This is a genomic window from Candidatus Gracilibacteria bacterium, from assembly GCA_041658685.1.
Taxonomy (GTDB): Bacteria; Patescibacteriota; Gracilibacteria; order UBA1369; family UBA12473; genus JBAZZS01.
The window spans coordinates 403,700-519,042 of record JBAZZS010000001.1; the positions used below are offsets into that span (position 1 = coordinate 403,700).

General features: G+C 44.1%; 105 protein-coding genes, 4 tRNA genes and 1 pseudogene (1 of these 110 cut by a window edge). 70 read left to right on the plus strand and 40 right to left on the minus strand.

Features of this window, described 5'->3' with window-relative positions; all coding sequences use genetic code 25:
* From WC882_01560 to WC882_01605, 10 genes are all read left to right on the plus strand, one after another.
* On the plus strand, positions 1–365 hold the 3' portion of the coding sequence (locus WC882_01560; protein MFA5842346.1) for an AIR carboxylase family protein. It extends 91 nt beyond the left edge of the window; the window shows 365 of its 456 coding nt (coding positions 92–456); its start codon lies beyond the left edge, outside the window; it ends in the stop codon at positions 363–365.
* Positions 358–1,728: an adenylosuccinate lyase gene (gene purB / locus WC882_01565; protein ID MFA5842347.1), complete on the plus strand. Its 1,371-nt coding sequence runs from the start codon at positions 358–360 to the stop codon at positions 1,726–1,728. The genes WC882_01560 and purB overlap by 8 nt, the downstream gene beginning before the upstream one ends.
* A 102-nt stretch (positions 1,729–1,830) precedes the next feature.
* On the plus strand, positions 1,831–2,940 hold the full coding sequence (locus WC882_01570) for a hypothetical protein (protein MFA5842348.1): 1,110 nt from the start codon (positions 1,831–1,833) through the stop codon (positions 2,938–2,940).
* Positions 2,941–3,181: 241 nt separating this feature from the next.
* On the plus strand, positions 3,182–6,292 hold the full coding sequence (gene ileS / locus WC882_01575) for an isoleucine--tRNA ligase (protein ID MFA5842349.1): 3,111 nt from the start codon (positions 3,182–3,184) through the stop codon (positions 6,290–6,292).
* 354 nt (positions 6,293–6,646) lie between these two features.
* On the plus strand, positions 6,647–7,030 hold the full coding sequence (locus tag WC882_01580; protein ID MFA5842350.1) for a phage holin family protein: 384 nt from the start codon (positions 6,647–6,649) through the stop codon (positions 7,028–7,030).
* 24 nt (positions 7,031–7,054) lie between these two features.
* Complete coding sequence (gene secG, locus WC882_01585) at positions 7,055–7,270, plus strand: preprotein translocase subunit SecG (protein ID MFA5842351.1); 216 nt, start codon at positions 7,055–7,057, stop codon at positions 7,268–7,270.
* A gap of 10 nt (positions 7,271–7,280) precedes the next feature.
* Positions 7,281–8,990 (plus strand): ABC transporter substrate-binding protein, encoded by a 1,710-nt coding sequence (locus tag WC882_01590; protein ID MFA5842352.1) that lies wholly within the window; start codon positions 7,281–7,283, stop codon positions 8,988–8,990.
* 33 nt (positions 8,991–9,023) lie between these two features.
* Complete coding sequence (gene rplI, locus WC882_01595) at positions 9,024–9,473, plus strand: 50S ribosomal protein L9 (GenBank protein ID MFA5842353.1); 450 nt, start codon at positions 9,024–9,026, stop codon at positions 9,471–9,473.
* A 95-nt stretch (positions 9,474–9,568) separates the two neighbouring features.
* The gene (gene ruvX, locus WC882_01600) at positions 9,569–10,216 is read left to right on the plus strand and encodes a Holliday junction resolvase RuvX (protein ID MFA5842354.1); all 648 of its coding nucleotides are present in this window, start codon (positions 9,569–9,571) and stop codon (positions 10,214–10,216) included.
* A gap of 4 nt (positions 10,217–10,220) precedes the next feature.
* Positions 10,221–10,643 carry a hypothetical protein gene (locus WC882_01605; protein ID MFA5842355.1) on the plus strand — a complete coding sequence of 141 codons (423 nt, stop codon included), beginning with the start codon at positions 10,221–10,223 and terminating at the stop codon, positions 10,641–10,643.
* Between the two features lie 121 nt (positions 10,644–10,764).
* On the opposite strand, the gene WC882_01610 is transcribed toward WC882_01605, so the two are convergent.
* Complete coding sequence (locus WC882_01610; GenBank protein ID MFA5842356.1) at positions 10,765–13,434, minus strand: PEP/pyruvate-binding domain-containing protein; 2,670 nt, start codon at positions 13,432–13,434, stop codon at positions 10,765–10,767.
* Positions 13,435–13,533: 99 nt separating this feature from the next.
* Between WC882_01610 and WC882_01615 the strand changes: the two genes are divergently transcribed.
* Positions 13,534–16,152, plus strand: coding sequence for a DUF87 domain-containing protein (locus WC882_01615; protein MFA5842357.1), 2,619 nt, complete (start codon positions 13,534–13,536; stop codon positions 16,150–16,152).
* Positions 16,153–16,213: 61 nt separating this feature from the next.
* Here WC882_01615 and WC882_01620 read toward each other — a convergent pair whose 3' ends face one another.
* Both WC882_01620 and WC882_01625 read right to left on the minus strand, forming a co-directional pair.
* The gene (locus WC882_01620) at positions 16,214–16,510 is read right to left on the minus strand and encodes a hypothetical protein (GenBank protein MFA5842358.1); all 297 of its coding nucleotides are present in this window, start codon (positions 16,508–16,510) and stop codon (positions 16,214–16,216) included.
* A 2-nt stretch (positions 16,511–16,512) separates the two neighbouring features.
* Positions 16,513–17,706, minus strand: coding sequence for a phosphoglycerate kinase (locus WC882_01625; protein MFA5842359.1), 1,194 nt, complete (start codon positions 17,704–17,706; stop codon positions 16,513–16,515).
* Positions 17,707–17,848: 142 nt separating this feature from the next.
* On the opposite strand from WC882_01625, the gene WC882_01630 reads away from it, so the two are divergent.
* From WC882_01630 to WC882_01660, 7 genes are read left to right on the plus strand one after another with little or no spacing between them, the layout of a single operon-like run.
* Complete coding sequence (locus WC882_01630) at positions 17,849–18,976, plus strand: hypothetical protein (GenBank protein ID MFA5842360.1); 1,128 nt, start codon at positions 17,849–17,851, stop codon at positions 18,974–18,976.
* A gap of 50 nt (positions 18,977–19,026) precedes the next feature.
* Complete coding sequence (clpB, locus tag WC882_01635; GenBank protein ID MFA5842361.1) at positions 19,027–21,597, plus strand: ATP-dependent chaperone ClpB; 2,571 nt, start codon at positions 19,027–19,029, stop codon at positions 21,595–21,597.
* 21 nt (positions 21,598–21,618) lie between these two features.
* Complete coding sequence (locus WC882_01640; GenBank protein ID MFA5842362.1) at positions 21,619–21,816, plus strand: hypothetical protein; 198 nt, start codon at positions 21,619–21,621, stop codon at positions 21,814–21,816.
* A 12-nt stretch (positions 21,817–21,828) separates the two neighbouring features.
* Positions 21,829–22,899, plus strand: a complete 1,071-nt coding sequence (locus tag WC882_01645) for a hypothetical protein (GenBank protein MFA5842363.1) — start codon at positions 21,829–21,831, stop codon at positions 22,897–22,899.
* Positions 22,900–22,925: 26 nt separating this feature from the next.
* On the plus strand, positions 22,926–23,714 hold the full coding sequence (locus WC882_01650) for an SH3 domain-containing protein (protein MFA5842364.1): 789 nt from the start codon (positions 22,926–22,928) through the stop codon (positions 23,712–23,714).
* Between the two features lie 9 nt (positions 23,715–23,723).
* Entirely contained in the window at positions 23,724–25,025 is a 1,302-nt protein-coding gene (locus tag WC882_01655) for a ferric reductase-like transmembrane domain-containing protein (GenBank protein MFA5842365.1), read from the plus strand.
* A 5-nt stretch (positions 25,026–25,030) separates the two neighbouring features.
* A complete protein-coding gene (locus WC882_01660) occupies positions 25,031–25,390 on the plus strand; it encodes a cytochrome b5-like heme/steroid binding domain-containing protein (protein ID MFA5842366.1) in 360 nt (119 codons plus the stop codon).
* 3 nt (positions 25,391–25,393) lie between these two features.
* Here WC882_01660 and ribH read toward each other — a convergent pair whose 3' ends face one another.
* Entirely contained in the window at positions 25,394–25,795 is a 402-nt protein-coding gene (gene ribH / locus WC882_01665) for a 6,7-dimethyl-8-ribityllumazine synthase (GenBank protein MFA5842367.1), read from the minus strand.
* A 3-nt stretch (positions 25,796–25,798) separates the two neighbouring features.
* The gene (locus WC882_01670; GenBank protein MFA5842368.1) at positions 25,799–26,395 is read right to left on the minus strand and encodes a riboflavin synthase; all 597 of its coding nucleotides are present in this window, start codon (positions 26,393–26,395) and stop codon (positions 25,799–25,801) included.
* 116 nt (positions 26,396–26,511) lie between these two features.
* On the opposite strand from WC882_01670, the gene WC882_01675 reads away from it, so the two are divergent.
* From WC882_01675 to WC882_01690, 4 genes are all read left to right on the plus strand, one after another.
* Positions 26,512–26,901 carry a single-stranded DNA-binding protein gene (locus tag WC882_01675; protein MFA5842369.1) on the plus strand — a complete coding sequence of 130 codons (390 nt, stop codon included), beginning with the start codon at positions 26,512–26,514 and terminating at the stop codon, positions 26,899–26,901.
* A gap of 181 nt (positions 26,902–27,082) precedes the next feature.
* Complete coding sequence (locus WC882_01680; protein ID MFA5842370.1) at positions 27,083–28,105, plus strand: glycosyltransferase; 1,023 nt, start codon at positions 27,083–27,085, stop codon at positions 28,103–28,105.
* The gene (locus WC882_01685) at positions 28,050–29,504 is read left to right on the plus strand and encodes an extracellular solute-binding protein (GenBank protein ID MFA5842371.1); all 1,455 of its coding nucleotides are present in this window, start codon (positions 28,050–28,052) and stop codon (positions 29,502–29,504) included. The genes WC882_01680 and WC882_01685 overlap by 56 nt, the downstream gene beginning before the upstream one ends.
* Positions 29,505–29,674: 170 nt before the next feature.
* Entirely contained in the window at positions 29,675–30,835 is a 1,161-nt protein-coding gene (locus tag WC882_01690; GenBank protein MFA5842372.1) for an O-antigen ligase family protein, read from the plus strand.
* On the opposite strand, the gene WC882_01695 is transcribed toward WC882_01690, so the two are convergent.
* Together WC882_01695 and fmt are read right to left on the minus strand one after the other, a co-directional pair.
* Positions 30,828–31,445 carry a hypothetical protein gene (locus tag WC882_01695; GenBank protein ID MFA5842373.1) on the minus strand — a complete coding sequence of 206 codons (618 nt, stop codon included), beginning with the start codon at positions 31,443–31,445 and terminating at the stop codon, positions 30,828–30,830. The two genes, WC882_01690 and WC882_01695, sit on opposite strands and share 8 nt — an antisense overlap.
* Before the next feature lie 36 nt (positions 31,446–31,481).
* Entirely contained in the window at positions 31,482–32,462 is a 981-nt protein-coding gene (gene fmt / locus WC882_01700) for a methionyl-tRNA formyltransferase (GenBank protein ID MFA5842374.1), read from the minus strand.
* 47 nt (positions 32,463–32,509) lie between these two features.
* On the opposite strand from fmt, the gene WC882_01705 reads away from it, so the two are divergent.
* Entirely contained in the window at positions 32,510–32,926 is a 417-nt protein-coding gene (locus WC882_01705) for a hypothetical protein (GenBank protein MFA5842375.1), read from the plus strand.
* A gap of 1 nt (position 32,927) precedes the next feature.
* Here the strand turns inward: WC882_01705 and lepB are convergent, their stop codons facing one another.
* Entirely contained in the window at positions 32,928–33,593 is a 666-nt protein-coding gene (lepB, locus tag WC882_01710) for a signal peptidase I (protein MFA5842376.1), read from the minus strand.
* Between the two features lie 202 nt (positions 33,594–33,795).
* Here lepB and WC882_01715 point away from each other — a divergent pair, with 202 nt between their 5' ends.
* The 4 genes from WC882_01715 (at position 33,796) to WC882_01730 (ending at position 37,404) form a co-directional block, all read left to right on the plus strand.
* Positions 33,796–34,854 carry a hypothetical protein gene (locus tag WC882_01715; GenBank protein ID MFA5842377.1) on the plus strand — a complete coding sequence of 353 codons (1,059 nt, stop codon included), beginning with the start codon at positions 33,796–33,798 and terminating at the stop codon, positions 34,852–34,854.
* The gene (coaE, locus tag WC882_01720) at positions 34,827–35,399 is read left to right on the plus strand and encodes a dephospho-CoA kinase (protein ID MFA5842378.1); all 573 of its coding nucleotides are present in this window, start codon (positions 34,827–34,829) and stop codon (positions 35,397–35,399) included. The genes WC882_01715 and coaE overlap by 28 nt, the downstream gene beginning before the upstream one ends.
* 9 nt (positions 35,400–35,408) lie before the next feature.
* A complete protein-coding gene (gene gatB, locus WC882_01725) occupies positions 35,409–36,842 on the plus strand; it encodes an Asp-tRNA(Asn)/Glu-tRNA(Gln) amidotransferase subunit GatB (protein MFA5842379.1) in 1,434 nt (477 codons plus the stop codon).
* Between the two features lie 262 nt (positions 36,843–37,104).
* Complete coding sequence (locus tag WC882_01730; GenBank protein ID MFA5842380.1) at positions 37,105–37,404, plus strand: hypothetical protein; 300 nt, start codon at positions 37,105–37,107, stop codon at positions 37,402–37,404.
* A gap of 81 nt (positions 37,405–37,485) precedes the next feature.
* On the opposite strand, the gene WC882_01735 is transcribed toward WC882_01730, so the two are convergent.
* A complete protein-coding gene (locus WC882_01735; GenBank protein MFA5842381.1) occupies positions 37,486–39,003 on the minus strand; it encodes a WecB/TagA/CpsF family glycosyltransferase in 1,518 nt (505 codons plus the stop codon).
* A gap of 16 nt (positions 39,004–39,019) precedes the next feature.
* Between WC882_01735 and WC882_01740 the strand changes: the two genes are divergently transcribed.
* Positions 39,020–40,615, plus strand: a complete 1,596-nt coding sequence (locus WC882_01740; GenBank protein ID MFA5842382.1) for a tRNA uridine(34) 5-carboxymethylaminomethyl modification radical SAM/GNAT enzyme Elp3 — start codon at positions 39,020–39,022, stop codon at positions 40,613–40,615.
* A 2-nt stretch (positions 40,616–40,617) separates the two neighbouring features.
* On the opposite strand, the gene WC882_01745 is transcribed toward WC882_01740, so the two are convergent.
* From WC882_01745 to tyrS, 4 genes are all read right to left on the minus strand, one after another.
* On the minus strand, positions 40,618–40,878 hold the full coding sequence (locus tag WC882_01745) for a hypothetical protein (protein ID MFA5842383.1): 261 nt from the start codon (positions 40,876–40,878) through the stop codon (positions 40,618–40,620).
* Positions 40,879–40,886: 8 nt separating this feature from the next.
* A complete protein-coding gene (locus WC882_01750) occupies positions 40,887–44,681 on the minus strand; it encodes a hypothetical protein (GenBank protein MFA5842384.1) in 3,795 nt (1,264 codons plus the stop codon).
* 385 nt (positions 44,682–45,066) lie between these two features.
* The gene (gene recG, locus WC882_01755; GenBank protein ID MFA5842385.1) at positions 45,067–47,163 is read right to left on the minus strand and encodes an ATP-dependent DNA helicase RecG; all 2,097 of its coding nucleotides are present in this window, start codon (positions 47,161–47,163) and stop codon (positions 45,067–45,069) included.
* Between the two features lie 230 nt (positions 47,164–47,393).
* The gene (gene tyrS, locus WC882_01760) at positions 47,394–48,587 is read right to left on the minus strand and encodes a tyrosine--tRNA ligase (protein MFA5842386.1); all 1,194 of its coding nucleotides are present in this window, start codon (positions 48,585–48,587) and stop codon (positions 47,394–47,396) included.
* A gap of 81 nt (positions 48,588–48,668) precedes the next feature.
* On the opposite strand from tyrS, the gene WC882_01765 reads away from it, so the two are divergent.
* Complete coding sequence (locus WC882_01765; protein ID MFA5842387.1) at positions 48,669–49,625, plus strand: RluA family pseudouridine synthase; 957 nt, start codon at positions 48,669–48,671, stop codon at positions 49,623–49,625.
* On the opposite strand, the gene rplU is transcribed toward WC882_01765, so the two are convergent.
* The 5 genes from rplU to WC882_01790 all read right to left on the minus strand — a co-directional run bounded on the left by rplU (position 49,626) and on the right by WC882_01790 (position 53,043).
* Positions 49,626–50,090, minus strand: a complete 465-nt coding sequence (gene rplU / locus WC882_01770; GenBank protein ID MFA5842388.1) for a 50S ribosomal protein L21 — start codon at positions 50,088–50,090, stop codon at positions 49,626–49,628.
* An 82-nt stretch (positions 50,091–50,172) separates the two neighbouring features.
* Positions 50,173–50,751, minus strand: coding sequence for an aminoacyl-tRNA hydrolase (pth, locus tag WC882_01775; GenBank protein ID MFA5842389.1), 579 nt, complete (start codon positions 50,749–50,751; stop codon positions 50,173–50,175).
* 389 nt (positions 50,752–51,140) lie between these two features.
* Positions 51,141–52,493 carry a GTPase ObgE gene (gene obgE / locus WC882_01780; protein MFA5842390.1) on the minus strand — a complete coding sequence of 451 codons (1,353 nt, stop codon included), beginning with the start codon at positions 52,491–52,493 and terminating at the stop codon, positions 51,141–51,143.
* A gap of 15 nt (positions 52,494–52,508) precedes the next feature.
* Positions 52,509–52,594, minus strand: a tRNA-Leu gene (locus WC882_01785).
* Positions 52,594–53,043 carry a GatB/YqeY domain-containing protein gene (locus WC882_01790; protein ID MFA5842391.1) on the minus strand — a complete coding sequence of 150 codons (450 nt, stop codon included), beginning with the start codon at positions 53,041–53,043 and terminating at the stop codon, positions 52,594–52,596. Before WC882_01790 ends, WC882_01785 begins: the two co-directional genes overlap by 1 nt.
* 174 nt (positions 53,044–53,217) lie before the next feature.
* On the opposite strand from WC882_01790, the gene WC882_01795 reads away from it, so the two are divergent.
* Positions 53,218–55,734, plus strand: a complete 2,517-nt coding sequence (locus WC882_01795) for an FAD-dependent oxidoreductase (protein ID MFA5842392.1) — start codon at positions 53,218–53,220, stop codon at positions 55,732–55,734.
* Positions 55,735–55,986: 252 nt separating this feature from the next.
* Positions 55,987–56,271: a hypothetical protein gene (locus WC882_01800; protein ID MFA5842393.1), complete on the plus strand. Its 285-nt coding sequence runs from the start codon at positions 55,987–55,989 to the stop codon at positions 56,269–56,271.
* On the opposite strand, the gene uvrC is transcribed toward WC882_01800, so the two are convergent.
* Positions 56,268–58,403, minus strand: a complete 2,136-nt coding sequence (gene uvrC, locus WC882_01805; GenBank protein MFA5842394.1) for an excinuclease ABC subunit UvrC — start codon at positions 58,401–58,403, stop codon at positions 56,268–56,270. The two genes, WC882_01800 and uvrC, sit on opposite strands and share 4 nt — an antisense overlap.
* Before the next feature lie 203 nt (positions 58,404–58,606).
* Positions 58,607–59,365, minus strand: coding sequence for a helix-turn-helix domain-containing protein (locus WC882_01810; protein ID MFA5842395.1), 759 nt, complete (start codon positions 59,363–59,365; stop codon positions 58,607–58,609).
* 128 nt (positions 59,366–59,493) lie between these two features.
* On the opposite strand from WC882_01810, the gene WC882_01815 reads away from it, so the two are divergent.
* Positions 59,494–61,128, plus strand: coding sequence for a hypothetical protein (locus tag WC882_01815; GenBank protein MFA5842396.1), 1,635 nt, complete (start codon positions 59,494–59,496; stop codon positions 61,126–61,128).
* A 21-nt stretch (positions 61,129–61,149) separates the two neighbouring features.
* Complete coding sequence (locus WC882_01820; protein ID MFA5842397.1) at positions 61,150–62,103, plus strand: hypothetical protein; 954 nt, start codon at positions 61,150–61,152, stop codon at positions 62,101–62,103.
* Positions 62,104–62,173: 70 nt separating this feature from the next.
* Here the strand turns inward: WC882_01820 and der are convergent, their stop codons facing one another.
* Positions 62,174–63,508 (minus strand): ribosome biogenesis GTPase Der, encoded by a 1,335-nt coding sequence (der, locus tag WC882_01825; GenBank protein MFA5842398.1) that lies wholly within the window; start codon positions 63,506–63,508, stop codon positions 62,174–62,176.
* A gap of 58 nt (positions 63,509–63,566) precedes the next feature.
* On the opposite strand from der, the gene WC882_01830 reads away from it, so the two are divergent.
* The 3 genes and pseudogenes from WC882_01830 to WC882_01840 all read left to right on the plus strand — a co-directional run bounded on the left by WC882_01830 (position 63,567) and on the right by WC882_01840 (position 66,113).
* Complete coding sequence (locus tag WC882_01830; protein ID MFA5842399.1) at positions 63,567–64,229, plus strand: YggS family pyridoxal phosphate-dependent enzyme; 663 nt, start codon at positions 63,567–63,569, stop codon at positions 64,227–64,229.
* Between the two features lie 178 nt (positions 64,230–64,407).
* Positions 64,408–64,854 (plus strand): pilin, encoded by a 447-nt coding sequence (locus WC882_01835; GenBank protein MFA5842400.1) that lies wholly within the window; start codon positions 64,408–64,410, stop codon positions 64,852–64,854.
* 272 nt (positions 64,855–65,126) lie between these two features.
* Positions 65,127–66,113 (plus strand): annotated as a pseudogene (locus WC882_01840) (AI-2E family transporter).
* A 33-nt stretch (positions 66,114–66,146) separates the two neighbouring features.
* On the opposite strand, the gene WC882_01845 reads toward WC882_01840, so the two are convergent.
* The 6 genes from WC882_01845 to WC882_01870 all read right to left on the minus strand — a co-directional run bounded on the left by WC882_01845 (position 66,147) and on the right by WC882_01870 (position 70,792).
* Positions 66,147–67,292, minus strand: a complete 1,146-nt coding sequence (locus WC882_01845) for a glycosyltransferase family 1 protein (GenBank protein ID MFA5842401.1) — start codon at positions 67,290–67,292, stop codon at positions 66,147–66,149.
* A gap of 29 nt (positions 67,293–67,321) precedes the next feature.
* The gene (locus tag WC882_01850) at positions 67,322–68,332 is read right to left on the minus strand and encodes a hypothetical protein (GenBank protein ID MFA5842402.1); all 1,011 of its coding nucleotides are present in this window, start codon (positions 68,330–68,332) and stop codon (positions 67,322–67,324) included.
* A 28-nt stretch (positions 68,333–68,360) separates the two neighbouring features.
* Complete coding sequence (locus WC882_01855) at positions 68,361–69,470, minus strand: glycosyltransferase (GenBank protein ID MFA5842403.1); 1,110 nt, start codon at positions 69,468–69,470, stop codon at positions 68,361–68,363.
* 66 nt (positions 69,471–69,536) lie between these two features.
* Positions 69,537–69,908 (minus strand): STAS domain-containing protein, encoded by a 372-nt coding sequence (locus WC882_01860; protein ID MFA5842404.1) that lies wholly within the window; start codon positions 69,906–69,908, stop codon positions 69,537–69,539.
* 49 nt (positions 69,909–69,957) lie between these two features.
* Complete coding sequence (locus tag WC882_01865; GenBank protein ID MFA5842405.1) at positions 69,958–70,479, minus strand: ATP-binding protein; 522 nt, start codon at positions 70,477–70,479, stop codon at positions 69,958–69,960.
* Between the two features lie 22 nt (positions 70,480–70,501).
* Entirely contained in the window at positions 70,502–70,792 is a 291-nt protein-coding gene (locus WC882_01870; protein MFA5842406.1) for a chorismate mutase, read from the minus strand.
* An 83-nt stretch (positions 70,793–70,875) separates the two neighbouring features.
* Between WC882_01870 and rpsB the strand changes: the two genes are divergently transcribed.
* The 9 genes from rpsB to queA all read left to right on the plus strand — a co-directional run bounded on the left by rpsB (position 70,876) and on the right by queA (position 81,450).
* A complete protein-coding gene (gene rpsB / locus WC882_01875) occupies positions 70,876–71,571 on the plus strand; it encodes a 30S ribosomal protein S2 (GenBank protein ID MFA5842407.1) in 696 nt (231 codons plus the stop codon).
* 77 nt (positions 71,572–71,648) lie between these two features.
* Positions 71,649–72,098: a hypothetical protein gene (locus tag WC882_01880; GenBank protein ID MFA5842408.1), complete on the plus strand. Its 450-nt coding sequence runs from the start codon at positions 71,649–71,651 to the stop codon at positions 72,096–72,098.
* A 78-nt stretch (positions 72,099–72,176) separates the two neighbouring features.
* Positions 72,177–72,929 (plus strand): translation elongation factor Ts, encoded by a 753-nt coding sequence (gene tsf, locus WC882_01885; GenBank protein MFA5842409.1) that lies wholly within the window; start codon positions 72,177–72,179, stop codon positions 72,927–72,929.
* A 76-nt stretch (positions 72,930–73,005) separates the two neighbouring features.
* Positions 73,006–74,241, plus strand: coding sequence for a bifunctional 3,4-dihydroxy-2-butanone-4-phosphate synthase/GTP cyclohydrolase II (locus tag WC882_01890; protein MFA5842410.1), 1,236 nt, complete (start codon positions 73,006–73,008; stop codon positions 74,239–74,241).
* Positions 74,242–74,435: 194 nt separating this feature from the next.
* Positions 74,436–75,188, plus strand: a complete 753-nt coding sequence (locus WC882_01895) for a sulfite exporter TauE/SafE family protein (protein MFA5842411.1) — start codon at positions 74,436–74,438, stop codon at positions 75,186–75,188.
* On the plus strand, positions 75,189–76,262 hold the full coding sequence (ribD, locus tag WC882_01900) for a bifunctional diaminohydroxyphosphoribosylaminopyrimidine deaminase/5-amino-6-(5-phosphoribosylamino)uracil reductase RibD (protein ID MFA5842412.1): 1,074 nt from the start codon (positions 75,189–75,191) through the stop codon (positions 76,260–76,262).
* 317 nt (positions 76,263–76,579) lie between these two features.
* On the plus strand, positions 76,580–79,087 hold the full coding sequence (locus WC882_01905) for a HEAT repeat domain-containing protein (protein ID MFA5842413.1): 2,508 nt from the start codon (positions 76,580–76,582) through the stop codon (positions 79,085–79,087).
* The gene (locus WC882_01910) at positions 79,071–80,249 is read left to right on the plus strand and encodes a SpoIIE family protein phosphatase (protein ID MFA5842414.1); all 1,179 of its coding nucleotides are present in this window, start codon (positions 79,071–79,073) and stop codon (positions 80,247–80,249) included. The genes WC882_01905 and WC882_01910 overlap by 17 nt, the downstream gene beginning before the upstream one ends.
* A gap of 175 nt (positions 80,250–80,424) precedes the next feature.
* Positions 80,425–81,450 (plus strand): tRNA preQ1(34) S-adenosylmethionine ribosyltransferase-isomerase QueA, encoded by a 1,026-nt coding sequence (gene queA / locus WC882_01915; GenBank protein MFA5842415.1) that lies wholly within the window; start codon positions 80,425–80,427, stop codon positions 81,448–81,450.
* Here the strand turns inward: queA and WC882_01920 are convergent.
* A complete protein-coding gene (locus WC882_01920; GenBank protein MFA5842416.1) occupies positions 81,439–82,419 on the minus strand; it encodes a hypothetical protein in 981 nt (326 codons plus the stop codon). The genes queA and WC882_01920 overlap by 12 nt on opposite strands.
* A gap of 97 nt (positions 82,420–82,516) precedes the next feature.
* Here WC882_01920 and WC882_01925 point away from each other — a divergent pair, with 97 nt between their 5' ends.
* The 4 genes from WC882_01925 (at position 82,517) to WC882_01940 (ending at position 88,002) form a co-directional block, all read left to right on the plus strand.
* Positions 82,517–84,937: an Ig-like domain-containing protein gene (locus WC882_01925; protein MFA5842417.1), complete on the plus strand. Its 2,421-nt coding sequence runs from the start codon at positions 82,517–82,519 to the stop codon at positions 84,935–84,937.
* A gap of 249 nt (positions 84,938–85,186) precedes the next feature.
* Positions 85,187–85,456: a YggT family protein gene (locus tag WC882_01930; protein MFA5842418.1), complete on the plus strand. Its 270-nt coding sequence runs from the start codon at positions 85,187–85,189 to the stop codon at positions 85,454–85,456.
* Between the two features lie 9 nt (positions 85,457–85,465).
* On the plus strand, positions 85,466–86,863 hold the full coding sequence (gene cysS / locus WC882_01935) for a cysteine--tRNA ligase (protein ID MFA5842419.1): 1,398 nt from the start codon (positions 85,466–85,468) through the stop codon (positions 86,861–86,863).
* Entirely contained in the window at positions 86,845–88,002 is a 1,158-nt protein-coding gene (locus WC882_01940) for a YheC/YheD family protein (protein ID MFA5842420.1), read from the plus strand. Before cysS ends, WC882_01940 begins: the two co-directional genes overlap by 19 nt.
* Here WC882_01940 and WC882_01945 read toward each other — a convergent pair.
* Together WC882_01945 and WC882_01950 are read right to left on the minus strand one after the other, a co-directional pair.
* Positions 87,999–88,595 (minus strand): hypothetical protein, encoded by a 597-nt coding sequence (locus WC882_01945; protein ID MFA5842421.1) that lies wholly within the window; start codon positions 88,593–88,595, stop codon positions 87,999–88,001. The two genes, WC882_01940 and WC882_01945, sit on opposite strands and share 4 nt — an antisense overlap.
* Before the next feature lie 16 nt (positions 88,596–88,611).
* Positions 88,612–89,892 carry a Mur ligase family protein gene (locus WC882_01950; protein ID MFA5842422.1) on the minus strand — a complete coding sequence of 427 codons (1,281 nt, stop codon included), beginning with the start codon at positions 89,890–89,892 and terminating at the stop codon, positions 88,612–88,614.
* 199 nt (positions 89,893–90,091) lie between these two features.
* Between WC882_01950 and WC882_01955 the strand changes: the two genes are divergently transcribed.
* The 5 genes from WC882_01955 to rimO all read left to right on the plus strand — a co-directional run bounded on the left by WC882_01955 (position 90,092) and on the right by rimO (position 92,697).
* Positions 90,092–90,511 (plus strand): septum formation initiator family protein, encoded by a 420-nt coding sequence (locus WC882_01955; protein ID MFA5842423.1) that lies wholly within the window; start codon positions 90,092–90,094, stop codon positions 90,509–90,511.
* 42 nt (positions 90,512–90,553) lie between these two features.
* Positions 90,554–90,628: transfer RNA gene (locus tag WC882_01960), tRNA-Met, on the plus strand.
* A gap of 109 nt (positions 90,629–90,737) precedes the next feature.
* Positions 90,738–90,814, plus strand: a tRNA-Met gene (locus WC882_01965).
* Between the two features lie 8 nt (positions 90,815–90,822).
* A complete protein-coding gene (locus WC882_01970) occupies positions 90,823–91,377 on the plus strand; it encodes a manganese efflux pump MntP family protein (GenBank protein ID MFA5842424.1) in 555 nt (184 codons plus the stop codon).
* A 6-nt stretch (positions 91,378–91,383) separates the two neighbouring features.
* Positions 91,384–92,697, plus strand: coding sequence for a 30S ribosomal protein S12 methylthiotransferase RimO (rimO, locus tag WC882_01975; protein MFA5842425.1), 1,314 nt, complete (start codon positions 91,384–91,386; stop codon positions 92,695–92,697).
* On the opposite strand, the gene WC882_01980 is transcribed toward rimO, so the two are convergent.
* The 5 genes from WC882_01980 to dtd form a co-directional block, all read right to left on the minus strand.
* Positions 92,694–93,839 (minus strand): LCP family protein, encoded by a 1,146-nt coding sequence (locus WC882_01980; protein ID MFA5842426.1) that lies wholly within the window; start codon positions 93,837–93,839, stop codon positions 92,694–92,696. The two genes, rimO and WC882_01980, sit on opposite strands and share 4 nt — an antisense overlap.
* Before the next feature lie 19 nt (positions 93,840–93,858).
* Positions 93,859–96,639, minus strand: coding sequence for a type IV secretory system conjugative DNA transfer family protein (locus tag WC882_01985; protein ID MFA5842427.1), 2,781 nt, complete (start codon positions 96,637–96,639; stop codon positions 93,859–93,861).
* Between the two features lie 75 nt (positions 96,640–96,714).
* Positions 96,715–97,488: a matrixin family metalloprotease gene (locus WC882_01990; protein MFA5842428.1), complete on the minus strand. Its 774-nt coding sequence runs from the start codon at positions 97,486–97,488 to the stop codon at positions 96,715–96,717.
* Between the two features lie 52 nt (positions 97,489–97,540).
* Positions 97,541–99,271, minus strand: a complete 1,731-nt coding sequence (locus tag WC882_01995) for a glycine--tRNA ligase (GenBank protein MFA5842429.1) — start codon at positions 99,269–99,271, stop codon at positions 97,541–97,543.
* A gap of 24 nt (positions 99,272–99,295) precedes the next feature.
* A complete protein-coding gene (dtd, locus tag WC882_02000; GenBank protein ID MFA5842430.1) occupies positions 99,296–99,733 on the minus strand; it encodes a D-aminoacyl-tRNA deacylase in 438 nt (145 codons plus the stop codon).
* 211 nt (positions 99,734–99,944) lie between these two features.
* Here dtd and WC882_02005 point away from each other — a divergent pair, with 211 nt between their 5' ends.
* From WC882_02005 to WC882_02050, 10 genes are all read left to right on the plus strand, one after another.
* Positions 99,945–100,697: a DUF6602 domain-containing protein gene (locus WC882_02005; GenBank protein ID MFA5842431.1), complete on the plus strand. Its 753-nt coding sequence runs from the start codon at positions 99,945–99,947 to the stop codon at positions 100,695–100,697.
* An 11-nt stretch (positions 100,698–100,708) separates the two neighbouring features.
* Positions 100,709–101,227, plus strand: a complete 519-nt coding sequence (locus tag WC882_02010) for a hypothetical protein (protein MFA5842432.1) — start codon at positions 100,709–100,711, stop codon at positions 101,225–101,227.
* 26 nt (positions 101,228–101,253) lie between these two features.
* A complete protein-coding gene (locus tag WC882_02015; GenBank protein ID MFA5842433.1) occupies positions 101,254–101,715 on the plus strand; it encodes a hypothetical protein in 462 nt (153 codons plus the stop codon).
* Positions 101,716–101,752: 37 nt separating this feature from the next.
* Entirely contained in the window at positions 101,753–102,496 is a 744-nt protein-coding gene (locus WC882_02020; protein ID MFA5842434.1) for a class I SAM-dependent methyltransferase, read from the plus strand.
* An 11-nt stretch (positions 102,497–102,507) separates the two neighbouring features.
* Positions 102,508–102,966 (plus strand): hypothetical protein, encoded by a 459-nt coding sequence (locus tag WC882_02025; protein ID MFA5842435.1) that lies wholly within the window; start codon positions 102,508–102,510, stop codon positions 102,964–102,966.
* A 21-nt stretch (positions 102,967–102,987) separates the two neighbouring features.
* Positions 102,988–103,587, plus strand: a complete 600-nt coding sequence (locus WC882_02030) for a lactate utilization protein (GenBank protein ID MFA5842436.1) — start codon at positions 102,988–102,990, stop codon at positions 103,585–103,587.
* Positions 103,588–103,666: 79 nt separating this feature from the next.
* Entirely contained in the window at positions 103,667–104,065 is a 399-nt protein-coding gene (locus WC882_02035) for a cupin domain-containing protein (GenBank protein ID MFA5842437.1), read from the plus strand.
* A 36-nt stretch (positions 104,066–104,101) separates the two neighbouring features.
* The gene (gene mscL, locus WC882_02040) at positions 104,102–104,494 is read left to right on the plus strand and encodes a large-conductance mechanosensitive channel protein MscL (protein ID MFA5842438.1); all 393 of its coding nucleotides are present in this window, start codon (positions 104,102–104,104) and stop codon (positions 104,492–104,494) included.
* Positions 104,495–104,527: 33 nt separating this feature from the next.
* The gene (locus tag WC882_02045) at positions 104,528–105,376 is read left to right on the plus strand and encodes an urea transporter (GenBank protein ID MFA5842439.1); all 849 of its coding nucleotides are present in this window, start codon (positions 104,528–104,530) and stop codon (positions 105,374–105,376) included.
* Positions 105,357–106,355, plus strand: coding sequence for an asparaginase (locus WC882_02050; protein MFA5842440.1), 999 nt, complete (start codon positions 105,357–105,359; stop codon positions 106,353–106,355). Before WC882_02045 ends, WC882_02050 begins: the two co-directional genes overlap by 20 nt.
* Positions 106,356–106,357: 2 nt before the next feature.
* On the opposite strand, the gene WC882_02055 is transcribed toward WC882_02050, so the two are convergent.
* Positions 106,358–106,654 carry a DUF3467 domain-containing protein gene (locus WC882_02055; GenBank protein ID MFA5842441.1) on the minus strand — a complete coding sequence of 99 codons (297 nt, stop codon included), beginning with the start codon at positions 106,652–106,654 and terminating at the stop codon, positions 106,358–106,360.
* A 98-nt stretch (positions 106,655–106,752) separates the two neighbouring features.
* Positions 106,753–107,532, minus strand: a complete 780-nt coding sequence (locus WC882_02060) for a helix-turn-helix domain-containing protein (GenBank protein ID MFA5842442.1) — start codon at positions 107,530–107,532, stop codon at positions 106,753–106,755.
* Positions 107,533–107,795: 263 nt separating this feature from the next.
* Between WC882_02060 and WC882_02065 the strand changes: the two genes are divergently transcribed.
* The 4 genes from WC882_02065 to WC882_02080 all read left to right on the plus strand — a co-directional run bounded on the left by WC882_02065 (position 107,796) and on the right by WC882_02080 (position 111,010).
* A complete protein-coding gene (locus tag WC882_02065; protein MFA5842443.1) occupies positions 107,796–108,503 on the plus strand; it encodes a response regulator transcription factor in 708 nt (235 codons plus the stop codon).
* 65 nt (positions 108,504–108,568) lie between these two features.
* Positions 108,569–109,648, plus strand: a complete 1,080-nt coding sequence (locus tag WC882_02070) for a sigma factor-like helix-turn-helix DNA-binding protein (protein ID MFA5842444.1) — start codon at positions 108,569–108,571, stop codon at positions 109,646–109,648.
* A 91-nt stretch (positions 109,649–109,739) separates the two neighbouring features.
* Entirely contained in the window at positions 109,740–110,402 is a 663-nt protein-coding gene (locus WC882_02075; GenBank protein MFA5842445.1) for an RNA pseudouridine synthase, read from the plus strand.
* Positions 110,403–110,770: 368 nt separating this feature from the next.
* Positions 110,771–111,010: a hypothetical protein gene (locus WC882_02080; protein MFA5842446.1), complete on the plus strand. Its 240-nt coding sequence runs from the start codon at positions 110,771–110,773 to the stop codon at positions 111,008–111,010.
* A 107-nt stretch (positions 111,011–111,117) separates the two neighbouring features.
* On the opposite strand, the gene WC882_02085 is transcribed toward WC882_02080, so the two are convergent.
* The 3 genes from WC882_02085 to WC882_02095 all read right to left on the minus strand — a co-directional run bounded on the left by WC882_02085 (position 111,118) and on the right by WC882_02095 (position 113,159).
* A tRNA-Val gene (locus tag WC882_02085) sits at positions 111,118–111,194 on the minus strand.
* A 326-nt stretch (positions 111,195–111,520) separates the two neighbouring features.
* Positions 111,521–112,405, minus strand: a complete 885-nt coding sequence (locus WC882_02090; GenBank protein MFA5842447.1) for a hypothetical protein — start codon at positions 112,403–112,405, stop codon at positions 111,521–111,523.
* Between the two features lie 112 nt (positions 112,406–112,517).
* Positions 112,518–113,159, minus strand: coding sequence for a hypothetical protein (locus WC882_02095; GenBank protein MFA5842448.1), 642 nt, complete (start codon positions 113,157–113,159; stop codon positions 112,518–112,520).
* 110 nt (positions 113,160–113,269) lie between these two features.
* Here WC882_02095 and WC882_02100 point away from each other — a divergent pair, with 110 nt between their 5' ends.
* Both WC882_02100 and WC882_02105 read left to right on the plus strand, forming a co-directional pair.
* Positions 113,270–114,364, plus strand: a complete 1,095-nt coding sequence (locus WC882_02100) for a radical SAM protein (protein ID MFA5842449.1) — start codon at positions 113,270–113,272, stop codon at positions 114,362–114,364.
* Positions 114,289–115,218, plus strand: coding sequence for an L-histidine N(alpha)-methyltransferase (locus WC882_02105; protein MFA5842450.1), 930 nt, complete (start codon positions 114,289–114,291; stop codon positions 115,216–115,218). The genes WC882_02100 and WC882_02105 overlap by 76 nt, the downstream gene beginning before the upstream one ends.
* The last annotated feature ends 125 nt before the right edge of the window (positions 115,219–115,343 follow it).

A 115,343-nucleotide genomic window follows, 5' to 3' on the forward strand; every position in this document is an offset into this window, starting at 1 on the left:
AAATGATCATTGCCTCAGCGCACAAAGTCCCGGAAAAAGTCTTGGCCGCGATCAAGGAGCACGATGCCGAAGATTCCATTTGCTACATCACCGTGGCCGGCCGATCGAACGCCTTGTCCGGATTCGTGGCTGCCAATTCCATCCATCCCGTGATCGGCTGCCCGCCATTCGCCGATAAAATGGACATGTTTGTGAACATCCATTCCACCCTGCAAATGCCGAGCGATACCCCGGTTTTAACCGTGATCGATCCCCAAAACGCTGCCATGGCCGCGATCCGCATTTTAAGCGTCAAAGACTCCGGTCTTCGCCAAAAAATCAAAGATCATCTTTTAGCCCTTAAAAAATCTTTCGATCATGCCTAGCCCTCTCTTTGCTCTTTCTCCTCTGGACGGTCGCTACACCGACAAAACCGAGGAACTTTGCGCTTATTTTTCCGAAGGCGCGCTCATCCGCTACCGCGTGCACGTCGAGGTCGAATGGCTGATTCATTTGTGCAATCACGCCAAACTCGAGAGCACCCGCCGCCTCACTCCCGCAGAAGTGAAATTCCTTCGGAATTTGTACGAAAAATTCACAGAAAAAAGCGCCCAACAAGTGAAAGACATTGAAAAAATCACCAACCACGACGTCAAGGCGGTCGAATATTTTATTAAAGAGCAAATCAAAGACCACTGCCATTCGCTCAAGGACCTTTCGGAATTCATTCATTTTGCCTGCACCTCAGAGGACATCACGAATTTGAGCTATGGATTGATTTTGAAGGACGCGGTCACGCAAAGCGTCTTGCCATTGTTAGATAAAGTCTTAGATGCCGTGGAGGATTTGGTGAAAAAAGGCGCCAAAATCCCGATGCTCGCGCACACGCACGGCCAACCCGCGAGCCCAACCATAGTAGGAAAAGAAATGTTGAATGTAAAAATGCGCCTCGAACGCCAAAAACGCTTTTTAAAGAGCCAAGAATTTTTGGGAAAAATCAACGGCGCCGTGGGAAACTGGAACGCCCACACCTCGGCTTATCCCGAAATCGATTGGCCCACGGTTTCCGATGCGTTTATCAAGGGACTCGGCCTCACTCCAACCCGATACACCACGCAAATCGAGCCCCACGACTTCATCGCTGAATTGAGCCACACGCTCATGCGCCTCAACACGATTCTCATCGATTTTGACCGCGATTTATGGCTCTACATTGGAAAAAATTACTTCCTCCAAAAAGTGAAAGAAGGGGAGGTCGGATCCTCCACCATGCCACACAAGGTCAACCCCATTGATTTTGAAAACAGTGAAGGAAATCTGGGTTTATCAAACGCGATTTTCGATCACTTGGCCCTCAAATTGCCAATTTCACGCATGCAACGCGACCTCACGGACAGCACGGTATTGCGAAACCTCGGCGTAGGCTTCGGTTATCTGGTTTTGGGCTACAAGAGCACGCTCAAAGGATTGTCTAGAGTTTCAATCAACGAACCTAAATTGAGAGAAGAACTGCGTTCCCATTATGAAGTCTTGGCCGAACCCATTCAAACCGTAATGCGCCGCTACAAAATCGAAGGCGCGTACGAAAAACTCAAAGAACTCACGCGAGGCAAAGGGTTAACCAAGCCCGCATTTGAGTCTTTTGTGAAAAGCCTAAAAATCCCGGCTGCAGCCAAAACCCGTTTGCTCAAACTTACGCCTGAAACGTATGTGGGGCTGGCGGAAGAATTAACGATGAAGAGGAAATAACTTGTCACCCTGCACGTGCCAAAGGGGTGACTTCATGTGATGGGGTTGCGATCTTTTATTAAATATGTTAAAATATCAAGATAAAAATTAAAAACAAAAATCATGAGCAATCCATCAGAATCCTTTGAAAAAAGAGGCAATAACTCTGCAGCTCAAGAATTTATTCGAAGTCAGGGCGTTGAATTTACAATAGGATTGGATCAACCAGCACAAATATTATTTGCCGGGCCCAAAGAAAACGCAGAAGACGTGGCCTATCGTTTTTACAAGGGACAAAAAGGCTATCCACCTGAAACTGCAAGCCGAGCGGCAAAAACTCTTATGTTTAAATTCGGACAAGAAGCGAATTTTAAGCCCGAAGATTTAGAAAGAAGGGGCAGGGGATTAAATCTTCAATTTAAACCGGGAGCAATTGCCTTAGTTTTAAATCCTCGAGACCCAAGCACTTGGGTGATTGCTCAATTCCCGGAAGAACTAAACGCAAAACGAGTCCAAGCCACTCAACGTCGAGGATTGAAAGAAAAATTTGGAGCAAATCCTCGCGAAAAACTTTCTACGGAAATCGCTCGAATCTCTCATTTCGCACGATTATTGACCGTTGCCAATCGTGCCTCCCTGGAATCTCAATTGGGAATTCCAAGCAACGCGATTGTCACAACCCCCACGTCACTTTCCTTAGTACGAGAGGGTCCTTACAGTGGATGGCAATTCATCAATCTCAATGTTATGTTCAGAAAAAATGCCGCTCCCGGAAAAGTATACAGTTTAGGATTAAACCCAAAAACGGGTAGAGTAATCATTCTCGATGAAAACAACAAACAAATCCGTGAAGGACAACTGGCTGAAAATGGGGATCAAATCATCAATATGCCTAGACTCTTTGAAGTTGTAGCCCAACCCAAAGAGCCGCTCATTGTTCGCGCAAAACGAGAACTTTCCGAATTATTACGAAAAGCTCTCGGAGGAAAATCGTTTCAAGTTTATGACGCCAGCAATCCCTATTTCAATTTAGGCGCCTATCAAATTCGATTTGAAGGGGGAAAAACACTTTACGTCGCTGCACAACCCAACAATTCTTTTGATTCTAAAAAAACGGCTTTTCGTGTCACAGAGGGAACTATGACAGGGAAAGAAATTCTTCCTTGGACCACGGATCCAAATAGAGTAAATCAAACAATTCAGATGGAAATCGGTCCAACAAGATTAGTCTAAAATTAAAATTCCCTTTTCCCCCAGACTCCATTCCCGTATAATAAATACGTTGTTTTTCGAAATGCACCAGAGCTCTGCCATCACAGAGCGAGCAGGAGAAAAAATCCCCGAAAGGGGACGAGACTCTCCCGGCACGGCCCGTCATCGCCGCGAATGAAGCGCTCGGATCTCCGAGAATCAAGGTGGTACCACCCGCAAGGGTCCTTGGGAAAAGGGCCTTTTTATTTGTTAAAAAAATACCATGTTCAAACCTGTAGACCCCAAACAAAACTTTCCTCAGCTCGAAGCTGAAACGCTTCGCTATTGGAAATCAAAAAAAACCTTTGAAAAATCCGTGAGCCAACGTCCCGCCAGCAAAGAATACATTTTTTACGATGGCCCTCCGTTCGCCACCGGCCTCCCGCATTACGGTCACCTTCTCGCCGGCACCATGAAAGACGTGGTCCCGCGTTACTGGGCCATGCGCGGCAAACGCGTGGAACGCCGATTTGGATGGGATTGCCACGGCCTTCCGGTCGAATATGAGGTTGAAAAAGAACTCGGCCTTTCCGGCCGCAAAGACATTGAAGACAAATACGGCGTATCTGAATTTTGTGAAAAATGCCGCAGCATCGTACTTCGCTACACCAAAGAATGGGAAGAAACCGTGAACCGCACCGCACGCTGGGTCGACTTTAAAAACGATTACAAAACCATGGACCCAACTTTTATGGAGTCCATTTGGTGGGTTTTTGGTGAATTGTGGAAGAAAAAACTCGTGTATCAAGGCCACAAAGCCATGCACATCTGTCCGCGTTGCGTGACCCCGCTTTCCAATTTTGAAGTCACGCTTGGGTACAAAGACGTCACCGATCTTTCCGTGACCGCTAAATTTAAGGTTAAAGAACGAAAAAACACCTACATTTTGGCTTGGACCACCACCCCTTGGACCCTTCCGGGCAACATGGCGCTTGCCGTGGGCAACACCATCGATTACGGCGTTTTTGAGGAGAAAGAAACCCACAATCAATACATCATGTCCAAGGTTTATTTCAGCAATTTGAAACCCGAGGAAAAAGAAAAATACGCGCTCAAAGAAACCATAAAAGGCAAATCTTTGGTCGGACTTTCTTACGAACCGCTTTTCGATTTTTATAAAAAAGATGACCGAGAAGGTGCTGAAAAATGGTGGCACGTGCATCACGCGGATTTTGTGGCCACTGAAGAGGGGACCGGCGTGGTCCACACCGCCGGAGGATTTGGAGAAGATGATATGAAGTTTTGTGAAAAAGCGGGATTGCCCATCATCGTTCACGTGGGCATGGACGGAAATTTCACAAAAGAAGTGAAACCCTGGGCCGGCAAATTCGTTAAAACCCAAGAACAAAACATTGCCGCAGACCTCGAGAAACGAGGCCTCCTTTTCAAGCGCGAAAATTATCGCCACTCGTACCCTCATTGCTGGCGCTGTGAAAGCCCATTGCTCAACTACGCCACGAGCAGTTGGTTTGTAAAAGTTGAGCAAATCAAAAAACAAATGATCTCCGCCAATAAAAAAATCCATTGGGTCCCCGAATATGTGGGCACCAAACGCTTTGGCGATTGGCTCGAAAACGCTCGCGATTGGTGCGTGTCACGCAATCGTTTCTGGGGCACGCCACTCCCAATCTGGGCTTCTGAGGATGGCAAGGATTTCATCTGTATTTCAAGCATCAAAGACCTTGAAAAACGAACCGGAAAAAAGGTCGCGGATCTTCACAAGCACAAAATCGACAAACTCACGTTCAAGGAAAAAGGCAAACTCTATCGCCGCATCCCGGACGTGTTCGATTGCTGGTTTGAATCCGGCTCCATGCCCTACGCGCAAAGCCATTATCCGTTCGAGGGCAAATCCAAATTTGAGAAAAATTTCCCTGCCGAATTCATTGCCGAAGGCCTCGATCAAACCCGCGGGTGGTTTTACACGTTGGTGGTGCTCGGAGTTGCGTTGTTCGGAAAAGCGCCGTTCAAAAACGTCATCGTAAACGGCCTCATTCTCGCCGAAGACGGCAAAAAAATGAGCAAACGCCTCAAGAATTATCCGGAACCCGGCATCATTTTAGATAAATACGGCGCTGATGCCTTACGTTTTTACTTGATGAATTCGCCGGCCGTCAAAGCCGAACCCCTTTGCTTCTCTGAAAAAGGCGTTGAAAACGTGGTCAAAAACGTCATTTTGCCGATCTGGAATGCGTACAGCTTTTTGGTCACGTATTCCAATATTGATAAATGGAAACCCGCGAAAGGCGCAATCAAAAAGCCTAAAAACAAACTCGATCGCTGGATTCTTTCCGAACTTCACGCGCTCTTAAAAGAAGTCACCGAAGAAATGGATGGCTACAATCTCCAAGCCACTCGGCCGTTGTATCAGTTCTCAGACAACCTCACCAATTGGTACATCCGCCGTTCCCGCCGTCGTTTCTGGAAAAACGAGAACGACCAGGATAAAAAAGAAGGCTACCAAACCTTATACACCGTGCTCGCAACCTTGAGTCAAATCATGGCCCCGGTCATGCCGCTTCTCAGTGAAGCCATGTACCGCAATCTCGTGGGAGGGGAGTCGGTTCACCTTACCGACTGGCCCAAATTCCAAGCCGCCATGATCGACAAAAAGCTCAATCAAGAAATCGAGCTCGCGATTCAAATCGCCAAACTCGGAAATGCGGCCCGCGGTCGTGCCAAGATCAAAAATCGCCAACCCTTGAGTCGTGTTCAAGTTGGGCTCCCGGATCATTTACGCAAATTTTTAAAAGACGATCAACTTGAGGTTTTGCGCGAGGAATTGAATGTAAAAAAGATAGAAATCACCGACGATCCCAGCTCCATTGCCAAAGCCGTGGTTCACCCCAATCCAAAAATTTTGGGTCCCAAATTCGGAAAAGACGTCCAATTCATCCTCAAAGAAGCCAAAGCCGGCAATTTTGAACTTCTCGAAAACGGCAATGTCAAAATCGATTCCTTCGAACTCACGCCTGAAGAATTCAACATGGGCTATGAAAGCAAAGCAGGCATGGATGTGGAAAGCGACCACGGCATCATCGTGGCGCTCGACACCACCTTCACGCCAAGCCTCAAACGAGAAGGGATTGCTCGTGACCTGATCCGCACCATCCAAGATTTACGAAAAGAAGCGGATTACAAGGTGGACGACCGCATTGAAGTGTCGATCGAAGCCGTGGATGAGATCAAAGAAGCGGTGGAAGAATTCAAAAAATACATCTCCACCGAAACCTTGGCCAATAATCTTTCCTTAAAACCATTGCCCAAGCCCGATAAAACCAAACTTGTAGAATGGGAAAACGGGAAGACGACAGAGGTAAGAGTCAAACGATAAAAATAGGGAAGAGGACCGTGGCATTCTTTTGGCCACCGCGATCCGATCGCTCCTGCGGCGATCGTTCGCTATGCCTCGCGCCAATCGTTTCGCTTTGCGAAAACCAAGCCGATTGGCGCTCCGGAATTGTCCAAAAGAACACCACAGCCTCTTCTTTTTATGAATACAAGTTTACAAATAGGGAAGGTGGGGATGTTTTTGAGAATATTTCCCATCCAAATTGGGGATCATGATCCCCAATTTGTCGTGAAGCGCGTACATGTTAGCGCGAACGATTTGATGGGCATATTCGAGAAAATATTTCCACCTTCCCAAAAATCTTGTAAAAAAGCTTTTATTCTTTATACTATCCTCATGCAACGCACTCTCAAAAAACTCGGATTTTCCATCGCCTTCAATATGGGCGCCCTTTACGTGGCCGTCGAACTTTTGGAAGAAGTGAATTACACCGGCGGTTGGCTCTTTTTTGTGGTCGCAGGCGCTATCATCGGATTTCTCAATGTCTTCGTAAAACCCATCCTCAAATTCCTCTCTTTACCTCTTATTTTCGTAAGCGCCGGATTCTTCTTAATCGTGATCAACGCCCTCATTATATGGTTCACAGACAAAGCTTTAGAGGTCTTGGACTTTTCTAACATTGACTTTCAGATCCAAGGAGTCTTAAACTTCATCCTCGTAGCCGTCATTTTCGGCCTCGTGAACTGGTTTGAGCATTGGCTCTTCAAACGTTCCCGTTAAAACTATTTTCTAAAAAATCTTCCCATGATCGAAGTGATCAAAATTCTTCAAATCGCCAGCGCCCTTTTCCTCTCCTTTCTTATTTTGATTCAATCTCGGGGAAATGGCCTTTCCGCCACCTTTGGAGGAAGCGGAGGTTTTTACGCCACCAAACGCGGAGCTGAAAAAGTCATTGCCATGATGACAATCATTACCTTGATTGCCTTCTTGATTTTATCTTTTTTCGCCTCTGTCCTTTAATCATCACAACGTGCACCCTTTAAACAGGAAGTCCTCCCGAAAAAAAAGTCGAGAGTTTTCGATAATCAATCGAACTTTTAAATTTTATTCTCGAAAAGAACGCATTGTTTCAATTGTTTTGGCAATCGTGATGCTCTTTTCCGGCTGGCAATTGCTGGCAGGGGATTGGGGCCGTAGCATCACCAGCGTCATCACGGGCGGCCACAATTATAATGAAGGCATGGTGGGAGAAATCATTCGCCTCAACCCGGTATACACGGAATTGAATGAAGTGGATCAAGACATCACGAGTCTTATCTTTGAGGGGCTCACCAAATACGATCCTCAGCAGAAAAAATTTGTGGAAAACATGGCCACCCACACACTCGATGACACCCAATCCATTTATACGTTTACGTTAAAAGACGGACTGACTTGGCATGACGGTACTCCGGTCACGGCGGACGATGTCTATTTCACGTATCATGATGTCATCCAAAATCCGGATTTTGAAAACCCGATTTTAAAAGAAAGTTTCTCCGGAGTCACTGTGGAAAAAATCGATGAAAAAACAATCAAAATGACCTTAAAAGAAGTCAATTCTTTCTTTTTCACGCAACTCACGGTTGGGATCCTTCCCCAACATTTGTTGGCCGATGTCCCGGTGAGTGAATTGGATAGCAATGATTTCAATCAAAAACCCATTGGAAACGGCCCATATCGAGTCACTGATGCCTACGATCGATCCACGGATGGAATCACCGGTATTTCTCTCGAATATTATGAAAATTATTGGAAAAACGATTCTCCCGAGATTACGGAAATCAATTTCACCGCCTATCCCACGTATGAAGACCTTATTAAAAATCGCGGAAAATTACATGGAATTGCACGGGTTCCCAATTATCGAATCGAAGAAGTGAAACAAGACCGATTCATTCAAAATGCGTATGCGCTTCCTCAATATACGGCCTTATTTCTTCAGACCGATGACGAAGAATTGGTGAAAGAAAAAATCCGTATCGGCATTCAAAAATCCATTGATAAAAAAGCTATTGTGGATGCCATTGGATACGATTATATTGTGGATACCCCCCTCCTAGAGCTCTCCCAAGAAGATTGGATCAATCAACCCAACACCGAAGAAGCGGCCGGGGCTTTTTTTGAAGCCGGATGGCCATTGGATGAAACAAGAGGCGTTCGCATCAATGAAGACGGAGATCAAATTTTGGCGTTCACATTGGTAAGACGTTCTTACTCGGATCTTGAACAAGAAAAAGTCGCCAAAACCACCGCCGATATGATTGCCTCACAATTGGAAGCGATAGGCGTAACCGTCACGGTTGAGGCGTACGATATCGCCCCTTTTCAAGAAAAAGTAAAGAATCGCGATTACGATTTATTATTGTACGGACAAAATCTGGGTTACAACCTCGACACGTATTCATTCTGGCACTCCAGTCAAGTTGGAGATGGGTTAAATCTTTCCAATTACGGCAATGCCAAGGCTGATTTTTATATTCAAGCCATTCGCAGCACCTTTGACGATGAATCGGAACAAAAAACAGAGTACCTCCGAAAACTCGGAGAAATCATCAACAACGACGTGCCCGCGGTATTTCTTTATCGTCCCACCTATTATTTTTTAGCGGACGAACGTTTACAAAATATTTACACCGAAAATCTTCTCTTCCCTCAAGACCGTTTCTCAAATATACTGCAGTGGACCGTTCAACCGTAAGGTAAATTATTATTATTTAAAGCTCATTTTTCCATGGAAGTCGTTTTAGTCAAAGATGTTCCCAACTTGGGACGAAAAGGTGAAATCAAATCCGTTAAAAGCGGGTATTACATGAATTTTTTAGCGCCTCGAGGCAAGGCCCTTCGCATTACGCCCAAACTCCAAAAACAATTGGATGAAAAGAAAAAGCAAATGATAAAGCGAAAAGCCGAAATGCTCGAAAAGATCGAGGAATTCGTGAAAAAAATTGAAAAACTCATTATCACCTTTAAACGAAAAGCCACAGCCAAAGGCAAGCTTTACGCCGGGGTGACTGAACAACAAATTCAACACGAACTTGAAAAACACCTTAAGATCGAACTCGAAAAAGGGTGTATCAAGGTGGCTGAACCTATCAAAGCGGTAGGGGAATTCGACGTCACGGTAGCCCTTACGGAAAGCGCAACTGCTGCGTTTAAAGTGGCGGTGGAGACTGATAAGTAACATTTGTCACCCTGAGCTGAATGTTAGCGCTGTCATGGTGAGGCTCTCGAACCATACAGCGCGTCGCACAACGAATAAGTTAATTAAACCTTCTATTGGCTCAAGTATTATCCACCGGTGCCCGCATTTTAGGCCTCGATTATGGCGACAAGCGAATCGGGGTGGCGATTTCAGACCCCGGGAAAACCGTGGCTTTTCCACGTATAGTTTTATCCAACCGCGGGGATGAAGCGGTTTTGGCTGAACTAAAAAAACTAATCGAATCCGACCCCATCGAACGCATCATTCTCGGCTGGCCCCTCAGCCTCCAAAGTGAAGTCACGGATCAAACCCGTAAAACCGAACGGTTTTTGAATGTATTAAAAGGAGCGCTCACTATCCCAATTGAAGTTCTCGATGAGCGCCTCACCACGATCCAAGCTGAAAAAACCGGGGGGGACGACTCGGTGGCGGCCCAGATTATTCTGCAGACGTGGTTGGACAAGTCACGAAGCGCAGCGAAGTGACTTTTCATGTACTCAAAAATCAAAATGGCTTATTTAAGCCAAAAATCGAAGCAAAGAGTCTGCCCGGGCACACTTTTTATATCAATCTTTCTCTGCCATGCCCCTCAAACCCTGCCTCAACTGCGGCCAATCTTTTCACCTCACCGAAGAAGATGTGGCTTATTATCAAAAAACAGACGTCCCGGAGCCCACCTGGTGCCCTCTTTGCCGAGAAATGAGACGAATGGCATGGTGTAATGAAATGTATCTGTACCCCAATACATGCCAATTGTGCAAAAAAAACATCATCGCCCAATTTGGCCAAGACAACCCGCGCCCAACCTTATGCGTGGAGTGTTGGTGGAGCGACAAATGGAGTGCGCTCAACTACGGCCGAGAAATTGACTGGAATCGTTCTTTTTTTGAACAATTGCACGAATTGGAGCTCTCAGTTCCTCATTCTTGCGTTTCAACCGACATCAGCAACATCAACAGCGAATACACGCATCACGCAGGCCAAGAAAAAAATTGTTATCTTATTTTCCACGCCACATTTGCCGAGGATTGTTATTACGGCTATGGGGTGAAAAAAGCCAAAAACTGCGTCGACGTTCACTACTGCCATCAATCCGAATTTTGTTACGAATGCATTGATGTCAAAAACAGATTGCAAAGCTTGCCTTAATTCTATTTCAGCAGATTGACTATTAGCTAGACATTCTTGTACATACTCAGTCTTCATAGAGAGATAGATTAAAACCTTAATAAGGGGTCTTTTTATACCCCAAGCATCCAATAAAATCAAGCTATAACAAGACCGGGGCCAATGTTCCTTTTGGAGCCAAATACAAACCTGCGCTTCGTCCAGCCCCTTTTTTCGTTCGATTGTTCATGGCCATATTGAAGCCCCAAGATTGTCCTTTCTCTCCCAAATCATCCGCCTTAATCACACGAAGCCACCTCTTGATATGTTCAGGGATGATTGCTCCCTCAGACAATAGCCCTGCATCAGCCAATAACTCTTCAAGGCAAGAAGGGGCATCATTAAATCGATCCCTATTTACAGAATCAGGTTCACTCCCGAGATGTGCAGCTGCGGTCAAAATTCCTTTTTCTCGAATCAATTGAAAATCATGCGTCCCCGCAGAAGGAGGAACATTTTTCCAATGGCCCGTCCCTACCATTTCAATAATAGCACAAGCACTCCCATAATCTTGCGATAAGACAGGGATTCCAACCTTGCTCCCCTGATTATCACCCCATCGCCCCGGAGTGAGAACGATATATTTCGCCTTTTCGCCTTGCTCATGGATAGCCGTATTGATTTTTGCGATCCAAGAACGAAGTTCTTGCAATTGATCTGCATCCAATTTACCTGAAGCCGTTGACTCATCCTCTTCCCCATAAACATCAGGATCAATATAAAGCGCATAAGAAACATCCTCAATGTGTCCACTGCTTAAGCTGTTTTTAGTTTTAAATAAAACATCCTCGGCAGGCACCTCCTTTGGCATCTCGGCGGGCTTAAGATTTGGAGCAACATTTTGAGGACGAGCTTGGACAATACGAACACTATAAGACCCTTCCGCGCCTCCTCCTTGCCCCTTGCTCTTCTCCCCAATAAATTCAACATCCACATCTTCCCAACCCAAGCAATGTTTAAGTTTTTCGACAAAATATCGAATAATCAATGGGAAAGGGGCTTGTTTTTTAAATTTCATCATAGGATCAAACGTAGCCCAAACATCTTGCTCTGTAGTCAGTACGAAGGAAGCCACTTCACCCCCCCCCTCTCTTTTTGAAAAAATATCTTTAGGAGAACCCGTTTCCCGAGAACCCATAAACCTACTCTCTTGCAAGAATTGTTCCATGGAAATTTTCTCCACCCCCCTTGTTCGGTGAACAACATAAATCTCCTGTTGAGCATGAGTTCCATGCTTGTCATCCTTTTTGACCGGATTTTTACTCGGCTCATCAAATAAAACAATACGTCCTCCAAAGGTGACGACCATTTCCCCTAACCCGGTGGCAATGGTCATACTGCCCTTTTCTGGATCAGGTCCATGCGATTGAGGCGCATCGGAAAGTGCCACTCCGGAAAAATCCGGGATGAAATAATCTCCATACCATCTCCCGTACATAGGTTGAACCAAAAGCCCCATCTGTTCATCCGCACACAATAAACCATGCTCTTCTCGATATTTCATAACCTTTGGGCTGAAAACAGAGCCATATACTTTTTTAATCGAACGAACAAATCCCTCAAAATCATCAGGTAAACAAACATCACTGTCGTACATCCCTGCAAAAGAAGCGCCGTGCTGATCCTCAAGCTCAGAGCTGGACCGTACAATAAAAGGTCGATCTCCCCATGTCTTTCTAATATCCAACCAAAGATCCTTAAGTTGGCGTTCAATATGTTTGGGAAATTGAGCGGCATTCATTTTTTCCCTTAAAAATTTAAATTCCACAGCTTCAACCTCTGAAGATTGTTTGGGTCGATATTTTCGCCGAGATAAATCTCCAAGGGAAGGATTTGAATGAAGTAATTGCAAAAGAAGATCCGATCCGATCAGTCGACGTTCATTGGGCTTTAAAACATCTTGCAAGAGAGCATATAATTTTTGAACCGAAAAATTCTTAATTCCAAGTCTGTCAACAAACGCTTGGTCAAACTCAGGCGTTTTTGTTCTTAAAACCGGGTCCAAAACAATTTGATTCGCCGCCTTACGCCCTGCGTGCCCCTCGTCCAATCCCACGGAAAAAGCCCTAAGGACTTCTTCATAATCTTTATAAGTAAGAAACTTCATCGCATCTTCAATAAAACGAGGATTACTGCTAATAAGCCGATTAATCAACGCTTCATGAGCGATCCCACGTAATTCAATCATAGTCTCCGCATCAAACGAAAAATCATGCTCAAATGCTTCATGTTTCCCGTTGTCCGTAAAATCAATCACATCCAACAAAAGATCCAAAGGAGAATTTCTATCAATTCTTATCTTATTAGAAGGGTGCCCTTGCGCATCAAAACACAATTGCGCGATCCTCCCCGGGTTGGGGCCGGATCGAAACCGAGCATTGATATCACCTAAAACAAGATCCGTTTTGCTTTTTTCTAAAGAAACTAAAGCTTTTAACGCAAAATAAGTACGCCATTTTCGTACGCGGCTCTCCCATTCTTCCTGATTTTCTCGTTCCATAGGATGTTCCCAACCTTCAACAACATGTTGGTCCCATATGGCCTGTCCGACAGAATCGGATTGAATTTCATCATAGCCTTTGGCAAGCCCCTCTCTATAAACGATCCGACGCAAAGCACGTGCAATCTGCCCGGGATCTTTAGCCCCGATAGCTTCAAGTTGTCCCGCAAAAATAAATACAGAGGACTCATTCAGCCCTGCTTGAGTCAGTGCTTCCTGCGAAGGCAAGTGGTCTGTTACAAAACTACGATCTGTTGAGGCATTCATTGTCATATATTTTATTACAGGAAGGGAATTTTATAGGAAAAACACTTTTTGTCAAAAATAATTACAAGAATCGACTAATACCTTATTTTATGATAAAATATAACTATGAAAATCCCTCCATCCCGCACGATATTGTCGATCAAAGTCCCAAAAGAAATCGAACCAGGCCCCGGTCCGATCATGGCGGAGCAGATTTTTCTCGCACTTCATTCCATCCATGAGGAGCAGGCTTGGTACAAGCGTCTTTTTGGAGTTCGAGGGGGGAGCATCAGCCTTGAGATCATCCATCAAAAGCGCCACATCAAGTTCATCGTAACCTGTCCGACGCATTACAGAAACCTCGTGGAAGGGCAAATTTACGCGCATTATCCCAATGTCGAGATTTTTGAAGAAGATGATTACATCCAAGATAAAATCGAGCCACTCGAAATGGGGAAACCCCAACCCGTACAAGGGAAAAAAGCGCTCACCACCGCCTCAAAAGCCGAATCTCTTCGCAAAGGCAAAGATTTTAAAACCGTCAAACAAGATCGACCCATTTATGGCGCAGAAATCCGCCTCACCGGTCCGGCCATCATTCCGATCAAGCGCTACCCGCAATTCGAAGATCGACTCACCCGCATCTCTGCAGACCCCATCGCCGGAATCACATCCAGCTTATCGCGTCTCAGCAATCCCAAGGATGAAGCCTGGATTCAATTGGTCATGGTGCCCCTCGATGACAAATGGCGAGTCAAATTCGTGGAAGTACTACGTATTTTTTCCAAAGGCGTTTTTGGCAGCATTGAGTTTTTCGAAGACGCCTTTTTAAATTTTTCCTGCACCCGAAAAGTGTGGCCGAGGGTCGTATTTTTCCCTTTAACTTGCTACATTTGGCTCCGACGAAAAACCGTGGGATTTAAGCACCGGCCCAGCTTAATGAGCCCCACCGGAGAAGAGGAGGACGATGGCGACCTTTTGGATGAAACCATGTCCAAACAGCACGATCGAGAAAATAAGGTGGACGCCACTGCGGATAAAATCAACAAACTCATGTATGAAGTTGATTTGCGCGTGGCCTATCTCCCGGCCCATGACGATCGAGTGAGTGCGGAATTTAAAATCAAAAAAATTGCCGGTAGTTTCAAGCAATTCAACATCCCACTCCTCAACGAGCTCGAAATGGAAAAAATCGAAAAGGGGAGTGAGCTTATGAAAAAATTCAAAAATCGAACTTTAACTAAGGAATGCGGAATTCTCAACGTAGAAGAACTCGCCACGATTTATCATTTTCCAACCATTGTGGTGCAAACCCCCAACATTGACTGGGTTAAATCGCGCAAAATTGAAGCGCCAAGCGACTTGCCCTCTCCGGACACGATTCCCGAAAGCAATTTGACGCTTTTAGGGAAAACCAATTATCGCGGCATGCACGATGTTTTTGGCATCAAATGCGACCCGGACCGTCGCCGCCACATGTACATCATTGGAAAAACCGGTATGGGAAAAACAACGCTTTTGGAAAACATGATTTTTTCCGATATTCAAGCCGGCCGAGGCATTGCGGTCATTGACCCTCATGGCGATTTGGCGGAAAAAGTGATTGATTTTGTGCCTCCTCATCGCACCAACGATGTCGTTCTTTTTGACCCTGCAGATCGCGAATTTCCAGTGTCCTTCAATATGATGGAAAGCCCGGATCCGGCCTTCAACACCATTATTTGTTCAGGTTTGGTTGGAATTTTTAAGAAAATTTACGCCGAAAGTTGGGGTCCGCGTCTTGAACATATTTTACGCAACACAATCCTATCGCTCCTCAATTATCCGGACACCAGCATGCTCGGCATCATTCGTGTACTTCAAGATGAAGGGTATCGCCGTCGGGTAGTCAGCAAAATCGAGGATCCGGTGGTGCGCGGATTTTGGGATGGAGAATTCGACAAAATGAGTGAAAAAATGCGCGTGGAAGCGATTTCTCCGATCTTGAACAAAGTCGGGCAATTCTTATCGAGCCCCATCATTCGTAACATTGTGGGACAAACCAAGAGCACCATTGACCTGCGTTTTTGTATGGATAAGAAAAAAATCGTGATTGTGAATCTTTCAAAAGGAAAAATCGGAGAAGACAACTCGTCCTTGCTCGGCGCCATGCTCATCACCAAATTCCAGCTCGATGCCATGAGTCGCGCCAATGTAGCGGAAAACGAACGCCAAGATTTTTACCTTTATGTTGATGAATTTCAAAACTTTGCCACTGAATCGTTTGCCACCATCTTATCCGAGGCCCGCAAATATCGCCTCAACCTCACCATGGCCAATCAGTACATCGCGCAAATGCCGGAAGAGGTGAGAGATGCCGTATTCGGAAACGTGGGAACCACGATCTCATTTCAAGTTGGGTTTGACGACGCCGAATACATTTCTCAGCAATTCGGAGAAGTGGTCATGCCCAACGACCTCGTCAATTTGAATAAATACACGATTTACACGCGGTTATTGGTGGATGGGATGCCCAGTGTGCCCTTCTCAGCCGACACCTTGCCTCCGCCTGCGGAAAGCCTCGAGATCGAGCCCGGACGACGAGAAAAAGTAATCAAATTATCACGAGAACGCTACAGCAAACCCCGAGAACTCGTAGAAGACAAAATCAAACGCTGGAGTCAAAATACGGGAGACAAACTGGGAGAAGGAAAAGAGGTACGGCAAATTGGAAAGCCACCGCAAAAAGAACAAAGAAGAAAATAATAAAGGCTATCTTGAAAAAGATCCAAGCCACCTAAGATACGCCTGCGTATTCGGCGGCTCATTATCTTCGACACCGCACGATAAGCCTTTTGGAAAATTGAACCATTTTTAATAAAATCAAGGTCAACAATACGCTATAAACCGCAAGCAAAACCCAATTCGCGACATCAACCCATAGATTGGGAGTGAAAATAAGAGCCTCTTTAAAATTCATCAAACCCCATTCGTAACCGCCTCTGGAAAAATCATCGCCCCATTCTTCCCAAAAACTATAACTGATAAAAATCGGAAGGGAACTACTTCTAAAAATCATCCCAACAACAAGGAAAACCAAACCATTGATAATCGTTTTTTTCATACTTATTTTTTAAGGATTGCAATCCCGGGTAATTCTTTCCCTTCCAAAAATTCCAACATGGCGCCGCCACCGGTCGACACATGATCGAATTTAGAAAACTTGAAGCCGAATTTTTTAATGGCATCGATGGTGTCGCCGCCACCTAAAATCGTCTTGGCCTTAGAGATTGCCACCGCCTTAGCAATCACCCGCGTACCTCGTTCAAACGGTTTCTTTTCGTAAAGTCCCACCGGCCCATTCCAAATAATGGTTTTTGCCTTTTTAATCACCTCAACATAAGCGGCAAGCGCTTTTTTCCCAAGGTCGAGAATTTTCATATCGCCTTCCACATCCTCCACCGGAATATCGAGCGTTGCAGCCTTATCACTGATCTCAGACGCCACCACCACATCCTGCGGAAGCATGATTTGATTCCGTTTTTTCTCAGAAGCCAACATAATTTCACGCGCAACCTCGACCTTATTTTTTTCACACAACGATTGCGCCACATCAAATCCTTCAGCCAATAAAAAGGTATTCGCCAACCCGCCCCCAATCAAAAACGTATCCGCTTTTTTAATAAAATTTTTCAAAATCCCGATCTTAGTATCGATTTTGGCACCGCCAACAATCATAACCAGCGGACGTGCCGTCTTTTTGAGAAGAGGGGAAAGGGCCTTGATCTCTTTTCCGAGGAGAAGTCCGGCATACGCAGGCAAATATGCCGCAATTCCGGCTGTGGACGCGTGCGCCCGATGCGCCGTGCCAAAGGCATCATTCACATACAAATCCCCAAGACTCGCGAGCGCCTTGGCAAATTTGGGGTCATTTTTTTCTTCTCCAGCGTAGAAACGGGTGTTTTCCAATAAAACAACATCGCAGTTTTTCATCTTTTCAATCGCTTTTTCAACCTCATCTCCAATACAGACATCGAGTTTTTTAACCGGCTTTTTAAGCAATTTCGATAACACCTTGGCGATCGGATCGAGCTTGAATTCCTTCTCGAATTTCCCCGGAGTCGGCCGCCCCAAATGCGACATCAAAATCACCCGCGCCCCGTTTTTAACTAAAAACCGAATCGTAGGAAGTGATTCTTCGAGGCGAGTCGCATCTGTTACGCGACCTTTTTCATCTTGGGGAACGTTGAAATCAACACGGACGAGGACGCGCTTGGCTTTGAGAGATTTAGAAGAGAGGCGTTGGAGGGTTTTTAACATAAGAAAAAATTTAAAAAATCCTAAAGGACAAATTTAAAATACTGTACCGTAATCATTTTGAGCAAGAGGCAACTCCTTAAAATTGATTTGAGCGGGGAGAGGGGATAGGCTAAAGGAAATTTTATTTTATAATTCGTGAAATATGAGACAAGCCCCGAAAGGATTATCGATTGCTATCGGAGGGCACGCCACGCTCCCAGCCAATGCAGTAGATAAAAGCATCCCTGTACAAGAAGCGGCAATGAGAGAAGTCTTTGGCCAAGTTTTAACAGTTGTACGGGCGGCCGTACAAGAGGGTTTTACATGGAATACCATGACACATGGAAGCGGACCTCAAACGGATTTAATTTTGAAACGGGTACGAGAATGTCTAAAAATCGGAATGCATAATCTTCCGTTGTACTATGCCTCAATGGATCTTATCGCCTCCATTGGGATGACCATGGAACGGATATTAGCTAGTATGATAGCAAGAGAAATGGGATGCTTCGGAGCAGACAAAACAGGGGTTCAAACAGTCCCAACGCACTTTTTAGTAGATCCAAATACAATGAAACCCGTAAAACCAATCGGCGGGACATTGACTGAAGAAGAAATAAAAATATTAGAAAAATTAGGAGAAACCGTCAAAGATACTAAGGATGGAAAAGGTCCAAGAATTATAGTGGCATCTCCTAAGGTTTTAGGAGTCTTACCTCAAAATTTAGACGGAATTGTAGCAGTTATACGCGCTGGATTACTCGCTATCGCTGGAGGAACCGGAGGGGTTGCAGTCACAATAGAGGAAGATGGAGAAATTACCCCTCATCCCGCTGTAATTGATAAGGACTATGCGGCAGAAGCAATTGTCAGAGGACTTGCTGAAAAAGAGATCCCAACAGACACTTTTGGTGTAATTATGTCAGACCCATATACAGTAAGAAATTTTTCAATCGTAGCAGAAGGGATTGACGCAGCAGGCGGTCCTATGAAAGTCACTGCAGAAGAGCGTGCTAGGTTGATGGAAGCGGCAGGCCCCATTCATCGTATAGCAGCTGCGGACATGGGAGCTATTCTAGAAACCCCAGGGGCTGTAACCTCAGGAGCAGAACCTAAAATTAGAGCTGCTTGGAGACTCGTTGATAAAAAAATCGTTAGACAAGCTATTATTTGCAGTCCTGAAAATTTTGGAGCCACTTTTATTGGAAAGGCTAAAGATGCAGGAACCGTAATTTTCAAAGGAGAAAAATGGGTCTGATCCCCTGAAATCCATTGACAATTTAAGGCTTAGCACTCTATAATCGTCAGTGCTAGTTTTGACCTTATAAACTCTCCTTTACCATGGACTTCAACCAATACACCACCAAGGCCGCGGAAGCGGTCCAAGGCGCCGCACAACTCGCCGGCAAACTGTCGAATCAGGCCATCGAACCCTTGCACCTGTTACTTGTTCTTGTGGAGCAAAAAGGCGGACTCGTGCGCACGCTTTTGGAAAAGATGGAAAAAGATCCAGACGTCATCAGTAAAGAAGCCAAGGCCGAGCTCACGAAACGTCCCCAAATTCAAGGCAGCTCGCAAGGCTACATCACCCCGGAGATGAAAAAAGTCCTCGACCAAGCCGAAACCGAAGCCGGGCACCTCAAGGACGAATATATTTCCACCGAGCATCTTTTTCTCGCCCTCATCGATCAACCCACGATCAAAAATCTTCTCGACCTCAACAAAGAAGAAGTCCTCCAAGAACTCTCCAAGCTGCGTGGCAATCAGCGCGTCACAGACCAAGACCCCGAAGGAAAATATCAAGTGTTGGAAAAGTACACGCAAGATTTCACCAAACTCGCAGCTCAAGGCAAAATCGACCCGGTCATCGGTCGCGATGAGGAAATTCGACGCGTCATGCAAATTCTTTCCCGCCGCACCAAAAACAACCCGGTCTTGGTAGGGGAGCCTGGCACCGGAAAAACTGCGATCGTGGAAGGCCTTGCCAAGAAAATCGTGGACAAAGACGTTCCCGAAAGCCTCAAAAATAAGCGCATTCTTTCTCTTGATCTCGGCGCCCTCATCGCAGGCACCAAATATCGCGGTGAATTCGAGGATCGGCTCAAAGCGCTTCTCAAAGAAATCGAATCTTCAAATGGAGAAATCATCCTATTCATCGACGAATTGCACACCATCATCGGCGCCGGAGCCGCAGAAGGATCCATGGACGCCGGAAATCTTCTCAAGCCCGCCCTGGCCCGCGGCCGTTTGCGCACCGTAGGCGCCACAACTCTCAAAGAATATCGAAAATACGTTGAAAAAGACGCCGCTTTTGAACGCCGATTCCAACCTGTCATGGTGGAGGAACCGTCTCTAAAAGACGCGCTTTCCATCCTTCGCGGCATCAAAGAAAAATATGAAATTCATCATGGCGTCAAAATTCGCGACAATGCCCTCGTGGCTGCGGTGAATCTTTCTTCCCGCTATATCGCAGACCGATTCCTCCCGGACAAAGCCATTGATCTCATGGACGAGGCCTGTTCCGTGCTTCGCATCGAAAACGACAGCCTTCCCACGGAAATCGACCGCCTTCAGCGCCAGATTCGTCAACTCGAAATCGAACGCGAAGCTTTAAAACAAGAAAAAGACGACGCTTCCAAAAAACGCCTCAAAGACATTGAAAAAGAACTCGCCGGGCTCAAAGAGCAAAACAAGGGATTCGAACTTCAATGGAAAAAAGAAAAAGACCTCATCGATGCGCTCAAAAGCACAGACAAAAAAATCGACGAACTCAAAGAAGAAGCCAAACAAGCCGAACGCGCCGGCAATCTCGAGCGCGTGGCCAAAATTCAATACGGAGAAATTCCGGGACTCGAAACTCAACAAAAAGAAGTTCGCGCCAAACTCGCACATTCACAAAAAGACGGGCAATCCTTACTCAAAGAAGAAATCACGGAAGAAGACATTGCCGCTGTGGTGGCCCGCTGGACCGGAATTCCGGTCTCGAAAATGCTCACTCAAGAAACCCAAAAACTCTCAGACATGGAGCAAGCCCTCGCGCATCGAGTCATTGGCCAAAAAGAAGCCATCAAAGCCGTCTCAAACGCCATTCGTCGCAGTCGCGCCGGGATTCAAGAAGAGGGGAGGCCTATCGGGTCATTTCTTTTTCTAGGGCCTACAGGAGTTGGGAAAACCGAGCTCGCCAAGAGCCTTGCCGAATTTCTTTTCAACAATGAAAATGCCATGACTCGCATCGACATGAGCGAATACTTGGAAAAACACTCGGTCGCGCGCTTGGTCGGATCTCCTCCGGGTTACGTGGGCTACGAAGAAGGCGGCCAACTCACTGAAGCCGTCCGCCGACATCCGTACAACGTCATTTTATTCGATGAGATTGAAAAAGCGCACCCCGATGTATTCAACATCTTGCTCCAAGTCCTCGACGACGGCCGACTCACCGATGCCAAAGGCCGCACCGTTGACTTTAAAAACACCGTCATCATCATGACCAGCAATTTTGGAAGCGAAATCATCGAGGAATACGCCAAAGATGCAAAGAAACAACGAGAACAACTCATGGCAGCGCTTCAAAAAGCCTTCCGTCCCGAATTTTTAAATCGCATCGACGACACGATTATTTTCCAGCATCTCACCGAAGCGGAAATCGCAGAAATCGTAGGACTCCAAATTGAACTCGTGGCCAAACGCCTGGCCAAAAAAGGCATCAAACTCGAGATCACCAAAATGGCAAAAATGTGGCTGGCAACAACCGGATTTGATAAAACTTTTGGCGCCCGCCCCCTCAAACGCGTGATCCAAAACAAGATTCTCGACGAACTCGCGCTCCAAATCGTGGAGGGAAAAATCAAAGAAGGGGACACCATCAAGGTTGATTTTAAAGTCGATGAGGTGATAATAGAGAAAAAGCGCTAATTCTTCTTTAAAATCACACTTATGCCTCTTCCAAAACCTTATAAATGTCCCATTTGCCAACATGAAAAATTTGAAGAAGGTTGGATAGGAGGAAAACTAGAATTTATTCCTAAAAATGTGGTTGGTTTAAAAAAAGTTTTTAATATAACTGGAGTAAAGAAAAAAGAAGCTCGTCGATGTTTAAATTGCGGGAATATTCAGTTTTTTATCCAAAAATAATTCTCAAAAAAAATGCCAACCATCCTAAAGGGAAAAAGTCACAAAATCACCTTCGTCTCGATTATTTTAGTCATGTTAATTCTAATAACAGGAATTCTTTTTCTTAAATTTCATTCCACAGAAAAAGAAAACGCAATCCTTCCAACTGAAAACAACACGACCCCACCCGAAGAAATAATCAATACCCAAACTCCTTCTCCAGCCTCCATTGAAGAATACTATTCATTATTATCGTATCAATATTTGCCAGAACTCGAGATATTCGGGAAACCCTCTGATGTTGAATTTATAGATGAAGAAAATTACTACATAAAATTTAGAGACACCGTGGAAGGGGAAAAAACCACCAGTGGAGCCATGGCCATTTTCATTAAACCTGACGGAACTAACGTTATTGCTGTCGAAGGAGGGACATGTACGGAAACCTGCAATCGGAATTTCTGGCTTCTTGAATACAATGAAGGCGAATGGATCGATGTCACCGCCGAACTCCTCCAGGAAAATAATTACGAACCCACGGAAAAAGAAAACTATACAGGAACTTTCTATTTTGAAATTCCTCAATACGGCACCTCGTTAACGGTTTATAATTACTATTATGATGCTGAAATTAATAGCGCTTACTCGGTTAAGGAGACACAACTTGATTGGATCAATGGGAAATTCCAACCATCAGATATTTTTTCATTAAGAATTCATGAACAAGGCCAACATTTTAATTTTATATTGGACATCCCGACTTCTTGGGGAAACGTCGATTGGGTCGCAGAGCGAGCTGGATTTTATGGCCCCGAAGGAATGCCGGAAAACGATCCTTACAATTTCGCGGTCGGATCCGAGCTGTACACCATTGTAATTGAAAAAGCATCGAGCGTTGATGAAGCTATTTTTTCAATCACTTCCGTGGATGCCTCAGACAAAAACAATTCGGCGATTACCGGAGTGACGTATCTTACGGAACACAATGGAAAAGTCTATTTTTACAGTGGTTACGACGCAGAAGACCAAATTTATTTAAAAGATATTCCAGCTATTTTAGATTCCATACGATTTGAGCCCACTCCCATGTACGATGAATATTAAGGATTATAATTTTTTATTAAAAATTTATGAAAAAAATCATTTTAGGAATTTTAGGGTTGTTTATCATTATTTTAGCGACCATCATAGAGACCTTTCATATAACAGAACAAAAAAATCCCTCTGTCGTTAAGGATGAAAATTTCGTTAACACGATGACCACCGATTTAAACAGTGATGGAATTATGGATCAAATTTCATTTGAAATACCCAAAACCCTGGACTCGTTTACGCTTCAAGTAAATGATGCCCTCGTGGAAGGCAATGAGCAGAACCTCAAAAGCTATATTGAAATCGTTGACATCGACCCCACCGATTCTTTTAAGGAAATCGCAGTGAGCGATTACGGCCCGAGTAGCGATTATCGTACTTTCTTTTATTTCTATGATGGGAAAAATCTAATTTCAATGGGCGAAACGCAAGGCATACCGGGTCTTAACATGACTTTCCCGGGAAATGGAACTTTCATCACTCAAACGCGCGGCCAAATTTTACAAACCTGGTTCTACGAAGATCAATTTAAACTCACGGACGCGCATTCAATCGAAAATATCCCTCAAGATTTATATGAAATGAACACCCCTGTGATTGTGCTTCAACCACTTCCATTACAAAAATCGCGCACCGACAGCGAGCAAGTGGCGATATTGGAAGTAGGGGAATCTGCCACAATTCTCTCCAGTGACAACAAGGAGTGGTGCCTGGTCGAAACTTCCACCGGCGTTCAAGGCTGGTTTGTCATAGAAAATTTTGACATCATCAAAGGCACAAATCTGAGTGCAACCGAAGTGTTTGATGGATTAAGCATGGCGGACTAGAATAGGCCCATGAAATTTTTGAAAAAAACTCGGATTGGATGGATTGCGGTTTTAGTTGCAACGATGATCCCTGTTGTATTATGGGGAATATTTCCCGCGCCACAATCTCGATTCAGCGATTTCACAACCACCATAGCCAATATTGGCCAACTTTTGGGATTGATCGAAATCACGTTATTCGCCATCAGTCTAATTCTCAGTGCACGATCCCATATTTTGGAACAACTATTTAATGGCCTCAACCAAGTCTATGAAAAACACAGCCTCATCGGGCAAACCGGACTAATCCTAATTCTTTTTCACCCTCTTTTTTTAATTCCCAAATATACGGGAGGAAATTGGAAACAAGCCGCCTCTTTTTTATGGTTTGGATCCAATTGGGCGCTCAATTGGGGACTGATCGCTTTACTGGGTTTCATTGGACTGATCACATTAACGCTTTTTTTACGCCCCAAATACAACCTTTGGAAATGGATGCATAAATTTCTCGGAATCATTTTTCTCCTTGCGGTTTTTCACGTTTATTTAATCCCAAGCGACACGTCCCGCAATCTTTTTTTAAGAATTTATATCCTCGGACTTTCAGGCCTGGCCATGATCCTTTTCACCTACAGAACGATTCTACAAAAAGCCCTTGTTAAAAAATACAATTATACGGTTTCTCAGGTAAAAATTTTAAGTTCAGAAATCCTGGAAATCACCCTAAAGCCCAAAGAAAATTCCATACCCTTCAAGGCCGGCCAATTCATTTTCGTCCGATTTAAGGGCCCAAAAATCAGCGGTGAGAGCCATCCATTTTCCATCTCCTCAAGCCCGAATGAAAAAGAATTAACCATCACCATAAAAAATCTCGGCGATTACACGTCAAAACTCAAAAATCTCTCCAACGACACACTCGCGGAAATCGAAGGCCCTTTTGGAACTTTTTCCTATCAAAACACCCCTTATAAAAACCAAATTTGGATTGCCGGAGGCATTGGGATCACGCCTTTCATCAGCATGGCGCGATCACTTCCTGCAAACACGGACTACAAAATCGATCTTTATTACTGCACCCAAGATAAAGAAGAGGCCGTTTATTTGAATTCCTTGGAAGGTCTTTCTCCGGCCGTAAGAGTGATTTTTTCATGCTCAAAAACCCAAGGTCGCCTCCACATAGAAGACATTCGAACCCAATCCGGTTCACTGGAAGAAAAAAGCATTTTATTATGTGCTCCGGCCCCCATGATTCAATCTTTAAAATCCCAATTCCTTAAAAAAGGAGTTTCCAAAAGCCTTCTTTATTCGGAGGAATTCAATTTCTTTAACTAAAAATTATGAAAAAAATTACGTGGGCCACCCTCATATTTTTCTTCGGGGTGATTGTCACCATTTATACCTTTTCCGTTATAAATAAATCCTCAGCTTCAATTGAAAATGTATCCGCAACTCCGATTATTCCCGTCACCCAATTCACCACCACCGAAGTGACCCAACACAACACGGCCAACGATTGCTACCTCATCATCGACACAAAAGTCTACGACGTTTCCAATTACATCAATAAACATCCGGGCGGCAAATCCACGATCACAGACAATTGCGGGAGAGAAGCATCCACAATATTCGCGGCCATTCACTCCAATTTTGCGTGGGATTTGCTCAAGGATTATTACGTGGGGCAACTCGTTCAATAAAAATTATTTCGCCATTTTCAGCGCCACCTCCACTGCAATATAACCCTTATTGGTTTCGTCATTTTTACAGCGTGCCAGCGCTAATTTTTCATTTTTCGTCATCAACACCTCAAACGCAATCGGGATTTCTTCATCCAACATCACCTCAACAATTCCATCCACGCATGCACGACAGATCATTTCGTAATGATCCGTGTCGCCCTTGATCACGCAACCCAAAGCAATGAGAGCGTCATATTTCTTGGTTTTTGCCATGCGCAAGGCTGCCAACGGAATCTCGAATGCGCCAGGCACGTGAACGACATCATAAGCAACTTTGGCCTTTTTTAATCCGCGTTCCGCTCCTTTAAGCAATCGCTCAGAGATGTTTTCATTGAATTCCGAAACAATAATTCCGATTTTCATAATTTATTTTTTTAGAAGTTGACCTAAATAACGAGCTAAAAGGTCGATCTCAAGATTGACCCGAGTGCCTTTCTTAAGATTAAAAAGAGTGGTATTCACAAGCGTATGAGGGATCAGACAAACCTCAAAACTTGCCGGCGATTTTTTAACATCGCTCACCGTCAAACTCACGCCATCGATCGCAATCGAGCCCTTTTTTGCCACATAGCGCTGAAGCGAACGGGGGAGTGAAATCCACACACGAAACTCCTTGTTCTGCGCCACAATGCGCTGAACCATGCCCACGCCATCCACATGTCCTTGCACAAAATGTCCCCCCAACGCATCGCCCACACAGAGGGCGGGTTCAAGGTTTACAAGGTCGCCTTTTTTAAGGGAACCAAGCGTCGTGGCCTTAAGTGTTTCCGGCATCACATCAAAAGAAACCATTTTAGCCTTATTCGGGGGCGCAATCACGGTAAGACAAACGCCATTTACGGCAACGCTATCTCCGGGTTTGATCTTTTTTGAAAAAGAGGCACAAAGCGTCATGCGCAGCCCCGTCTTTGTGGTTTCAAGACGGTCAATTTTTCCGATGGATTGAATGAGACCGGTAAACATCATCACAAACTATAGCATAAAAATGCCCCGCAATCTTGTCGGGTTCATCTTTTTGAAAGATTTTTGTAATGATTGTTTCGTTATCGTGGGGGTACTATTTTTTTAACCCTTTATTTATGCGAAGCATCAATAGGGTCTCCCTCATGGGAAATTTGGCCGCAGATCCGGAAATGCGGACCACACCAACCGGAAAAGTCGTTACCTCTTTCGCACTCGCCACCAACAGCGATTGGCGGGATAGCGAAGGCAAGCGCCAACGCACCACGGATTTTCACCGCATCACCGCGTGGCAAGGCTTGGGCACCATTTGCGGAAAAAACCTTAAAAAGGGAAGTGCGATCTACGTAGAAGGCCGTTTGCACAATCACTCCTATGAGGACAAAAACAAATCACGCCACTACGTGACCGAAATCAACGCCGACAGCGTCAACTTCATCCGTATTAAAAAGGAAAAAGAAGGGGACAAAGTGGTGCTCGATGATGGAGAGGATGAGAAGGAAGAATAGAAAAAGCGAATCGAATTTTGCCAGACAAGCAGTCAGGAAGAATTTTTATTCGCATGGGAGCGAAACGCCTCGGATCATGATTCTCGGCGTTTCTTCCTTAAAAATGCTCATAAAAATTTTCCTTTTCTACTTGTCTGGCAACGGTTGCACTCAACGAAGCCAGCCGCGTATACTTTGAGCCATGGATCTCAGCATAATCATCCCAACCTACAATCGCCATCACACGCTTAAAAAATGCCTCAAGCATCTTGAGGAGCAAAGCTACCCCTTAAAGGCATTCGAAGTGATTGTTGTTGACGACGGGAGCACCGACGATACCGTTAAAGAACTTAAGGCTTACAAGGGCCCTTTAACGCTCAAAATTCTCCAGCAAGCTCACGCAGGCCAAGGACATGCTCGCAATCTTGCTTTACAAGAGGCCCGAGGTGAAATCATCCTCTTCCTCGGCGACGATATTTTACTCGAAAAAAAAGCCGTCGAAAAACATTTACGTTTGCACGAAGAATTCGAAACTGAGAACATCGGAATTTTAGGGAAAATCGAATGGGATCCGCAGTTGCCTTTAACTCCCTATATGAAATGGATGACCAACGGATCTTCTATTTTTGGAAAATTCGGAGGGCATCAATTCGCGTATGAAAAATTGGAACGCGGCCAAGTCCCGGATTTTAATTTTTTCTACACCTCCAATTTATCCTTAAAACGTTCATTTTTAGGAAAAAATCCGTTCGATCCTCAATTCAGTCATTACGGCTGGGAAGACATTGAATTAGGTTATCGCCTCGAAAAAGAAAAAGGTCTGCGGTTATTGTATGCACGAGCCGCCATTGGCTACCACGACCATCTTATCACCGAAGAAGACCTCAAAAAACGCATGATTCTAATCGGTAAATCCGCGCACCTCATCGACCGCAAACACCCGGAACTCAAAAAAGTCCCGCCGCCGCTTAAAAAAATCATTTTCCAACTCTTAAGCAATCCTGTTTCACTCGCCTTACTTCAAGGACTCAACGCCCTCACCGGCAAAAGAACGAAAGCTTTATATTTTTATGCCCTGTCTAAAAAATACTTCCTTCAAGGAGTAAAGGCGGGGTATAATGCCGCCAACTGATTGCTCCTTTTCGTTTTATCCTTTTCCCTCCCTCGCTATGCGAAAAATCATCGCTTTAACGCTTCTCTTGGCACTTTCTGTCTCTTTTTTTAGTGGTTGCAGTCTTAAAAAAAATCAAGGAACCACCACTGTAGATACTGAAAAAATCGAACTCACGTACTATCATCTTTTTGACGACGAAGACATTTTCGCTCCCATCATCAAAGAATTCGAAACCGCACATCCAAACATTCACATCAATTATAAAAAATTTACAGACCCGAGCGAATACCTCGACTTGATCATCAACGAAATGGCGGAAGGCGAAGGACCGGATATTTTTTCCATGCAAAATACGTGGTTTATCGAGCATCGCAAAAAACTCACCCCGGCCCCAAGTGATCTTATCCCAATTGCTGATTTTGAGAATACATTCGTGAATGTGGCGGCCGAGGACCTCATCCTTCCCGATGAAACCGGCACCAATCATGTGTATGGAGTCCCACTCTACATCGACAATCTCGCGCTGTATTACAACGCCGATCAATTTGAGGACGCCATTCCTTCTCGAGGAAAACCCGCCAGCACATGGGCCGAACTTCAAGAAGATGTGTACAAACTCACTAAATCCGACAACAGCTTTGAACGATTCCAAGTTGCCGGAATCGCCATGGGCCGCGCCGACAATATTTTACGCGCCGTGGATATTGTCTATCTTTTAATGATCCAATTCGGAACTAATTTTTACGATTCGGCTTACACCGAGACCACCTTCGCGGATTCCACCGGCGTAGGAACCTCGGGTGCCTTTTACCCCGGGGTGGAAGCCCTCGCGTATTACACCAATTTCGCCATGCCCAGTAGCAAATATTATTGTTGGAATTCGTATTTGGCCAATGCCGGAAGCGAAGACAAAGAAATCGAAACCTTTGCACGTGGAAAAGTTTCCATGGTGATCGGGTATTCCTATTTGTACGAACAAATTTTAGCTAAAATCGATGAACTCAAATCCGAAGGACAGGACACCATTTCTCCAAATGCGGTAAAAGTATCGGTAATCCCTCAATTCGAAGATCCGGAAACCAGCACGGATAAACGCAGCACCTATGCCAGTTATTTTGCCGAAACCGTGTCACGCACTACGGAACACCCCGAGGAAGCGTGGGAATTTTTAACCTTTTTGGCCAACAAAGAAAACATGGCGCGTTATCACGATGAAACGCATCGACCCGCGAGCCGTCGCGACATGATCGAAGAAGAGCAAGATGAAGCGATTTATGGAGTATTTGCCAGTCAAGTCGGTTACGCGGAAAGCATTCCATTCCCGGATGCTTACGCGTACGAAGAATTATTGGTGAATGCGATTGAAAACGTGCTCAACACCATGGATCCTCAAAAAGCCTTACAAAACGCCGAAGATGGAGCCAATACTTACCTCAAGACCGGCGGATTGTTCCCGGTGACACAAACCACAAGCACCACCACCACTCCAACCACGGACCCCGAAGAATAACATTCACGTAGCGCACTCACGAAGCGTAGCGAAGTGAGCTTTCCCCTCCCCGTATTTTCCAGCGAAGTGAGCTCCCCCTGAATTTCTTTCCCCGCATTTCTTCTTTCCTCATTATGAAGACTTTTCGTTTTTTCTCCGCTGTCACCCTGAGGCTCTCGAAGGGTGACTTCATGAAAAAGCTGAGTTCATTTTTCCTCTCCCTTTTCGTCCTGACCCTGCCCTTTTCCGCGTCCGTTTTATTGTGGCAAAACCCATTTTTACAAGGAGAAAATTTCAATCCTTACACAAGTTTTAGCCTCTATTTCAGTGAAGTGGCGCTTTTGTTGAGCGCCCTCTTTTTTTTAATAAAAAATCTCACCGAATCCGAGTTTAAAATCAAAAAATCAACCTTTTTTATCATCATCGGATTGTTAGGATTTTCCGGGCTATCAATCCTTTTTGCGCAAGATAAAATCTCCGCAAGCTTAGGATTCATTCACGTATTTGCATTGATCATCGCATGCGTGCTTTTCGAGCAAGATATTTTATCAAAATCAACCTTAAAACGCCTCTTTATCGTCACCGTAAGCGTCCAAGCCCTAATCGGAATCGCGCAAGTCATTCTGCAGCACTCGATCGGCTTAGCGTTTTTGGGAGAACCGTTCATTGCCCCCACCGTGGCCGGAGTCGCCAAAATCAACCTTTTGGGGCACACATGGATTCGAGCCTACGGAACTTTTCCTCACGCCAATGTGTTGGCCGGATATTTGCTCATGGGACTCTTTTTTATAGCGCAAGAATGGAAAGGGAAAATTCGCATCCTTCTCATGGGATTGCTGGGAATCGCACTGATTCTCACAGGCTCAAAAGCCGCGTTATTATGTCTATTCGCAGCCCTGGCTTTCACTAAAATCATCAAACCCAAAGTAAGCATAGGGATCGCCGCAGGATTGGGAATTTTATTATTATTAAAAATCCCGGACATTCTCACTTCCGAATCCGTTCACGAACGCCTTGAATACCTCAAAATCAGCCTATCCATGTTCCTTCATCGACCGTGGGGCGTAGGGCTCCACCAATTCACTGCGCGCATGCAAGAATTCACCGCAATCAAATTGCAACCGTGGCAATTCCAACCCGTGCACAATATTTACGCTCTGATCACCAATGAATTGGGAATTTGGGGTGGAGGAGCGATGATCTTGGGTTTCTGGGCAATTCTTAAAAAAAATCATTCACAAAAACTTCGTTTCGCAACGATCTTAGTTTTCGCCCTTCTCGGGCTATTCGATCATTATTTATGGAGCCTGTATCCCGGGGTCATGCTGTGGGGGATGCTAAATACTATTTAGGCTCAGAAACTATCCAGCCAGGACTTGTATCAGTTAAACCTTTCTCGATAAAATCCTGCACTTTTTGAGATGGAAAACATTTTAATGATTCCGCCGGAAGGGGATCCGTGGCAGGAAAAACACGCTCAGAAGAAGGGGAATAATAAAAAGATGCATTGGAACCGCTATCAAAACCACCCTCTGAATTAACCTGATACCAAACATCTAAAAGAGCTTGCCTGTTATCACTGTCATCGGAAAAACATAAAATCGCATGTCGACACAAATTTATTCCTTCGCTCAGGGCAGGATCCATTTCTAATGACCTCGGACGAAGATCATCACAAGACACCTCATGTAATCCTTTTTCCCGTAAAACATCAATACCCGATTGAATTCCACATTGTTTTGTACGACCGTTAGATTTCATCAAAATTTTAGGAAGTCCCGATTCTCCGGGAACACGATTTATAGAAGAACCACAAGAACTATAATCAAAATCTGTTTTTTCTCTCATTTTTTCCGTCACCACAGCAACATCAATATTAACAGGTTCCCCTGCCGGCGTTCGAGCCGGTTCTTCACAAGCAGAAAAACCTAAAGCAGCAAGTCCTAATAAAGCATTTCTCATAGCAAAAAGTTAAAAGTCATGAAGAAAAGGAATTCACTATATCACAAAACAAATTTTAGTCAAACGATTTTTATCAAACGCTCATAATGACGACCCTACAAAATCCGCATGCCCTCGCGCAAAATCAGATACGGAAATAGCTTTTTTCCCTTCTTCTTGAACGGTTTTTAACATTAAAAATCCCTCTCGAGTTTCAACGAAAAATCTACCATTTTCATGTCGGACCAAGCCCGGGGAGTCGCACTTAGCGCCCGCTTTAATTTCGCCATTATCGTCCCACAATACAGCCTCATGGATCTTCAACCGTTTCCCTTTAAAAAACGTATACACCCCGGGCCATGGGAAATACGCCTTCAATTTACAAACAATCCCTCGGGCTGTTTCACGCTTCCAATCGATTTTTCCACTTTCACGCGTGATTTTACACGAATACGTCGCTTGCGATTCATCTTGCGGCTGTGGCTCTAAGACTCCCTTCACAACCCCTTTCAACGCCTGCACCAACAACTCAGCTCCCACTTTAGCCATATCCACTCGTAAATTTTCCGCATTGTGCCGTTCTTCAATTTTCACCTCAGCAAACGCATACACCGGTCCGGCATCCATTTTTTTCACCATTTCCATGATCGAAACTCCACTCACCGCATCGCCATTTAAAAGCGCAGTCTGAATAGGGGAGGCCCCTCGATATTTAGGAAGCAAAGACGCGTGCACATTCAAACTCAAAAACTTCGGAAATTTTAAAATTTTTTCTTTGAGAAAATACCCATAAGACGCTACCACCAAAAAATCCGGTCGCTCAAGAGAAAGCAACGCCGAAACCTCTTCAAAAAGAACCAATTTTTCACTCAACGCAACCTGTTTCACCGCGCACGGCGTCAACACTTGTTTCCTTCCCACAGGCGCATCCACAGGCGTAACTACACCCAAAACTTCGACTTCATCCTCTTTCAATAATCGCTCTAAAATGGTAGCCGCAAACCCGTCCGTGCCTAAAAAATATATTTCAGTTTTCAAGTCATTAAAAATTATGAAATAATGATGCCACTTCCTATCTTACCAAAATGAACGATTCTAAACACGTCAAAGATTACGATCCGCTCGAAATCGGGTACAAACGCTATTGCTGGACCATTGCCATTGCATCAATTTTTACCTGGTCCGCCTTTATTTTAGTGATGCTTAAATTGGATCCGTACGAAGCCACGGGAAAAGCATTGAGCTTATTTTCGATCAGCCTTTTTTTCGCCTTGATCGGCACTTTCACGTTACTCGGATGCTGGATTCGCCATCTATTGGGAGAAGAAAAGGACGCCAAATATCACGCACTCAGCGTTTCGCTTCGGCAAGGCGTGCTCCTCAGCGTGTGCACTTTGTTGTGCGTAACATTCTTGATTCTCGGTGTTCTCACATGGTGGAATGGCCTTCTCATCGTCGCCATCGCAGTCTTACTAGAGGCGTATTTGACGAGTAGGGGATAAATTAAAACGCAGGTTCCGGGACCACTCTCATCCGATTCAACGGCCACATCACGAGCCAAGCGCGCCCCGTGATTTTATCGAGCGTCACATACGGCGTATTGGTTCCATCACACCCTTGATCCGAAAAACATCGACGCGCATCACTACTCGCTCGACGATTGTCTCCCATCAAAAAATAAGATCCTTCCGGCACCGTAAAACTTGTCTCGCTTTCATAAGGAAGATCCGTGAACCCCCAATTGTCTTCATTCAAATACCCGGATTCGTCCAACTTAAATCCATCGGGATTTTCCTCATTTACAATATAAACATATTCCTCCTTAAACTCGACCGTTTCCCCGGGGAGACCAATCACCCGTTTAATATAAAATTCATCCGGTGCTTCAGGCGGTTCAAATACAACAACATCTCCGCGCTCCGGCGTACCCACCTGCCATCCCAAAATATTTTCATACCCGAATTTATAAAGCAAAATAAACTCGCCGTCTCCGCGAATACACGTGCCTTCAAAATTATTAAAATTATCACACATCGAAGGCCCATGAACCTGAAAAGGTGAAATCACAAATATTCGGAGCAAAATCACCAACCCAATGATCACCACCGCATTCACGGCTACATCAAGGATAAACATCAAAATCGAACGAACTCGAGGACTCATGCGCATAAATTGAATTTTAAGACCACAGTAAAATGCCATTTTAAGTAAGAAAAAGCAATGAAATACACTGAATATCAACCAATTGTCTAAAATTCAACAAGCGACTGAAAATGAAACGTTATTCTCAAAGACACTCACTTTGTTCGTGTCCGTTGACCAGATGTCTACAACACGATAAACTGAAATTAATCTCATCCCTCCAAATTTTATGCTCGCGAGCATCCTGTATCGTAGCCATCTCAATCCCGGAGAAAAAATTCTGCACGTCGCGCACGTTCATCCTTTTAAAATTTACAAAGATTTTTTAAAGCACGTATTTTTTGGATTTGCATTGCCCGGACTTTTTTATTACATGATGCCACCGTTTTGGATTGTGTGGGCGGGATGGGCTGGATTGGGAGGAATATGGTTGCTTTTATTTTTCTGCGATTGGTATTTCGACGCACTTGTAGTGACCAATCAAAGCCTCATCGATTTACAATGGGAAGGCATTTGGCATCGATCTTCAAGTCGCATCGAGTACCACACCATCGAAGGGGTTACGTACGAAACCATTGGTTTTTGGGGAACCATTCTCAATTTTGGAGACATTTCCATTGATCGAATTGGCGCAGGGAAAGCCGTAGGACTCAAGGCCGTGGCTTTTCCAAAAACCGTGGAACGTGAAATTATGGAAGCGCAAAGTGAATTTCTTCGCAACAAAGCATTTAAAGACAGCGCCAGCCTCAAAGATCTTTTATCAAACATGATGCAAGATTATTCGAGATTTGGCTGACACAAAGTGTCTCCCCGCATTTTGAATCCCGTACTTTTTCTTCCTATGTTTCCCTCAATGTCTTCTTTTTTATTTCCCACCCTTGTTTTCCTTTTTCTCGTCCTGTTCGCAGGACTTTTAATTTGGACAAACAAAAAACGCCATCAACTTTCCGCTCACGACCAAAAACAACTTCAAGCCGGATGGCAACGCGCGCTTAACAATCTCTCAAATAATCCAAAAGAAAGTGTACTCGAAGCAGACAAACTTCTCGATCGCGCCCTGACTTTAAAAGGCTTTTCCGGGACTTTAGGCGAAAAACTCAAAAAAGCAAACGCGGTTTTTTCCTCCGTAAACGACGTGTGGCGCGCTCATAAATTACGCAACCGCATCGCTCACGAATTAGACGTAAAAATTTCACAAAACGAAGCAAGGCAAGCGTTAAATTATTTCAAAAAAGCTCTGTTGGATTTAGGTTTATCTCTATGAAAAAACCATTTCTTATCGCAATAACCGGGAAAATCGGCTCGGGAAAAAGCACGGTTCTTCAATTATTAAAAAAAAGGGGAGTGGCCATCATTGATTGCGACGCCATCACTCGAGACCTTTACAACACCGGAGGGAAAGGCGCCCTCAAAATCCAAACGTTCTTCGGAGATGAATTCTTGGATAAAAAAGGCAATGTGGATCGAAAAAAACTCTTAAAAACCCTCGTAAAATTTCCAAAAAAATGGGCGATTCTGACGCGCATCATTCACCCGACCATCATCGATGAACTCAAGCGCAGAATCAAAATTGCCAAAATTCAATCCGATACCATCGCTGTCGAAATTCCGGTACTTAATAAAAAACTGGCTCAAATTGAATTCGATGAACTCTGGGTTATAGATGCACCAAAAACCGTACGTCACAACCGCATCATTTCACGTAATATGAAAAAAGAAGAACTCCAAGCCATCGAAGAAGTTCAAAAAGAAATCGTTTTCCCTGACAATGCAATGGTGATCAAAAACACCGGTTCCATTCAAGCGCTGGAGAAAAAAATAACGATCTGTTAAACTACACTCATGTACGAAGCTGTCATTGGACTCGAAATTCACGCGCATATCTCCACGCAAACGAAAATGTTTTGCTCGTGCAGCAACGATTCGTTTGGGAAAAAGCCAAACACCAATGTGTGTCCGATTTGCATGGGCTTTCCCGGAATGTTGCCCGCCACCAATAAAGAAGCGCTTAAAAAAGGCTTGGTCACGGCCTTAGCCTTGCATTGCGAAATCCCGCAAATCGCCAAATTCGATCGTAAAAACTATTTTTATCCGGATTTACCGAGCGGTTTTCAAATTTCCGAATACGATGAACCCATTTCAAAAAAAGGTTATGTTGATATTGAGCTTGAGGATGGAGAAAAAAAGCATATTCGCATCACGCGCCTTCATCTAGAAAATGACGCCGGGAAACTCACGCACGTGACGGGAGGAAGTTTGATAGACTTCAATCGAGCCGGTGCGCCACTTATGGAAATCGTAACTGAACCCGATATTCACTCTGCCAAAGAAGCGGTGGTTTTTGCCAAAATGATCCAAAAAATCTTGCGTTATGTGGGGTCGTCCGAAGCGGATATGGAAAAAGGAATGATGCGTTTTGACGCCAGTGTTTCCACCCGACCGCAAGGAGATTCCAAACTGTATTCTCGCGCTGAAATCAAAAATCTAAACTCATTCAAATCCCTCGAAACCGCAATCAATTATGAAATCGCACGCCAAACCGCTTTGTGGGAAAAAGGCGAACCCATGAAAGGAGACATCACTGTGGGCTGGATCGACGCGGATCAAAAAACACAACTCTTACGCGACAAAGAGGATTCCGCGGATTACCGTTACTTTCCGGAACCGGATCTTCCGCCTCTCGTCATTACGCCGGAGGAAGTTGCGGTTCTTAAAAGAGAAGTGCCCGAACTCCCACTCGAGCGTCGCCAAAAATTCCTAGAGGTTTATAAATTATCTCCATCCGAAGCCGAATTCTTTAGCGAAGAACCCGAAATTGCCAATTATTTCCAGAAAGTAGTAGATGTTTCCGAGAGCCCGGCCAAAGCCGCATCCTTTTTAGGCACTGTGCTCATGGGTAAACTCAAAGAAGAAAATAAATCCTTACGCGAATGCCGCGTGTCAGCCGAGCATTTGGGAAAACTCATTCGCTTGGTGAACGAAAATAAAATTTCCAACAACTTGGCAAAAGGGGAGGTGTTTGCCGCGATGTTTGAGACTGGCGAAGACCCGGAGTTGATTGTGGAAAAAAAAGGCCTCAAACAGGTAGAAAACTCCGGGGAAATCGAGGCCTTGGTGGATCAAATTTTGGCAAGCAATGAAAAAGTCATAAATGATTTCAAATCCGGCACCAAAAACGCCTTCGGATTTTTGGTGGGCCAAGTCATGAAAGCCTCGCAAGGAAAGGCCAATCCGGGGATGGTGAATGAAATGCTAAAAAAGAAATTGGGAAACTAGAAATACTTAATCTTAAAAAGAAGGCGGAAGAGTTTTTGAGGATATTTCAAGAAAGTGGGAAGGAAAATTTTTGTGAACATTTTTAAGGAAGAAATATCGAGAATCATGATCCGAGATATTTCGCTCCCATGTGAACGAAAATTCTTCCTGACCGCTTTCCAAAAATGTTATTTCCGCATTCGCGCAGATAACTGGATGGATGGACAAATTTTTACAAATAGCCTATCTTATATCTAGCTAAAATTTTCCTAATCTTCCTCCCATGCTTTCCTCTCTCGATTTTCTCTACATTGTTCTTTCGATCGGCATTGCATTGCTCAGTATTTTTCTCTCCATCGTTTTGGTGTACGCGATCTTTATTTTGCGTGACATGAACAAGGCCACGGATGCTATTCGCGACTCCGCTGAACGCATCCATTCCGCGGTGATCAAACCTCTAAAAATGACGCACGAACTCCTCAAATACGCACGACCTGTCGTCGAAATTGTTGAAAAACGCATGGCCGCCCATCAAGATGCGGTAGAAAAAAAAGAAGAAAAGAAGAAAAAGGAAAAAAAATAGGTTTATAAAAAAACATAGCGGGGAAGGAGGGGGAACGAGGGAATTTTTGAAGATATTTTAAAGCAAGAGGGAAAGGAAAATTTATTTTTCATTTCTTTCCTCCCATCCCATCACGGCCAACGGAAATCGCACCGTGGCATTCAAGATGCGCCCGATCCGGCGTGGCTCTTGTTTGAGACGCCACAACCATTCAAGCCCCATTTTTTGCATCCATTGAGGAGCGCGTTTTTTCACGCCTGTAAAAAAATCAAAGGCACCGCCCACGCCCATAGCCACTTTCACGTGCGTCATCTTTTTTAAATTACGATCGATCCATTGTTCCTGTGCCGGAGCGCCGTACGCCACAAAAACCATATTCGCCCCGGAAGCATTGATTCGATCAATAATGTTTTTCTCTTCTCGTATCGAAGGCGATCCCGCATACGTACCAACAATAGGATCAAAACGCCACTTTTCAGCCAACGATTCAGCCACCCCCGGACCTGCTCCCAACAAGAAAACTTTAGCTCCAATTTGATAACTTTGATGAATCAACTGTTCCATTAAATCCGTGCCTGTGAGCCGATAGGGGAGCACTCCTCTCAGTGATTGAGGACGAATCGCGACAACCAACAATCCAAAAAAGCCCTTCACAAACCTTAAAAACCTCCACGACGTTCCGGAAACAAACCGTGCGGCCCACAAAATCCCAACACCATCCGCAATGCTCAACGATGCTTTTTGTAAAATTTTTAAATACTCGGAATCTTTCGCAGCCTTTAATAAAATTTCAGGATTGGGAGTCACAATTTGATGTTGTCCGCCGGATGTTAAAAATCGCTGAACCACTTGAACCGCTTCATTCGCCGTAACCGCATGAAACGGCACATCCATCACTCGCACCACGCGTGACGCCAAATACGGACGCGCCACGATCATATGATTGCCCGCCTTGCCATTTTGAGTGGTTTGCGAAGCCTCAATTTCAAACCCGCATTCCTTCAACAACAAAAGCAATTCACCCTCGGTAAACGCATGCACATAACGCATTCTTTTTTTCGCTCCGGCGCCCCACGGGATCATCAAATCTTTCCACGAATAATCTCCTGCCGTAAAAATCATTCGGAAAAACGCTTTCACAAACGCTGGAAAATATTTCCATCGATACACATTCCATACGGACAAAAACAACAACCCGTCTCCGGACAACGTTTGCCCCAATTCAGCCAACGCTTTTTTTTGCAATTCACGAGAGGGGATATGATGCAAAACCGCAATGGAAAAAACCGCATTGAATTCATGAGATTTCACTTTCAAATCCAGCGTATCGCCCCATTGAAACGCAATCGCAGGAGACGAATATTCTTTTCGCGCATGCTTTAGTAAATTTTTTGAATTATCAATTCCCAAATACGACTTAAACTCCCGCGCCGTAAAATAATGCAGCAATCGACCATTTCCACATCCCGCATCTAAAATACGAGCCGAAGCAGGAATATAGGGCTTAAAAAACTCAAAATCCGGCCACGTGGTTTGCCGCGTCTGACTGAAATCTTGAGCAATGGCGTCGTAAGTGGTTTGAACATGCGTGCGCAGGGAGGTTGCCGTTTTAGGATACATAGGATAGATTAAAATCATGAAAGACCCAGCCCATGATAATCTTATAAAATTCATTCGACAAGCGGTCGAGGCAGCGCCAAAAAACGAACGCGAACTTTCGCAATTCAAAAAAAAATACGCCCGAAAAGAAGGCGGAGGGATTTCATCAAACGTCCAAATTCTCACAGTCTATCGCGAATTGATTCAAAAAAAAGAAATCAAAGAAGTTCCGATTCTCACAACCCTTTTGCGCAAGCGAAAAATACGCAGTTTAGCCGGAATTGCGGCCATCACCGTGCTCACCAAACCTTGGTATTGCCCGGGACGTTGCACCTTTTGTCCGGCGGAAAAAGGAATGCCTAAAAGTTATCTATCCAACGAGCCCGGAGCCATGCGTGCCGTGCTCAATGATTTTGATGCCGCACGCCAAGTAAAAACCCGACTCAAAAGCCTTGAAAGCCAAGGCCATCCCACGGATAAAATCGAGCTCATTGTGCTGGGCGGGACTTTTGCCGCGTACCCCAAGGCCTATCAATCCAATTTCATCCGCCAACTTTACAACACGCTGAATGGAGTCAAAGATCGCACCCTTGCTGCTGCGCAAAAACGAAATGAAACCGCACAACATCGCTGCATAGCTTTAAGCCTCGAAACCCGCGCCGACACCATCACGCCAAAAGAACTTCAACGCTATCGGAAACTAGGCTGCACCAAGCTTCAAATTGGAATTCAAGCGTTGGATGATGAGATTCTCAAACGCGTAAAACGTGGAGAAACCGTAGAACAAGGCAAAAAAGCTCTTCAACTCATTCGAGATGCAGGATTCAAATTTTCCGTACACATGATGCCGAATTTGCCGGGAAGCACACCGGAAAAAGATTTTCAAATGATGAAACAATTGTTCGAGGATCCGGCCTACAAACCCGACTTTCTCAAACTATACCCATGCACCGTGGTCCCGTATTCCGAACTCGAAAAAGAATGGCGAAGAGGGGAGTACCAACCCTATGACAAAAAAACGCTGTCAAAACTTTTATTACGCATGAAAACCGTTATGCCCGAATATGTACGCATCGATCGCTTAGTACGCGACATTCCCGGAGACAGCATTTTGGCCGGAAGTGTGGTGACCAATTTGCGACAATTGTTACAGGAGGAAGGCGAACTCCAAGGGAATTGGCCCTGCCGTTGCATCCGTTGCCGTGAAATTCGCACCGCAGAAGTGGATCCCAAAAATATCGTTTATAAAGAACAGTCCTTTGAAGCCGCAGGCGGTCGAGAATTTTTCCTCACTTACGAAGACAAAAAACAGGACAAAATCCTTTCCTTACTCCGCCTCCGATTTCCGTCACAACTTTTCACTCACAAAAAACATTTCATCCCGGAACTGGAGAGCGCCGCCATTGTGCGCGAAATCCACACGTACGGATTTCAAGTCGGCATCGGAGAACGACAAGACAAAGCCACTCAACACCTCGGTTTAGGCCATCAGCTCCTCTCAAAAGCCGAGGCCATCACCCAAAAAGCTGGCTTCCATCGCCTCGCCGTCATCGCTTCCATCGGCACCCGCGAATACTACCGCAAGTGGGGGTATCGCTTGCAAGGGACGTACATGATGAAAAATTTGCGATAAATTTAAAATAAAACCGGCGGCATATTTTGCTGACGTTTTCTTTCCGCCTCCATACTGAATTGCAAAATCAATGCATCGCGTTTGCGTTCCGCATCAGTCAATATTTTTTCTTGTCCTTCAACATCTTTAAGTAAAACTTCACTCAACGATTCAATCGCAAAAAAAGATAAATGAGGCAAAAGTTCGAGCACCGCTTGCTGCTCCCGCGGATTCAACGTGGAGTGCTTGAGAAGATAAGCGAATTGTTTGGGTAAAACTTTCATAATTAAAATTAAGCGGCTTGGGACATACCGGCGGTTTCAATGTCGGCTTCTTGAGAATGTGGGATAGAAGTAGTATCAGAAAGAGAAGAACCAGGCGCTACCAAAGGACTCATTGGAATAACTTGCCCCCCTTCTTCTTGTTTATTTGTGTCAGAGCCTCCACTTGTATTGCTAAATATGCCACTCATTTCCTCCGGAAATTCCTGCAATGCCATATCTTCAGAAGTCCCATAACGCAAACTCGCAACAACCCCACCAACCGTTACCGTGGCTGCTGCCGCAGTCAAAACAGGAACTGCATAACGTAGAGCCTTTGATTCTTTAAATCCAACCAAACGTTTTATAAAATTTTTCCATCCACCCATACGATCCGCAATTCGAGCGATATCCGGCCATAAAGAAAGAACCTTCTGGGCCGCCCGAGAACCTCCCTTAGCACTTTTCGCAAGGCGTAAAGCCGCATTGGCTTCTAACGAAGTACTCGCAGAAGGAATCAAAGTTAATCCAGTCACAACATCCCCGGCCAAACCAACAAATCCCCATAAAACATTGCTTGCGCGTTGCCATCCTCCACTCACATCACGATCTGTCATCAATTCACGCCCACTAATAGCAGAATAAAAACTTGAACCGGTTCCAACCACAGGAAGTACATCGATTAAAAGTTGTTTTGCATCCGGACCCAATTCATGAATAATTTGCTCGAAATCACGATCCGCTTCATCTTGATTAATCAACTGATCTGTTACAAACATAGCCCCAAGCATAACCACTGCCAACGCCGCACGTCCCTTAGCTCCCTTTACCACACGCGTTAGAAATGAATTTTCATTCGCCAGATGAATTTGTTCTCTTAAAATAACGTCACCTCGTAATTTCTTAGGAAGCGATTTATAACCACGATTAATAGATTCAAGAAAAGCCAGTTTTTGTCGGGCGAAAGGATTCACCAACGTTTCTTGAAGCCGATTTAACTGCTCAATAACTTCAGGGGAATTCAAGGGTTTATTCGCAGCTCTGGCTGCCTTAATAATTTCATCCGCTTTCGCAGTTACTCTCGCCTGAATCCCTTTCTCAACCGCTTCCATTTCAGAAGCCATTTCCGCTAATTTCGCTGCCTTAGCTTCCCCTGTCAATTTATCAAAATTAGGATCTTTCGTTAATAAACTCGCATCCGCAGGATCAAGATACGCACGAATAGCCTGACGTTCTTTAAGTAAAGCAATACGATAAGGATCGTTTGGAGAAAGATCCTGCATTTCAGAGGTAAGTTCGTCCAACCGAATACGTAAATTCGGCTCAGTTTTTCCTTCTAAAACTTTTTCCACATCAATGGCCTGCCGACTGCCCCCAAATGCCAAACGTTTCGTTTCGCTCCATGCAATTTTAAATTCACTATTAGCCAGAGATCGCCCAATCAATAAAAGGCGTGAAAATCGACTCTCTAAAGAAGATAATCTCCTTTCTACCCTTGAAATACTGGCCCGCAATTCACTTGCATGAGACCCGGCAGGATTACGCACGCCATCATTAACATCATCGCAAAGTTTCACCATAAACTCCAATTCTTTCTGAAGTTGCAAATCTTGATAATGAAGATATCCAGCCCCTTCAGAAAAATTTCTAGCCACTTTTTTAACCAAATCCTGATATTTATTGGTTTCTATGGAATCACTATTATTCGCAGCATATATCAATTTACGGACATAAAACGCTGAATTACGAACCGCAGAAGCTTGACGCAACGTCGTAATTTGACCAAATGAAATAGAATCTCCCGCATCTCGAAGCGCCGTAAACCAAACCGCCCTATATTCATCAGTCAACGGAACAAAAGATTTCACAAATCTTTTTAATCGATCAGGCCCATGAATATCATCCAATAATGAAATTCGACCTTTTGCACTTCCTACCATTGCTTTCCCGATCACATAACCTCCTCCAGCCATGGTTAAAAAAGCTGCAATATCAACATTTTGATTTGGATCTCCTGTATTTCCCAATTCCATCAACATCGACTCCGCCACACCCATTTCCAAATTAAGAAGATGCCAAGTGGGGGAGGCCATTTGCCCAATACCAAGCGCGACTTGAACACCTTCGGGTAAAAATTCCAATTTTAAAGAAGCTTTCCCTTCGGCAATCCGTTTAAAAAGCTGAATTTTAAATTCTGGATCCGCAAAAAACTCTCCAGGCGCTTTCATTAAACGTTCGTATAAAGGATCCAATGTTTTTTCTCCATAAGTTTCCGGTGCGTCCTTTTTGAATTCCCAAAATTTACCTTTTGAAAAATCTTCAACATAAGCAATAAAATCATCGCGTTCTTTTTGTGTATCAAAAAAAACATTAGCCAAATCACGCACCAATTTACGACGTTCGACATAACCGGTTCCACCAAAAATTAGAGCAAAAGCTCCAATAGAAACAGCCTTATCCGGATGTCTATACGCATATCCCAGACTATCTTTCGCAAGACTCAATGCTTTCCCAAAAATCCAAGTAAAAACGTGACGAGTCAACCATGCCCCTTCTAAAGCAAGAAAAGCCAATTCCGGATTGGCATTGGTTTTATCCGCAACCGTTTTTAGCGCATCTGCGATCCCAAAATTCCCCTTCTTTATATCAAACCATTCCAAATCAACATTAAATTTCTCACTAAAAGAATTTAAACGTTGATTGATGTTTCCGCAAACACGTGTCTCTATTTCACGAACTTTATCAACCCCACCCAAAATAGCTTTATAAACATCATTGTCTTGTAAAAATAAATATAAAGCTGCATTAAGAGTAATACGTCCTGCCCATTTCGAGCCAATCAATCGATTCAACAACAAATATCCTCCTCCCAAAGTCGCTATTTTTGTACCTCCTTTAAGCGCGAGTTCCCAAGTGGACGGATCTGACAAATTGGCACCAATCGCTTCAGCAACCTTTGCAGGATCATTCAAATCCAAAACCCAAGCCATCGCTGGATTTGTTTTCCATCCGGGAAATTCTGAATCCAAATAAGGTAAAATTTTTGACCGTAAATCATTTAAGCCTATCGTTTCAGCAAAATCACCCAATTTTTCTTTCCCCTTTGAAACAAGTTCTGCAAGGGGAGGGAGTCCGCCCAACGCCCCACTCAATTGTTCCCAAAGAGCAGAATCCTTAACCTCAAGCGTTCCATCTTTCACCTTTTGGGCCAAGAAAGCCCCCAATTCAGCCGGTTTATCTTTAAATTTAAGCAACTCATCCAATCCAATCTTACTACCAATCGCCGTAGCCAATCCTGCGATTGCTCCGGCAGGCAAAATCTTACCAAAAACGGTTTCTAAAACTCCATTTACAGTATCTTTTTTAAGATCCGTGAATTTTCCGATCACCCATTCCGCAAGATCAAATAATTTTCCAATAATAGGCATATCCTTAAAAAACTCCTTGGCCTTATTAAAATTTTCTTTAACGCTAATTTTATCAATCCAATCCTTAAAAACAGCCTGAAGCCCTCCTTCATTTAATTTATGAACACTTTCACTTAAAAAAGAAAGAGCTCGACCAAACATGGATTTGGGCTTTTCCGGAGACTCCTTATATTCTTTAACCACCTCTGCCGCATAAGCCGCAGGGGACGATGCCACAACTTCACTTTTTTCCTTTGAAGAGGAAAGCGAACCAGAACCTAAACCACCGGCAGGGGAGGGGGAACCCATAATTTTTGTTTTAAATCTTAATATTTTACCAGAAAATCAACAGATTAGCAACTCTGTACCCAAAAACCATCATCGCGCACCACAAAAATAAAAGGGGATAAAGTCGAACATCTCAAATTTATAAAAATCCTTATTAAGGGGAGTGAAAATCGCCCCTTTCTCCCCAATGCATATAACTTTGCACAATATATCTTGTGCAAAGCACTTTAAGGTTAAAAACCAAAAAAACACAATTAAGACCAAATTCACCTATTTCAATCCTTGCACAACTTTTTTAATAAACATCACGCCCCCCGATTTCGAATTAAAAAAATTCTAAAATACAAAAATCCACTCCAAAAACTCAATTCCCTCCAAAATCAAAACCCTTACCCCTAAAATTGCCAAAAATCCACTAAAATTTCAAAATGTATATTTAAATAATGGCTTATTTAAGCCAAAATCTATCATTTTTGCGATTTAAGGCGTTTTGCCATTCAAGACGACATTCTCTTCATTAAGCCCGCCAAATTAACAATAAATCTCACGAAATTCCTGCAGTCTCACGCATGACCTTCAATTGGTCCAATTTCGCTTTAAGCGAGGCATTTTCGTGTAAGTCAGGGTCTTTTAAAACAAGTTGCGCCGCAGCTTCACGAACCGTTCGCACCAATTCCGTGTCACTCAACGACGCCATTTTTAAATCCGGAATTCCGCTTTGCTTAACGCCATAAACTTCACCGGGCCCGCGCAACACCAAATCGATTTCCGCCAACTTGAATCCATCCGAATATTTAACCAAAGACCCAAGCCTCTGACTGGAATCTTCAGAGCCTTGTTCGGTGAATAAAAAGCAATACGACTGATGTTCACCACGACCCACACGACCCCGAAATTGATGCAATTGAGACAACCCAAATCGCTCCGCGCCTTCAATCAACATGATCGTGGCATTCGGCACATCAATTCCCACCTCAATCACCGAGGTCGACACCAAAATATCAAGTTTCCCAAGCCCAAATTCAGACATCACCTTTTCTTTTTCATCGGACTTCAATTTGCCATGCAAAAGCCCCACTTTTAAGTCTAAAAAAACCTCTTTTTTAAGCCGTTCATATTCCGTAGTCACGGCTTTTACACCCAATACATCTGACTCATCAATCAACGGGCAAACTACAAAAACCTGCCTCCCCTTTTTAATCTGATCCGCGATCCAAAACTCAGCATCGCGCCGCTTATTTTCCGGCACCAACCGCGTGATGATCACTTGCCGGCCTTTGGGCATTTCATCGAGAAGCGAAATATCTTGATCCCCATATAAAACCATGGCCAACGTTCTCGGAATCGGCGTAGCCGACAAACTCAGCACATGCGGACTCCCCTGCTCCGCTAATTTCTCCCGTTGTTTCACCCCAAAACGATGCTGTTCATCAATCACCGCCAAGCCCAATTTTGCAAATTTTACGCCCTCCTGAATAAGCGCATGCGTGCCCACAATCAAGTCCACGGTTCCAGTCGCAATTTGCTCGTGAATTTTCGCTTTTTCTCCCTCTGAAAAACTTCCCAACAACAATTGAATATTAAAACCAAACCCATTCAAAAATTGATGCAACGATCGATAATGCTGACGCGCCAAAATTTCCGTGGGAGCCATGAGCGCACCTTGAAACCCGGAATTTAAAACATGAAATAAAGCAAACGCCGCGACCACGGTTTTCCCGGAACCCACATCGCCCTGCAAAAGCCGCATCATGGGATAAGGCGACGTCAAATCCTTCACAATTTCACCGATCACACGCTCTTGCGCCACGGTAAGCTGAAAGGAAAGTGAATCCAAGAATCGCTTAGACAAAACTTCATCAATTTTAATTTGCCGACCCGTATTTTTAGCCTTTTGGCGAAAGAAAAAACGACGTTGCATGGCCGCGATTTGAAGTAAAAAAAGTTCCTCAAAACCCAAACGATGACGCGCGGCATCAAGCTCTTCCTCACTCGACGGATCATGCACCGCACGCACGGCTTTTCCATAATCCATAAGTCCATATTCATCTTTCAAAGTCAGGGGCAAAATATCATCAAGAAGCTCAGTGCCCTTGAGCAACGGCTGAATCTTTTCACGAATCCACTTGGACGTGAGTGGCGGACGCTCATGATACATGGGCACCAAACGCGCGGAATGAAGTTGTTTTTTCCGCACCGGCTCATACAACGGACTCATCAACGAGACTTTAGTGCCGCTAAACTTGGCTTTGCCTGTCAAAATCACCTCATCGCCATTGCGAAGAAGTCGCATGATGTGTGGTTGATTGAACCAAAAAACCTCCACAGACCCCGTATCATCAGAAAAAAGCCCGCGAATCATATTCTTGCCGGTTCGTGTTTTTCTCATAAATAAGCTCGAAAGCTTTCCCTGAACCACATTCACAAGATCCGTCCGAAGCTCAACCACGGTCGTCATCTCCGTACGATCCCGATACGCTCGCGGAAAATAATGAAAAAGATCCTCCACCGTCACCACGCCCAATTCTCGCAAAGTCGCCAAATGCGCGGACGTGGTTCGAAGCACTTCCGCAAGTCGCGTTTTAAGGAGATATTTATAGGAGGAAGTGTCCATATAGGGATCTTTTGAGATTGAAATAAGTCGAGGAGAGAATTCCCTCTGTCGCATGCAGACACGAATGAAGTGAGTGTCTCTGAGAAAAATGCCCCATTTTCAGCCTCATGTTGAATTTTCAATAATTCGCTGATATTCAATGATCTTCTCAAGCGCATTTCGCTGCGCTCCATGCGTATCCTTAAAAATGCGACTTCGGAAACACTCTCCTCTCCTTGTTAAAAATCATTTTATCCCCTCTTCACTTTCAAAAACCTCCGTTTTCCGGCTTGCAAAAGCAACCCCTCCCCTTCCGAAATCTTAATTTTTGCATCCACATCAGTCTGAACTTGCGAATTCACGCGCACGCCTCCGCCATCCACCAATCGTCGCGCATCGCTGTTAGACGAAACCGAAGGAAATAAACGAAGCAATTCCACAATCGTCATCTCAAGTTTTGGTGCCTTTACTTCCGGAATTTCATCCGGGATTTCTTTTTGACTGAACACTTTCACGAAATTTTCCTCAGCAGCCTTAGCTTCGATTACACCGTGATACAACGTCACAAGTTCTCGCCCCAAACGCATCTTAAGATCGCGAGGATTTATTCCAGCCTCCAATTCTTTCTTCATCTTTTCAATTTCATCCATAGACACCGAGGTCGCCAACTCAAACCAGCGCAACAAAAGCGCATCCGGAATAGACATCACCTTCCCGTACATGTCATTCGGAGCCTCGGTCAACGCAATATAATTATTAAGACTCTTGCTCATTTTTTGAACTCCATCAAGACCTTCCAAAATAGGACACGTCAAAATATTTTGGGGTTCTTGTTCATAGCGTTCCTGAATTTGTCGCCCCATGAGTAAATTGAATTTTTGATCCGTACCCCCCAACTCAACACTCGATTCCAATGCCACGGAATCATAACCTTGCATGATCGGGTATAAAAATTCCTGCAAACTCAAATCAATGTCGTTTTGAATGCGTTGTTTAAAATCCGCGCGCTGTGCGATTTGCGCATACGTGACCTTGGAAGACAAAACAATCAAATCCTTAAAATTAAGTTTGCCAAGCCATTCGGAATTATAACGAACTTCCACTTTATCCATATCCAGCACGAGCCCGGCTTGCCGAATATAATCTTTCATATTTTGTTGAATTTGTTCATCCGTCATTGAAGGTCGTTGAACCGAACGCCCGGTGGGATCCCCAATTTTTGCCGTAAAATCCCCAATAAGAAAAATCACTGTGTGGCCCAAATCTTGAAATTGGCGCAATTTACGAAGAACAACCGCATGTCCGATGTGCAAAACCGAACCGGTTGGATCAATTCCAAATTTGATGCGCATTTTCTTTTTACTGCGCAATTTTTTCTCAAGATCTTCGCGAACAATCACGTCCACGGTACCACGACTTAAAAGTTCTAAAATCGGATCCGACATAAAGGAAATTTTTAAATTCTAAATTTGTTGAAATCAAGGTACAGTGTAATGGAAAAAGATGAATTTTTAAACAAAATTACGATGCCCACAAAAAAAATTACAAAAAAAGTCCAAACTTTAATCGCGACGCTGGACGAAAAAGGACTGCGCCTAGATCATTGGCTTGTGATCCATTTTCCTGAAAAAAGTCGCAGTGCTTGGCAAAAACAAATAAAACAAGGAAACGTTCGCCTCAACCATGCGTCCGTTTCATCAAACGCGACCTTAAAAGAAGGAGACACAATTAAAATTCGGCTCCAAACGCCATCCTCCACCTTAAAAGGAGAAAATATTCCACTCGACATTGTATTCGAAGATAAAAATTACGCGGTGATCAATAAGCCCGCGGGATTGGTAGTGCATCCCGGTGCCGGACATCAAGGCCACACTCTCGTTCACGCGCTTCTGTATCATTTCAAAAAAAATCTTTCCAAAACCAACGATTCCGATCGCCCCGGCATTGTCCATCGACTCGACAAAGACACCTCCGGCCTTTTAATGGTTGCAAAAAACGACATGGCCCATCGTTTTTTAACAGAACAATTCGAAAAAAAGGAAGTCCAAAAAATTTACACCACATTGGTTGAAGGACATGTAACTCCGACTCGAGGCAGTATTGAAGCCCCGCTTTCGCGCGGCGAAAAAAACCGCATCCAAATTCAAGTGACACAAAAAGGAGACAGCCGCTATGCACTCACGCATTACGAAGTGGAAAAACGATTCAATAACCCGATCCCCTGCTCTTTGCTCAAGGTACGCATCGAAACCGGACGTACTCATCAAATCCGCGTGCATTTTAAATCCATTGGCCATTCGGTCTTGGGCGACGCCCTTTATACAAAACCCTCATTAAAAGAAGTGAGCGAAGCCTTAGGTCTCACCCGTCAATTCTTACACGCCGCAGAGCTTTCCTTCATTTCCCCCACCACAAAAAAACGAGTGCATTATAAAAGCGAATTACCAAAAGATTTGAAACAAGCTCTCAAAAAGCTGAGTTAATTACTCCGCTTTTGCCTTTTTCACAGCTGTTTTCTTAACCGTTGTTTTTTTGACCACCGCTTTCTTAACCACCGGTTTTTTAACCACCTCTTTCTTGACTTCAACCGCCGATTCCTCAGCCACCTTGGTAGCCTTTGCAGATCCGTTAAGAACACTGATTTTAAGCACTTTGAGACGCGTAAAATCCGAACGATGTCCAATCGTACGTTGATAATGTTTCTTGGGTTTCATCTTAAAAACACGAACTTTCTTTCCGCGTTCATGCCCCATGACACGCAATTCAACTTTAATATTGTCGAGGGTGGGCATCCCGACTTTCACGCCTTTATCATCGCTCTCGGCGAACAAAAGAACTTTGGGAGCCATAAAATTTTTACCTTCTTCAAGATCCATACGATCGACTAAAATTTCGTCTTTTTCCTGAACAATATACTGCGTGGAACCGATTTGAATGACTGAAAACATGGAATTTTAGGTTAAATTGAACTTATCACAAAGCCCAACCAAACTAATGATTTTAGGGAGAAAAATCAAGCGAAAATTTTTCCTAAGCCGAAAATTGTTGCATGGCCTCGGGAAGTCCTTTCTTTAAAGCCAAAACAACAGCTTCGGTGAATCGTTCAACCAAGCGTTCAAATTCCGGAAATTCTTCATTGCGAAACGGCTCCAATACAAAATGCGTAAGATCCTGCTCAGCCGGCGCAATCACACCCCGACTTTCAATTCCCAACCGAAATCGAGGAAACTTTTCCGTAGAAAGCGTCTGAACCAACGATTTCATGCCATTGTGTGTGCCCGCACTCCCCTCTGCGCGAATGCGAAGCGTGCCCAGAGGCAAATCAATATCATCCAGCACCACCCACACGTCTTCGTTGTTGATTTTATAATAGGATTTCACGGCCTGAACCGCCTCCCCGGACAAATTCATAAAGGTTTGCGGTCGCATCAAAATCACTTTTTCCCCATTAAATTCACCTCTTGAAACCTCAGCCTTAAACTTGGCTTCATTCCGAAACGTGCCAAATTTCAATCGCTCGCGAAGCGCCTCAATCGCCAAAAAACCTGCATTGTGACGCGTCTTTTCATACTCTTTTCCGGGATTACCAAGCCCAACAATTAAGACCATAAATTGACAAAAATAAAATAAAGTAGTAAAATTATAAGATTTATATACTTAAAATAACATAAATATGACTGGAGGGCCAAAAAAACTAACAGATAACCCAGCGGCCACAGTAGATGATGGAGGATTTGATACGCCAGAACCGGGGACAGAAGAAATGCCAATAGCAGAGGCCACAAAAATAAGAATGGGAAAATTACTTTCTCCCGCCACTCCTTCCTCCACTGGAGAATCTTTTGCAGAAATATCATCCGCCGTGGTATCGACTGCTGTGGTACAAAGTCCTGTCGTGCCGACTGCTGTGGTACGAAGTACTGTAGGACTAACTATCATCCCCACCAAAAGGGGTTTCTCATGGAACCCTCTTACTTGGTTTCAAAAAAACGCTAAGCCTAACCTCTGAACCCAACCCTCTTCTCCCCCACCTGAATTTGGTCCCCCAACTGTGCACCTTTTCGGCGGAGCTCTTTAATCACGCCCAGTTTTTCAAAAACATCATAAACACGCATCTTGGCGGAGCGATTTCCAAGATCGGACATGACCACAATTTGCTCCAAGCGTTGCCCCACCACCGTAAATACCCTAAATTTAACTCCCTCTTCTTTCTTAACCACGGGCCCACTCACTTCAAACGCCAAAGGATTTTCTTCCAAATGAGGGCGGAACACTCGATAATTTTCACGATCCGACGACACTTTCTCAGCCAAAACCGTTTTCCGTTTCGCATGCAACTGTTGAACTTCTTTCCATAACGTAAACACGAATTCTTTCAACCCAGCTCCACTCACGCACGACACCGCAAACAACGGATATTTTTTACGTTTTTTCTTAAAAAATCCTTCCATCTCAGCCATCAACATATCTCTCGTTTCTTGATCAATGGAATCAATCTTATTGATCACCACAATCTGCGGTCGTTTGGCGAGCTCGGGATCATAAGCCTTGAGCTCATTTTGAATCACCGTAAAGTCCTTGGTAATGTCTTGCGCCTGACAATCCACCATATGCACCAAAATCGCGGTGCGAGACACGTGTCGGAGAAAATCATGGCCCAGCCCCTTTCCTTCATGCGCACCTTCAATCAATCCCGGGATATCCGCCACCACAAAACTCTGCCCTTGAGACCCGCCCCATTTCCCCAAATCCACAACCCCCATATTCGGCACCAAGGTCGTGAAATGATATTCCGCAATCTTGGGTTTGGCATTGCTGATGCGAGAAATCAACGTCGACTTTCCCACCGATGGTAAACCAATAATCCCAATATCAGCCACAAGCCGCATCTCAAGCCTCAAACCCTGTTGCTTCCCGGGTTCTCCTTTTTCCGCAAAATCCGGGGTCTGACGCACGCTACTGGTAAAATGAGCGTTCCCATACCCTCCGCGTCCTCCTTTTATAAACACAAATCGCGTGCCGGGTTCAATCAAGTCCACCACGAGTCGACCGGTTTTTTCATCATAAATTTGAGTACCCGGAGGAACATCCAAAACTAAATCCGGGCCCATGCGTCCGGCGCGATTGCATCGTTGTCCATTTTGTCCGCATTCCGCTTCATAAAAAACTTTTTTTCGAAAATCAATAAGCGTGTTTAAGTTGGGATTCACAAAAAACACCAAATCTCCGCCCTTGCCACCATCTCCGCCATCCGGCCCGCCATAAGGAATAAATTTTTCACGACGATAGCCAATATAACCATTCCCGCCGTTTCCCGCTTTCACCGTGATTGAGACTTGATCGCAAAACATAAAAAAAAATTAAATTGGTGCCCAAGAGAGGAGTCGAACCTCCACGGGGTTGCCCCCACTACGACCTGAACGTAGCGCGTCTGCCATTCCGCCACTTGGGCTAAATCAGTACTCTTTGTACCATGGTTTTCACCATAACACCATCGGCCTGGCCTTTGACTTTTGCCATCACCGCGCCCATTACTTTCCCCATCATTTTCGGATCTGTTACACCCATTTCAGCCACGGTTTCTTTCACAATTTTCTCCAGCGCCTCTTCGCTCATCATTTCCGGCATATAAGATTTAAGAATCGCGAGCTCCGCCTCCTCATTCGCGGCTAAATCCATCCGATTCCCGGCCTTAAATTGCTCGATCGAATCTTGACGCTGACTGATCTCTTTTTTAAGCAACCGCACCACATCTTCTTCGGTTGCCACCAATTTTTCCTTTCCCGAAACCTCAAATTTCATAATCGCAGCCTTGAGCATGCGCAAAACCGACGTTTTCACCTTATCTTGGGCCTTCATCGCCGTGACGAGATCTTGCTGGAGTTGTTCTTGAAGAGACATGGATGGAAAATTAATGGCTAACAAAAAACCAACCTAGAGGATACTACGAACTTCTTAAGGAGAAGTCAATCGAGAAAAGCCTTATCTAAGCCAAAAAATTTGACAAAATATAAATGATTAACTAATTTTAGATCCTTTCTAAAAAAGGCTCTTTTACTCATAAACATCACAAAAATGGCACCAACTGTAGCCCCAGAAACTCATCGAAATCCAACCCTTAAAGAACTCAAAGGAGCATTGAGCCCTTGTTACGATTGTGCCAACGAAAAAGGAGGTTGCACCGCCAGCTGCCCTTCCGGACTTCCGATTGCTGATATGATCCGACTTTTGTTAAAAAACGGAGTCCTCGGGAAATACGCCGCAGCCTCGCTTGCCATGAATGCAAATCCCATAGGAACAGGCTGTGCCGAAGCTTGTGGGGATCATTGCGATGCCGAAAAAGGATGCCGACAACGATTATTAACACTCCCCCTTCAAGAGTTACATGCCGAGGTTGCTCAATTTTTTGCCCAAAATTTAGCTCGATTTCCTCTGGAAAAAGTAAAGTTAACCGACAAACGTGTTGCCATTGTCGGAGATGGCCCAGCCGCACTTTCCGCTGCTTTATTTTTAGCCGCATCCGGAGTGGAAGTAACCATTGTTTCAAATACTCCCACCACACCAGGAGGATTATTAAAAAACATCCCACGCGTTTCCGCAGAATCACTCGAGGCCATTCAATCCTTATTAAGTCATTTTAGCGATCGAATCACAATTACCCATGAACGTCCTGACTTAAATGGAGAAACCCCTTATAACGGCGTCATTTTAGCTACAGGATTGGAATATAAAATCCCTTTACAACCTTTACAAGAAGGACGTAAAGATCGTTGTTCCCATGCAGGGGATCATGCAGTCCAATTCATTCGAGAACATCAAGTAGATCAAAATACTCCACTCCAAGGCCAAATCGTAGCCATTGTAGGCGGAGGAAAAACCGCAGTCGATGCCGCACTTTTAGCTCAACGATTAGGCGCCACTGTAACTGTTTATTACCGACGCGATTTTGGATCCATGGAGGGAAGAGAAGAAATTTTAAAAACCGGCATTGAAATCCAACCCTTACTAAGACCCACACAATCATTTGAAACTGGGGACAAAAAAATACATTTATCTTTTGAAAAGATGAAAGTAGCAATGCCTAATACACGCTTAGCTCCAGAAGAAAAAAGAGAGGTTGTCAAAGACGAAAAAGGATTGGACCCAGGTATTTGTGCCGACATGGTCCTCTGGGCCACTCCCGGGAAAAACCCCGATCTCTCGGACTTACGAACTTGGGCCGGAGAAAAACCTGTCATTGACGCCGGAGACATCGCGGATGGCGATCATCCCCGCACTGTAGCCGGTGCTGTAGGATCTGCCCAACGAGCCGTCAAGGAATTAGCTGGACAACTTAACATAGAGCTCCAACCCATCATTCGCCCGCCAAGAGTCAATACTTCTGTTGAATTCGCAGGGAAAACACTTACCACGCCATTCATTGTGGCCGCGGTCCCAACCTCGGATGCCGCCAACCTCACGGCCTGTCGCGCCGCCTTAAGCCAAAACGGATGCTCGGGAATGGTGATTAAAACCGTCAGTTTTGATGATCAACACATTGCCATGCCTGCCGGTTATATGGTAGATGCCGGAGACGGAAGAATGGGAAATGCAGATCACATTTCAAGAGCCGGAATCACACAGGCCATTGAAACATTAACAACGCTTAAAAAAGAATTCCCAGGTAAACTCATCGGGGTTTCCATCATGTCTCCCACCATCGAAGGATGGGGAACATTGGCTAAACAATTACAAAACGCAGGTGCCGATTTCGTGGAATGCTCTTTTTCTTGCCCTCAAGGGAACATGACTAACGATCCAGCCCAAAAGGGACAAATGTTAGGACAAAACCCGGAAGCCGCTTGTCGTGCAGCACGAGCCATGATCGAAGCAGTAGGCTCAGACTTCCCGGTTTCCATCAAAATCCCAACATCCAATACCGCTTTTGTAGCCTTAGCAAAAGCCTTGTACGACGCAGGAATCCGTTACATCACGTGCGCCAATTCCGTGCACGGGATCATCCCCACAGACCTTGAAGAAGGAGAAGGGATTTTCAAACCAGGGAAAGATAACATTTTTGCAAGTGTTGGTTTCACAGGAGAAGCAATCACTGCCGCTTCCCTCGCCAGTGTTCATACTCTAAGAGAAGCCCTACAAGAAAGTTGCCCTGATCTAAAAATCATGGGAACCGGGGGCATGATGAGTGGTAAAGATATGATCAACATGCTGGCAGTAGGCGCAGACTTAGTCCAAGTCGGAACCGCTATTATAGAAAGAGGCGTTGATGTTTTTGAAGAAGCGGAATTGGTGCTTGCTTATTATCTCCATGTTTTTCAAACAACAATGGGAAATTTGATGAGATCTGCCATTGGAAAATGTAACTTTGATAGGATGGTTCAAAGCGCCCGTCTCGGAAGTTTAGAACCCACTCATGATGAAGAAACTTGTGTAGGTTGCGGCAATTGCGCCACAACGTGCAACGAAGGAATGCATACCGCCATGTCAAGAACACCTAAGGGACAATACACTGTAGACCCCAATAAATGTGAAAGTTGCGGAGCCTGCGAGCAACTTTGCCCTACCGGCGCCATCACCATGGAACCTCGCACATAAGCAGAATTTATTGGCTCCAAAAGCTCAAAAATCCTCTTGAAACATAATAAATGTTTATATTAAAATAATGCCAATGAAGACCTCACGCAAAAATTCGATACACGAAAACAGCCGCACCTTCAATGCGTGTTCGGTCATTATTATTAGCCTTATTATTCGACCCCTTAACGGTTAGTGAGGCTTTTTGAATTCATTCACATGTTTAAGCCCGCTAACCACAGCGGGTTTTTTTATAATTTAACCCCAAAAAACATGACAAACGAAACACATCAGGCGGATCCAGATAATGCCGCAGTAGACCCTTTCTCGGATGGACTGCCCTCTCCATTAGAAGGGGGGGACCCAAACAATGAAACAAAAAGATGGGAAGAAGCGTTAGAACAAGACCTTGCAAGACTTGAAAAAGCCTTAGCAGAAAGAAACAGGGCAACGGCAGCACTCAACGATGGAGCTTCTTCTATAGAAGGGCAACCTTTTAGGGATGAATTCACTCAATGGTGCGATTTTCTTGAAGAAAAAGAAGAATTAGCCGCCTAACTCAACATCCTCTTTTCCCTCAAATTGTGCTGATATTTGAGCGCAAAGCGGTGCGCTTCATCGCGCAGTTGTTGCAATAAACGCAACTCCCCGGAATGCTGCGACAATTTCAACGACTCATTTTGATGGGGCACAAAAATTTCTTCCTCTTGTTTGGCCAACGATGCCACTGCCACATTCACGTTCATCTTTTGCAAAACCTCCACCACTGCGGAAAGCTGCCCCTTTCCCCCATCGATCAACAATAAATCCGGTTTTTTCTTAAAGGACGCATCTTCCTTTCCTTGAGTGAATCGATACACCATCACGATCGGCTTTCCCTTGTAATAACAAGCGCAAAAATCATGTTTTTCCTTCAACAACGGCGGAACTTCATCCAGTAAATGAAACCCAAGCCCTCCATACCAATCCAACATTTTTGCCGCGCACAAAATGTAAACTTTCCCTTTTTTCTGCTTAGCCAACAACGCGCGCACCAACTCCGAGCCCAATCCCTGCCCACGGAATTTGGGATCCACCCAAAGCGACCCCAATTCACTCACGTCCTTTTCGAGCGGTTTCAACCGCGCCATGCCCACGATTTTCTTTTTCCGTTCAATCACCAGCATTTTATGCACATCCAAATGCGCAGGATCGAGATCCGCTTTTTTCAATGTTTTTTGAATCCACGGCAACTCTTTTTTGCGCGGTTTTCGCATGTCGTCCGGCTTCTTTTTTAAATACGCCAACCGCCGTCCCAACACCTCGGCCAAAGCCGCATAATCATCGATTTCACCTTGAACGGTGCGCAATTTAAAATGTCGATAATCGCTCTTTTTTGGAAATCCACCCTCAAAAACCGCCATACTTCCGACCGTGTCCGTGCCACTCAAATGCGAAATGTCGTAACATTCAATACGCTTGGGAATTCGTGGAAGATTCAAAACCGTTTTCAAACCATTCAACGCCGCCTCCATATCAATGCCGGATCCGGCTTGCCATTTAACCTCAGACTGCCGGGCAAAACTCTTGGCATTGTCTCGCGCCAAATCCAACAGCGCCTTATTTTCTCCACGCTGAGGCGTAATCAACGGTATTTTTTTATTCGTAAAAGAATACAACCACTCCTCAAACAATATTTTTTCATCGAGGGTTTCGGGAATCAAAATTTCATCCGGAAAATCCGTGGCTTTTTCATAATATTGATACAAAAACGACGTCAAAACCTCAACCTCCTCGCGTTCCGCTCCGGACGAAAAATCAACAGCATTCAACGTGAAATTTTCTTGATTCAACAACTTGCCATCCCGGAACATGAACAACGTCACATACGCAGCCCCACCCTGAATCGCGAGCCCAATCAAATCGCGACTCGCATGGTCCGGCGCACTCACGCGTTGCGTGGACATGAGATCAGTCACAGACTGCAATCGATCCCGATAAAACGCAGCTCTCTCAAACTCTCGAGCCATGGCCGCTTTTTGCATTTCATCCCGCAAGGCTGTGAGCAAAACATCAATTTTCCCCTCAAAAAAAGCCAAAATCTGATCAACGACTTTTTTATATTCCTCGGGCATGGCCTCTAAAACACACGGCTTAAGACATCTTTTCCGATGAAATTCACGCGCTTTATCATCCCATTTTTGCGTTCGTTCCACAGACCCGCGCAAGTCCATCAAATAATCACAATGCCGATACGGAAATAATTTTCGCAACACCTCGAGCGTTTTCTTCACCGATGAAAAAGACGTTTTCGGGCCAAAATATTTCGCCCCGTCCCGTTCAAGTTTTCGCACCACCAAAACCCGCGGAAACGGCTCATTCACCGTAACCTTGATGTACACATAACTTTTATCATCGCGCATCAACACGTTGTAACGCGGCCGATACGACTTAATAAGATTGGTTTCAAGAATCAGCGCCTCAAGCTCAGATCCCGCAACCGTGTATTGAATATCCGCGGTATTTTCCACCAATTTTTGCAGTCGCGTAGAATGCGGACGCGACGCCTGAAAATACGAACTCACGCGATGATGCAAATCAATGGCTTTGCCCACGTACAACAAATTGCCTTTCGCATCTTTATACTGATACACGCCGGGCGCATGCGGCAAATGAGCGAGGATGGATTTGAAAGGGTGGGGAGTTTTCACAGGGGAAGTATAATACGAATTAGCGCTCAAAAGAATATCTATAAAAATAGAGGCGCGGGGATTTTTGAGGATATTTTGAGGCAAGAGGGAGAGGAAAATTTTTGTGAGCATTTTTAAGGAAGAGGACACGAGAATCATGATCCGAGTGTCCGACTCCCATGCGAACAAAAATTCTTCCTTCCCGATTGCCTTTAATAGACATTTTACTTCGCCACAAAACTCGTGGCCCCCAACCACGCCAAATTAAAAATCGACCGATTGGTCTCCGCATTACTCTGACTTTCAATGATCACCCCCATCATTTCATCCTTATCAAAAGAAATCGTGGCGACTTTATCCTCGTAAATATATTGCGCATTTTTAAAAGGGAAACGAGCCGAATTCACGGCAAAAATCTCTAAAAGCCCGGCCTTCAATCGTTTATGCATATTTTTTTTCACATATTCAATATTGAATTTATCATTCGGACACAAAAGACGATGTTTAATCCCCGTTTTCACCGCCGACTCCGCATACCATTTCAAATAATCCGAAAACAATTGAGAGGACAGTTGATAATTCGTATACCCAAGCACCTCGGTTTCACTTCGCAACAAATCCTCAAAAATCGCCTTCACTTCTTTACGCCCTTCAAAAAACTGAATTTTAGGCTTAAAAAAATAACGATTTTGCAAATTTAAAAGCTCCGGAACAATCGCTTTAGCGGTTTTATAACCGTCTTCCATCTGGTTCAAAATAATCTGAGGACTCACGGCATAATAAAATCGAATGCCCTTCTTTTTGGTGTGACGCACAAATCCTTTTCGACTGAGATTTTCCAAGGTGTTGTACGTGGTAACTCGATGTGCACCCGCTTTTCGCGCCACCGTACTCACAAACCCTCCACCCAATTCCAACAACGCGATGTAAGCTCCCACCTCTTCGGTTGAAAACCCGAGTTTTTCCAAATCATTGGTGATCATTTGTAAATTGGTGTAGATGATCGTCTACATATATTTTAGCGCCTAAAATGCCCCTTGTAAACCTGAAAATGAAAAACCACATATTTTAAACTGTTTGCCATTTTATAAAAAAAGAATACGCTTAAGTCATGCAATGCACCCAATGCCAAAAATCATTCCGTTATTTCCCGGGCGAAAAAGAAGCCTACGCTCAATTTGACGCCCCTTTGTCCGACCAATGCCCCGACTGTCGTCAATTGCGACGTCTGGCCTTTCGCAATGAAAAAAATCTCTACTACAACAAAAGTTACAAATCCGGAAAAACCATCATCACTCTCTATCCCGCGAGCAGTCCTTTTAAAATCATCGACCAGGACGAATGGTGGGACGACGATTTCGACGCCACCGAATATGGCATGGATTTCGACTTCACTAAGCCTTTTTTCGAGCAATTCAAAACCCTTCAAAAAAACGTCCCGCGTTGGTCTCGCATTTTTGTGAATTGTGAAAACAGCGACTTCACCAACAACTGCGCGAATGTAAAAAACGGCTATCTGTCTTTTTCTTCCTACGAAAGCGACAGCATTTTTTACTGCACCCGAGTCCATCGTCTCAATCATTGCATCGACTGTTTCAACGTCAAAGACAGCCAATATTGCGTAGGGTGCATGGATTGCAAAAAAAATTACAAACTCCATTATTCTCAACTTTCCGAAGGATGCAACGATTCCTATTTTTTATTCGATTGTCGTGGTTGTAAAAATTGCATCCTCTGCACACAACAACGCAATCAAGAATACACCATCCTCAACCAAAAATACTCCAAAGCCGATTATGAAAAACACAAAACAAAATTTCTTCACGAATTCAGCCAAAACCCACAAAAATTCCTTCAACAATTCGACGCCTTAAAAAAACAAGCGTTCCTCAAAAACATGCGCCTCCTCAATGCGGAAAATTCCTGGGGAGATTTCATCAATGATTCCAAAAACGTTCTCAATGGATTTTACATTGAAGAATGCGAAGACTGTATCAATGTTTTTGGCTGTTCCAAACTTAAAAACTGCTACGACAATTTCGTAAACGATCAATCTGAATTATGCTTGGAAGCCGACACGTCTTATCAATTGTATCGTTCCAAATTTTGCACCTATGTGGGAACGTGCAATGACGTGGAATATTGCGACCAATGTTTTCATTTAGAACACTGCTTTGGATGCATTGGAATTAAAAAACATAAATACGCCATTCTCAATAAAAAATATTCCAAAGAAACTTACGAAAACTTACGAAAACGCATCACCGCCCATATGAAAAAAACCGGTGAATACGGGAAGCCGTTTCCTGCCACTTTATCGTCTTTTGCTTACAACATAACCACGGCACACGATGTGCATCCTCTCAACAAATCCACAGCGGAAAAAATGGGCTTTCAATGGTATCTCGACGAAAAAGAGGCCACTTATTTGGGCGAACCCTACAAAATCCCGGCCTCTATCCAAGACGTGGAGGACTCCATTTGCGACAAAATTTTAACGTGCGAAGAAACCGGAAAAAACTACAAAATCATTCCTCAGGAATTAAAATTATATCGAATGCTTGAACTTCCTGTTCCACGCACCTGTCCCGACCAACGGTATCGCGCTTTACTCAAAATGCAACCGCCGAAAAAACTCACTGACACGATGTGCTCCCTATGCAAAACTCCCCTCCAAACCGTTTACCCAAAATCCCGAGAAGAAAAAGTGGTTTGCGAAAAATGCTATTTGGAGAAAACCTATTAAGATATATCATGGGCTCACCCCATGTCTGAGCCATTTTTTAAAGCCCCGCTCAATACCAAACAAGCGGTCCTCGCGACCCTCGCGTTTTTTGATCTTTTCGATTATCCACTCACCGCAGACGAAACACACCGCTATTTATTCAAACTCGAAGCCCGTCCCGAACACGTCCACATTGCGCTAAGAGAAAGCAAGCGCATCGAACCCGCGGGATCCTATTATCAACTCTTCAAGCCCGAGATACAAAATCTCAGCATTTCTCGAGAAAAAAATGAACAAATTTCACAAAAATTATGGCAAAAAATTGACCGATTTCGCTGGGTGTTTGCGCTCACGCCTTACCTCCGACTCGCCGCGGTGTGCAACACTCTTGCATTCAATAACGCCGACGAAGAAAGCGACATTGATCTTTTGATTGTGGCTCAAAAAAATCGCCTCTTTTTATGCCGAATAATTTTAACATTTTGGATGCAAATTTTAGGAATTCGACGTCATGGGAAAAAAATCAAAGCCCGTTTTTGTCTGAGCTTTTTCATCACTAAAGAAGCACTCGATTTAAGCGCTTTGCAAAAAGGCCCGCTGGATCTTTATTTCGCGTATTGGTTGCAATTACTCAAGCCTATTTATGGGAAAAAAGAACTCGCCGAACAACTCACCTCCGCCAATCGCTCATGGCTCAAAAATTTCTTTTTTAAACCCCTTCCTCCATCGCACGAACAACTAAAACCCGTGTCCGGATTTTTTGAATTTCTCAAATCCATTCAAGAAAAAATTCTCAACACTCAACTCGGAGAAAATCTCGAGACTCGTCTCCAAAAATGGCAAATCCGTCGCGCCAAACAAAAGCGAAACGCCCTCGGTATTTCCTTTGACGACACCGCCATCGTGATTCACGAAAACATCCTCAAATTTCACAACATCGACCGAAGAACAAATATTTACGAAAAATGGATCAAAAAGCTTGAGGAATACTTATAAAGTATCATCCACGCGAAAGCGAGGCGCGAGAGGATTTTTGAGGATATTTTTTATTGCGAGTTGGTATCATTTACGCCCCTTCGCTAAAAATCAGCTTTATCGCGGTCCCCACAAACCCGAATTTTTCACGCAAGCTATTTTCCAAATAACGACGATAGGAAAAATGGATCGAACTCGGGTTTTTTGTGGAAAATATAAAAGTCGGCGGATTGGTTGTCACTTGTTTTACGGAAAACACCTTACCTTCGTGCACCCCTTTGCCTCCGGCCATGCCATGATGCCCGATCGCGTCATCAAGCCATGCATCCAGTTCCAATTTCCCCAACATACGCGCCCGTTCCTCTCCCACTTGCTTAGCCACATCCAAAATCGCAAAAATATTTTTGCGATGCAAAGCCGATGAAAAAACCACCGGTGCCCACGGTAAAAACGGCATCCTCTTTTTCAGCTTGGACATAAACCAATTTCGCGTTTTTTCTTCATCATCGAAAAGATCCATTTTATTCACAATCAAAATAAGCCCTTTATGTTGTTCTAAAACAAACTCGCACACATGCAAATCTTGCGCAAAAAGGCCTTCATCCCCATTCAAAACCAACCCCACCACATCCGACTCATCAATGGCCTGAAAACTGCGAATCACACTAAACTTTTCAATTCCACGTTCAATTTTCCCCGGCTTTCTCAATCCGGCCGTGTCCACCAAAACAAATGAAGTTCCTTCATAAGTAAAAGGCACATCAATTGAATCTCGCGTAGTTCCGGGAACCGAAGAAACAATAACCTTTTCTTTACCAAACAACGCATTCACCAACGACGATTTTCCTACATTCGGACGTCCCACAAATGTGATACGAAGCCCCTCCGTTTTCGGTTCCTCTTTGACCTGCTCCGGCGAAAAACCCAACGCATCCAAATCCTCTTCAATCCGAATTCTCAACTCCTCCAACCCCAATCCATGGATCGCGGAAGCCTCAAGCGGGTCACCTAAACCCAACTCATAAAAATTAAAAGCCGCCGTACTTGTTTGAGATGGATGATCACATTTATTCGTGACCACAATGCATTTTTTCCCCGATTTTCGAAGCAAATCCGTGACATGATAATCCAAGGCCGTGGCCTCATCGCGCACATCCAAAACAAACACAATCACATCCGCGCCCTCAATCGCCATTCGCGCCTGACGCTGAACTTCCACATTGATGTCGTCTTTAGCCTCAATTTCAAGCCCACCCGTGTCCACCAACAACACTTCATAACGAAATAACTTGGCATGTCGCGAAATCTGATCTCGTGTGGTTCCGGAAACTTCGGATTCGATGGCCGCGCGTTTGCCAGCCAAACGATTGAACAGCGATGATTTGCCCACATTGGGCCGACCGACAATAGCAACAACGGGTAGCATGTGTAATAATGGTCAAAGAAAATTTCCAAAAAACAGAACAGCCGTAATCCTATCAGAGATGTTCTCCTTTCACAATGTCACCCGTAACGCCCAAAAAATTCGGAAAAAAATCGGGCCCTCCGTGAAACTCGTGGTGGTGACTAAAAATCGATTGCTCGAGGAAATTCAAGCCGCCCTCTCCTCCGGAGAAAACATCGTGGGCGAAAATCGCATTCAGGAAGCCACTCAAAAATTCCCTTTTTTACCCAAAACCGTTGAGAAACATTTCATCGGCCATTTACAGACGAACAAAGTCAAACAAGCGATTCAACTTTTCGACATGATCGAGTCCGTAGACAGCCTAAAACTGGCGCACGCCTTAAATAAAGAAGCCCTCAACCAAAATCGAACACTCCCCATTTTACTCCAAGTCAATATCTCCACTGACCCCCAAAAATACGGTTTTAAAAAAGACGCCGTCCGCGACGCACTGACTGAAATCAGCCAAAATTGTCCCTCATTAAAAGTAAAAGGATTAATGACGATTATTTTATTTGAAGACGAAATCGAAAAAACACGACCTTACTTTAAAATGATGCGTGAATTATTTGAAGAATTGAGAAAAAATCCAATTCAAAACGTTGAAATGAATGAACTCTCGATGGGCATGAGCCACGACTACCCCATTGCCATCGAAGAAGGCGCTACAATGGTGCGAATCGGAAGTGCTATTTTTAAATAAACCGTTGTACCTTTTATGCCATGCACCTTATACTAAACACGAAGCGGCAGCGAACAGACATGAGCGAAGCGAATGTCTCCCCTTTCCTGCTTCCCCCCCCCCTCCTCCTGAATTCTCTTTCTACCCCGCATCCACTAATTTAAAATCTAAATTTTACAATTTCTTCTCCCCCTCCCCCATGAAACATTTCCTTACTTCTCTTTTACTCGCACTTGTTTTGCTCCCCCAGATCGTTTTGGCACAAGAAGGAACACTTCTCCCAAGTTCCGGTCATTATACTAGTAAAAATTGTGAAGACACTATGGATCACCTAACCGATGCTTCGTTTAAAGAAGCCATTCAAAGCGGAAGTTATATATATTTAGGATGTGCGATTAAAACAGGTCGAATTAGTCTCTGGATGCTCCCCTATTTTATCTCTTATTTTGCCAACTTTTTCATCGGAATTGCAGCAACGGTAAGCTTATTATTTGTACTCTTGGGTGGCTTTTGGTACATGACCGGCGGTCTCACGGACGACAAAGAAAAAGGGAAAAAAACCATTTTTTACGCTCTCCTTGGCATGGTCATCACCCTCCTAGCTTGGATTTTCGTAAACATCATTCAAGTCCAAGTTACAGGATAACCTCCACTAATTCATAAACGCTAACTCCAAACCCCTAATCTCCTCCCTCCCCCATGGCTAAAAACTTTAAAAAACTTTTCCACCGTATTTCTTCCTTACGCGCAAAAATACACCATCTAAAAAACGAACAACGACGGCTCAAACAAACTCCGGTATTTGAGTCAACAACCAAAACCCAACCCACCACCCTCTCCGCCAAAAAGGAAAAAATTATGGATCACGTCATGATTCACCTTTCCATGGCCAGCGTGGCCAAAGCCACATTGGTAATCATGGCCCTTTTTCTCTTGGGTCAATTTCTCATTTCCATCAAAGCGACCCTCGTCATTCTGTTTGTCTCTCTTTTTCTGGCCTCAGCCTTGGATTCCATCATTGATTTTCTTCAATCTAAACGAATCCCTCGCGGCCTCGGATTGCTCATTATTTACTTTGTTTTCTTTATTATCTTTGTCTTTTTCCTCTCCACCCTCATCCCGCTCGTAGCCCTTCAAACGCTCGAACTTGCCAAAACATTAAGCCACCTCATCACCAACCTCACTCAAAGCGACACGTTATGGAATCTTCCTTATGCGGATAAAATCCAAGCCTTATTAAAAGACTTTTTAGCCGGAGCCGACCAACAAACCTTGATCAACAACCTTCAATCCGGATTGGAACAAATCGGAAAACAATTGCAAAACATCGCAGGCAATACTTGGGATGCGGTCAAACTTATTTTCAATGGTGTATTCAATGCCATTTTGGTTTTAGCGCTCACGTTTTTCTTTACCGTGGATGAAAAAGGAGTTGAAAAATTCCTAATTTCCGTTTTTCCAAGTCGACATAGCAATTACATTTTACAAAAAAGCTCAGCCATCAAAGAAAACATCGGGTATTGGCTTCGCGGACAAGTCAAACTCATGCTCGTGATCGGAGTTTTAACCTTTGCCGGACTCTCTTTGCTCAATGTCGAATACGCACTCACTCTCGCCTTCATCGCCGCCATTACAGAGCTCATCCCCGTGGTCGGTCCGTTCATCGCCATGGTGCCCGCCCTTCTGATCGGGTTCAATCATTCGCCGGCCCAAGCACTTTGGGTGTTTCTTCTTTACATTCTCATTCAGCAATTTGAGAACAACATCATTGTTCCGATCATCATGAAAAATGCGGTCGGCCTCAGCCCGATCATCATTATTCTATCGATGTTAATAGGATTCACATTCCTTGGAATTATAGGCGTCATCATTGCTGTTCCGGTGGCCACGGCGCTCTCGATTTTCATCAAGGATTACATTCGGAAGGAGAAGTGATTTTTACAATGTCATCAAAGTCTTCAACGTCTCTTTGGCCGCTTTTTTCCAACTGAATGTTTTGACATGTGCCAATCCTTTTTCACGATATTCGTTAAAAAAGTCATCCATGGTGAGACGACACATGGCCTCCGCGATTTGATCAATATCATACGGTTGAACCAAAATCCCAGCCTCTCCCGCCACCTCGGGCATGGACGCCACCGACGACGCAATCACCGGAGTTCCGCACGCCATAGCCTCTAAAATCGGCAACCCAAACCCTTCATACGTGGACACAAAAACCAACCCGCGTGCCAAACTGTACACCGCGGGTTTGTCCGCTTCATCAATAAATCCGGTGATAAAAAGATCCGGATGTCCTTCTTCCACAAACACTTTCCCAAACATCTTGGGGTCATAACGCCCGGCCAACACCAATCGATACGTTTCCAGCGGGTATTTTTTTTGGAACAACGCAAACGCCTTAACCACGCTTTCAATATTTTTACGCGGTTCAATGGTTGAAAAGGTCAAAAAGAATCGATCCGGAAGATTGTATTTCTTTTTCACTTCAACCAGGCGGGCCTCGTCAATTTCTGGTTCCAATACACCCGGGGCCGCTTCGGGGATCACGATGATTTTAGCCTCGGAAACTTTATAAATATCAATCAATTCTTTTTTCGTAAACTCGGACACCGCAATTAAACGATGACTGGTTTGGATTTCACGTCCCGGGTTTAAAACATTAAACCACAATCGACTGCGCCACGAAAAATGTTGAGGATAACGCTCGAACGCCAAATCATGAAACGTGATTACTTTTCGCACCGACGACGACACCGGAGAGGGCCGTGGGTCCGGCACAAAAAAAATATCTATTTTTTTCCCAATACGTTTTTCAATCAATCGATCAATCTTGGGCCAACTGAAAACCCGCCATAAAATATGAAGTAATTTATTCGGGAAGCGAGTGCGCACCACTTGAATACGTTTGCCATCTTCCAACCCCTTTAAAAAATCTCCGCGATCCCGAAATGAATTATAAAAAAGCACATAGCGATTGTCCGCATCTTGAACAAAAATCTCTTTCAATAACGAACGAATGTAGTTTTCAACGCCACTGGTACGACCATGCATCAAGGGGCGAACATCAATACCGATAAGCATGAAAATTAGGGGTTAGGAATTAGCATTTCTTAAGCGATCAAAATATATTGAAAGGGTCCATTGACCAGGGCTTTCAACTCACGAATTTCCGCTTCACGCGTTTTCCCCAATTGAATCACAGCCAAAAAAGAGGTGCCCGCGGATAAAACCCCCAACGCTTCAGGATAAGGGATCAGTGTCACCTCAGCCTCGCCCAAAAGCCATCCGGCCTTATGTTGCATACGCGTTTTTCCCAAATCCACCCACACGGTCTCAGGAGAAAAACGATACCGATAGGATTCCAGCATGCGCGACAAACATTTCACTCCAAAATAAGAAGGCAATTCAAAGGCCGGCGCTTGGCCCACGAGTTTTTCAACATGATAGGCAAAACTCACACGATACGTCGCGTATTCCATTAAAAGCAATAAAAGAAAAGAAAAGAACAAGGCCAACCCTCCGCCCACCACACTGTTGACCATGCGAGACGAAGATGGCTCGGGAAGCGTCATTGAATTCAACGCCAAAACAAAACGGGTGTGAGTCATGGAATTATACGTCGCAATTTCTTGATTCAAAACCGATAAAACAGACCCGGGAATCAGCGCGGAATCCACAGAACTCGGAAACGACACCGTCACAAGAAGATTTTGCTTTTCCTGTTTGCGAACGCCAACACCGAGCGCCACTCCGGCCACATCATTCATCCGCTCCAAAAGCGCAGGATTATAAAGCCACCCCTGAACCGTCTCCGTAAATTGATCCACCACATTCGCACTTTCATTCGTCACATAAAAATCCGCAGGCGTACCCGAATCCACTTCCATTCCCAACGTCACAAAAATCAACGCTTCTCGTGTTTTTCCTTCATTTTTCATCGCATGAACCAACCCAATACTTACCCCAACAAGGACGGCAATGAATAAAATAACCCATCGTCGTTTGAAAAAAGAAAAAAATTCACGCGGATCCATAAGATTGAAAGTAATGAAATAATGTAAAGCAACTAAAACACGGATGAGTCTAGCTCAAACCGCCGCTCCGAGCAACCAGCCCCGCATCCCTAATTTAAAATCTAAAATTCCCAATCTATAATTTCCCAAATTCCTCCCACGCTTTTCCCACGAACGCTTGCATTTTTTCCATAAAAATCTCGGTCCCAAAACGTTCCGCCTCTTTACGAACTTTCTCTGGCTTGAATTCAAGCTCTGAAAACTTGGAAATCGCTTCTTTCAACGACGCCACGGTTTGCTCCTTAAAAAACAACCCGGAAACCTTATTTTTCACCGTTTCCAACGCCCCTCCGCCTTCAAACGCGATCACCGGACACCCGTGCGCCATGGCTTCCACCGCCGTGATCCCAAAATCCTCCAATTGCGGAAATAAAAACGCCTTGGCCCCCAAATACAATTGATTCAATTCTTCTTCACTCACCCGTCCCAAAAACTCAATATTGGAATGCGCCATTTTCTTCAATGATTTCTCGGAATTTCCAACCCCTACAATCTTGAGTGGCAAATGGAGTTCATTAAACGCCTCCACCAACAGATCAAAACGCTTATACGCGGTCAACCGACCCACCGCCAAAAAATAATCTCCTTTTTTTCGATCTTGCGGCATAAAATCTCCCAAATCCACAGGGGGATAAATCACCTCGGACTCCCGACGATAATATTTACGAATACGTTGCTCCACACACTCGGAATTGGCACTGTAGCGATCCACGCGCTCGGCCGCGGCCCGATCCCACAAACGCAACCGGTGCAAATACGGCGGAATAATCGTTTTTTTCAAAAAATTCGGCCACGGATACTGTTCCACATACTCATGCGAGTTGTCCCATAAATAGCGCGGCGGCGAATGACAATACGACAAATGCAAGGTCCCGGGCTTGGTGATGATCCCCTTCGCGCACGAATGCGAACTCGAAATCACCAAATCATAATCACGAAAATCAAAAGACTCAAACGCCAGAGGCATTCCGACAATATACCAAGGATGATGATGTTTGGCTCCCGGAAATTTTTGTAAAAACGACGTATAAACCTCGACATTTTTCAACTCCGGAAAACGCTCCGCATCATAAATACTGGTATAAATCGGCGCCTCTGGAAACAGTTCATGCAACGCCAAAATCACACGTTCCGCGCCTCCGCGGGAGGTCAACCAATCACACACGATGGCGATTCGAGGTGTCATAAAACACAATTAAAAATCTCCTGTTCATCATAACAAGGAAGGGAAAAAATTCAATAACGTTATTTTTTACGCACTCATCGCCGTCTTTGCCTCATCGAGAGTAGCATGGCAAGGAATGAGCTGAGTCAGTCCCACCACCTGCAAAATATCCACAATATTGTCACGTGCCATGGCAATCGCAATTTTACCGCTTTCTCCCGACACTTTCCCATACCAATCCGTTAAATACCCAATCGCCTTGCTGTTCAAATATTCCAGTTCTGAAAAATCAAAAATCAAATACAGATTCTTGGGATTGGTTTCAATGAGTTGATAAATCGTCTTGGCTTGCTCGTCGACATTGCTTTCATCGAGCTGACCGCTGACTTTTACGATTTTAATATTACGATCCGCTTGAACTTGAGCGAGGTCTTCAATGGCGATATTGGCGTAAGTCATGGAATTAGGAGTTAAGAGTTAGGGAAACTAAAATAAAAGTTTAATTAACTTAAGTTTTTTCATTAAGATATTTCTTCACACGAACCCTCAACCCGCCTCCGGATCGATCTTCAAACACAATTTCATCCGTCCATTCCGCCACAATCTTAGCCAAACCACGCCCACGGAGTCCCAAAAATTGCGTCTGAACCTTTTCCATCTGTTGTTTCAAAACATCTCTCATCTGAGCCGCCGTATACTTGCAAGGGCCGGTCCCCGTATCTTCGACCGCAATCTCTATACTTTGCTTGGGATGACTTAAAAACGTAATACTCACATCATTCCCCACCGCAGATCCATGTTCGATCGCATTGTTACAAAGCTCATCCACCACGGACTGAAAGCGAAACGCCCATTGATCTGAAAAACCGGTCATATTCTTAGTTAACGTCAACGTAAAATCTCGAATTCCGGATAAAAAATAAGCATTTGTGGGAAGCACAATCGTGATTTTCACCATGTCCTCCGGCGTAGGATTCGCCGTAGGGGTTGTACTGACAATCGAAGTCGATGAAACAGTGGAAGAATTCATAGGTCTAAATTACATCATACTATTATACCCGAGAAAACTCCTTAAGTCAACGCTGTTCCCGTTTGGACACCGCAAAAATCTGCATAAAAAGCGCTTGAAGCAACAACGGATTCAATCCCAATCTTGCCCCTCGATCCAAAACTCGCTTCAAAACAATCTCTTCTCTCTCGGGTTGATACACGGTTGTATGTTGTTTTTTCTTCATTTTAGCCACCTGTGAAACACACTCAAATCGTTCCCCCAAAAGATCAATAATTTGATCGTCAATGTCATCGATTTTAGCCCGAATTTTTATCAAAGGATCCTTTTCCATAAAGGAAATATACAGAAAAACTTGTAAAAGCTCAAAAAATCCATTACAGTGCACGCGATTTAACCTTAAATGTTTCCTTTTTTATGCCCACAACAGCCCCTGACAAAGAAAAACTTCTCAAAGAAATGATCAAAAATGCCGTGCATTTTGGTCACAAACCCTGCAAATGGAATCCCAAAATGAAACCCTATCTTTATGGAAAACACGATGGCGTTCATGTTTTCGACTTAAACAAAACCGCGGACGGCCTCGCCGTAGCGACCGAATTTTTACACCAATGCGTACGAGAAAGTAAAACCGTTCTTTTTGTCAGCACCAAAGCGCAGGCCATTCAAATCATGAAAGACACGGCCGAAGCGTGTGGAATGCCTTATATCACTCAAAAATGGGTTCCCGGACTTCTCACCAATTTCACCACCATTAAAAAACGCATCAAATATCTCCGCGATCTTAAAGAACAAGATGCCTCGGGAGAACTCGACAAATACACCAAAAAAGAAGCTCTCAAGATGAGAAAAACCATCATCAAACTCCAAGAAGCTTTGGGTGGTCTTGAAAATCTGACCAAACGTCCGGACGTACTCTTTTTGGTGGACGTGGTTCGAGACCATATCGCCGTAGAAGAAGCCAATAAACTCAATATTCCGATTGTGGCCATCGTAGACTCCAATGGAGATCCGACTCGCATCACTCACCCCATTCCCGGGAATGACGATGCCATCAATTCTCTTGATTTTTTAGTGAAAAAAATCGGAGGAGCGTTGGAACGAAAAAAATAAGAAACGTTTTTTCTCTTTACGCCACACCGTTTAAGCCTTAAGATTAAATCATCTATTTTTCCTTAGCCTTTTTTGTCATGCCCAACACCCCCCCCGCTCCCACACCGGCCCCCATCAACAACATTCCATCCGAGGAACGCATACTCGCCGCCTTATCTTATTTCCCATTCCTTTTTGTTGGAGCTTTAATCATGAAACCCGAAAGCAAGTTTTGCCAAATGCACGCCAAGCAAGGCATGATTCTTTCCGGCATCGCCTTTGTGATTCTTTTTGTATTGGCCGCCATCCCAATGATTGGGTCTTTACTCTTTTTGGCCCTCGTTGGTGCCATTGCCATTGGCGGGTTCCAAGCTTATTCCGGGATGGAATGGAAAATGCCGATACTCCATGACCTTGCCATGAAAATCAATGTCGATAAATTATTTGCCGGAACCACAATTAAACCCACGGAAACAAAATCGGAAACCCCGGCGGTCTCTCCCGCAGCCCCCGCCGCGCCAACCCCTCCATCATCTGAGAAAAAATAATACTTCCATTTTTATTCCGAAGATTTCTCACCTCTCCGCTCTCATTAAACTAAACCTTAATTCCTAACCCCTATTCGTATGACCATCGACGACATCAAACACCTCCGCGAACGCACCGGCGCTTCATTACAAGCGTGTAAAATAGCTCTTGAAGAAGCCAAAGGCGACGAAACTCTTGCAATCGAAATCCTCCGTAAAAAAGGCGAATCCAAGGCCGCGGGACGAAGCGATCGTGAAACCACCCAAGGCGTGGTGACCGTAGCAACCCAAGGCAACAAAGCCGTGATTTTAAAACTCGGATCCGAAACCGATTTTGTGGCCAAAACTCCGGATTTTATAAAAGCCGCGGAAGATATTGCTCAAACGTTACTCAAAGACCCTTCTTTTGATGCCACCGCACTTTTAAGTAATCTCAACGCCAAAATGGGAGAAAAAATCAGTTTGAATAACGTACAACACGTTGAAGGCGCTGTGGTCGGAACGTATGTTCATTCCAACCGAAAAGTCGGAGGCGTTGTGGTTATGAATGGCGGATCGCAAGAAACCGCTTATGACATTGCCATGCACGTCACCGCCATGAATCCGCTCGTGCTCTCCCCTGCCGAAGTGTCCGAAGAATTGGTTAAAAAAGAACGTGAAATCTGGACCGAACAACTCAAAACGGAAGGGAAACCCGAGGCCATTGTTGAAAAAATCCTCATGGGAAAAGAAAAAAAATTCCGTGAAGAAAATGCGCTCTTAAAACAAGCCTTTGTTAAAAATCCGGAACAAACCGTGGAAAGCCTTCTCAACGGCGCAACCATTGAAAAATTCATTCGTCTGGAGTGTTAACAGAAACGAACGTAGCAAAGTGAGCTTTTCCCTCCCCGTATTCTCCCCCATCTTCTTTTCTTTTTATAATTTCCTCATGGGAAAAAACAAAGTCGGGAAAAAACTCCCTACACTTAATTCCATCGAAGAGGCTTTACGCGAAATCAAAAAAGGAAACCCCGTGATTGTGGTGGACGACGAAGATCGCGAAAACGAAGGCGATTTAATCATGGCTGCGGATAAAGTCACTCCGGAAAAAGTTAATTTTTACGCCAAAGAAGGACGCGGTCTTATTTGTATGCCCATTGAAAAAGCCATTGCCGATCGTTTGGACCTTCCTTCCATGACATTAAACAATACGGAATCCACTCGATGCAATTTCACCATATCCGTGGATGCCAAAAAAGATGTCTCTACGGGAATTTCCGCAAAAGACAGGGCTAAAACCATTCTCACCGCCATGCGCCCGGACTCCAAACCCGAGGATTTCATTCGGCCCGGACATATTTTCCCCATTCGTGCCGCGGAAGGCGGAGTCTTGGTCCGAGCCGGCCACAGCGAAGCGGCCGTGGACCTCGCACGACTCGCCGGATTCCAAGGCGGAGGCATGATTTGTGAAATCATCCAAAACAACGGAGAAATGGCGCGACTCAAGGCCTTGATTCCTTTTGCAAAAAAACACGGACTCAAAATCATTTCCATCAAAGATCTCATCCACTATCGAAGTCAAAAAGAAAAACTTGTGGAACTTAAAGTAAAAACCAACCTTAAAACAAAATACGGCGACTTTAAAATCGCGGTGTATAAAGAAAAAAATAACGGATTGGAACACGTCGCACTCATCCACGGAAAAATTCGAGGACAAAAAAATGTACTCGTGCGCGTGCACTCCGAATGCATGACCGGAGACGTGTTCGGATCCATGCAGTGCGACTGCCATCCACAACTTGAAAAATCCCTTTTCATCATTGGGAAAAAGAAAAACGGCATTCTTCTTTATATGAGACAAGAAGGTCGTGGCATCGGGCTCATCAATAAACTCAAGGCTTACGATCTCCAAAGTAAAGAAGGACTCGACACCGTGGAAGCCAACTTGAAACTGGGTTTTCAGGCGGATTTACGCCATTACGGCATTGGGGCTCAAATTTTAGCGGATTTAGGACTTACGACGATCCATCTCATGACCAACAATCCTAAAAAAATCATAGGATTTGAAGGTTACGGACTTAAAGTCACCCAACGTGTTTCCATTGAAATTTCACCGCAAGCTCGCACCCGAAAATACCTCACCGTGAAAAAAGAAAAAATGGGGCATTGGCTCAAACAAGTCTAAAATAACCCGAGGGGGCACGGCTGGTTCCCCCTCGGGAGCTCCCCTTCCAAGTTGTTGTTCGTTAAAATTTTCTCCGCTTAATTCCGCTACGGTCGCAACTTCGGGACCCACGAGACCCGAAAATTGCTGTAGCGTCATGCGCTCCAAAAATTTTAACTCACCTTGAGTATCTGAAAAAACATTAAAATAATTTAATGGATTACCGCGCCATTCTCATCATCATCCTTGCAAACCTCTTGGCCGGATTTATTGGCGCACAAGTCGGAGGCGGAGGTTTAATCAGCATACCCACGTTGTTGTTTCTGGGAATCCCGGCTCCCAATGCCATCGCCATCTCAAAATTCGCCGATATTTTTCTTAATTTTTCCGGAGCGTTTCACTATTTAAAAAAAGGAAAATTTTCCCTGAAAATCGCTTTATTATTCGGCATTATTTGTACCATTGGAGGAGGAATAGGCGCCGGCATCACGTTGAACATCGACAAATCTTTATTAAATCAAATCATCAGCATTCTTTTAATCTTTTTGCTTTTCATCACCCTTTTAAAAAAAGAAATAGGACTTTCAGATCAAACATATCACGTTCAAAAAAAACATCTGGTTTACTTATTACCCATCGCTTTTTTGCTGGGAATTTACGGCGGAGCCATCGGCATCGCCACGTGCACACTCTTAGCTTTTTACTTCGTTTTTCAAGGCCAAAGTTTTTCACAAGGTATGGGCTTGGCACTTTTCATCAGTTTTTTGGTGGCCATCAGTTCATCTCTCGTTTTCTTCTATTATGGATCAATTTGGTTCCTGTACGCCATCCCTCAAGCCATCGCCTCAGCCATTGGAGCTTATTTCGGATCCAAATGTGCCATTAAAAAAGGAAATCTTTGGGTCAAAGGGTTTCTCGTTGTAATCGTCACGATTTCCATCATTAAATTATTATTGGAATCCTTCTAAATGAAAAATGCCTCCAACGCATTCATGGCGCGAGCCGCGAAACTCGCATGGAAAGGAAAAGGAAAGGTCGAGCCCAATCCTATGGTGGGCGCAATTTTTATAAAAAATAAAAAAATTATTGCCGAGGGCTGGCATCAAAAATTTGGAGGACCCCATGCTGAAATCAATGCCATCCAAGCCGCAAAAAAGGCTAAAAAATCACTCAAGGGCGCAACGCTTTATGTCACGCTGGAACCCTGCTGTCATTATGGGAAACAACCCCCTTGCACCGAAGCACTAAAAGCATTGAGACTAAAAAAAGTGATTTTTGCCACATTAGACCCCAATCCCCTCGTTCGCGGAAAAGGAATTAAAATCCTTAAAAAAGCCGGAATCATCACTGAAAAAATGGAAACTCACGAAACACGCGACTTAAACGCCATTTATCTCACAAACACTCTCAAAAAACGCCCCTTTATTCACCTCAAAACCGCGTGCACTCAAGACGGAAAAATCACGCTTCAAAAAGGAAAATCCACTGCATTAACCGGGGAAAAATCTCAAAAAAAAGTCCACGAACTCCGTGCCCGATACGACGGCATTTTAATTGGAGTGAACACGCTTCTCATCGACAATCCACGCCTCACGGTTCGATCTGTAAAACCCACAAAAAATCCAACTCGAATCATTCTCGACAGTCATCTTCGAACTCCGTTTTCATCCCAAATTTTCAAAGAAAAAGGCCACACTATTCTTGCAACCACCACTCCCCTTCCCTCCGGGAAAAAACTTCCGCCTCGCACCACCCTTCTTGTCTGCAAAAAAACAAAAACCGGGAAAATAGACCTCCATGACCTGCTTAAAAAGCTTTTCGCACTCAACATTCGCAGTGTCCTAATCGAAGGCGGCGAACAAGTAAATACAAGCTTTCTCAAAGCAAAACTGGTAGATCACGTCACGTTTATTTTCACTCCGCATCGCGCCAACAACGCGTCCCTCCCCTCTCTTTTTGATCGTAAAATCCTGCCAAAAATTCATTTCAATAACCCCTCTTTTATCAAAATCGGGAAAGATTTGTGGGTAGAAATGTCATAAGAAAGAAGGCGAATAGATTTTTGAGGATATTTTGAGACAAGAGGGAGAGGAAAATTTTTGTGAACATTTTCAAGGAAGAGGACACGAGGATCATGTATCCGAGTGTCCGACTCCCATGTGAACAAAAATTCTTCCTTCCCGATTGTCTTTAATAATGCAAAATGCGGGGGAAAGGACACTCCGCTTCGCTACGTGTCTGGATGGGCATATCCGAAAAAAGCTTTGCGTCTCCTTTTAAAAAATATTCGACCTATTTCGCCTTCCATTTCCCTAGAAAATAAGGTATAATTAAGGGATTAAAAATAAAAACAAAACAAATGATTGCGGGTTTTCTTCATCGGATCACCAATGTCGGGCATAAAGAATGGCCGCGCGTGATTTTAGCATGGAGTCTGCAACTGATTTTGCGTACCGGATTTGTCATCGGGTGGACCGTAACACTCGCCATGTTCATCAACCGTATCGGAATTGAGGCCATGCCTTATCTCCTGGTTTTGAACGCGGTTTTGGTGATCGTGGGAAGCATGATTTATTCAAATCTTCTCAGAATCATCAAGCGTCCGATTCTCATCATTTACACCACCCTGCTTTCCGGATCTTTGCTTCTGCTTTCAACCCTTTTCGTCTACCAAAACCCCATCGCTTTTTTTGGGGTCATTCTCATCGCTCAATCCGTTTTCCTTTCGCAACTCAATATTCTTATTTCTCTCTTTATTGAAGATCTTTTTTCTCCCTTGGAAAGCGAACGCACCTTTCCTGTCATCGCTTCTTCCGAAAACCTTGGAGGAGTGATTGGAGGTCTTATTTTAACCACCGGACTCGAGTTTCTTCCCTCCTACAAATTCATCTACGTGTGGATGCTCATTCTCACCCTTGTCATCCCCACCATTCTCACGTCACAAGTTTATAAACAAAAAATTCCCTCATTAAAAAGCCCGGAAGAACACGACTCACTCAAAGGCTCTCCGTTCATGACCATGTTCAAAGGAGCAAAAAAAATACGAAAAATCCCATTTTTACAAGGCATCGCCCTCCTTGTCATGTTGCAATTCATGATGGCCAATTTCATGGAATTTCAGTACACCAAAGCCATCCAAAGCACGATTGAAGAACAAGCCAATCAAATCACCTTTGATTCGCAAAATTATGCTCCGGGCACAGACCTTAATGTCAGCCTCGTCAACCTGCAAGCCGTGGACTTAAATGCCAAAGAAGCTTACCTCGAACATGAGCTCACCAAAGATCTCGGTGTTTTACAAATCATCATTTCGTCAGGCAGTTTTTTGGTGCAAATCCTTCTCGCGTCTCGAATCATAAGCGGACTCGGGATCATTGGCTCCATGATTTTAAGCCCATTGGTAACCTTATTACACCTTTTTGGCATGGTGTGGAATTTCAACTTTTTTACCGCAGCCACGGGACGCAGCAGTTTTGAAATCACGGGAGGAATTTTCCGCAACGCCTACCACTCTTCGTACTACGCTCTGCCTGAAAAAATTCGCAGTCAAATCAAAGAATTCATGGAAGGCTTTATCAAACCACTGGGGGCCATTTTGGTTTTCGGACTTTTCTTCTTGATCCAATCCATCTTTCATTTAAAAGGCACGGAAGAAATCATGGCCATCAACGGTCTGATGATCGGTCTCGCCCTATTCATGTTATTCCGTCTTCTTTTTCTTAAAAAGAACTACACGCAACTCTGCCATCACAACCTAGAAGGAGAACGAGACTTAGCCACCCGAATCGGCGCCATTGAAATCCTGAGTCAAAAAGGTCATGAAATCAAAGAAAAAGCCTTGATCAAACACTTAAAACGCATCGGAGAACATGAACGCATTAAAATTAAAATCCTCGAAGCACTGGCGCGCCGCCAAAATCCCGAGGTGATCACAGACATTCTCGATTGCCTCAAGCATGAAACCGAAGACGTGACTTTATCCGCATTGGGAACCCTTCATCAACTTAAAACCTTAAAAAGTTATCTTAAAAAACACGTTTTTACGCGCTATCGAACCCTCGAAACCGTCAAACACCTTTTCCATAACAATCCTTCCAAAAAAATCCGAGCGTCGTGCATAACATTTTTAGCAAAAATCGATCATGGGGACCTCATCCCTTTTATTTTAAATGAAATGAACAAAGACGACGAACAAATCCAAAGCGCCTGCATTAAAGCGTGCCGTGAATTCAACGATTCCAACATCATTCCGTACATCAAACCCTACCTCAACCATCCCAACGATTACGTCCGCGCCGAAGCCATCCGAACGTTGTGGCAATTCGAATTTTTACATCCCACGCTTTTGCATTATCTGCATCAAATGAAACAAAAAGAACAAAAAAACACCATCCTGGCCTCCCTCATGATTTTGGGAGACATTGGGGAACGAAACGATCTCCCCTATCTCATTCAAAATCTCGCTTCCCAAGACCGCGACATTCAAAGAAAAGCAGCCAAAGCTCTGGCCAAACACAATCATCCGGCCTGCATCCCCCATTTGGTGGAACTCATACTGCACGGCGATACCTTCATTTCCAAAAAAATAAAAAAATTCGTCCAAACGTTATCTCCAACTCTTGCGGGTCGTATCGGAAAACTTCTCCACCTTCGCGCCTCGGAATACATTCACGATCTACTGATTCATCTCGATGCGAACACCATTGCCGAACTCGACCACAACACTCTTGAAAAACTCAAAAAAGCCTATGAAGCCATTGAAGAACATGAAGAAATCGAAAAAATAGAAGCCATTTTAAAACACCAACAAAAAGCCACTCGTTCTCCGGCATTTATTACCCAAAATCCCTATGCTGTCTCCGCATAAAAAACTGTTATGGAAATTCATTCTTTTTGAACTGATCCTACTGGGATCGGGAGTCGGCATTTGGTTCTTTTTAAAAGACTACATTCTCCATGCATTCATTGGGATTTTCGTATTATCGATCGCATTCTTTTTCATCCAAATCAGTTGGCCCTTTAATAAAATTTTAAAGGAATTCAAAGCCCTGCTCACCGGCAAACAATACCGTCGCATTTACACCAAAAAAACAGACGAAATCGGGGTGGTCGCGCATTTTTTCAATGAAATCACTCGCAGTCTCGAACGCGTTTCCACAGACATCAAAGAACATCGCCGTATCTCATCCGAGCTCAATGTTGCTCAAAAGATTCAAGATGACCTTTTACCCAAAAAAGCACCCCCCATCAAAGGCCTCGACATCATTGCCCGAACCAAACCTGCGGCTGAAATCGGGGGAGACTGTTTTGACTTCATCAAAAAAGGAAATCAAACATTCATTTATATGGGAGATGTCACGGGACACGGGATTCCCTCCGGATTGGTCATGATGATCGTCAACACGCTCATTCATACATTTGCGGACATGGTTCAAGACTCCAAACAATTGCTCGTACAAGTCAATAAATACCTGAAACCTCGCATTCAACGCACCATGTTTATGACCATGACCATGCTGCGTTGGGATGAAGAGAATCAACAAATGTTCTACACCGGCGCCGGACACGAAACGATTTTACATTATAAAAAAATAGACCATTCACTTGAAAATAAAGCCGCCGGAGGTATTGCGCTGGGGATGGTCCCCAACAACGAAGCGTTGCTAAAAGAAATGCCTTTCCCTCTAAGCGAAGGCGATTTTGTTATCTTATACAGCGACGGAATTATTGAAGGAAAAAATGACGAAGGTGAACGGTTTGAAATCTCACGTCTGATTAAAATCATTGAAAAAAACGCCCCCACTGCCCCGACAGCCGAAGATTTATTCCGACATATATCCACCGAACTCACACGATTTTTGGGAGACACGGTCCAACTTGACGACATCACACTTATGGTTATTCGACGCGGAGAACCTTTCACAGGAACGGAAAATCTCTCTATTGTAGGAACAAAAGAGGCCTCAAAGAGTCTGATTGACTACGGGAATACAAACGTGGAAGAATCCGGGCTGAAGGAAAGTAATTAGGCCCATTCAATCATCAATGCAAATACTAAGATGACATTCCGTGGAAGTGGAAAAGGAAAATTTTTGTGAACATTTTCAAGGAAGAAATGTCGAGAATCATGATCCGAGACATTTCGCTCCCATGTGAACGAAAATTCTTCCTGACCGCTTCCATGGAATATTCTTTCAACCATAAATGGATATGAATATAAACGACTTCAATTACGCGCTCCCCAAAGAGCTCATTGCTCAAACCCCATTGCCCATGCGAAGCGATGCACGATTGATGGTCTTGGATCAAAAAAAGCAAACCATCACCCATCGCCATATTCGAGATCTCCCGGAAATTCTGACGCCCAATGACGTTCTGGTTTTCAATGAAACCAAGGTTTTTCCGGCACGAGTAAAAGGACTTATCGATGGAAAAGAAGTTGAAATTCTCCTACACAAAGAAATCACACCCGACACGTGGGAATGTCTTACAAAACCCGGGAAACGATTCTCTCTCGAGACCACGATTATATTTGATAAAAATCTAACCGCGACCGTCAAAAAAATCCAAACCGACGGATCACGAATTCTCGTTTTTTCAAAATCAGGGCCCGAACTCCAATCTGTCATCGATCAAATTGGGGAAACGCCACTCCCCCCTTACATTCACCAACCCGGGAATCTTTTCACGCAAGAATATCAAACCGTTTACGCCAAAAATCGAGGGAGTGTGGCTGCTCCCACCGCAGGGCTCCATTTCACGCAAGATTTACTCAAAAAATTAAAAGAAAAAGAAGTCGAGCAACACTTCGTAACCTTGCACGTGGGCCGCGGCACTTTTGAACCTGTAAAGGTCGAAAATATCGCAGATCACGTCATGCACCACGAATGGCTCGAGCTCACCCCTCAAACCGCCGCGGCCCTCAACACATTAAAAACCCAAGGCAAACGCATTTTCGCCATAGGCACAACCTCCTGCCGCGTGCTCGAATCCTGCGCCAAAAATAACTTTCTCACCCCCCAAACCAAAGAAACCAACCTCTTCATCACTCCGGGATATTCCTTCCAATTCATCGACGGACTGCTCACCAATTTTCACCTCCCCAAAAGCACCCTGCTCATGCTGGTAAGCGCCCTGGCCGGAAAAGATTTCATGTTCAAAGCCTACCAAGAAGCCATCCGTCTTAAGTATCGCTTTTTCAGCTTCGGCGACGCCATGCTAATCGTGTAAATAACGATAATTTTGATACACTAATCGCGGAACCGCCAATTGATCGAATTCATACCCCACTCGCCACACATTGATTCCCGTCAAAATCTCTCTTTCATCATATAAAAAATTCAAATACATCAATAAAGATTCATCGTGAGTCGGAAGCTCTCGATCTTTATCAAAAGCAACCAATCCACGTAAAAATCCATGCTCGTCATAAGCCAAAACAATCTGTAAAGTCTCAAAAGAATCCTCTGAAAAAACAGGGGTTGATTGATTAGGACTTGTTCTCTCTGTGAATAAAACATATTGAACCCAAGCCTCTGTGGGATCTTGAATAATATTCAGTGCACTCCACTCGGAAATATCATAGACATTTTCCCAAACATCATAAACCGATGTATACCAAACCTCATCTTCAGCGGTTTTAAAAGAAGTCGATCCAATGTTTAATAAATCAGCCCAAAACGGAAAATCCGAGAAAAAATAACTCAAAGGAAACTCATAAGGCAATTCGACCTTCGATTCTTCAGAAGGCACCACAAAAGAAGTATCAATTTCTTGAGAAGCGACCGCCATAATGGAAAGAAGACTATCCATATCCTCTTGGCTTAAAACAGACACTCCTTCCTCGTTGATAAAATTTTGATAAAACGTTTCGGGATCATTTTCAACCAAATTAACAGGATCGTAAAAAGACCAAGCCCGAACAAAATAACCCTCCAATTGTTCTCGAGACAACTCCGGCAACGCATTTCCGGTAATCTCCACTCCCTGCTCGTCCACATAAGGATAAACGTAATCCTCAAACACCGCCACCTCTCGGAAAGAATACGGATCATCTGCGGAAAAAATCGCTCGTTGAAATAAAGGACGTTCCGTAGCGAATTCAAGCGACAATTGCGTGATCGCACCTCGCGATTGACATCCCATCCCCCCAAAAATCATAAAAACCAACACCATTTTAAACAAAAATTTGCCATTCATAAGAAAACATTAAAATATAACCACGGTCCCCACTTTACTCTCCCCTCTTTTTCCTGTATACTGATAAGATATAAAACAACCAAAAACCAACCCAAAAATGAAAAACTTAATTTCTCGGCTCTCTCTCGGAGCAATTCTCTTCTCACTTTTGGTCCCTCAGGCCCTCGGATCCTCCAGTTTGGAGATCGACACCATCGATACCGTGGCCGGCTATGGCGCCTTGGTGCGCATTTCCAATGCCCCGTCCAATGCTCCCATTGAGGTGCTTTTGGAAAAACCCGATGGAAGCCAAGTCCTTCTCGAAGCCCAAACCGACAATCAAGGAAAAACAAAAATGGACATCGAAGGCTTTTACACCAAAAAATCCGGAAATTATTTAATCAAAGCCCGCGTCAAAACCGAAAACGACTTCACTTCCGAAACCTTTAAAGTCTATCCCGATACGGTTTCCGCGTCCCGTTCACTGGTTGAATTGAATAAAACCACAGTCACCGCCAATGGCAACGATTACGCCGAACTCACGGTTTACTTAAACGACCGTTACGGAAACCCGATCGCCGGACACAATGTCAGTCTCATTTCCAGCCGGCTCAACGATGAAATCGTACGCATTTCAAGCAATCCTTACACCTCGAGCCAAGGACAAATGATCTTTCACCTTTATTCTCAAGAAGAAGGAGTGGCCATTTTCGCGATTCAAGACACCACAAGCAACATCACCCTCAACGAACGTGCAAAAATTGCATTTTATGCCCCACAAACCACAATGTCGGAAATGGGAGGCTTCTCAAATGGATTCACTTCCGTTCTCTTAGCCTCGGACCAAAGCCCGGGGGGAGAAGTGAGCTATTTGACCATTGAAAACCTCGACGAAAACACCACCGTGGGACGAACCCTCAATTTCACGGTCACGGCTTACGATTCCACAGGCAATATCGCCACCGATTACCCCGGAGAAGTACGTTTTTCATCCAGTGATGACAACGCCACTCTTCCGGACGATTATCAATTTGAAGCCGAAGATCAAGGCACTCACACCTTCAGCCTTGGCCTTTCTTTTAAAACCACCGGGACTCAAACGCTCACCGTCACCGATCTCTCCAACACCGGGATCAAAGGATCCTTTAATGTGACCGTTAGTGCTTCAGGCACGGGGATGAACAACAATACGGACGGAACTCCGATTTCCACTCCCAATGGACTGACTCTTTTCACCCCCAATTCAGGAACTTACAGTAGCAATTCTCTTACCTTTAGCGGAGAAGCCCCCTATGGGATGACTGTCAAAATTCTTGACCAAGGCCAAATCGTGGCAAGTGCCAATATCAATGCAAGCGGAACCTTTTCCACCCTCGCTTCCAATCTCAAAGATGGGGATCATGTATTCACCGTTTCCACCGTGGACGCAACCGGAGCAACCCAAGAAACCTCAAATGAACTCACCATCACCATCGACACTACGGCTCCCTCAATAGACCAAATCAAAATCGACCCCGAAACCGACCTCCCGGCCGGAGACACATTCACCGTGACCCTTTACACGGAAAAAGAGTTACAAAAAGCAAGCGTGCTTTTCAACAACGGATTGTACACTTTAACCGAAAATTTACTGATCAGCGGCGTTTACACAGGAACCGTCAACGCCCCGGAAGACATTGGCGAATATGAACTCGATGCCATTCTTGTGGACAACGTCGGAAACGAAGCTTCTCTCAACAATGTGCTCACCCTTAATGTGATTGAAAATCCGGACGCCGCGAGTATGGGAGAAACCGACCCCACCAATCTTGATGAGACTTTACCGGAAGAAGAAATTCCTCTCGCTCCCGCCACAGTAACAGGAGTGGAAGCGGTTGCAGGAGACGGACGAGTAACTCTAAGTTGGGACATCCCGGAAACAATCGACCTCGAAGATCTTTCTTTAACCATGGAAGGCACCACTGAAGAGGTGACTTCCATAACAACCGACGAAACAATCACACCGGAAAATCTTCCTCTCATGCTCACCGACACCACCGAAGAGGCCCTCATTGAAACATTCACCGATGAACAAACCATTGATGAAAGCCTGACCGATGAAACAATTACAACCGATGAAGAACCTTCCGTGGAAATCGACCATTACCGCATCTATTACGGTCCGGACCCAGATTTGCTCTACAGCACAGACGACACATGGGACAACAGCAACTCTTGGTATGTGGATGAATTGAACAATGGGACCACTTACTATTTCGCGGTGGTCGCGGTGGCCAAAGACGAATCTGGCACTGAAAGCGTTGAAAAAAGTACAGTGGTAAACGCCACACCCAAGGCGCAAGAAGTGGTGGCTCTTTATGCCGCCGCCATTGAAGAAAGCGAAGAAGCCAACCAAGAAGAAGCCTTACAAACCGCCGTGGAGGAAGAAGAAACCCCGGACACCGGACCTGAAATCATATGGCTCATGGTGTTCAGTCTTGGAGTGGGAATGATTTACATACAACGCAGAAAAAACTGGGCGACTCAAATAAATTCATAATCAAAATAAAGGAGGGTGGGTGTTTCCGAAGTCGCATTTTCAAGGAAGAAACGCCGAGAATCATGATCCGAGGCGTTTCGCTCCCATGCGACAGAGGAAATATCCGCCCTCCTTTATGATATTCACGATCAAGTTTATTTGAAATAAGCCGTTTTCAACGCATTCATAAACATTCGACAATGCACTGAAATTCAATCGTTACTCAAAGTCACTTCGCTGCGCTTCGTGACTTATGTTAAAATCAGAGCCATGGAATTCCTAATTCGTTTCATAGATACGTTATTCGGTTTAATCAAACTCGCCATCGTGGTGCGCATTTTAATGTCGTGGTTTCGCCCCAACCCTTCCCACCCCATCTATCAACTCACGGTTGGGATCTCTGAGCCCATTCTTCGCCCTCTCCGTAAAATCATGCCCCGCACCGGCATGTTTGATTTTTCTCCAATCATCGCCTTGATCGGTCTTGATATTCTCAATTCCTTGATTCTCCAACTCATTTATCGTCTCCCGCCTTTTTAATTTTTCTTCATGCCCCTCCAAGCTTACAACACCCTCACCCGCAAAAAAGAACCGTTCAAGCCCCTCACCCCGGGAAAAGTCACGATGTATCTCTGCGGCCCCACAGTCTACGATTTTGCGCACCTCGGGCATGGCCGTTCCGCCGTGGCTTTTGATGTGATCCGTCGCTACCTCGAATACGTTTATGGAGAAAAAAACGTCACGTTTGTCTCCAATTACACGGACGTGGATGACAAAATGATCAATCGCGCCAATCAAGAAAAAATCACGGTCAAAGAACTCGCGGACCGCATCATCCCGGAATATCAAAAAGATTACGAAGATTTGGGCGTAAAACCCGCTACGATCCAAACCAAAGCCACGGAATACATCCCTCAAATGATCGAAATCGTGCAATTGCTCGAAAAAAAAGGCTTTGCCTACAACCTGAACGGCGACCTCTACTTCGAGATTGAAAAATTCAAAAATTACGGGAAATTATCCAAACAAAATCAAAAAGAATTGTTGAGCGGCGCTCGCGTCACGATTGATGAAAAGAAAAAACACCCTCAAGATTTTGCGCTGTGGAAATCGGAAAAACCAGGAGAACCCTCCTGGGACAGTCCCTGGGGAAAAGGCCGCCCGGGCTGGCATATCGAATGCAGTGCCATGTCTCGCGCCAATCTCGGTCAACCCTTTGATATTCATGGCGGAGGCATGGACTTAATCTTTCCGCATCATGAAGACGAAATCGCCCAATCCGAAGCCGCCTACGACGTACCTTTTTGCACCACATGGCTGCACAACGGATTTGTGACCTTGGATAAAGAAAAAATGAGCAAATCTCTCGGAAATTTTTTCACGCTCAAGGATATTTTTAAACAATTTCGTCCTCAGGCCGTGCGTTATTTTTTCTTAACCGCGCACTATCGAAATCCCATCGAATTTAACCAAGACCAACTCGCCCAAGCCGAAAATTCACTTCAACGCCTCCAAGATTTCCTTCTCAATCTCACTCACTACAAAACCCCGGACACAAAATCCAAAGGCCTTATGAAACCGCTTCTCCAAACCTTAAAAAATGATTTTGAGGCTGCCATGGACGACGATTTTGACACCGTGCGAGCCTTGGCCGCACTTTTTACATTTGTGAAAGAAATCAACAAAGGCCTGACGGAAAAAGCTTTCATTGAAAAAGAAACACAAACCGCATTTTCCGTGTTACAAAAATTCGACTCCGTGCTCAACATTCTCCCCAAACTCGAAACCCAAGTGACCGATGATGTGGAAGCCTTAATCGCGGAACGCAATCAAGCCCGCGCTGCCAAAAACTGGAAACGCTCGGATGAAATCCGAGACCTCCTTCTCAATCAAGGCATTGTTTTGGAAGATACCCCCCAAGGAACCCTATGGAAAAAAACCACGTAAATTCCACGAAAAATAAACAACCGATTTTAGCTATTTTAATCCGAAAAATTAAACCAAAAGAGCCTCTTTCTTCGTGCAGTGTAATGCCGGCAGCCCTTCAAATTCTTAAAAAAATCCCACAATTTGGGATGCAAGGATTTTTAGTCCTTCCTCAAGATGCCCCTTTGAAACGAAAAGATAAAAACTGGTACGGCAGAATTCAAATTTCCACCCAAAAATGGAAACGAATCAAAATTGAAAAACCGGCCGTTGTATACGACAAAACCATTTTAAGAAATTCCAGATTCGCACCTCAAGCAATTCCCATGCGCAATTTTTTCGATCAAGAAAAAATCCCTCGATTTCAAGCTCGAGATTTCACCGGATTCACTCAAAATAAACGAAATTTTTTCACCCTTCTTTCCAAAAATAAATCCCTAAAAAAATACCTTCCGGACACAATATCCCTCAACGAACCCGCTGATAAAATTCAACTTTTCTTTAAAAAACATTCCGCCTTCATCCTTAAACCAACCATGGGCGGCAAAGGAAAAGGCATAATTCACCTCTATCCAAAAAATAATCAATGGCACTATCGCTATTCCATTGGAAACCAAAAATTCACAGGAATTCTTACGTCCGGCTCAGCAACAAGCCTTCGTCGGCTCACCCAAACACTTCCTTACGAATATAAAAGCTACATTCTTCAACAAAAAATCGATGGCTTGAAATTTCAAAACCGCGTATTTGACCTTCGCATGGTTTTTCAACGCAAAACCATACAATCCAACCTGAAATTAGTGGGCATGACCGCACGCATCGGAAAAAGAGGATCCGTGGCTTCCAATATTTCTTCCGGAGGAAAAGCCATGAAAGTCTCTGCTTTCTTAAAAGGCCTGTTCCCCAACGAAAGAACCGCTCCAAAAAAAATCCTTGAAGAAATTCACACCCTCGGCACACTTATTTGCGATTACATCGGAGAAAAATTTAAAATCCACGAATTCGCCATTGACCTCATGATCGACACGAATAAAAAAATATGGCTTATCGAAGCCAATTCCCAACCCGCCGCGTATTCCATTTTCACGCTCGCAGGATCGCATAAAGAAGCGAATCAAATCATCAAAAACGCATGCACGTATGCAAGGAGTTTAGTTTAGCCACGCCTCATCCTCCGGGCCAAATCCGTAACGTATAAACTAAAAATAACCATCGAAATCGCTGCAACAATCCCCCAAGCGCCAAACCCTTTAACAGAAGAGATTTGATAAACTCCCAACAAGAAAATCAAATCCATCAATCCGCCTACAATGGGAATGGCAATGGTTTGAAGAATCAAAATTTCAATAAAATAACCAAAACTCAAAATCGAAGCGCCCCCCACAGTCGCCCACCAAATCATCTGTAAAAAAACTTGATTAAAATCCATATTCGGATTCAAAAAAAATCCTAAAATCGCTCCCGGCCCCAATAAAAAAATCAACAAAACCAATGGGCGTAAAGGAAAATCCAAGGCCGCAGCCCACAGTGGACGATAAAGCAATTTATGCGTGATCGGCAAATGTAAAATTGCATTGATATCCGGATGACGAACCTGCCTTTTTAAATGAGGTCCATAAAGCGTAGACCATGCAAAAATAAGAAAAAACGGCAATGCATAATACGAAAACATTCCCGGACGGATCCAAATACAAATCCCCCACAACCCCAAGGCTACACTCCCCTCCCAAATCAAATGATTTTTAAGCGTCATAAAATCTTAAAAAAAATTAAACCAACTTTTCCGCCACCTCCCACACATCTCCGGCCCCCATCACAATCACCAAATCATCAAGATCCACCGATTTTTTCAAATAATTCACCGTATTCCCAAACCCATCCCCAAACTTAACACAAGGATGTGTTTTTTGAAGCTCTTTTACAAACCGCTCCGCCGACATAGCCTCACGATCCTCTCGCGAATCCCGTGCCGCATAAATATTGGGAATAATCACTTCATCCGCAAGTTTAAACGACTCGCGAAAACCCTCCAAAAAATGCAACGCCCGATTGTGCTGATGCGGTTGAAACACCAAAACCAAACGCTGGTTCGGATACGCCTCGCGAGCGCCTTGCAACGTGGCTAAAACTTCGCTCGGATGATGCCCGTAATCATCATAAACCGACGCTCCGTTCAATTCGCCCTTATACTCAAACCGTCGCCACGTCCCCTTAAACGACTCCAACGCTTTTATAATTTCAGCCTCCTTCAATCCTAAAAATCGTCCCACCACCAAAGCCGCCAACGCATTCATGGCATTGTGTCGACCCGGCACTTTTAAATGAAATGTTGAAAAATCCGCCGATGACGCTTCAAAAAAGAAAACCGAACACACCGCGTCCTTGGCTATTTCACGACACAGGGCATCCTCCCCATTCACAATCAACGCCCCGTTCTTGGGAATTTTTTTCACAAAATCTCGAAACGCCGAAATATAATCCTCCAAATCTCGATAATAATCCGTATGATCCAACTCAATATTTGTCACCACACCAATGAACGGATTCAAATGGAGAAAAGAACGTCGATATTCACACGCTTCCACCACCATATACGGACTTGTTCCAAAACGCATATTCTTGTGCCCGAGCTCAGCCATAGTCGAACCGATCACCACCGTGGGATCAAGACCGGCCTGCATCAAAAGTAGCGAAACCAATCCTGTGGTCGTGGTTTTCCCATGCGTCCCGGCAATACAAATCGCTTTTTTATCCCGCGTCCATTCCCCGAGCGCTTCAAAATACGTTTTATGAGAAATTTTTTGCGCGCGCACAGCCTCGAGCTCCGGATTATCAAGGGGAATCGCCTCGGAATAAATCACAAAATCTACATCAGCCGGTACATTGGAAGACGAATGACCGATCACGACGCGAATCCCTTCTTTGCGCAACGCAACCAAAAGTGGAGAATCCGTTGCATCCGACCCGGTCACCTCATGCTTCTGCGCATAATAAAGACGTGCCAACGCACTCATTCCAATCCCACCGATTCCGATAAAATGGATCTTCATTAATGGTAATGTACCGCGCCCCTCTAAAAATCCCAAGAAAATTTGCAAAGCAGTCACGGAGCGGAGCGGAGTGACATTGCATTCTCAATAAAATTTGATCATACCTCTCATTTGAGTTATGTTAATTGCGTTCTTTATCTTCTTTTCCATCCAAAATTTTAACTGGTCATTCGACATTTTTCATTAGTCATTTCTCCTAATGTCCTACCAACCTTATTCCGAGTCTCAATTCAACATCACCCGCATCATTCTTGTGGCCGGATTGGTGATGGTCGCCTACATGCTCTACAACCTCACGGTTACGGTGTATGAAAATTATCAAATTGACACGCACATTCGAAATTTCGAAGAAAAAAATACAACCCTTCGAGAAGAAAATCTTCAAAAACTCGACGACTACAAATATTACACCTCTTCCGCGTACATCGACAAAATTGCCAAACAAAACCTCGGGCTGGTGAATCCGGGAGAAGAAGTGATCGTCCTGACTCAAAGCAATACCGAAACCTTACTGGCCACCGATGTGGCGCTTGAAGAGCAATCACGATCCATGGCCAATTGGAGCATTCCCAAAAAATGGTGGACTTTTATCTTTGACGAGAACCCGTTTAGATATTAGAGTACACCACGCATCTAGCTTATCTTTGAAAATAAGTATTGTCGCGGAGTGGAGCAGAGGCAGCTCGCCAGGCTCATAACCTGGAGGTCGGCGGTTCGAATCCGCCCTCCGCAACCAAAATTAATAAATGAGCACTTACGGGTCTTGTGGGCCCCGAAGTGCGAATACCAGCTTGGAAGGGGTTTCCGAAAGGGGGAACCTTCGGTGCCCACTTTCGAATAAATCTGGCAGGGTAGCTCAGCTGGTTAGAGCACGGGACTCATAAGCCCGGGGTCGTGGGTTCGAGTCCCACCCCTGCTACCAGTTATAAAATGTCCCTTCTCAACCTCTTCCTCATCGCCATCGCCCTCTCGTTCGATGCCATAGCCGTATCCGCAGCCGCAGGAGCCCACGACCACCGCATGTCCTTCCCAAACGCATTCCGTTTGGCTTTTTTATTTGGACTGTTCCAATGGGGCATGCCGCTCCTCGGATGGCTCATCGGAACCCAACTCGAAAAGTTCATCTCCAACTTTGACCACTGGATCGCCTTTTTCCTCTTAGCCGCGATCGGCGGAAAAATGATCCACGAATCGTTCAACAAAACTCCGGAGAAAAAAACCGACCTCAACTCCTGGAAAATCCTCCTCATTTTAGCCATTGCCACCAGCATCGATGCCATGGCCACAGGCCTCACGTTCGCCTTCATTCAAGTCCCCATTTACACCGCCACGCTCATCATCGGACTCACCACCTTTACGCTGTCCTTAAGCGCCGTATACCTCGGGAAAAAATGTGGCGAACATTGGGGTAAAAAAACGGAAATCATCGGGGGCTTGATTTTAATCGCCATCGGGTTGAAAATCCTGCTCAGTCATTTGCTGTAAATTTTCATGAAACTAAAATCTCCAAAAACATCCATCGGTATAATTTCCCTCGGTTGTCCCAAAAACACCGCCGACATGGAGGGGCTTCTTTCCGGATTGGAAAACGTCCAACTCGTGACCACAGACCAGGCCGAAATCATTCTCCTCAACACCTGCGGTTTTCTTAAAAAAGCTCGCATGGAAGTGTATGAAATTCTCCGTCGCACACCCAAAAAACAAAAACTCATCGTTCTCGGATGTTTGGCCGGCCAATTCAAGCCTCGCGCCTTTAAAAAATACCCGGCCATTCGCGCCATCATCTCAAGCGCGCACTATCAAGACCTTCCCACGATTTTCGCACAAGTGAAAAAAGGGAAACGCGTCTACGCCGTAGACAAAGAACCTACATTATTCGAAGAACTTCCGGGAAAAAGCCTCCTTTTCCTCAAGAGTTACGCGTACATCAAAATCGCCGAAGGCTGTGACAATCGTTGCAGCTACTGCCTCATTCCTTCACTCAAAGGCAGCTATCGCAGCCGCAAAATGGAAGACATTCTCGAAGAAATCAAAGGCGTGCTGTCATTGGGAGTAAAAGAAATCATTCTCGTGGCTCAAGATTGCGGTTTGTACGGCATCGATCTTTATAAAAAAAAGACCCTTTCAACGCTTTTACAAAAAATCGTGAAGCTTAAAGGCCATTTTTGGGTCCGACTCCTTTATCTTTACCCCGAGCACCTTGAAAAAGACCTTCTCGAAACCCTCGCCTCTTCGCCTAAAATCTGTCGCTATCTCGACATTCCGCTCCAACACGGAGATCCCGATATTCTCAAAGCCATGAACCGGCCCAACAATATCCCTCGCCTGCTCCAAAAAATCGATCAACTTCGACGAGACATCCCAGACATCACGTTGCGCACCGGTTTTATTGTGGGATTCCCCGGAGAAACAAATAAACAATTTAAAACCCTTGAAACTTTTGTGGGACGCATCGCCTTCGATCATGTGGGCGTTTTTGAATATTCTCGAGAACCCGGGACTCCGGCCTATGAACTCAAACCTCAAATCCCGGCTCATATAAAAAAAGAACGCCGGGCCATCCTCATGCAATTCCAACAAAAAATTTCTCTCGCCAACAACCAAGCGCACGTGGGAAAAACCATCCCCGTGCTCATCGATTCATTCGATCCCGAAGCCCAAATTTATATCGGTCGCTCCATGCGCTTTGCTCCGGAAATCGATGGCCACATTCTTGTGCAATCCAAAAAACCGCTCAAACCCCGTGAAATTTACCCAGTCACAATCAAAAAAGCATCGGTGTACGATTTGGAAGGAAAAATTTAATTCTCCACAATCCCCCTCACAAACTCATGAATTTCATTATACGTTTCATCCTTTGGCACGAGCAAATACGCGCCATCGATGCCCGTAATATGATAGAGGTAATTGGAGGTGGAAAGCACATTCCCATCCTCGATCGTATAATCCTTATAAGCTTTCACATACGACGCCGCAGACAACAAATCCACATCCGTATCGAGCGAATCGATCACCGCGTTGTACATGCCAATAAAATCACCCATATTTTCAACCCAATTCAAGGCTTCAATTTTTTCGCGAACCGCCTCTACGATCTGTTGTTGACGCTTGGCACGGTCAAAATCCGTAGTAGATTCGCGACTGCGCGCATACTTCAACGCCTCCGTCCCGTTCAAATGATGCGCTCCGGCTGAAATCGAAAACGTCGAATACCCGCCATTCGCTCCGGGGTACAAACTGTCATAAATCGCCTTTTCCACCGTCACATCCACTCCTCCCAACAAATCAATCGTGGTCGAAAACGCCTCCATATCAATCACCGCGTATTTTTCCGGATACAATCCCGTAATTTCTGCAATTTCATCACGCATGGGATCAATTCCGTATCGATAATAAAATTCATTGATCCGACGGCCATTCACCACCAAATCGCGAGGGATACTGAACAAACTCACGGTTTTCTTGGTTTCATTCACCGACGCCAACATAATGGTATCCGTAAGACTCCCGTGCGTACCCAAAATCAAAAAATCCAACGTATCATCTTTAATAACAGCCGTGGTCGACCTCTCGGTCCCGGCAATCACCAAACTGTTCACGATTTGAGATTTTTCCTCCAACGCATCCATGGTTTTAGAAAGCTTATTCGAAAGATCGATCGCGGAATAATTCTGCGAACTCCACTTCTCCACCTGAGTTTCAATCGAATCAAGTGTAGTGGTGTTTTGTGAAAGCACTTGATAAAGCTGTAAATTTTCCTGCTTCAACTCCCCGATTTCTTGAATCAAAGAATTGACCTGCATATCTTTTATTTGCAATTCTTGAACAATTTTTTTATTCGAAAAAGAAAACCCGATGGCCAGAACAAAAACCGCAATCGAAACCGAGAAAAGCGCGAGGTGCACGCCTCGAAGGTGCGGATGAATTTTGGGTTCGTCAGAATTCATAAAAAACTTATAAATAAAATTAAACGGGTTTGGCAGGAGGTACACTGGCTCCGGCAAGCGCGGGCTCTTTGGCCTCAGGCGCAACAGCAGGCACAGCATTGCTTTCTCCTCCAATCGCATTCGCAATATCAGCCCCGGAAATGCCCTCGGTGGCCGCAGTGCCGGCCGCACCTCCTCCGGCCGCGGGCGGAGCTCCAAATAAATTGATTTCCTTGCGCGGCGCAGTCATATCGATCCCGATACGGGCTTGAATTTCTTGGTCCACAAACACTTTTTTACGTCCATATTTCATACGAGAATACTGACGGACAATCTCTCGAATCTTTTCGCTCTTGCCCTCTTCGGTATAAATGGTATCCAACGAAAACGGACGAGACGTGGCCATATTCACATTCAACTTCATATACGATTTATAGTTTGGAATTCCAATGATGTCCTGCTCGGTCAAAACCGGGGCGTATTCTTTTGCCAAATACTCGGCATCCTCGGCCCCGACCTTAAACGATTGCAACGTCCCCACGTTACCAAAAACAGCGTCTCGAATCTGGGTGCTCTGCCCGGCGCCGGCTTTCGACGTCACCAACTGATTGATGTATTGATGCGCCATGATCAAGCTCAATTTATATTTACGAGCTTCAGATAAAATCGAACAAAACGTATCGGTTGCAAAGTTTTGGAACTCATCAACGTACAGATAAAAATCTTTGCGTTCCGACTCGGGAATATCCGCTCGGCTCATGGCCGCCATCTGAATTTGCGCCACCATGACCAACCCGAGAAGCTGAGTGTTCAACTCCCCAATTTTTCCTTTCGACAGGTTCACGAGAAGAATTTTCCGTTCATCCATCACTTTACGAAAATTAAACGCGGAACGAGACTGTCCGATCGTATTTCTCATAATCGAGTTCGTAATAAACGGACCGAATTTGGCACTGAAATACGGGATCATTTCTTGGCGTTCGCGATCTCCGGTATTGGCATATTCATGCTCCCAGAACGACCGCACCACCGGATTCGTAATTTTAGTCACCTTGTATTTCATAAACTCATCATCCGTAAAAATACGCGGCACATCGATCAGGGTCGCACCTTCTTCTTTATCTTCCATCAACGTCAAACACGCGTTGCGGAAATAATGCTGAATACGAGGTCCAAAAATTTCATCTCCGAATATTTTAATAAAAATTTCCGTGGCCTGACTGGACGCCATATCCTGTTGCTCCGGCGTGTCGGCCTCAAGAATATTGAGCCCCATGGGACGTTCGCTGTCCGACGGATTAAAAACAATCACGTCCTTGGCACGTTCCTTGGGAATATAAAGCAAAATATCCTCGATCAAATCTCCGTGCGGATCAATCACGCACAAGCCATCTCCATTCTTAACATCCTGTCGAGCCAGAGAACTGATGTACACGGATTTACCTGTTCCGGTTTGTCCAATGATGTAATGGTGACGACTGCGATCTTTTTTCGAGAATCGAACCATTCGTTTTTCACCGCGATACACATTATTTCCCAAAACAAGACCCTCCACCGGCAAATCCATGGGCGCGGGAAGCACCTTATAATTGAGCCAGTTGATCACCGGTGTGTAATTATAACGAGAATTCGGGAGGTGAAATAACGTAGCCAATTCCTTGGACCCCAATAAAGACTCCTTTTCGCCATAACCGGAAAAACGATGATTGAAGTTAAACCGCATGATCGGCGTATTGAAAAAATCAATCAACGGAATCACGCGACGATTTTGAAAATAATTCATGCCGGGACCGCGAAATACGGTGAAGGCAAGAAGAAGGTTGTTCAACATTTCATTCAACCGAGAACGTTTGGGCGAAGACGCCAACACGCGAACCACGGTTTCAAACCCTTCTTGATTGGCTTTTTCTCCCACTTGTTTGGCGATTTCTTCCTTGGTTTGCAACATACGAACATAGGAATCCCCTCCGGAAGCGCCAGGCGCATTGGAACCCGTTCCTTTGGCGTTTTCATATCCAAAAATCAAAGACACAAAAACCGTATTCAAATGCTTAAGCACCGGAATTTTTGAAAGAAATCCGCCTTTTTTCTTTCCTTTGAATAAGAATGTCCCAAACTCTTCCGCTTTCTTATGCCAATGATTGCTGATCGGACGCGCCACAAATTGAACCGTGGCATATTCATCTTTTTCCAATTTGGAAAGCACATTGGTCAAATCATTGAGCGGATCGTTTTCCATCTCTTTATACGTCTTAATCGGATACCAACTGAGTTCTTTCTCGTACAAATAATACGCACGACAATGATTCCCTTTAGCATGAACCACGGGCGGTTCATTTGAAAATTGAAGATCCGCATCCGGGTAAAAAGCCGTGATTTGCTTATCCACAAGCCCCGCATATTCTTTATACGTCACAATATAAAATTGAATCTGTTTAAATTGAGCTCCGATTTCGAACGAAATATTATTGCATTGAAACAACCAAACTTTCAGTCGATTCATCAAATTGAGTTCCCTCAACTCGGAAAGCGCACGATACAACTGCTCCATGATGGCGATTTTTTCTCGAAAATCCTTGTCCTGCGCTTTTTCCTTATCTTTCTGAGATTCTTCGCGCGGCATGGTGATTCGAATGAACACATTGTCATGGCGGCGGTAAAGATCGTAGCCGATACGAAGCGCTTTCAACGCAATTTTAAACCCAACATACATCGCAACGAGTCCAACCAAAAAAGCCCATGGATGAGCCATCAACCACGGCAAGGCTGTTTCACGGAACGCGGCCCAAATATTACCCGAGATATTCGATAGAAATTCCATAAATTTTTATTTTGAGTCTGTTTTTGTTTTTTTAATCTTATTATTTTATCACAAACCGAACAAAAAAGCGAGCCCTTAATACCCATCCCTCATATTCACCACAGACCCATCCGACAAAGTAAATTCTCGATCCAAACACGTTTCCGGATCATCCCAAGCATTATAAGCACAATACAAACCCATACCTTCAGCATTGGGATCAGGGAAAATAGCGCCTCCTCCATGCTCGTACATAAGAGAACCGAAATCCAAAGCATGCTCTAACCCTAAAGCATGCCCTATTTCATGATTCACGGTCCATAGGTCTACCCCATTTTCATAAGTGGGATTCGTAACAATCGCAACACTCTCAATCCTTGTGCTAAGACAATCTTTTCTATGAATCCCCGTTGTGCCCGAAATCGTAAAAGCCGGATTCTCGACCTCATCAAAATGATCTAAATCCACACTCGCCACTAAAATATCTCCCAGCTTTACCCGTTCTGCAATTTCGGGAAGATCTTCAGCCGGATCGATTTGGAAATCATCATAATCTCCACTCAAACTCAAATCAACAGTAGGAAGATTATCAGAAGCAAGCAAAACATTAAATTTTTCGACCGATTCAGCAACCGCCTCTTCCAAAATCGGATTCAACTTCACATGAACCGTTGGATTTTTATCCCAATAACTAAATCCTTCAAAACCATGACTCCCATCCTTTTGCTCATTAAAAATCCCTTGAGCACCCCACCTATCGGTCATCATAGCCGTATACTCTGAATCAGAGCCAGCGCACTCAGGCTGAGCGCACCCTTCTCCCAGTCCGAACATAGCAGTCGCCGCCAACATAGGAAGTAATCTTGCCATAGGGAGAAAATTTAAAAATGATGAAAAACAAGAATGTAGACTATAACATATTCTAGCTTTTGTCAATAAAAACTCTGCCCGCAGACACGAAACGAGCCATAAGGCGAGTGAAGTGTCCTCCCTCCCCGTATTTCCCTCACTGTGCCAACTTCTCCCCCAAAAACTTCTCCAACCCCTCAATCGGCACGCGGTCTTGGGTCATGGCATCGCGGTCGCGAACCGTGACTTTTTGGTCGTTCAACGAATCGAAGTCAAAGGTCACGCAATACGGCGTCCCAATCTCATCCTGGCGACGATAACGCTTGCCAATCGACCCGCTCACGTCAAATTCCGTCGAAAAAAACTTTTTGAGATGATCCGACACTTTTTTAGCATCGTCTTCGAGCTTTTTGGACAACGGCAACACCGCAACTTTAATCGGCGCCAATGCCTTGGCAAAACGCATGACCACACGAACTTCCCCTTCCACCTCATCCTCATGATACGCATCGAGCAAAACCGTCAATAAGGTTCGATCCACCCCAAACGACGGCTCAATCACATGCGGAATGAACGGCTCCTGATCTTCCTCAAGCACGGTCAATTTCTCACCGCTAAATTCCATATGTCGGCGCAAATCAAAATCCGTTCGATACGCCAGACCCATGAGCTCACCCCACCCAAACGGAAACCGGTATTCGACATCCTTGGTGCGCTTAGAATAGTGCGAAAGCTCCTTGGAGTCGTGTGGGCGGAAACGCAAATTCTCTTCTGCAATCCCGAGTTTTTTAAAAAAATCCCACGCCGCCTTTTCCCATTCGTCGAACAGCGGCTCCCAATCTTTTTCCTTGATGAAATACTCGATTTCCATCTGTTCGAACTCACGAGTTCGGAACGTGAAGTTGCCCGGAGTGATCTCGTTGCGGAACGATTTCCCAATCTGGGCAATGCCAAACGGAATTTTTTTGCGCGAGGTGTTGAGCACGTTTTTAAAATTCGTAAAAATCCCCTGCGCCGTCTCGGGACGAAGATAAACCAACGCCGCCGTCTCCTCGATCACACCTTGGTAGGTACGAAACATACAATTGAACGCGCGCGCCTCGGTGAAGTTGCATTTTCCACACTTGGGACACGGAATTTTATTTTCTGTTAAAAAATAACTTATAAATTTCAAATCATCTTTAAATAAAGAAACTAAATCAAAAACCTCAGATGTCCGCAAAGGATCCATTAAAAGAGAAAATCGATCATTCTTCTTGTTAGGTTGGAATTGATCTAATCGTGAACGATCAAATTTCTCCAAACTGGATATCATCCGTTCCATAAGAGAAACTATAGCTAAATTTTCAGCTATTTCAGCTGTATCTCCGACAGAATTTTCGCTTTTACCCAATAAATGCTCCAATGAACTTTTCAAACTTTCAATTTTTCCTCTAAAAAACTTATTTTTTATCTTATCCATCTCTGTGTCATACTTTTCTTCAATCAATTTATCCCCGCGGAATCGCTCTTTGCAGGACTTGCAATCCACGAGCGGATCGGAAAAATTTTCCACATGCCCACTCGCCTCCCACACACGCGGATTCATCAAAATCGCAGCATCGAGGCCCACCATATCGTCACGTTCCTGCACAAACGTTTTCCACCACAACTGCTTGAGATTATTTTTGAGCAAAACCCCGTACGGACCGTAGTCCCACGTGTTGGCCAACCCGCCATAAATCTCAGACCCCGGGAAAACAAATCCCCGGCGTTTGCACAACGAAATAACCTTATCCATGACTGAAATTTCCGCGTCCGCCATAATAATTCTGATTAAAAAGTAAATTTATGCCTCTATCATGAGTGTCACCGGCCCATCATTCACCAACTCGACCTCCATCATGGCCTGAAACTGCCCGGTCTGAACTTTCACGCCAAAATCATTCGCATAATCCACAAATTTAAGATACAGGGCCTCGGCTTGCTCGGGCCGCGCCGCCTCGGTAAAACTCGGCCGACGACTGCCCTTGGTGTCCCCGTACAGTGTGAATTGAGACACCACCATGATTTCGCCATTGGTATCGAGCACGGAAAGGTTCATTTTATCTTCTTCATCCGAAAAAATCCTCAAATGCACAATCTTGTCCGCCAATTTTTTGGCTTGTTCCTCGGTGTCCGTGTGCGTCACACCCAAAAATACAAGGAGCCCGGGGCCGATTTTGCTTTTCACACCCCCCTGCACCGACACCTGAGCGCGAGACACGCGTTGAATGAGCGCACGCATAAGTAAAAGGTTAAAAAGTTCGGGGATAAGATAGCAGATTCTTTTTTTTTACGCAAAAAACGAGTGATTTCTTGAAGAAAGGATTGGTGGTAAGATTGAATTGAATTTAAAATTTTATTCGCCTAAAAAAATCGGCAAAATAAATTTTAAATCTCCTTCCAATGCACATTAGAATATATAAAACTATTATGTTCCATTATTTTCTCTCAATATGATCAAAAAAGAAATTGATGCAATCTCAAAACAAATGCTTGCCGAGCTCGAAAAAGTGAGAGAATCTTTTAACCATTCCGGCAACAAAGGAACTAAAATGGAAACTGTCTTTGCGGAATTTTTAAAAAAATATTTACCAAAAAGATTCGAAATAGGTTGTGGGGAAATAATCGATTCAAAAGCAAAAAGAAGTGGACAATGCGACATAATTATTACAAACGAAAATCATCCATTTAGTTTTAAACCAGGAACACGTGAGCCTGGTTTATTTTTTATTGAAGGAGTTTCTGCTGTAGGAGAAATAAAAACAAGCCTCAACAGTAAAGAATTAGTCAACTCTTTAAAAGCTTCACAAAAATACAAAGAACTTGAAGCAGTCCGCCTAAAAGGATTTTATGAAAATAAACCCAGCGACGATAGATTCATTAAAAATCCACCATATTTTCTTTTTGCTTTTGAATCTAAACTAAAATTTACAAGCATCGGCCCTAAAATTGATAAATATTTAAAAGAAAACAGATTAAAAGCGGAATCTATTTTAGATGGAATTTTTGTATTAAATGAAGGGAGAATAATTAATTTTGGCGACGGACAAGGCTCATTACAATTTATTATCGGCGGGAATGAAACACAAAAAGGATTTATAGCCACAGATAGCAATCAAGTACTTTTCGATCTTTTGATTTTTTTATCAGCCAACATACAAAGATCTATAACCATGGATAACATATTGCTACACTATTTATTTTAAATTTTTACCCCATGATAGATTTCCAATTATTTGAAAGCGCCTACATTGTATGCATCAAACAGCCAAACAAATATTTAAGCGCCAATTTCAAGAAACATCTTGATAAACTATTCCCTCAAGATTCTTCTGCCACATCGTTAAAAACCCCCATGGTTACTGGATATTATTTAAGATGTACTGAGACCTTATTAAATTTAAAACCAGCAAAAAAACCAGATCAACAAATCCAAAACATTCTAAATTCTAAAAGAAACACAAAAGAAAAAACCGAAGAAATCGCTAATTACCTCGATAAACATAATAAAATTGGATTATCAGAAAAAATAGCTGATTATTCCTTAATCCCTTTTGAAGACACACGAAAAATCTTCGAGGCATATGCAGAAGATTTCGTTAACAATACATTAAAAGAAAAAGAAATCAGTAAAGACAATTCAGAGATTTTTCATGAATTAGCCTACAGAAATATGGCATTTGGCTATTTATATAAATTAGCCGAAGAATTTATCGAAAAAAAATCTTACAACTAATACACAAATTAATTAAATAAATTTTTATGCCTATATCTCAAGAAGAAAAAGATCAAAAATTCTATGATCAAACGGTGCAAAACCTTAATGAAACCCTTAACCAAACATCAAACAAATTAGACAAGCTCATTTTTATTATATCGACTCAAGCGATTATCCTTACGATCCCTTTCATTGATAAAATCGTAACACTTAAAAATATAACTGAAATCAAATATCTAAAAAGCTCTTGGGCATTTTTCTTCGTTACTTTAATACTAAATATTTTAACTTATTATTTTTCTATAAAAGCGTTAGATAAAAGAGGGGAAAAACTAGATTATTGGTTTGAGAACCCAACCGAAGTAAAAATGAGTCGAAAATACATGAAAACTTACTGGGCAATTTTTGGAAATATAATAAATCATATTTCGTTAATAACATTAATCCTTGGCCTAGGGCTTCTTGCATACTTTGCATCAATCAACATAGAAGCCATCACAAAATAAATATTATAAAAAAAGCTCTAACAAACCAATAAATCCCATGCAAAACCCACCCAAAATCTGGGACCACCTAAGTCAAAAATATTTTAAAAATTTCAACGACAACAACATTGAACTCGAGGCCGTGGAAAATCTCTATTTTGCCTGGCCCGTTTTCAAAAAATTCATCCAAAAAAATGTCAAAAATATAAAAGACAAAAGAGTTCTGGATTTCGGCTGTGGAACAGGTCAAATTTGCGCTGAATTACATTCACTGGGATTCACCACCACCGGCATTGATTATTCTCAAGGAATGATCAAAATTGCGAAAAAGAACATCGATCCTCTCATCCATTTACATCTCGGAAACAGCAAAAAAGCCGTCGCAATCGCCAAAAAAGAAGGTCCGTTTGATTTAATCATTTCCATCTTGGTGTTCCCCTTCATTGAAGACATCGAGCAAACCATCAAAGACCTGCACTCCAGCCTAACCAAAGGCGGATATTTATGTTTTGCGGTCTTTAATGAAAAGTGGGTACGTGAAGGGTTGAAAAACGGCGTTGACTACGAACAACCGCCAAAGAGCAAAGGCATCAAAAAACTAATATTCAATTTCGGAGAAAATAGAAAAACTGATGTTTTCCCACGAAGCGCAAAAGAATACGACAAAATCTTCGCCACATTAGGTTACAAAAAATTACTAGAAAAATACCCATTATTCACCTCAAAATTCATCAAAAAAGTATATCCAAAAATGCCACAAAATATTTCAGAATTCATGATTTTAGGATATAAAAAACCTTAACCCCCTCCCCCATGCCCTCCAAGTTTCGACTCATTCTTCTCCCGCTTCTCGCCTTAACTTTCCTCTTGCTAACCCCCGGTTGCGGAGATGAATTACCCCCGGACCAGACCTCAAATTATGAAGAAGACGTCAAACCCCTAATCGAAACCGACGAAAAAGCCACGGTGCGCGGCAGCTGCAATTTCATCAACGAACAAAGCGTTTGTGTCGATTTTGTGGGATCTCTGTTCACCGAAGAACGAATGAAATTATCCTGCACCGAAGGTACTTTCTCCCTCGATTCCTGCCCCTACTCGGACTTGGGCGGCTGCCAAGCCACCCCGGGCACGGTTTCCGAAAGCATTGCCTGGTCTTACGATTACGGCGGCTCCCCCATTTCCGTTGAAGAAGCGGGATATCAAGCTCAAGCCTGCAATGCCATGGACATCGGAAAATGGGTTTTGCCCGAGGATTTATTGCAAACGAATTAAATTTTAATCCCACTCCTATCCATGCAAAAAATCATTAAAAATCTAGAAAAAAACGGATTCCAAGTCATTCATGTAGCCACAGCCAAAGAAGCGTGTGAAGAAGCTAAAAAAATCCTAAAAAACGCACAATCCATTGGTCTGGGAGGCTCCGAAACCGTAAAAGAAATTGGGCTGTTGGACTGGATGCGCCAGGAAAAAACATTTCATCTTTTTGACCAATACGAACCCGGGATCTCCATGGAAGAAAACAAAGAACGTCGCCGCCAAGGAATGCTCGCCGATGTATTTGTGGCCAGCTCCAATGCCTTATCCGAATCCGGATTTCTCATCAACGTAGATGGTTCCGGCAATCGAACCGCGGCCTTCTCCTATGGCCCCAAAAAAGTCCTTTTAATTGTAGGTAAAAATAAAATCGTAAAAGGCACCGAACAAGGATTTAAAAGAATCAATAAAATAGCCGCTCCCAAAAACGTAGAACGACTGAACCAAAAAGCGCTCCTCCACAACAAACCTCCCAAATACACCATTAAAAATATCCAAAACGTTTTTTCTGTGATTAAAAAATCCGACGAAAAAAATCGAATCATTATCATTTTAGTAGAAGAATCCTTGGGATATTAAATTAAACGCTCTCATTTCTTGCAATCAGGGATCCATGATAAGCTTTGCATAAGAATTTTTCACCCCTAACCCTCTCCCCATGAAAGGTTTTCACTCCAACATTGAAAAAGCCACTGTGGAAAACGCCAATTTCCGCAAAGTGCTCTACACCGGCAAACACTGCCAACTCGTGCTCATGTCTCTCAAACCCAACGAAGAAATCGGCATGGAAGTCCACCCGGACAACGACCAATTCTTCCGTTTTGAAAAAGGCCAAGGCAAAGCCATCATCGACGGAAACGAATACTTACTCGCAGACGGCGACGTGATCATCGTTCCCTGCGGCGCGCAACACAACATCATCAACACCTCCGCCTCCGAAGATTTGAAACTGTACACGATCTACTCCCCTGCCCATCACAAAGACGGCATTGTCCGCGCCACCAAAGCAGAGGCCGAAGCGCAAGAAGCGGAATTCGACGGAAAAACAACCGAGTAAAAAGCATAAACCATTTGCTTTTTAACCTCTTTTTTTATGTTCCAAGAATTTAAAAAATTCGCCATCAAAGGCAATGTCATGGACATGGTCATCGGCGTCATCATTGGCGGTGCGTTCGGGAAAATCGTCAGCTCCTTGGTCGCAGACATCATCATGCCCCCGATCGGCGTACTCACCGGCGGGATGGATTTCTCAACACTTTCTCTCACCTTAAAACAAGCCACCGACACCGACCCCGCGGTCACGCTCAACTACGGCATTTTCATCAATACCATGATTGATTTCCTCATCATTTCCTTCTCGATTTTCATCCTCGTGAAACAACTCAATAAGCTTAAGAAGAAAGAAGAAACAAAAGCGGAAAAAACATCGGAAGAAGTCCTATTGCTCCGAGAAATAAGAGATGCGCTCAAGAAAAAATCCTGTTAAGATAATCCACGAAATATTTTTTATAAAATCATTATGAAAAATGCCATTCGCACCCTCTTGCGCGGCGTGGGACAAGTGATGTTGCAAAACAACGCGCTCACCGGACTCTTATTTTTAGCCGGGATTTTTTACAACTCATGGATTTTTGGAGTGGGCGCACTCTTGGGAAACGTTATCAGCACACTTTTTGCATTGATTTTCAAAAACTCAAAACAGGACATCGAAAACGGTTTATACGGATTCAACGGAACTTTGGTAGGCATCGCGGTGTGGTTCTTTTTCGGAGTTAGTGTAACCACAACCGTGGCCATCATACTCGGAGCCATTCTCTCCACTGTAATCATGCACGAGATGAAAAAAAGAATGCCGGCCTTCACCGCACCTTTTGTCCTTGCGACTTGGGTGATAATTTTCGGGCTTCCCTTTTTCCATCTCTCCTCCTTAGCCAATTCCACGTTACCCGCAGAAACCTCCCTCAATGCACTCTCCGCAAGCGGTATGGGATTCGGGCAAGTCATGTTTCAAGGAAATATCGTCACCGGCGCCCTGTTCCTTTTAGCCCTCATTGTCAGCTCTCGCACCGCCGCCCTTTACGCGCTTTACGGCTCCTTATTGGGAGGAGCCTTCGCTTTGTTACTCTCCTTGCCTCTCGCCTCCATCAACCTCGGGCTCTTTGGCTACAACGCCGTGCTTTGCGGCATCGCCTTGAGTGACAAAAAATGGAGCGCATTTTTATTCGCCACATTCGCCATTCTCTTATCCGTTTTCCTCCAATACGGTTTGGGCCAAATCGGACTCATCACTCTCACCGCCCCGTTCGTAATTGCGACCTGGGGAACTTTATTAATAAAAAAATTATTGCATGGCACGACCGCACATTAAAGTTTTATTTGCCGGAGGCACGATCGGAATGGTCAAAAACCCGCACACCGGCGCCCTCGAGCCCGTCACCAACCCGGACGCCATTTTCCGCCTCATCCCGGAGATTCAAAAAGAAATGCACCTCGAATTCGAATGGGTCATGAACATGGACAGCACCAACATGAAACCCGAAAACTGGGCCACACTCGCCACCTGCATCCACGACCAATACGACAAATACGACGGTTTCGTAATCGCGCACGGCACCGACACCATGGCGTACACCGCCTCCGCTCTCTCATTCGCCCTACAAAAACTCAGCAAACCCGTGATCCTCACCGGAGCCCTCATCCCGCTCAGCGAACTCGGCAGCGATGGGCGAAACAATCTGATTTACGCGTGTGAAGTTGCCACTTACGACCTCGCCGAAGTGGCCATTGTTTTTGGGAGTAAAATCTTACGAGGCAATCGCACCACCAAATCTCGTGAAGCGCTGTTCAATGTCTTTAAATCCTACAATTACCCGCTTTTGGGAGAAATCAAACATCCGGCCGTGCTCAATTCATGGCGCAAAAAACGTCGCAAGCGCATCCTGGAATTTCGCCCTCAATTTAATAACAAAGTAGCCATGATCACGGTTTTTCCTGGCTTTGAACCGGATTGCCTGTCCCGCATTCTTCAAGCCGGGATCGAAGGCATCGTGCTCCGTGGGTTTGGTCCGGGGAATATCCCCCACAATCTCATGCCCATTTTAAAAAGAGAAATCGCCAAAGGAATCCCGATAGTGGTCAGCACACAAATGGAACACGGCAGCACCAATCTTCGCTCTTACGAAGTGGGATATCAAGCCCTCAAAGCCGGCGTGATCGAAGCCAAAGACATGACCACCGAAGCCTGCCTCACCAAACTCATGTGGTGCTTGGGTCACACGCACAATATGGGGAAAATCAAAACCATGATGGCAACGGATTTTGCCGGAGAAATTACGATGGAAGAATAGCTTTATTTTTTATCGTCTTTTTGCTTATTTCTCCAATCCAACACCGCGTTTTGCAAAACCTTCAAAAACGATTCCGCGGTTCGATGCGTCATATTGATACGGCTTACAACCTTAATCGTGGTCGGTTTCATATTCGGCACAATGTATCCGAAATCGATGATCACTTCATTCTGATTGAGATTCACGGAAACCGCATTGGCGTAAGAACCGGCTTGTTGTTCTTCCGCGACCTTAAGTTGAACGGATTGTTGAGGGGCGCCTTTATCATCACCCTGAGCTTGCGCTTTTTGATCGGCCATAAAAATTGAAATTTAAAAAATAAATGAAAGAAACCATATAAATTATACCTTTTTATGGAGAAAAAAGCCAACCATGAAATTTAGGCATGGCTACGGATCTACGCTTCGCTTCCTGAGTGTTCAAAAACCCTTGCCAATTCCCACAACACTTCAAACAACGACTTCACTCCTTGCGCCACCTGAGAATACTCAATTTCCACAGCCAAAAAACGATCCGACACTTGAAAAATAAAAAAAACTTTCCTCCCCGCCACCCATATATCCCCGCCCATACCCCAAAACGTCCCTACATGCCGCGGCAATACCCGGCACAGTTGCAACACGCCCTCCCCCAACGGAAATCCTTCCTTTTTAGAATACGGCACCAACAATCGCGGTGGCACGGGACTCTCTTTCAACAACTCTAACAAAAGCGGCCGGGAAATGTCCCCGACCGCCGCAATCCAATCCGCTGATTCCCCCGAAGACGTTTGAAACGCCTTTTGGAAACGATTTCGAAACAAAAACCGATCCTCAATAAAACGGAAAGGCTTTTCTTTGAGCGCCTCTCCGTCACTGTTAGCAAAATATTTTTTAAGCTGAGGAATTAAAGTCGACAGTCGAGACTGTCGCGCTTGAATCACCCCGATTTGATCGTCACACCATTTCAGCAACGCATCGGGCGGATTCCCTTTATACATACGCATTCGACGTTTTTCATAAAAACAAACCAAACCCATCTCCTCCAGTCGTTCCAAAATCGAATACGTAGTCAACCGAGGGAGTGAAGCGCGTTCCGCCACCGTGCTCGCCGGAGCTTCGCCCAGGGCCAGTAACGTGAGATAGACCCGAGCTTGCCGAGGGCGGAGACCAAAATGGGTGAGTTCCGCTTCCAGCATAAGATGAAATTAAGGGAAAGGGATGAATATTAACCCGTGCACAAATAAAAGTCAAGACAATTTGACATTCAATAAAGAGAGACAATTACACGGCGTAAAATTAACCCGTTGATCTTACTCCGACAACAGATAGTTTTAATGTTAATAAACCATAAAAATAATATTAAAAACTGTGTCAAAATAAATAAACACAAATATTTTTTGACACGTTTTACGTCCTCCCATAGACTCGCCCTGCCTCTTCATTTTTTAACTCCTCATTTATGCATTTTCTCCTATTAAGAACGCACATATTGCGTGCCCCGTTTCTTTACCGGGCGCTTCGCTACGAAAACATCGGCGCCGACCTTTGCCATCCCGAAAACATTAAAAACATGTGGTACGGCCAATACGATGCCGTACTCATTCCCATGGCCGAATGGGACATCCCCCTCCTCGACTCCGTCCTAAAAACCATCAAAAGTCTTGGTGAAGTGCCGGTGTGGGTCCTAACACGCGCACTTCCACCCTTTTCAATGCGCGTCCAATATAAAAATCTTTTCAAGGGAGGCATTTATTTTCGCCCGTTCAACACGCCCTTCAAACTTTTATTAAAAGAATTCAATCGCATCGAAATCAAAAAGAATCACCGTCCTCAACTCAATTCAAACCTCAATCAAAAACAAATCCTTGTGAACGATTTATTGATTGATGTGGAAACTCGCGAAGTGGAACGCAACGGCAAATCGATTCATTTAAGAAATAAAGAATTCTCACTTTTACTGTGCTTGGCCAAAAATCCGGGAAAAGCGCTGACCCGCACCTTCCTTTTGGAAACCGTGTGGGATCGAAACACCAATATTCTCAGCAATACCGTAGATGTGCATATTAATCGCTTACGTCACAAAGTTGACGGATCGTCAACTGAGCCAATCATCAAAACAATCCCTTGTGTAGGCTATAAACTCGCATTTCAGAAAATCTCGGTCTAGGCCTTTACTCGTGAAAAGTTATGTGATAATTTAATCACACTTCACTTCCTTAAAGACCTCCATCTATGACCACGGACTCTTCTACCATCTTTTCAACCACTCCTTCCGATTTAAACGAAACTCATCTTAAGGAAATCGTTGAAAAGCTCTTATTGGTGCTGTCGGAAAAGGAAAGATACATCATCCAACATCGCTTCGCGATTGGAATGGATTCACGAAAAACCTTGGAGGCCATTGGAAAACACTTTGGAGTCACACGCGAACGCATTCGCCAAATTGAAAAAAATGCTTTCCGTAAGCTCAAAAGAAATGCGTTCAATACCCAACTCAAAATGATCAACGAAGTGGCCAAGGGCATTATCAAAAAACATGGAGGCCTTCTCATTGAAACCAAATTGATCAGCATTATTTTAAACACCCTTAAAAACATCTCTCCCGAGGACATCAATCCTCTTAAGTTATCGTTGACCCTTGATCCCGAACTCACTAAAATTGCAAACACCCTCGATTTTGAACCGCATTGGAGATACAACAGCATCAAGCTCCCGACCCTTCGCAAAATCAGTGAAGTGGGATCCAAACTCCTCACCGACCATAAGGATGTCATTGACCTCAAAACCATTACGCAAAAGGTCAAAAACATCATTCCAAATGAAGAAATCATAGATGCTCTCGTGGCTTCCGTACTCGAAATCGACAAAAAGACCAAATTCGTTAAAGAAGGCGTGGGACTCAAAGAATGGAGACACATCAATCCTCGCACACTCCGCGATAAAATCAATTTTATTTTGGAACACGACAAAAAACCTCTTCACTTCGAAGAAATTTCTCAAAAAATTCGCGATTTGAAATTCGACTCCAAACGCATCAATGTTCAAGCCGTACACAATGAACTCATCCGCAACGACCACTTTATTTTGATTGGACGCGGAATTTACGCCCTGGATAAATGGGGATACAAATCCGGCACGGTCGGAGAAGTGCTTGAATCCATTTTAAAAGATGGAAAAGCAAAAACTCGAGAAGAAATCATGCGCGATGTTTTAAAGCAACGACAAGTCAAAAAAATCACGATTTATCTGAACTTGAAGAGCAATGCCAAAATCAAAGCGCTTGATGGCGATCGATATCAATGGGTAAAGTAATAAAACCTATCATTGAGACTCTCGTAAGGGATTGTCATGGTGAGGAGTCCCACAGGGACGTCTCGAACCATGAATTTAAGAGTAAATTTTTATGAATGTTACCATTCTCTACGAGGACCCTTCCTACATCGGGTTTTTTAAACCTGCCGGAATCCCCACCACCTATGGGACTGAACAAGGATGTTTTGTAAAACAAGTAAAAGTCCAGTTTCCGGAACTTTTCACCTTCACCGGATTCAAACCCGAAGAAGGCGGCCTCCTTTACCGCCTCGACAACGACGCGTGCGGACTTTTGCTGTTCGCGAAAAACAAAGAGGCCTTTGATCGATTCAACGATGACGAAACCTTAGAAAAAATTTATATTGTGGAAATTGAATCCGGAAAATTTGGAGAATTGCCCCAAACCGGACTCTTAACATTTCCAATTGTGCACAAATCCCCTAAAAGAATGGCCGCACTTTTACCCGATAAAAAAATCCATTATCACGGAAAACCGCTCCCCGCCGAAACCCATTACGAAAAACTCAACAAACGACTGGTGCGTTGCAAAATTAAAAAAGGGGTAAGACATCAAATTCGCCTCCACATGGCCACCGCGGGCGCCCCGCTGGTCGGAGACACGCTTTACGGAGGGAAACCGACTGAAACATTACACCTGTGCTGTATGGGCATCCTTTCAGGAAAAATGGGCCTCACTCCCCTACAAATCGATGTGAGAAAAAAGCTCAAAAAAATGGTACCATGGACCGCGTAAAAACTACGATCTATAAATACTTATTTATGATGAATATTAAAGAAAATTTTAAAATTTTCCTCCGTACACTGGGAATATTTTCCATCCTTAGCATCCCCAGTCTTCTTATCTTTTTCACAGGAGAAAAATTGGAGCTAGAAAATGCCCCAAAAAAAATACTCTTCGTAACCCTTTACCTCCTTATTCTTTTTATTTTCTCAATGCTCTTGCCTGTAAAAAAAAAGCCAAACTTTGGACGAAAAATCTTAAAAGATATATTCAATTCCATAAAAATATTTTTTGTATTGATTTCAATAAGCGCTGCCTTATTTATTATTGAAAGCAGTCTATTCACATACGCTAAACCCCTGCTATTCATTGAAGCAATTGTGGCTGCCGCCTTCTCCAGACCCTATTCCTTGATGAGTTATACGTATTACGAATTGATGGTCAGTCCCTTTGGCAACATAGAAAAATGGGAAGTCCCTCAAATTCATCAAGACAACCAGGATATTCTCTCCTTTTTTGCCCCTATTGTGTATTGGCTCATCATTATCTTTTGCGCGATACGAATCCGTCAATGGATCGACCTCCTTTTAGCCAATCGAAACGCTGTACATAAAAACTAAAAACAAACCCCAAAACAAAAAATAAGCCCAACTGTTTCTTTTTCTAATCTTATTTTTTTCATAAAGAAGAAATGCGGGGAAAAAGAAAAATTGCTTCGCAATTTTTCTGGTGGGCGCTACTGGATTCGAACCAGTGACCTTCTGCGTGTAAAGCAGACGCTCTAACCAACTGAGCTAAGCGCCCGGAGTGAGCATCGAGAAATCACGTTTACGTGAATTTCGAGATGTGAACGGAGGGCGAAAAGTTTCCCACGAAGTGGGATGCTTCGCCCGGAGTAAAAAGCTGAATAAAGAGATTTGGCCCCGCTTGCGGGGCCGACTTATCGAGTGAGGAGACCGAATCGCGCTTGCGCGTATGAGGTCGACCGAACGAGAGAAGTGGCGCCAGCGGCGCCAAATCTCAAATAAAGCCTTGACCGGAGGGCCCGCCAGCTTCCCACGAAGTGGGATGCTAAGCGCCCTCTTATCGCCCCACAATTTAACCTTTTTCTCGAACAAAAACCAGCTCTTTTAATATGTTTTAAACAATGTCACATCTGCATATTGCCCCGAACCCAAAGCGTCCCACATCTGACTCAAGGTCATTGACCCCTCATTTTTCATCTGGCCCACACGCACTTCTACAATTTGCCCGACAGGGGGAATTAAATCTTTAATAGAAGCCGTTTCTTCCACCTCAACATCCATCGTATCACCCACAACTTCCTCCTCTGTTTCACCCCCGGGAACCTCTTCCGGAGGCAAAAGATTGTCATAAAAAAAAGTATAACTATTAAATAAGGTAATCGCCTCTCCCGTTTTTTTCATGGGCCGAATCGTACGTCCAACAATCTGTAAATCAGAATTTCCCGTAGGATTGGGGTGATAAATCGACACGATAAAAGATCGCTCCGGATCATCACAAAAAGCACTATAATCCACCGGATAGTTAAAAATACTATCATTATCCGCGACATTAAAACCTAAAAAATGACCGGCAATGGCGACCTCCGTTCCCCCATTCACCTCATTTCCCATTTTCAAAAAAACGCGCGACTCACTCACTTTCGCTCCATAAGGATCTATATACCCCAAAGGATAAGCCTCTGCCGGCCAATTATCATGATAATCATCCGTCATCGCTCCAAAAGACACAAAATCCGGATCTTCTTCCGGATAAGCAACATTATAATCTGAAAAACACCGAGCATCAGAACTCCCATCCCAGGCCATTTGCGTCTCCACCTCCGCATTTCGACACCCCGATCCCGCAGCCAAAAGTCCAATTGAAAGAAGCAAAGCTTGAGAAAAAGAGCGCTGATGAGAATCAACCCCATGCGGAACAGAACACGAGCGCGCCTCTCTTCCTGCAGAGAGTCCTGATAAAACCACTTCTTTTAATCGATCCAAAGGCATAATTCCAGTTATCTTAAAAAACGAAGGTGTAAATTTACAATAAAACTACAAATAAGTCAAGTAAAGCAGACCCAAAAAATTCATTAAACGAGTCGGCTCATTTTTTTGAGTTTTAAAAAAACCGATTGAACAAACTATCAAACGCAATTTTTAAATCTTTCCGCTCTAAATACAAAACCAACTCCGTATACGTGGAAGAAATTTCAATCACATTGATCCCCTGCAACGTCATTTGCTGAAAAAGCATATAAATAATACCGGGTTGGTAATAATGTTTTTCATCAAAAATAACCGCAATCCCAACCACATCCTGATTGATATATTTAGGCGCTACTTTTACGATTTTTTTCAATTCTTTTATATATTTTTTATCAAAAATCAGTGTGATTTCATGCCCACTCTCCGTGATATTGATGTAGCCCAATTTTTTCTTCACATGCGCAAAAAACTGAATCGTATTTTCGGAAACTTTTTGAGTTTTATTGAAAGTAACGGTACTCAAATCCGTAAAAACATTTAAATTGTTCAATTTAAAATCACTCGCCTGCGGCATAATGCGCGAATACGTTTTTTGTAAACGCGACAAACTCATCAAAATTGAAGGGATCGTTACTTTTTTCTTGGTACGCGCCTCAACAAGAGGTTTTAAATAATCGGCCACTTTTGAAAGATTCAACAATCGGTGCGCCAACCCAAATTGCAACAAATCGCATCCTTGAATGATTTCTTTTAAAACATCGGTAATACGAATCATATTGTTATATTTTTAACAGTAAATTGAATATTTTATATTTTTTATATAGAAATTATATATTTAAAAAAATCCCCTGTAAAGAGAGGACATTACCCTTAATAAACCACACCATGACCGCAGAAGAACGCATTTTCCGAGGATCCCCTCACTATTATGAACGAGTCGAAGGGGTTCGATTCGGACAAGCCGATTTGGATTTTTTATCCTTGAACCTTCCCCCCACCTGCAATTATCGATGTAAATTCTGTTTCGCAGGGATGGGGCAAAATCGTCTCCCTGAATTCGCAGACACCTTAAGCATCGAGGAAATTCAATCCTTAATCGATACCGCTCGCGAGCTTGGAGTTCGCCATCTTGAAATTTCCGGAGAAGGAGAACCTTTTATGTATCCGGGAAAAATACTGGCCATCCTTCGACATGCCACTGAACAAGGAATTCACACCACCCTTTTTACAAATGGAGCGCTCCTCAACGAGGCATTATTAACCGAGCTGGCGTCCCATGATGTTTCAATTGCCTTCAGCGTCGACATGCCTGACAAAGAAGGCTACGAACAATTTGTAGGCAGAAAAAATTCCTATGAAAGGATCATTGAAAATTTGGCAATCGCAAGAGACATGTTTAGACAACGGATTCAAAGAGTGGACGGACGAACCGTATTCCCTCTCGCCATCCACACCATCATCAACGACCAAAATCGGGGCCAAATCCAAGAAATCCGGGCCTTAACCCAAGATGAAATATTTTTCAGCTTAGCGCCGATGATCCATCGCGGCGATGCACAAATAAATCCCGGGTTGGGAGAAGCCCAACAAGAAGATGCCGACATCATCTCACGAGATTCCGATGGGTCCGTGATCGTTTCAGACACCTCAGTGGCAACCATGGGAAGACCGTTGTGTGCAACCTTCCAATACGGCGTAGGCCTCCGCCACAACGGAGAAGGACTTTTCGACGCCCATTGCTTTGAAAGCGCGGGCCAAATTGGAAATATTCGAGATCTACCCCTGCAAAAAATCGTGGCACGAGTCCGCGCTTTGCAACAACGCTATTTTGAAACACATGACGATGGCGGGTTCTGTCCGCTGAGGAATCCAAACTTCGATCGATTTTTAAACACACTCCAAATATGAATCCCAAACTTGAAAATCAAATTCTGGGAATTGCGAACGAGCACGTGCAAGGAATTTATACAGACACCTTAACGCGATTCAGTTATGTGAACGGAGGGGCGGATGATTTCCTGAGATTTATAGAAAATCCGTTGTACACCGGTTTCGCCCAAGAAATCCTTCTCATCCGAAGACTGTTGGCTCGGCAAAAAGGGATCACTCAAGGACGGCATTTGATCGATCTTGGCCCCGGGAATGGAGTGAAAGCGCTTGAATTGATGCAAGCGGCCAATTTTTCAAGCTACACAGCCGTCGATATCAGCACGCACATGCTTGAAATCGCAAGGAAAACCCATAAAAAAGTCACCGGAGTTTCAAGGGCATATCGTGAAATGGATTTCAGCGATCCTGGAAATTTACAAAAAATACTGCATGAATCGAGACAAATCTTTTTAACTCTACTGGGCAATACGCTAACCAATGAATCAAATATAAAATCTTACCTGAGAAGATGGAGAACCGCCCTTCATAACATCGATGCTTATTTTCTCATAGGGCTGGAAACAAATGACAACAACGATCCCGAACAAATAGAGGCCGAATACAATACAGCAGAAAATCGACAACTCACATTCAGGCCGCTTGAAAGGATCGGAATACGCAGATCCGATGGGATCCTAAATATCCGATTTAACAGAGAAAATCAACGCGTTGAAGAAACCTTTACGTTTACCTCTGATAAAAGGGTGGAAATCAATGGCCAAACCGTATTTTTCCATAAAGGAAATACCGTGATTCTTTCCATCACTGAAAAACCTTGTTTACAAAAAATCACCGAGATGATCAGTAAAAGCGGCTGGGAAATTGTTGATCAAGAGAATGAAGGGAATCAGAGATTAACCCTTGTAAGACCTTGCACGAGCCCTCTCACACACCCTGTTTTGTAATATTTTCAATCCCCCCTCGTTTTTCTTTAACGAGCCGTCTCACCAGCCATCCTAGGGAGTCGGCTCATTTTTTTGATATACAAAAATCCCGTACCGGTACGGAAGAAACGGGGAAAGGGAAAAAA